Origin of the sequence: Mucilaginibacter rigui, from assembly GCF_014773275.1 — a bacterium.
In the GTDB taxonomy this organism is placed as follows: domain Bacteria; phylum Bacteroidota; class Bacteroidia; order Sphingobacteriales; family Sphingobacteriaceae; genus Mucilaginibacter; species Mucilaginibacter rigui_A.
The window spans coordinates 115,344-230,686 of record NZ_JACWMW010000001.1 but is presented as its reverse complement, the minus strand read 5'-3'; the positions used below and the strand labels follow the sequence as shown (position 1 = coordinate 230,686).

The 115,343-nt window shown below is 42.0% G+C and carries 99 protein-coding genes and 1 tRNA gene (2 of these 100 cut by a window edge); 59 read left to right on the top strand and 41 right to left on the bottom strand.

Going from position 1 to position 115,343, the window contains the following annotated elements:
• Nucleotides 1–951 carry the final stretch of an outer membrane beta-barrel protein gene (locus IDJ75_RS01015; RefSeq protein WP_191173760.1) on the top strand. The gene continues 1,482 nt to the left of window position 1, outside the view, so 951 of the gene's 2,433 nt are visible here — the last part of the coding sequence; its start codon lies off the left edge, out of view; its stop codon occupies nucleotides 949–951.
• An 11-nt stretch (nucleotides 952–962) separates the two neighbouring features.
• Here IDJ75_RS01015 and IDJ75_RS01010 read toward each other — a convergent pair whose 3' ends face one another.
• Both IDJ75_RS01010 and IDJ75_RS01005 read right to left on the bottom strand, forming a co-directional pair.
• On the bottom strand, nucleotides 963–1,184 hold the full coding sequence (locus IDJ75_RS01010) for a KTSC domain-containing protein (RefSeq protein ID WP_191173759.1): 222 nt from the start codon (nucleotides 1,182–1,184) through the stop codon (nucleotides 963–965).
• 39 nt (nucleotides 1,185–1,223) lie between these two features.
• On the bottom strand, nucleotides 1,224–1,610 hold the full coding sequence (locus tag IDJ75_RS01005) for a DUF1634 domain-containing protein (RefSeq protein WP_191173758.1): 387 nt from the start codon (nucleotides 1,608–1,610) through the stop codon (nucleotides 1,224–1,226).
• Nucleotides 1,611–1,793: 183 nt separating this feature from the next.
• On the opposite strand from IDJ75_RS01005, the gene leuS reads away from it, so the two are divergent.
• Together leuS and IDJ75_RS00995 are read left to right on the top strand one after the other, a co-directional pair.
• Nucleotides 1,794–4,595, top strand: a complete 2,802-nt coding sequence (gene leuS / locus IDJ75_RS01000; protein ID WP_191173757.1) for a leucine--tRNA ligase — start codon at nucleotides 1,794–1,796, stop codon at nucleotides 4,593–4,595.
• Between the two features lie 185 nt (nucleotides 4,596–4,780).
• Entirely contained in the window at nucleotides 4,781–7,324 is a 2,544-nt protein-coding gene (locus IDJ75_RS00995) for an outer membrane beta-barrel family protein (protein ID WP_191173756.1), read from the top strand.
• 89 nt (nucleotides 7,325–7,413) lie between these two features.
• Here IDJ75_RS00995 and IDJ75_RS00990 read toward each other — a convergent pair whose 3' ends face one another.
• The 6 genes from IDJ75_RS00990 to IDJ75_RS00965 form a co-directional block, all read right to left on the bottom strand.
• Nucleotides 7,414–7,806: a type II toxin-antitoxin system HicB family antitoxin gene (locus tag IDJ75_RS00990; protein WP_191173755.1), complete on the bottom strand. Its 393-nt coding sequence runs from the start codon at nucleotides 7,804–7,806 to the stop codon at nucleotides 7,414–7,416.
• Nucleotides 7,799–8,062, bottom strand: a complete 264-nt coding sequence (locus IDJ75_RS00985) for a type II toxin-antitoxin system HicA family toxin (RefSeq protein WP_191173754.1) — start codon at nucleotides 8,060–8,062, stop codon at nucleotides 7,799–7,801. The genes IDJ75_RS00990 and IDJ75_RS00985 overlap by 8 nt, the downstream gene beginning before the upstream one ends.
• Before the next feature lie 219 nt (nucleotides 8,063–8,281).
• Nucleotides 8,282–9,580 carry a phosphopyruvate hydratase gene (gene eno / locus IDJ75_RS00980; RefSeq protein ID WP_191173753.1) on the bottom strand — a complete coding sequence of 433 codons (1,299 nt, stop codon included), beginning with the start codon at nucleotides 9,578–9,580 and terminating at the stop codon, nucleotides 8,282–8,284.
• A gap of 184 nt (nucleotides 9,581–9,764) precedes the next feature.
• Nucleotides 9,765–10,502 carry a DUF2490 domain-containing protein gene (locus IDJ75_RS00975; RefSeq protein WP_191173752.1) on the bottom strand — a complete coding sequence of 246 codons (738 nt, stop codon included), beginning with the start codon at nucleotides 10,500–10,502 and terminating at the stop codon, nucleotides 9,765–9,767.
• Nucleotides 10,503–10,711: 209 nt separating this feature from the next.
• The gene (locus tag IDJ75_RS00970; RefSeq protein ID WP_191173751.1) at nucleotides 10,712–11,857 is read right to left on the bottom strand and encodes an ABC transporter permease; all 1,146 of its coding nucleotides are present in this window, start codon (nucleotides 11,855–11,857) and stop codon (nucleotides 10,712–10,714) included.
• Nucleotides 11,858–11,962: 105 nt separating this feature from the next.
• On the bottom strand, nucleotides 11,963–12,727 hold the full coding sequence (locus IDJ75_RS00965) for an ABC transporter ATP-binding protein (RefSeq protein WP_191173750.1): 765 nt from the start codon (nucleotides 12,725–12,727) through the stop codon (nucleotides 11,963–11,965).
• Nucleotides 12,728–12,853: 126 nt separating this feature from the next.
• On the opposite strand from IDJ75_RS00965, the gene IDJ75_RS00960 reads away from it, so the two are divergent.
• The gene (locus IDJ75_RS00960; protein ID WP_191173749.1) at nucleotides 12,854–13,777 is read left to right on the top strand and encodes a hypothetical protein; all 924 of its coding nucleotides are present in this window, start codon (nucleotides 12,854–12,856) and stop codon (nucleotides 13,775–13,777) included.
• Between the two features lie 281 nt (nucleotides 13,778–14,058).
• Here IDJ75_RS00960 and IDJ75_RS21360 read toward each other — a convergent pair whose 3' ends face one another.
• Nucleotides 14,059–15,867, bottom strand: coding sequence for a MutS-related protein (locus IDJ75_RS21360; protein WP_191173748.1), 1,809 nt, complete (start codon nucleotides 15,865–15,867; stop codon nucleotides 14,059–14,061).
• Between the two features lie 77 nt (nucleotides 15,868–15,944).
• On the opposite strand from IDJ75_RS21360, the gene rlmH reads away from it, so the two are divergent.
• The 3 genes from rlmH (at nucleotide 15,945) to IDJ75_RS00940 (ending at nucleotide 18,098) form a co-directional block, all read left to right on the top strand.
• Nucleotides 15,945–16,418, top strand: coding sequence for a 23S rRNA (pseudouridine(1915)-N(3))-methyltransferase RlmH (gene rlmH, locus IDJ75_RS00950; protein ID WP_191173747.1), 474 nt, complete (start codon nucleotides 15,945–15,947; stop codon nucleotides 16,416–16,418).
• Nucleotides 16,419–16,742: 324 nt separating this feature from the next.
• On the top strand, nucleotides 16,743–17,654 hold the full coding sequence (locus IDJ75_RS00945) for a cation diffusion facilitator family transporter (RefSeq protein WP_191173746.1): 912 nt from the start codon (nucleotides 16,743–16,745) through the stop codon (nucleotides 17,652–17,654).
• Nucleotides 17,655–17,675: 21 nt separating this feature from the next.
• Nucleotides 17,676–18,098 (top strand): Dabb family protein, encoded by a 423-nt coding sequence (locus IDJ75_RS00940; protein ID WP_191173745.1) that lies wholly within the window; start codon nucleotides 17,676–17,678, stop codon nucleotides 18,096–18,098.
• 190 nt (nucleotides 18,099–18,288) lie between these two features.
• On the opposite strand, the gene IDJ75_RS00935 is transcribed toward IDJ75_RS00940, so the two are convergent.
• Together IDJ75_RS00935 and IDJ75_RS00930 are read right to left on the bottom strand one after the other, a co-directional pair.
• Entirely contained in the window at nucleotides 18,289–18,786 is a 498-nt protein-coding gene (locus IDJ75_RS00935; RefSeq protein ID WP_191173744.1) for a DUF5606 family protein, read from the bottom strand.
• A gap of 80 nt (nucleotides 18,787–18,866) precedes the next feature.
• Complete coding sequence (locus IDJ75_RS00930) at nucleotides 18,867–19,304, bottom strand: peptidylprolyl isomerase (protein ID WP_191173743.1); 438 nt, start codon at nucleotides 19,302–19,304, stop codon at nucleotides 18,867–18,869.
• Between the two features lie 335 nt (nucleotides 19,305–19,639).
• Here IDJ75_RS00930 and IDJ75_RS00925 point away from each other — a divergent pair, with 335 nt between their 5' ends.
• Together IDJ75_RS00925 and IDJ75_RS00920 are read left to right on the top strand one after the other, a co-directional pair.
• A complete protein-coding gene (locus tag IDJ75_RS00925) occupies nucleotides 19,640–20,287 on the top strand; it encodes a hypothetical protein (protein WP_191173742.1) in 648 nt (215 codons plus the stop codon).
• A gap of 126 nt (nucleotides 20,288–20,413) precedes the next feature.
• Entirely contained in the window at nucleotides 20,414–21,595 is a 1,182-nt protein-coding gene (locus IDJ75_RS00920) for an asparagine synthetase B (protein WP_191174858.1), read from the top strand.
• An 18-nt stretch (nucleotides 21,596–21,613) separates the two neighbouring features.
• Here IDJ75_RS00920 and IDJ75_RS00915 read toward each other — a convergent pair whose 3' ends face one another.
• On the bottom strand, nucleotides 21,614–21,754 hold the full coding sequence (locus IDJ75_RS00915; RefSeq protein WP_191173741.1) for a hypothetical protein: 141 nt from the start codon (nucleotides 21,752–21,754) through the stop codon (nucleotides 21,614–21,616).
• Between the two features lie 44 nt (nucleotides 21,755–21,798).
• On the opposite strand from IDJ75_RS00915, the gene IDJ75_RS00910 reads away from it, so the two are divergent.
• Together IDJ75_RS00910 and IDJ75_RS00905 are read left to right on the top strand one after the other, a co-directional pair.
• Nucleotides 21,799–22,308, top strand: a complete 510-nt coding sequence (locus tag IDJ75_RS00910) for an RNA polymerase sigma factor (protein WP_191173740.1) — start codon at nucleotides 21,799–21,801, stop codon at nucleotides 22,306–22,308.
• Nucleotides 22,295–22,924, top strand: coding sequence for a hypothetical protein (locus IDJ75_RS00905; protein WP_191173739.1), 630 nt, complete (start codon nucleotides 22,295–22,297; stop codon nucleotides 22,922–22,924). Before IDJ75_RS00910 ends, IDJ75_RS00905 begins: the two co-directional genes overlap by 14 nt.
• A gap of 94 nt (nucleotides 22,925–23,018) precedes the next feature.
• Here the strand turns inward: IDJ75_RS00905 and IDJ75_RS00900 are convergent, their stop codons facing one another.
• The 3 genes from IDJ75_RS00900 to lpxK are packed head-to-tail and all read right to left on the bottom strand — an operon-like array spanning nucleotide 23,019 to nucleotide 26,975.
• Nucleotides 23,019–25,133, bottom strand: a complete 2,115-nt coding sequence (locus IDJ75_RS00900; RefSeq protein ID WP_191173738.1) for a putative porin — start codon at nucleotides 25,131–25,133, stop codon at nucleotides 23,019–23,021.
• The gene (locus tag IDJ75_RS00895; RefSeq protein ID WP_191173737.1) at nucleotides 25,133–25,948 is read right to left on the bottom strand and encodes a purine-nucleoside phosphorylase; all 816 of its coding nucleotides are present in this window, start codon (nucleotides 25,946–25,948) and stop codon (nucleotides 25,133–25,135) included. Before IDJ75_RS00895 ends, IDJ75_RS00900 begins: the two co-directional genes overlap by 1 nt.
• Nucleotides 25,920–26,975: a tetraacyldisaccharide 4'-kinase gene (gene lpxK, locus IDJ75_RS00890; protein ID WP_191173736.1), complete on the bottom strand. Its 1,056-nt coding sequence runs from the start codon at nucleotides 26,973–26,975 to the stop codon at nucleotides 25,920–25,922. Before lpxK ends, IDJ75_RS00895 begins: the two co-directional genes overlap by 29 nt.
• A gap of 182 nt (nucleotides 26,976–27,157) precedes the next feature.
• Here lpxK and IDJ75_RS00885 point away from each other — a divergent pair, with 182 nt between their 5' ends.
• On the top strand, nucleotides 27,158–28,066 hold the full coding sequence (locus tag IDJ75_RS00885) for a serine hydrolase (protein ID WP_191173735.1): 909 nt from the start codon (nucleotides 27,158–27,160) through the stop codon (nucleotides 28,064–28,066).
• A gap of 1 nt (nucleotide 28,067) precedes the next feature.
• Here the strand turns inward: IDJ75_RS00885 and IDJ75_RS00880 are convergent, their stop codons facing one another.
• The gene (locus tag IDJ75_RS00880; RefSeq protein ID WP_191173734.1) at nucleotides 28,068–28,556 is read right to left on the bottom strand and encodes a VOC family protein; all 489 of its coding nucleotides are present in this window, start codon (nucleotides 28,554–28,556) and stop codon (nucleotides 28,068–28,070) included.
• 162 nt (nucleotides 28,557–28,718) lie between these two features.
• Here IDJ75_RS00880 and IDJ75_RS00875 point away from each other — a divergent pair, with 162 nt between their 5' ends.
• From IDJ75_RS00875 to IDJ75_RS00840, 8 genes are all read left to right on the top strand, one after another.
• Nucleotides 28,719–31,502, top strand: coding sequence for a TonB-dependent receptor (locus IDJ75_RS00875; RefSeq protein WP_191173733.1), 2,784 nt, complete (start codon nucleotides 28,719–28,721; stop codon nucleotides 31,500–31,502).
• A 40-nt stretch (nucleotides 31,503–31,542) separates the two neighbouring features.
• Nucleotides 31,543–32,175, top strand: coding sequence for a ribosome biogenesis GTP-binding protein YihA/YsxC (gene yihA, locus IDJ75_RS00870; protein WP_191173732.1), 633 nt, complete (start codon nucleotides 31,543–31,545; stop codon nucleotides 32,173–32,175).
• Nucleotides 32,176–32,213: 38 nt separating this feature from the next.
• The gene (locus IDJ75_RS00865) at nucleotides 32,214–33,068 is read left to right on the top strand and encodes a UbiA-like polyprenyltransferase (RefSeq protein ID WP_191173731.1); all 855 of its coding nucleotides are present in this window, start codon (nucleotides 32,214–32,216) and stop codon (nucleotides 33,066–33,068) included.
• On the top strand, nucleotides 33,056–33,658 hold the full coding sequence (locus IDJ75_RS00860; protein WP_191173730.1) for a Crp/Fnr family transcriptional regulator: 603 nt from the start codon (nucleotides 33,056–33,058) through the stop codon (nucleotides 33,656–33,658). The genes IDJ75_RS00865 and IDJ75_RS00860 overlap by 13 nt, the downstream gene beginning before the upstream one ends.
• 431 nt (nucleotides 33,659–34,089) lie before the next feature.
• On the top strand, nucleotides 34,090–35,019 hold the full coding sequence (locus IDJ75_RS00855) for an NAD-dependent epimerase/dehydratase family protein (RefSeq protein WP_191173729.1): 930 nt from the start codon (nucleotides 34,090–34,092) through the stop codon (nucleotides 35,017–35,019).
• A 118-nt stretch (nucleotides 35,020–35,137) separates the two neighbouring features.
• Entirely contained in the window at nucleotides 35,138–36,838 is a 1,701-nt protein-coding gene (locus tag IDJ75_RS00850) for a M3 family oligoendopeptidase (RefSeq protein WP_191173728.1), read from the top strand.
• Between the two features lie 46 nt (nucleotides 36,839–36,884).
• On the top strand, nucleotides 36,885–37,373 hold the full coding sequence (locus IDJ75_RS00845; protein ID WP_191173727.1) for a glycosyl-4,4'-diaponeurosporenoate acyltransferase CrtO family protein: 489 nt from the start codon (nucleotides 36,885–36,887) through the stop codon (nucleotides 37,371–37,373).
• Nucleotides 37,374–37,449: 76 nt separating this feature from the next.
• On the top strand, nucleotides 37,450–38,109 hold the full coding sequence (locus IDJ75_RS00840) for a hypothetical protein (protein WP_191173726.1): 660 nt from the start codon (nucleotides 37,450–37,452) through the stop codon (nucleotides 38,107–38,109).
• Between the two features lie 2 nt (nucleotides 38,110–38,111).
• Here IDJ75_RS00840 and IDJ75_RS00835 read toward each other — a convergent pair whose 3' ends face one another.
• Nucleotides 38,112–38,768 (bottom strand): phosphatase PAP2 family protein, encoded by a 657-nt coding sequence (locus IDJ75_RS00835; protein WP_191173725.1) that lies wholly within the window; start codon nucleotides 38,766–38,768, stop codon nucleotides 38,112–38,114.
• 79 nt (nucleotides 38,769–38,847) lie between these two features.
• On the opposite strand from IDJ75_RS00835, the gene IDJ75_RS00830 reads away from it, so the two are divergent.
• Nucleotides 38,848–40,566: an amino acid permease gene (locus IDJ75_RS00830; RefSeq protein ID WP_191173724.1), complete on the top strand. Its 1,719-nt coding sequence runs from the start codon at nucleotides 38,848–38,850 to the stop codon at nucleotides 40,564–40,566.
• Nucleotides 40,567–40,896: 330 nt separating this feature from the next.
• Here IDJ75_RS00830 and IDJ75_RS00825 read toward each other — a convergent pair whose 3' ends face one another.
• Nucleotides 40,897–42,861: a KUP/HAK/KT family potassium transporter gene (locus IDJ75_RS00825; RefSeq protein WP_191173723.1), complete on the bottom strand. Its 1,965-nt coding sequence runs from the start codon at nucleotides 42,859–42,861 to the stop codon at nucleotides 40,897–40,899.
• 62 nt (nucleotides 42,862–42,923) lie between these two features.
• A complete protein-coding gene (locus IDJ75_RS00820) occupies nucleotides 42,924–43,319 on the bottom strand; it encodes a KUP/HAK/KT family potassium transporter (RefSeq protein ID WP_191173722.1) in 396 nt (131 codons plus the stop codon).
• 193 nt (nucleotides 43,320–43,512) lie between these two features.
• Here IDJ75_RS00820 and IDJ75_RS00815 point away from each other — a divergent pair, with 193 nt between their 5' ends.
• The 10 genes from IDJ75_RS00815 to IDJ75_RS00770 all read left to right on the top strand — a co-directional run bounded on the left by IDJ75_RS00815 (nucleotide 43,513) and on the right by IDJ75_RS00770 (nucleotide 54,276).
• Entirely contained in the window at nucleotides 43,513–44,016 is a 504-nt protein-coding gene (locus IDJ75_RS00815; protein WP_191173721.1) for a T9SS type A sorting domain-containing protein, read from the top strand.
• 136 nt (nucleotides 44,017–44,152) lie between these two features.
• A complete protein-coding gene (locus IDJ75_RS00810) occupies nucleotides 44,153–44,764 on the top strand; it encodes a fumarylacetoacetate hydrolase family protein (RefSeq protein WP_191173720.1) in 612 nt (203 codons plus the stop codon).
• 176 nt (nucleotides 44,765–44,940) lie between these two features.
• Complete coding sequence (locus IDJ75_RS00805; protein ID WP_317173723.1) at nucleotides 44,941–46,659, top strand: M23 family metallopeptidase; 1,719 nt, start codon at nucleotides 44,941–44,943, stop codon at nucleotides 46,657–46,659.
• 2 nt (nucleotides 46,660–46,661) lie between these two features.
• Nucleotides 46,662–47,123 carry a thioredoxin-dependent thiol peroxidase gene (bcp, locus tag IDJ75_RS00800; protein WP_191173718.1) on the top strand — a complete coding sequence of 154 codons (462 nt, stop codon included), beginning with the start codon at nucleotides 46,662–46,664 and terminating at the stop codon, nucleotides 47,121–47,123.
• A 64-nt stretch (nucleotides 47,124–47,187) separates the two neighbouring features.
• Nucleotides 47,188–47,742 carry an RNA polymerase sigma factor gene (locus IDJ75_RS00795; RefSeq protein WP_191173717.1) on the top strand — a complete coding sequence of 185 codons (555 nt, stop codon included), beginning with the start codon at nucleotides 47,188–47,190 and terminating at the stop codon, nucleotides 47,740–47,742.
• 61 nt (nucleotides 47,743–47,803) lie between these two features.
• Nucleotides 47,804–48,625, top strand: coding sequence for a hypothetical protein (locus tag IDJ75_RS00790; RefSeq protein ID WP_191173716.1), 822 nt, complete (start codon nucleotides 47,804–47,806; stop codon nucleotides 48,623–48,625).
• Nucleotides 48,626–48,636: 11 nt separating this feature from the next.
• On the top strand, nucleotides 48,637–49,110 hold the full coding sequence (locus IDJ75_RS00785; protein WP_191173715.1) for a hypothetical protein: 474 nt from the start codon (nucleotides 48,637–48,639) through the stop codon (nucleotides 49,108–49,110).
• Nucleotides 49,111–49,149: 39 nt separating this feature from the next.
• Complete coding sequence (locus IDJ75_RS00780; protein ID WP_191173714.1) at nucleotides 49,150–50,772, top strand: aminotransferase class III-fold pyridoxal phosphate-dependent enzyme; 1,623 nt, start codon at nucleotides 49,150–49,152, stop codon at nucleotides 50,770–50,772.
• Nucleotides 50,773–50,995: 223 nt separating this feature from the next.
• The gene (locus IDJ75_RS00775; RefSeq protein WP_191173713.1) at nucleotides 50,996–53,272 is read left to right on the top strand and encodes a glycosyltransferase family 4 protein; all 2,277 of its coding nucleotides are present in this window, start codon (nucleotides 50,996–50,998) and stop codon (nucleotides 53,270–53,272) included.
• The gene (locus IDJ75_RS00770; RefSeq protein WP_191173712.1) at nucleotides 53,272–54,276 is read left to right on the top strand and encodes a glycosyltransferase family 4 protein; all 1,005 of its coding nucleotides are present in this window, start codon (nucleotides 53,272–53,274) and stop codon (nucleotides 54,274–54,276) included. Before IDJ75_RS00775 ends, IDJ75_RS00770 begins: the two co-directional genes overlap by 1 nt.
• A gap of 334 nt (nucleotides 54,277–54,610) precedes the next feature.
• Here IDJ75_RS00770 and IDJ75_RS00765 read toward each other — a convergent pair whose 3' ends face one another.
• The 5 genes from IDJ75_RS00765 to IDJ75_RS00745 all read right to left on the bottom strand — a co-directional run bounded on the left by IDJ75_RS00765 (nucleotide 54,611) and on the right by IDJ75_RS00745 (nucleotide 60,855).
• Nucleotides 54,611–56,080 (bottom strand): glycoside hydrolase family 130 protein, encoded by a 1,470-nt coding sequence (locus IDJ75_RS00765; RefSeq protein WP_191173711.1) that lies wholly within the window; start codon nucleotides 56,078–56,080, stop codon nucleotides 54,611–54,613.
• A gap of 178 nt (nucleotides 56,081–56,258) precedes the next feature.
• Nucleotides 56,259–57,179: a DUF58 domain-containing protein gene (locus IDJ75_RS00760; protein WP_191173710.1), complete on the bottom strand. Its 921-nt coding sequence runs from the start codon at nucleotides 57,177–57,179 to the stop codon at nucleotides 56,259–56,261.
• Between the two features lie 50 nt (nucleotides 57,180–57,229).
• Nucleotides 57,230–57,943, bottom strand: a complete 714-nt coding sequence (locus IDJ75_RS00755; protein ID WP_191173709.1) for a DUF2490 domain-containing protein — start codon at nucleotides 57,941–57,943, stop codon at nucleotides 57,230–57,232.
• Between the two features lie 153 nt (nucleotides 57,944–58,096).
• Nucleotides 58,097–59,119 carry a hypothetical protein gene (locus tag IDJ75_RS00750; RefSeq protein WP_191173708.1) on the bottom strand — a complete coding sequence of 341 codons (1,023 nt, stop codon included), beginning with the start codon at nucleotides 59,117–59,119 and terminating at the stop codon, nucleotides 58,097–58,099.
• 14 nt (nucleotides 59,120–59,133) lie between these two features.
• Entirely contained in the window at nucleotides 59,134–60,855 is a 1,722-nt protein-coding gene (locus IDJ75_RS00745; RefSeq protein ID WP_191173707.1) for an ArnT family glycosyltransferase, read from the bottom strand.
• Between the two features lie 116 nt (nucleotides 60,856–60,971).
• Here IDJ75_RS00745 and IDJ75_RS00740 point away from each other — a divergent pair, with 116 nt between their 5' ends.
• The gene (locus tag IDJ75_RS00740; protein ID WP_191173706.1) at nucleotides 60,972–61,430 is read left to right on the top strand and encodes a DinB family protein; all 459 of its coding nucleotides are present in this window, start codon (nucleotides 60,972–60,974) and stop codon (nucleotides 61,428–61,430) included.
• Nucleotides 61,431–61,587: 157 nt separating this feature from the next.
• Here IDJ75_RS00740 and odhB read toward each other — a convergent pair whose 3' ends face one another.
• The 4 genes from odhB to IDJ75_RS00725 form a co-directional block, all read right to left on the bottom strand.
• Complete coding sequence (odhB, locus tag IDJ75_RS00735) at nucleotides 61,588–63,180, bottom strand: 2-oxoglutarate dehydrogenase complex dihydrolipoyllysine-residue succinyltransferase (protein ID WP_191173705.1); 1,593 nt, start codon at nucleotides 63,178–63,180, stop codon at nucleotides 61,588–61,590.
• 95 nt (nucleotides 63,181–63,275) lie between these two features.
• Nucleotides 63,276–66,083, bottom strand: a complete 2,808-nt coding sequence (locus tag IDJ75_RS00730) for a 2-oxoglutarate dehydrogenase E1 component (RefSeq protein WP_191173704.1) — start codon at nucleotides 66,081–66,083, stop codon at nucleotides 63,276–63,278.
• Between the two features lie 97 nt (nucleotides 66,084–66,180).
• Nucleotides 66,181–66,303 (bottom strand): hypothetical protein, encoded by a 123-nt coding sequence (locus tag IDJ75_RS21265; protein ID WP_262892083.1) that lies wholly within the window; start codon nucleotides 66,301–66,303, stop codon nucleotides 66,181–66,183.
• A gap of 35 nt (nucleotides 66,304–66,338) precedes the next feature.
• Nucleotides 66,339–67,661 (bottom strand): DASH family cryptochrome, encoded by a 1,323-nt coding sequence (locus IDJ75_RS00725; protein WP_191173703.1) that lies wholly within the window; start codon nucleotides 67,659–67,661, stop codon nucleotides 66,339–66,341.
• Between the two features lie 224 nt (nucleotides 67,662–67,885).
• Here IDJ75_RS00725 and IDJ75_RS00720 point away from each other — a divergent pair, with 224 nt between their 5' ends.
• From IDJ75_RS00720 to IDJ75_RS00690, 7 genes are all read left to right on the top strand, one after another.
• Nucleotides 67,886–68,599, top strand: coding sequence for an SDR family NAD(P)-dependent oxidoreductase (locus tag IDJ75_RS00720; RefSeq protein ID WP_191173702.1), 714 nt, complete (start codon nucleotides 67,886–67,888; stop codon nucleotides 68,597–68,599).
• Nucleotides 68,600–68,690: 91 nt separating this feature from the next.
• Nucleotides 68,691–69,350, top strand: a complete 660-nt coding sequence (locus IDJ75_RS00715; RefSeq protein WP_191173701.1) for a TetR family transcriptional regulator C-terminal domain-containing protein — start codon at nucleotides 68,691–68,693, stop codon at nucleotides 69,348–69,350.
• Nucleotides 69,337–70,014, top strand: a complete 678-nt coding sequence (locus IDJ75_RS00710) for an HAD family hydrolase (RefSeq protein WP_191173700.1) — start codon at nucleotides 69,337–69,339, stop codon at nucleotides 70,012–70,014. The genes IDJ75_RS00715 and IDJ75_RS00710 overlap by 14 nt, the downstream gene beginning before the upstream one ends.
• A gap of 7 nt (nucleotides 70,015–70,021) precedes the next feature.
• A complete protein-coding gene (locus IDJ75_RS00705; protein WP_191173699.1) occupies nucleotides 70,022–71,347 on the top strand; it encodes an ABC1 kinase family protein in 1,326 nt (441 codons plus the stop codon).
• Nucleotides 71,348–72,174: 827 nt separating this feature from the next.
• Entirely contained in the window at nucleotides 72,175–73,626 is a 1,452-nt protein-coding gene (locus IDJ75_RS00700; protein WP_191173698.1) for an SDR family oxidoreductase, read from the top strand.
• A gap of 9 nt (nucleotides 73,627–73,635) precedes the next feature.
• Nucleotides 73,636–74,544 carry a TIGR01777 family oxidoreductase gene (locus tag IDJ75_RS00695; RefSeq protein WP_191173697.1) on the top strand — a complete coding sequence of 303 codons (909 nt, stop codon included), beginning with the start codon at nucleotides 73,636–73,638 and terminating at the stop codon, nucleotides 74,542–74,544.
• The gene (locus tag IDJ75_RS00690) at nucleotides 74,537–75,853 is read left to right on the top strand and encodes a cryptochrome/photolyase family protein (protein WP_191173696.1); all 1,317 of its coding nucleotides are present in this window, start codon (nucleotides 74,537–74,539) and stop codon (nucleotides 75,851–75,853) included. Before IDJ75_RS00695 ends, IDJ75_RS00690 begins: the two co-directional genes overlap by 8 nt.
• 1 nt (nucleotide 75,854) lies before the next feature.
• On the opposite strand, the gene IDJ75_RS00685 is transcribed toward IDJ75_RS00690, so the two are convergent.
• The 4 genes from IDJ75_RS00685 to ggt all read right to left on the bottom strand — a co-directional run bounded on the left by IDJ75_RS00685 (nucleotide 75,855) and on the right by ggt (nucleotide 79,676).
• Nucleotides 75,855–76,832 carry an FKBP-type peptidyl-prolyl cis-trans isomerase gene (locus IDJ75_RS00685; protein ID WP_191173695.1) on the bottom strand — a complete coding sequence of 326 codons (978 nt, stop codon included), beginning with the start codon at nucleotides 76,830–76,832 and terminating at the stop codon, nucleotides 75,855–75,857.
• Between the two features lie 6 nt (nucleotides 76,833–76,838).
• Nucleotides 76,839–77,342 carry an FKBP-type peptidyl-prolyl cis-trans isomerase gene (locus IDJ75_RS00680; RefSeq protein ID WP_191173694.1) on the bottom strand — a complete coding sequence of 168 codons (504 nt, stop codon included), beginning with the start codon at nucleotides 77,340–77,342 and terminating at the stop codon, nucleotides 76,839–76,841.
• A 91-nt stretch (nucleotides 77,343–77,433) separates the two neighbouring features.
• The gene (locus IDJ75_RS00675; protein ID WP_067059510.1) at nucleotides 77,434–77,874 is read right to left on the bottom strand and encodes a MarR family winged helix-turn-helix transcriptional regulator; all 441 of its coding nucleotides are present in this window, start codon (nucleotides 77,872–77,874) and stop codon (nucleotides 77,434–77,436) included.
• A gap of 113 nt (nucleotides 77,875–77,987) precedes the next feature.
• Nucleotides 77,988–79,676 carry a gamma-glutamyltransferase gene (gene ggt, locus IDJ75_RS00670; protein ID WP_191173693.1) on the bottom strand — a complete coding sequence of 563 codons (1,689 nt, stop codon included), beginning with the start codon at nucleotides 79,674–79,676 and terminating at the stop codon, nucleotides 77,988–77,990.
• Nucleotides 79,677–79,910: 234 nt separating this feature from the next.
• On the opposite strand from ggt, the gene IDJ75_RS00665 reads away from it, so the two are divergent.
• A complete protein-coding gene (locus tag IDJ75_RS00665) occupies nucleotides 79,911–80,405 on the top strand; it encodes a hypothetical protein (protein WP_191173692.1) in 495 nt (164 codons plus the stop codon).
• 82 nt (nucleotides 80,406–80,487) lie between these two features.
• On the opposite strand, the gene IDJ75_RS00660 is transcribed toward IDJ75_RS00665, so the two are convergent.
• Nucleotides 80,488–84,234, bottom strand: a complete 3,747-nt coding sequence (locus IDJ75_RS00660) for a S8 family serine peptidase (protein ID WP_191173691.1) — start codon at nucleotides 84,232–84,234, stop codon at nucleotides 80,488–80,490.
• 398 nt (nucleotides 84,235–84,632) lie between these two features.
• Here IDJ75_RS00660 and IDJ75_RS00655 point away from each other — a divergent pair, with 398 nt between their 5' ends.
• The 3 genes from IDJ75_RS00655 to IDJ75_RS00645 all read left to right on the top strand — a co-directional run bounded on the left by IDJ75_RS00655 (nucleotide 84,633) and on the right by IDJ75_RS00645 (nucleotide 91,991).
• The gene (locus IDJ75_RS00655; RefSeq protein ID WP_191173690.1) at nucleotides 84,633–87,362 is read left to right on the top strand and encodes a T9SS type A sorting domain-containing protein; all 2,730 of its coding nucleotides are present in this window, start codon (nucleotides 84,633–84,635) and stop codon (nucleotides 87,360–87,362) included.
• A 268-nt stretch (nucleotides 87,363–87,630) separates the two neighbouring features.
• Nucleotides 87,631–91,758, top strand: coding sequence for a DUF2341 domain-containing protein (locus IDJ75_RS00650; protein ID WP_191173689.1), 4,128 nt, complete (start codon nucleotides 87,631–87,633; stop codon nucleotides 91,756–91,758).
• 44 nt (nucleotides 91,759–91,802) lie between these two features.
• Entirely contained in the window at nucleotides 91,803–91,991 is a 189-nt protein-coding gene (locus IDJ75_RS00645) for a hypothetical protein (RefSeq protein ID WP_191173688.1), read from the top strand.
• A gap of 187 nt (nucleotides 91,992–92,178) precedes the next feature.
• Here the strand turns inward: IDJ75_RS00645 and IDJ75_RS00640 are convergent, their stop codons facing one another.
• Both IDJ75_RS00640 and IDJ75_RS00635 read right to left on the bottom strand, forming a co-directional pair.
• Entirely contained in the window at nucleotides 92,179–92,796 is a 618-nt protein-coding gene (locus IDJ75_RS00640) for a DUF4136 domain-containing protein (protein ID WP_191173687.1), read from the bottom strand.
• 95 nt (nucleotides 92,797–92,891) lie between these two features.
• Nucleotides 92,892–94,541: an NAD+ synthase gene (locus IDJ75_RS00635; protein WP_191173686.1), complete on the bottom strand. Its 1,650-nt coding sequence runs from the start codon at nucleotides 94,539–94,541 to the stop codon at nucleotides 92,892–92,894.
• A 143-nt stretch (nucleotides 94,542–94,684) separates the two neighbouring features.
• On the opposite strand from IDJ75_RS00635, the gene gldB reads away from it, so the two are divergent.
• The 5 genes from gldB (at nucleotide 94,685) to IDJ75_RS00610 (ending at nucleotide 99,343) form a co-directional block, all read left to right on the top strand.
• Complete coding sequence (gldB, locus tag IDJ75_RS00630) at nucleotides 94,685–95,734, top strand: gliding motility lipoprotein GldB (protein WP_224746443.1); 1,050 nt, start codon at nucleotides 94,685–94,687, stop codon at nucleotides 95,732–95,734.
• A gap of 289 nt (nucleotides 95,735–96,023) precedes the next feature.
• Nucleotides 96,024–97,679 (top strand): hypothetical protein, encoded by a 1,656-nt coding sequence (locus IDJ75_RS00625; RefSeq protein WP_191173685.1) that lies wholly within the window; start codon nucleotides 96,024–96,026, stop codon nucleotides 97,677–97,679.
• A gap of 21 nt (nucleotides 97,680–97,700) precedes the next feature.
• Complete coding sequence (locus IDJ75_RS00620; protein ID WP_191173684.1) at nucleotides 97,701–98,234, top strand: hypothetical protein; 534 nt, start codon at nucleotides 97,701–97,703, stop codon at nucleotides 98,232–98,234.
• Between the two features lie 22 nt (nucleotides 98,235–98,256).
• Nucleotides 98,257–98,790, top strand: a complete 534-nt coding sequence (locus IDJ75_RS00615; protein WP_191173683.1) for a hypothetical protein — start codon at nucleotides 98,257–98,259, stop codon at nucleotides 98,788–98,790.
• Nucleotides 98,791–98,794: 4 nt separating this feature from the next.
• Nucleotides 98,795–99,343, top strand: a complete 549-nt coding sequence (locus IDJ75_RS00610) for a hypothetical protein (protein WP_191173682.1) — start codon at nucleotides 98,795–98,797, stop codon at nucleotides 99,341–99,343.
• Between the two features lie 172 nt (nucleotides 99,344–99,515).
• Here IDJ75_RS00610 and IDJ75_RS00605 read toward each other — a convergent pair whose 3' ends face one another.
• From IDJ75_RS00605 to IDJ75_RS00590, 4 genes are all read right to left on the bottom strand, one after another.
• Nucleotides 99,516–99,704 carry a hypothetical protein gene (locus IDJ75_RS00605; RefSeq protein WP_191173681.1) on the bottom strand — a complete coding sequence of 63 codons (189 nt, stop codon included), beginning with the start codon at nucleotides 99,702–99,704 and terminating at the stop codon, nucleotides 99,516–99,518.
• A gap of 57 nt (nucleotides 99,705–99,761) precedes the next feature.
• Entirely contained in the window at nucleotides 99,762–100,775 is a 1,014-nt protein-coding gene (locus IDJ75_RS00600) for an NAD-dependent epimerase/dehydratase family protein (RefSeq protein ID WP_191173680.1), read from the bottom strand.
• 86 nt (nucleotides 100,776–100,861) lie between these two features.
• A complete protein-coding gene (locus IDJ75_RS00595) occupies nucleotides 100,862–102,643 on the bottom strand; it encodes a glycoside hydrolase family 9 protein (protein ID WP_191173679.1) in 1,782 nt (593 codons plus the stop codon).
• Nucleotides 102,644–102,738: 95 nt separating this feature from the next.
• Entirely contained in the window at nucleotides 102,739–104,223 is a 1,485-nt protein-coding gene (locus IDJ75_RS00590) for an alpha-amylase (RefSeq protein WP_191173678.1), read from the bottom strand.
• A 130-nt stretch (nucleotides 104,224–104,353) separates the two neighbouring features.
• Here IDJ75_RS00590 and IDJ75_RS00585 point away from each other — a divergent pair, with 130 nt between their 5' ends.
• The 9 genes from IDJ75_RS00585 to IDJ75_RS00545 all read left to right on the top strand — a co-directional run bounded on the left by IDJ75_RS00585 (nucleotide 104,354) and on the right by IDJ75_RS00545 (nucleotide 111,879).
• Entirely contained in the window at nucleotides 104,354–104,686 is a 333-nt protein-coding gene (locus IDJ75_RS00585) for a hypothetical protein (RefSeq protein WP_191173677.1), read from the top strand.
• Nucleotides 104,687–104,981: 295 nt separating this feature from the next.
• Nucleotides 104,982–105,182 (top strand): YtxH domain-containing protein, encoded by a 201-nt coding sequence (locus IDJ75_RS00580; RefSeq protein ID WP_191173676.1) that lies wholly within the window; start codon nucleotides 104,982–104,984, stop codon nucleotides 105,180–105,182.
• 451 nt (nucleotides 105,183–105,633) lie between these two features.
• Nucleotides 105,634–106,023: a hypothetical protein gene (locus IDJ75_RS00575; protein WP_191173675.1), complete on the top strand. Its 390-nt coding sequence runs from the start codon at nucleotides 105,634–105,636 to the stop codon at nucleotides 106,021–106,023.
• A gap of 68 nt (nucleotides 106,024–106,091) precedes the next feature.
• Nucleotides 106,092–106,742 carry a hypothetical protein gene (locus IDJ75_RS00570; RefSeq protein ID WP_191173674.1) on the top strand — a complete coding sequence of 217 codons (651 nt, stop codon included), beginning with the start codon at nucleotides 106,092–106,094 and terminating at the stop codon, nucleotides 106,740–106,742.
• Complete coding sequence (locus tag IDJ75_RS00565) at nucleotides 106,709–107,503, top strand: sensor histidine kinase (RefSeq protein ID WP_191173673.1); 795 nt, start codon at nucleotides 106,709–106,711, stop codon at nucleotides 107,501–107,503. Before IDJ75_RS00570 ends, IDJ75_RS00565 begins: the two co-directional genes overlap by 34 nt.
• A 2-nt stretch (nucleotides 107,504–107,505) precedes the next feature.
• Nucleotides 107,506–108,171, top strand: coding sequence for a response regulator (locus IDJ75_RS00560; protein WP_191173672.1), 666 nt, complete (start codon nucleotides 107,506–107,508; stop codon nucleotides 108,169–108,171).
• Between the two features lie 239 nt (nucleotides 108,172–108,410).
• Nucleotides 108,411–108,671 (top strand): hypothetical protein, encoded by a 261-nt coding sequence (locus IDJ75_RS00555; RefSeq protein ID WP_191173671.1) that lies wholly within the window; start codon nucleotides 108,411–108,413, stop codon nucleotides 108,669–108,671.
• Nucleotides 108,672–108,713: 42 nt separating this feature from the next.
• Nucleotides 108,714–111,269, top strand: a complete 2,556-nt coding sequence (locus IDJ75_RS00550; protein ID WP_191173670.1) for a hypothetical protein — start codon at nucleotides 108,714–108,716, stop codon at nucleotides 111,267–111,269.
• Nucleotides 111,270–111,805: 536 nt separating this feature from the next.
• Nucleotides 111,806–111,879 (top strand) — tRNA-Ala (locus IDJ75_RS00545).
• 198 nt (nucleotides 111,880–112,077) lie between these two features.
• Here IDJ75_RS00545 and IDJ75_RS00540 read toward each other — a convergent pair.
• Both IDJ75_RS00540 and IDJ75_RS00535 read right to left on the bottom strand, forming a co-directional pair.
• Nucleotides 112,078–113,064, bottom strand: a complete 987-nt coding sequence (locus tag IDJ75_RS00540) for an agmatine deiminase family protein (RefSeq protein ID WP_191173669.1) — start codon at nucleotides 113,062–113,064, stop codon at nucleotides 112,078–112,080.
• Between the two features lie 159 nt (nucleotides 113,065–113,223).
• Nucleotides 113,224–113,517: a hypothetical protein gene (locus tag IDJ75_RS00535; protein ID WP_191173668.1), complete on the bottom strand. Its 294-nt coding sequence runs from the start codon at nucleotides 113,515–113,517 to the stop codon at nucleotides 113,224–113,226.
• Nucleotides 113,518–113,605: 88 nt separating this feature from the next.
• Here IDJ75_RS00535 and IDJ75_RS00530 point away from each other — a divergent pair, with 88 nt between their 5' ends.
• Together IDJ75_RS00530 and IDJ75_RS00525 are read left to right on the top strand one after the other, a co-directional pair.
• Complete coding sequence (locus IDJ75_RS00530) at nucleotides 113,606–113,824, top strand: helix-turn-helix domain-containing protein (protein WP_317173722.1); 219 nt, start codon at nucleotides 113,606–113,608, stop codon at nucleotides 113,822–113,824.
• Nucleotides 113,825–113,940: 116 nt separating this feature from the next.
• Nucleotides 113,941–115,343 carry the 5' portion of a DEAD/DEAH box helicase family protein gene (locus tag IDJ75_RS00525; protein ID WP_191173666.1) on the top strand. 1,378 nt of this gene lie beyond the right edge of the window, so the window shows 1,403 of its 2,781 coding nt (coding positions 1–1,403); it begins with the start codon at nucleotides 113,941–113,943; the stop codon falls past the right edge of the window.

Sequence of the window (115,343 nt, the reverse complement as noted above, 5' to 3'; positions counted from 1 at the left end):
GCTTATGCTGATTATAACGGCAAATTTGGCAAATTTGACCTTGACGCCGGTTTACGCGGCGAATACACCGATAATAAAGGCACTTCGGTCACTACTAATTTAGTAACCCCACATAAATATTTTAACCTGTTCCCTACGATATTGCTTAATTACCGCTATAACGATAAAAATGAATATGCCCTATCATTTACCCGCGGCATCAACAGGCCAAGTTATGATAAGCTTAATCCCTTTATTTACTTTGTAGACCTTTATAATTACCAGGCGGGTAACCCTTATCTGCAACCTCAATACAATAATAAAATAAGTTTAAGCCACACTTATAACCGCGAAATTACAACCAGCTTATATGCAAATTTAAGTACAGGCGCAACCTTCCCTTTTTACCAGCAGAACGATGCCTCAAAAATAAGCCTCACTACCGAAGTTAACCTTGGCCGGGCTTATACTTATGGTATCAATATAAATGCACCGCTACAATTCACCGAATGGTGGACAAGCAACTATGATATTGACGCATCCTATCAGCGGTACATTGCCTATGCACGGTACGGCAATCTTAACAAAGGTACCGGGGATCTGATCATTTCTTCGGCACAGGATTTTAAGATAAGCAAAACTATTGCCGCGCAATTATCCGGAAAATATGAAACTGCTACATTTTACGGCATCAATCAGTACAGGCCAACTTTTATGGCAAACGCCGGTATAAGTAAGGATATATTTCATAAGCTGGGGAAACTGAGTATTACCGCTAACGATATTTTTAAAACCTATAAGGATAGGATATACACTAATTATCAAAACCTAAACTTGCGCCTGGTTGACTTAAGGGAATACAGGAAGATAAATATAAATTTCAGCTACCGTTTTGGCCGCGCAACAGTTAAGGGCGCCGCCGGCCACGTTACCGGTAACGAAGATGTACAGAGCCGCATGAGCATAAAATAACAGCAATTCAATTAAAGAAATTCCACTTTCTCTTCCGGATATTTCCCCTTTATACGGGTAACAAAAAAATTCCCAAGCGATTGGCTGTTCACAAACTTTTTATAGGCTGCAGGCTTAAAGTTAAAATATTGCCATACGCCGCCATTATCCCTAAATTCCAGTTCGAGGATGTGCCTTTCAGCATCGTAACCAATACTTTGTAAAGCCGATGAATTTACTGCCCGCCTGCGCATATTAATACAGCAATACAGAGCCAAAATGGTTTTTAAAAATTATCCGGCATGGCCGCTTAAGGCGCTGATAATAATAATAAGCAGTACAATAAAGGTAATGCCTGTGTACAGGTGGTCCTTTTCGAGAATGAACCCTACAGCGCTAAATATTACACGGATGATAGGAGTTGCTATAAGCAGAATGATACCGGCCTGTATAATAGCCCTGCCCCTTAAATGCACAATGCCATTTATAATGCCGCCTGCGCTGTGCACAAAATCGGGCACACCCTTAAACTGGTGGTAGTTGGCTATAGTATGGCCATGGCGGTACAGGTAAATTACACCACCAATAAAAACAATAGTCATAGATATAAAAACACCGGCACGCAGCACCCATCCTATCACCGCCTGCATGTCTTTATCTTTAAAACTGTTCTTTATCATTGAGTATTTAGGTCATCAAGTTTGGTTTTACTCAATAACAAAGCCGAAAATAATGCTTAAAAAATAGCCTGCCAACTTTAATGTTAACCTATATATTATATAGACTTTGTTGAAACTAATCTATTAGCGTTAATGTCTAAGCAGTTTTTACTATTTTCGCAACCTTATACGTTAAATAAACAAATGGACTATCAATTTAAAGATATAGAGCAGAAGTGGCAGCAGTTTTGGGCTGATAATAAAACCTTTAAAGCCGAAAACACAACCAGTAAACCCAAGTATTATGTACTGGATATGTTCCCCTACCCATCGGGTGCGGGCTTGCATGTGGGCCATCCGCTGGGCTACATCGCTTCTGATATTTTTGCGCGTTATAAACGTTTAAAAGGCTTTAACGTATTGCACCCAATGGGCTACGATAGCTTTGGTTTACCAGCCGAACAATATGCCATACAAACCGGGCAGCACCCATCGGTTACCACCGAAGCAAATATCGCAACTTACCGACGCCAGTTAGACCAGATAGGTTTCTCGTTCGATTGGGACCGCGAAGTACGCACCAGCTCGCCCGATTATTATAAATGGACGCAGTGGATATTTATGCAACTGTTTAACAGTTGGTATAACAAGGATGCTGACAAAGCCGAAAGCATTACCAAATTGGTTGAACATTTTGAGAGTAAAGGCTCGGCCGGCATTAATGCAGTAAGCGACGAAGAAGTTTTAAGCTTTACTGCTGATGAATGGAAAGCGCTAAACGAGCAGGACAAACAAGCCGAACTGTTAAAATACCGCCTTACCTATCTGCGCGAAAGTACCGTTAACTGGTGCGCCGCTTTAGGTACCGTATTGGCGAACGACGAGGTAAAAGACGGTTTTAGCGAGCGCGGCGGTTACCCTGTTGAGCAAAAGAAAATGATGCAGTGGAGTATGCGCATTACCGCCTATGCCCAGCGTTTGCTTGAAGGTTTGGATACCATTGACTGGCCCGAGCCGCTAAAAGAAATGCAGCGCAACTGGATAGGCAAGAGCGTTGGGGCAAGTGTTAGGTTCCCGTTGGATAAAACTACTCACCTTTCACAACTCACTACAAACTACATCGAAGTTTTCACAACCCGCGTTGATACCATTTTTGGTGTAAGCTTTTTGGTGATAGCGCCCGAGCATGAACTGGTTGCGGAATTGACTACGCCAGCGCAAAAGGCCGATATTGATGCCTACATTACCCAAACCAAAAAGAAAAGCGAGCTTGACCGTATGGCTGATACCAAAACCGTATCGGGTGCTTTTACGGGCAGCTATGTAACCAATCCGCTTAATGGCGCGCAGATCCCGGTGTGGATTGCCGACTACGTTTTGGCCGGTTACGGTACAGGCGCAGTAATGGCCGTGCCATCAGGCGATCAGCGCGATTATTTGTTTGCCAGGCATTTTAACCTGCCGATCATCCCGATCATCGACATACAAAATATTGAGGTTGAAGCCGACCCAACCAAGGAAGGCAAATACATCAACAGCGATTTTATAAATGGCTTGGGTTACAAAGAAGCAACAGCAGCTGTTGTTGCCAAACTGGAAGAACTCGGTTTGGGTAAAGCCAAGGTGAACTTCAGGATGCGCGATGCCATTTTTGGCCGCCAGCGTTACTGGGGCGAGCCTGTACCGGTTTACTTTAAAGGCGGTTTACCTTATTTAATTGAGGAAGAACACCTTCCCTTATTATTGCCCGAAATTGACAAGTACCTGCCAACCGAAAGCGGCGAACCGCCATTAGGCCGCGCTACCGGTTGGAAACACGAGCATGGCGAATACGAACTAAGCACTATGCCGGGTTGGGCGGGCAGCAGTTGGTACTGGTACCGTTATATGGATGCGCATAACAACAAAGAGTTTGCATCGCGCGAAGCGATAGAATACTGGAAAGATGTTGACCTGTACATTGGCGGCAGCGAACATGCTACCGGCCACTTGCTGTACAGCCGTTTCTGGAACAAATTTTTGAAGGATATTGGTAAAGTGGTTGAGGAAGAGCCTTTCAAAAAGCTGATCAACCAAGGGATGATACAAGGGCGCAGTAATTTTGTGTACCGTTTGATTGATGATGAAGGCAAAGGCACAAACACGTTTGTATCGCATGGTTTGATAAAGGAATATAAAACATCGCCATTACATGTGGATGTTAATATTGTAGAAAATGAGGTGCTTAATCTCAATAAATTTAAAGCTTGGAGACCTGAATTTGCAGAGGCTGAGTTTATCTTAGAAAATGGCAAATACATCTGCGGGGTTGAGATCGAAAAAATGTCAAAACGTTATTATAACGTTGTAAACCCGGACGATTTGGCTCAACGTTACGGTGCGGATACCCTGCGCATGTACGAGATGTTCTTAGGCCCATTAGAGCAAAGTAAACCATGGAACACCAACGGTATTGAAGGTGTGTTCAAATTCCTGCGTAAATTCTGGAAGCTGTTCCATGATGCTGATTTTAACTTTAACGTGAGCAACGATGCGCCAACTAAAGCAGAACTAAAATCATTGCACAAGATCATCCAGAAGGTAGAGCAGGATATCGAGCGTTTCTCGTTCAATACATCCGTATCAAGCTTTATGATAGCCGTGAATGAACTAACCGACCTGAAGTGCAACAAACGCGCTATACTGCAGGAGTTGGTTATTACCCTTGCCCCTTACGCGCCGCACATCAGCGAGGAACTTTGGGTTTTACTCGGTAACCCGGCGGGCAGTATATCTACCGCGGCCTACCCTAAATTTAACCCGGCGTACCTGGTTGAGGATGAGTTTAGTTACCCGGTATCATTCAACGGAAAAATGAAAACAAACGTTAGCCTTTCATTAACCATGGAAGCTGCTGATATAGAAGCCGCCATTTTAGCCAATGCCGATGTACAAAAATACCTTGACGGCAAAACGCCCAAAAAAGTAATTGTGGTTAAAGGCCGCATTGTAAACATCGTTATTTAGCCAAATAAGCACGTATATGCCCCCTGTAAGTTTGCTTAACAGCAAGTTTACAGGGGCTTTTTATTACATCCTTAGTGTAACATGTACATTACACTTCTATATTATTTACATAAAACAGATAAGTGCCTGTAACATTTTAGGCAATTTCGCCTCAAATACCAAAAACGCTCAAAATAGTTCCAATTATGAAACGAATATTTTTACTTATAATAGTTATTTGTGCTGCAATAACGGCAAAAGCTCAGCTACCTGTAAGCGGTGGTTCAAGCATCGTCGGCAAAATCTCGGGTACAGTTGTAGATTCGCTTACAAAAAAACCGGTAGATTATGCCACTATCAGCATCTTCAAAAGCGGTGCTAAGACCCCTATTAATGGTGTGTTAACCGACGAGAAGGGTAACTTCAGGATCGATAACCTGCGTGCGGGTAAATATAAGATCACGGTATCTTTTATAGGCTACCCAACAAAAACTTACGACCCTATTGAAACAACTGCGTCGAAACCAGACAACAATATGGGCACATTGGTTATTTCGCCAAGTGCAAAAGCTTTAAAAGAAGTTCAGATAGTTGGCCAGGCGCCGCTTATCGAAAACAAGATCGACAAGATAGTTTACAACGCCGAAAAAGACCTTACCGCCGCAGGTGGTAACGCTACTGACGTATTACAAAAAGTACCGTTGGTATCGGTAGATATGAACGGTAATGTGGCGATCCGTGGCGATGGTAACGTAAGGGTACTGATAAACGGTAAACCATCAGGTGCAACATCTGCAAGCTTAAGCGATGTGTTAAAAACCATCCCAGCCGATCAGATCAAAAGCATTGAAGTGGTAACCTCTCCATCTGCAAAATATGATGCGGAAGGTTCGGCCGGTATCATTAACATCATCACCAAAACCAAAAATGCATCGGGCATAAGCGGTTCTGTTAGCGGTGGTGTAGGTACACGCCAAAACAATGGTAACATGAACCTGAACTATAACAAAAACAGGTTTAATTTTTCGGCTAACTTAGGTGGTAACCTTACCTGGCCGCAAACCATGACAACTGATTTCCAACAGACTATAAACACAAGTGCTGCAAACCAGTTTAACCACAATAAAACCAGCAGCGAAACTAAACGCCATGGCGCAAGGGGTACATTGACTGCTGGTTATGAGTTTAACGGCTTTAACAGTATTAATAGTACACTTGCGTTAAACGATGGCGGTTTTAACACCAATGGCGGCGGTACCTACAGTATAACGGATTATAATGACCCAACTAAAAGCCTTGAATACTTTGGAAGAAACACAAATAAAAATAAGTTTTCCGGGTTTGATTGGAATATAGATTACACGCACAAGTTTAAAAAAGAAGGCCATGAGATCACCGTATCGGGACAGTGGAGCCATAGTATCATCAATACAGATTATACCAACTTATTTACCGCCAAACAACCAAGCCAATTGGCTAGCAATAATGGTAAAAACAATGAGTATACCGCGCAGGCAGATTACACACTGCCTATCAGCAAAACATTAAAGCTTGAAGCCGGTGGTAAAACCATACAAAGGCGTATAAACAGTGTTTACGATATATATTCTGTAGATTCACTTGGCAACAACCGTACTTTAGATACTGAAAATTCTAACCTTTATAACTATAACCAGAATGTATATGCAGGGTATAGCGTATTTACCATTACTTTACCAAAAAACTATTCGGTATTGGCTGGTTTTAGGTATGAGAACACTCAGATAACAGGCGATCCTAAAACGCCATATGCAAGCGGAGAAAATCAGCAGGTATTAAGTCCTTTTAGCGCAAGCTACAATACGTACGTACCAAGTTTAACCGTACAAAAAGTTTTTGGTTCAAATACTTTCAAATTATCATACAGCAAACGCATTACGAGACCATCCTTGCAGGTATTAAACCCTTTCATCAACAGGACCAATATACAGGCGCAATCGGTAGGTAACCCTAACCTGGCACCAGAGGTATCACAAACTGTTGAATTGAATTTCAACACCTTCATCAAATCTTCGGTATTGAACTTTTCGGTTTATTACAAAAGAACTAACGACCTGATTGAAGGTTTGGCGAGCCCAATAACTGAGATAGTAGGAGACAGCACTGTAACAGGTACCCGTACCTTACAACGTAACGCAGCGTTAAATAATTCATGGGGTGCAAGCTTCTTCGGTTCTATAAACCCAATTAAGCCTTTAACCATTCGTGGTAGCGTAAACGTATTTACTTATAATCCTACTGTATATGCTCAATATGCTAACTTCATAAACACAGATGCAATAAAAACCCAATTACAATACACCATGTTCGGCAGTGCGCAATACTTATTCCCAAAAGACTTTATATTTGAAGCTTTCGGGTTTATTAACTCGCCGCGCCGTACCATACAAGGCAGCAGCCCGTCATTTGGTATTTATGCCTTTGGTGTGAAGAAACAATTCATGAACAAAAAGGCATCTATCGGTTTCAACACTGTACAACCCTTTGCGGTTAACAAAGCGTTCAACCAAAATATATCAAGCCCGGGTTTCACTCAGATTTCGAAAACACAGTTCCCTTTCCAATCATTTGGTTTAACGTTTAGCTACAGTTTTGGTAAAATAAGCTTTAAAGCACCTAACCCAACCCAGAAGAAAAAAGGTATTAACAACGATGATCAGATACAAGGTGGTGACCAAACCGGCGGTGGCGCACCTGTAGGCGGACGTTAATAAATTAGCCTAATAATCAATAAACACATATAAACAAGAAAGCCCCTTCATTATGAAGGGGCTTTCTTGTTTAAAATTGTATTATAAGACTACGCGTGTTCTAAAAGCGGATCTTGATTACCATCGATAGTGGTATCCACCTCTTTCTTGTGATCGAGCGTAAAAGAAAGAGCGACCTTAACAAATTCATTTAACGTGATATTATGGATTGCTGCGAAAAGAGCAGCCTCTTTGTGAAGTGTAGATGGCACCCGAACATTAAATGTTCCTTTATAGGTTTTATCCGGAGATTTACCTACTTCTGTACATGTATCTAAATAATCTTCTATGGCTTCTTCAAATGAAGTTTTAAGTTCTTTAACAGATTCCCCCTCAAAACTTACTAAATCATTTATACCTAAAACTTTACCATAGAAAACTTCATCAACAGCACTAAATTGTACCGATGCATAATAGTTTTTATATTGTAAGATGTCATTCATTTTGTATGTGACCCTTTTCTTTTAAATGAGCAATAACTTCTTTTATTGCATAACTTTTAACAACATTGGCAGGGTGTGGTTTATGAAGCGTGATGATGTTTTTATTGCCATCAATAAACCTTCTTCTTGAACCACCGGTTTTCCCACCCATTAGCTCCTCATAGCCATAAAATGCTACAACTTTACATAATTCATCCCAGGTAAAATCCTTGGGAACAGCTAACAGTCGACTGATTAGTTTGTCTTGTTTGGTCATTAGTTGATGACTTTAAATTTCTAATTAACTTTCTCATTGTCTTTTAAGATGTGGTGTTATACTACTCCAATCGACCTCGCGTCATTCTAACAGTATATATTACAAATATAACAAAAGTTTTATTTGTAACTAAATTTCAGTTGCAAATAAAAAGAATATAATACCAACAAAAAAGCCGGTCAATTACTTGACCGGCTTGTATTTATGCTATTTTTAAGCTTATTTCTTTGGTAAGTATTTAAAGTTTTTACCGATGAAACGGGCTGAATCACCAAGTTCTTCTTCTATACGAAGCAATTGGTTGTATTTAGCGATCCTGTCTGAACGTGAAGCCGAACCGGTTTTGATCTGGCCACAGTTTAAGGCCACAGCAAGATCAGCGATGGTAACGTCCTCAGTTTCGCCGCTACGATGGCTCATTACTGATGTATAACCATTTGTTTGCGCTAAAGTAACCGCGTTAATGGTTTCGGTTAATGAACCTATCTGGTTAACTTTTACCAGGATAGAGTTTGCGGTATCGTTATCAATACCTTGTTGTAAACGTTTTACATTGGTTACAAATAAATCATCACCTACTAGCTGTACTTTATCACCAATTTTTTCGGTCAATAATTTCCAGCCGGCCCAGTCATCCTCAGCCATACCATCTTCAATAGAAATAATAGGGTATTTTGCAGCTAACTCAGCAAGGTAATCTGCCTGTTGTTCGCTGGTGCGGATAGCGCCTTTTTCACCTTCAAATTTGGTATAATCGTATTTACCATCTTTATAAAATTCAGAAGCAGCACAGTCAAACGCAAGGAATATATCTACACCCGGTTTGTAACCAGCTTTTTCAATAGCTTTAAGGATGGTTTCAACGCCATCTTCGGTACCTTCAAAGGTTGGTGCAAAACCACCTTCGTCACCTACTGCTGTAGATAAACCGCGGTCATGTAAGATCTTTTTAAGGTTGTGGAATACTTCGGTACCCCAGCGTAATGCTTCAGAGAATGAAGAAGCACCAGCAGGCATGATCATGAACTCCTGGAAAGCGATAGGCGCATCAGAGTGCGAACCACCGTTAACAATGTTCATCATCGGGATAGGAAGGGTATTTGCATTAACACCGCCAATGTAGCGGTATAGCGGCTGGCGGCTCTCCTGTGCTGCAGCTTTAGCAACCGCTAAAGAAACACCAAGGATTGCGTTAGCACCCAGTTTACCTTTATTTTCTGTACCATCAAGCTCAATCATCAGGCTATCGATAGAATTTTGCTCAAATACATCAATACCTTTAAGTTCGGCAGCAATTATCTCGTTTACGTTGGCAACAGCCTTTAAAACGCCTTTACCCATATAAGTGGCTTTGTCGTTATCGCGAAGCTCAACAGCCTCGTGAATACCGGTTGAAGCACCAGAAGGTACCGCAGCACGACCAAGAACACCATTTTCTGTAATTACGTCTACTTCTATTGTAGGGTTTCCACGCGAATCAAGTATCTGGCGTGCATGAACATCAATTATTAAGCTCATAGTTTTTTATTGTCGGATTTTTTTTGAATTAAATACTATACTAATCTGGTCGGCTAAGTTAAGCGCAAAAACAGGAAATAACAACGCAAATTTTGCATTTGTAATGATTATTAATGGTTTGTTAACATACAGTTGCTATTTAAACCATCCGCTTATCCAAACCATGCAACAGATAAGCAATAAATCAATCGCTTGTTGTTGGCAAGTGTTCGCGCTCAACACTATTTTTACGGTTTATACGATACATTAACATAAGCAACATATTATTTTTGGCGCTGCTTGCTGAGGCTGTGTAATTTCGCTGGTTTATCCAGCCTGCCTGCAATATCCATTTTTTATCTATCTGATAACCTAATGCGGCTGATATGCGGTTGCGCTCAAAATTGGGGGCTTTATTATTAAAGAATACCTCATCAAATATAGATAGGAACCAGGTTTTGGCAACTATCTTGGTATTATTAAGCGGTATAAACATATTTAACCTGTAACGGAAACGATTGCGGTAATCGCCATTTACCCAGCGCTGCTCAACGCGATAGCGATGTTCAAATTTCAAGGGGGTAAGGAACTGATTTACCGTCATTTGTTCCCAAACCCTAAACTCATTTGTGTTTGGGCCGGCGTCTACATTAAAATAATCATATGTATGATAGGTACCCGACCCCAACAAAGCTGTAAAATTTTTATCCAGATCATAGCTTACACCTGCCTTATACTCGTAATACTGAAACTGGCTGAAGCCTGCGCCATTACTTCGAATCTGCAATTCGGTATAGCCGCCCCAACGGTGTACACTGTCTCCGGGCATTAATACTGTTGCAATACCCCAGGTACCTGTTTTCGAATCCTGTGCGTTAACTTTTGATGAACATACGGTTAACACAATAAACAATAAGGTTATTTTAATAATGTTTTTTAACATTTACTTAATATTATTTTAATGCAAATGTATTTCCTGATTGTTACCTGTATATTAAGTTAGCAAGTGTTAATATTATTATAATGTTAATTATTGTGCTTTGTGTTAATTTAATGTTAAGTTTTACAAACAAAAAAAGAGACGCGAAGTATCGCGTCTCTACATATTTCCTTGTCTTTATTCTTGGCTCTAAGTGTCTTGTATCTCTTCCCCTACTCCCATTTAAAGGTTTTTACCGCTACCGCATAAATACCGATCCCCCATATCAGCAGGATGAATAGCTGATGGGTAACATCGCCAAGGCCCGCGCCTTCAAAAGCTACCTTGCGCATGGCGTTGTTTAAATGTGTTAACGGCAATGCATTGCTAACGTACTGCAGCCAGGTTGGGAACGCCGTAATAGAAAAGAACGTGCCCGATAGCAGGAACTGCGGCAGCGTAATAATATTTGATAACGGCGGCACCGTACTCTCGTTTTTGGCAATGCCGGATATAGTAAACCCAAAGCCCATAAATATAATAAGCCCGATGGCACAAAGCACCAGCATATTCAGCACCGTGACCACCCCATGGATCAGGGTAAAGCCAAAGGCATAATGCCCTACCATAATAATGAATAGTGCGCCTAATAATGAGAATACAATACGGGCAATGGCCTCCCCTAAAACAATACTGTACCTCTTTACCGGTGTGGCAAAAAAACGTTTAATAACCAGCGTTAACCGCAACCCTATAAACACGAAAGCTGTACCAAACACCCCGCTGCTTAACAGCGAGAATCCCAATTGCCCCGGCAGTATAAAATCGATGTATTTATATTCGCGGCCGGTAACAATGGTTTCTTTCAGTTCAACAGGTGAAAATACTCCAAGTTTACCGTCTACCTGTTTTTGAAAAACTTCATTTATCTGATAAATTATATTAGACAGTACCGATTTTAAAATAGACCCTTTTTGAGATGAACTTGTGTATTGTACGTCAATTGCAAAAGGAGATTTTTGTGGGCGCCCTGCTGAAGGGGGATAAATAGTCCAGCCGTTGTTACCATCGGTTTTAATATTTATGATCGCATCCAAACTCCCTTTTGAGAGGTTTTGTTTCATTTCTTCAGCAGTTTGATCGGTCACCAGATTTACTATCGTAGTTTTTTGGATGGCCTTGTAGATAATACTTAAGGTGTCAGTTCCTTTCACAACGCCTACATCAACCTTTACTCCGCCACCGCCAATATTGGCAAACACCAGTATAAATATCAGCGGGAAGGCCAAACTAAACACCACCGCCGAAGGGCTGCGTAAAATAGACCGGAAACTGGCCTTGGCAATAGCCAGGGTTGCGCGTGTATTACTATATTTCATATTGAAAAGTCATTGTGTCATTAGGTTATTGAGTCATTTTTTTGAGGTTGCAAACTGCTAACTATCAACTGCAAACTCTTGCTCCCTCTTCAGGGGGTTGGGAGGCTAACTCTCCCGCCACTCCTTGCCGGTAAGGTTGATAAATACATCCTCCAGGTTGGCGCCTTTGGTTTGCTTGGCGCGTTCAAAACCGGTGGCCACCAGTTGGTCAATAAAATGATCGGGGGTATCAATACCGATGATGTGGCCGCCGTCAACAAAGGCTACGCGGTCACATAGCACCTCGGCTTCGTCCATATAGTGAGTGGTGATCACCACGGTGGTGCCCGTATCGCGTATCTCGCGGATCAGGTCCCAAAGGTTACGGCGTGCTTGCGGGTCGAGGCCGGTTGTAGGCTCATCCAGGAAAATGATCCGGGGGTTATTTATCAATGTGGTGGCGATAGAGAAACGTTGCTTTTGGCCGCCGGATAGGTCTTTATATTTGGCTTTGGCCTTGTCTGTAAGTGCAACCTTCTCCAGCATTTCCGTAGGCGATTTATCAATACCATATAAGCCCGAGAACAAAACGATCAGTTCGGCAAGGTTAAGGTTGGGGTAATAGCCCGCTGCCTGTAGTTGTACACCAATGCGTTTCTTAATATTGTCGGCATCGGTTTCAATATCAAAACCATCCACTGTAACCTCACCCGATGTTTTATTGCGCAGGGTTTCAATAATTTCGAGTGTAGTGGTTTTGCCGGCACCATTAGGACCAAGCAGGCCGAAGATCTCGCCCTCGTAAACTTCAAAGCTAATGCCCTTAACCGCCTCGAAATCGCCGTAATTTTTTACAAGGTTTTTAACCGTGATAATAGGTTTGTTTGCCATGTTGTAAATATGCAAGGTATTTAATTAAAACACAATGTCCCATCGGCAAACAGTCGTATATTTCCGGTAAGCACATTTAATCACTAAACTTTTAAATTATTACTTTAGCGACCAAACCCTTATTACATGAGAAAATTGTTTTTAATACTTGCCATTGGTTTGGTTTCATGTAAACAGAACATCGATAAAACAAAAAAAAACACGGATCATTCTGTTGCTGAAAAAAAATTTCAAAGCGATACGTCACCCTACATATCGTTTCCTTATAACGTCGAAGTGTTTGACTGGAAAAGTTTTGAAAAACAAAATAACGAACTTAAAAACCGATTTATGCAATCCCCTCCCGCTGAGTTAAAAGATGCTTACGAGTATTACAAAGGGGAATCTTCCAGTATGGCTGATCTGCAAAAGGCATTACATATTTATGATATTGATGCTGACGGCACAGATGATATTATTTTTGAAGGGCAAAGTGGTGGCGAACCATTAGAAACTGCGTTGATACTAAATACCAAACAAGGCCTAAAAGTAGTTTTCAATACCCTTCAAACCGTAAAAGGCATTACATTAGATAAAGATAAAAGGATAAGTAAGTTATATATTAAAGACCCTGGTTGCTGTGCCGAATATATTGAATTTAATAAAGTTTATGATGTTATTTACACAACCGGGCAGCCAAAGGTAAAACTGCAATACTTATCAGCCAACCATGTAAGCACGTATTTCCCAGAAAAATATCTTTCCCGACCTATAAACTTTGAAGTGCTTAACGATAATTATAAATTACGGATAAAACCAATTGTGGATGATAAATCACAAATGACACTTGATGGCGAGCCTCACAATGGCAATGATGTGGCGCTTCTTAAAAAAGGAACACAAGGTAAAGCTTTTGCAACCACTACCGACCAAACCGGCCGCGAATGGTGGTTAGTACAAATAGATCCTAAATTCACTGTTAATAAAGGCTTTTTCCACGAAAGTGAAGATAGTACTCTTCGGGCCTGCAAAATTGGCTGGATAAGTAGCCGTTTTATAAAAAAGCTTTAATAAGATACTTACTCTAATAAGTTGCTCCTGAAGCCAGCCCTTAGAAGATCAATCCACCTATTAAACCAATAATAACAATGGCTTTTGCAACAAAAGCGGCAATAACAGTAAGTACAGGTAGTGTGAGTAAAGTTGTCATGATTGTTTAGTTTTAACACTACAAATGTGTATCAAAACCAAACTTTTTAACAGGGTTTTTAGGTGAATGAATACAAATTGTCGGTAAATGTATTCTTACAGGCAATAAGCATCGGTAAAATACCGATGGCGATTTTCACCGCTTATTCGCTCTCTACATTTATACCAATTTGCTTAAGCAGCAGCGATGCATTAAATGTTTTGCATTCGCCATGTTTTATTTTATAATCGAAAAGCATTTCGCCTTTTAACACCTGTATATCAAAATAGTAGTTGCGTACGTAAGCCGGGTACTTGTCTTCCAGGCGGGCAATCTGCAAATCGTGCGTGGCCACCATCCCTACCCCTTTTTTGCTGATAAGCTGCTCAATCACCGCTTTACTACCCAGGTATTTATCCATGGAATTTGTACCGCGCAGCATCTCGTCTATCAAAAAGAAAACACGGTGTTCATGTTCAACAGCAGCCAGCAGCATTTGCAGGCGGTCAAGCTCGGCCTTAAAGGTTGATGTGCTTTCGTTCAGCGAATCTTTTATACGCATGTAGCTCACTATCGTGATAACAGAAACCTCCATTGCCGCCGCGCAAACTTTCGCACCGGCCAGCGCCAGCACGGTATTAATGCCAATGGTACGCAAAAAGGTGCTTTTACCGGCCATATTGCTACCTGTGATGATATCTATGCTGTAGGCGTCTTTTAAGTCGTAATCATTATCAACACGCTTACCGCGGATAAGCGGGTGTGCAATGTTTTTAGCAATTACCGTATATCCTTCGGTATCTGCAATAACCGGGTATGTCCATTCCGGGTAGTTGATGGATGGTACGGCAATACTCATTAAAGCCTCAAATTCGGCTATCACATCAAAAGCTTCTTCAAAATTATGGCGGTTGTTACGTTTCCATTTTTCGATCAGGATGATCTGCTTCAACGCCCATAAAAAAAACACGTTCAGTATAAACCCTACTATCATGATAAGGCTATAACTCAACTTATTGATGAGTTTTGATAATTCCTCTATATTTTTTGAAGTTTGGTTTACGCGAAGTTTCTCATTCAGTTTCGCACATTTTTCTGACTGCCACTGGTTACTTTCTATCGCCTTAAATACAATGGCGTAGTTGGTCAGCACGCTGCCAATTTTATCGGCAACGGCACCTGCTTTTAATATATAGCTCCCTTTTGAGAGCAGTATCAAGGTATTAAAAAATGCTATCGCGACAGCAATAAGTACAAAAAGAGGGTAGAAGAATACCCCGGCCAATATTGTACCGAATAACAAATAGGGTGCTATTTTAATATATGCGCTTAACCATTTCTCGCCGGATAACTCCAACGGAACGCCCAAATAAACAAACAGGCGTTTCATTTGGTCGGTATCTTCTTTGGTAGCAAACAATAGCTTGGTTTGGGTATTAACCTTCCAATCGTTATTGGCGGCTATTTCTTTTACCGCCTCCTGGCGGGATAATATGGTTGGCTTATCAGCCGGCGCGTTTAGCCATGCTGCCAGTTTATCGTTGCCGGCAGATGTTGCCGCCCTGTTGATAAGGTTATAAAGCGATGCATTACCGAATATATCCAGGTCGGAGCTATAAAAATGTTTCTCGTTGCTATACTGCTGCCCGCTATTGTACAGGTTGGTATTGGTTTGCAAACTATTAAGCTCGTTAAGGTTGATGCGTTCCAGATCGAGGTAATAATTGCGCTGTCGTTCGTACTCGCCCTGCCGTGCAACCAGCCATGCAAAACCGGCAAGCAGTATCACAAAGCCAACAGCCATAATGGTAAAATTATCCTGCTGTATAGTAAGGTAAACCGAAAAAATCATGAGCCCGAAAATGCCCAAACGCAGCAGCGAATAGGTATTGGCCAGTTTTTTATATTTATCGGCCTCTTGCTTTGCCAGCTCAGCGGCCCGGGTGTAGTTGCTTATGATATCTTGTTGCACAGTTTTTATAATAGTACTTTTGCCATCCATGTTACAATAATAAGATAACATTTTGGCTTAAATAGTTACAGGCATTAATGAAGATAACTTTTATAACCGTTGGCAAAACCGAAGATGCTTATTTAAAGGATGGCATTGAGAAATATGTAAAGCGCCTAAAGCATTACACCAAGCTGGAAATGACCGACATCCCCGAGCTGAAAAACACCAAAGCACTTACCGAAGACCAGCAAAAAACCAAAGAGGCAGAGCTGATACTTAAAAAAATAACTCCGCAAGACCACGTGATACTACTTGATGAGAACGGCATGGAGTTTACCTCGGTACAGTTTGCAAATTATATTAACAAGCGTTCGGTATCATCATCGGCTAATTTGATATTTATTGTTGGTGGCCCCTACGGGTTCGACCAATCTGTTTACCAGCGCGCAAATGACAAGATATCCCTTAGCCGCATGACCTTCTCACACCAAATGGTACGGCTATTTTTTGTAGAGCAGCTATATCGTGCCTACAGCATTATTAAAGGCGAGCCCTACCATCATCAATAAACCGGGATTTAGCAGATTTTTACGATTGACAGGATTTAAATAAATAGTGAACGAGCGTGGCCTGACAGAAAAGCGGGCCAAAGGTAAATGCCTGTGGGGAGAAGCTTTTTTCTGTCTTGATTTTTTGTTACTTTTTCATCAAGGAAAAAGTAATAGGCCTCTGCGGCTATGAGCAGACTGACGTTCATTAAAGCTCAATGCTTTCATTACCTTCTTACAAAGACCGCTTCGTATAAAACAGGCATCGATTTAATTGCATTGCATACAAGATTTCTCCTCGTACCTCGTTCGAAATGACATGGATTTTTACCTAACTTTACCGCCATGGCTCACGATCATTCACATCACCACCACGACCACGCACCCAAATTAGACCACCTGAACGCGGCCTTTATTTGGGGCATTGTACTCAACTCTGCTTTTGTTGTTATCGAGGTGATTTACGGGCTTATCAGCGGCTCATTATCGCTGTTAACTGATGCCGGGCATAATTTAAGCGATGTGGCATCACTGGCGCTGGCACTGCTGGCCTTTAAACTGGCAAAAGCAAAATCAAACAAGGATTATACTTACGGCTATAAACGCTCTACCATTATTGTCTCGTTTTTTAACGCCATGATACTGATAGTTGCCGTAGGTTTTATTGTTTACGAGGCCGTAATGCGCTTTATACACCCGGAGCCTGTTGCCGGTGCAACCGTTGCCTGGGTAGCTTTCGCCGGTATAGCTGTTAACGGATTTACCGCGTGGCTGTTTATAAAAGATAAAGATACCGACCTGAACGTAAAAGGTGCTTACCTGCACATGGCGGTTGATGCTATTGTATCGCTGGGTGTAGTAGTATCGGGTATTATCATCTACTTTACGCACCTTACCTGGGTAGACAGCGCCGTGAGTATCATTATTGGCATTGTGATATTAACCGGTACCTGGAATTTGCTTAAAGACAGCCTGCGACTGGAAATGGATGGTGTACCAAAAGAAATGGATCTTAAAAAAATAAAGGCCGAACTAATAAAAGCCGAAGGTGTGGTTGATATTCATCACATGCACGTTTGGGCCTTAAGTACTACCGAAAATGCCCTTACAGCCCACCTTGTAGTAAGCCCGGATAACATACAAAAGTTTGACGCGATAAAGCACGATCTGCGCCACAGGCTGGAGCACCTATCCATTAATCACAGCACTTTTGAGCCAGAGTTTAGTAATGAAAAGTGCGGACAACCTGATTGTTAATACATTAATGAATGCCCCGCTATGAGCACAACCAACCGACGCAAATTTATAACAACCGCAGCTACCGTTGCCGCAGGCACAGTTGTTGCATCAGCAATGCCATCTATTATAGCAACTAAAACCATGACAAACAGATATCCAATTGTGCACCACGCGCTTTTCTGGTTAAAAAACCCCGATTCGAAAGAAGACCGGGATAAGTTGGTAGCCGGCGTAAAAGCACTCGGTAAAATAGAGACCATAAAAGAACTGCACGTAGGCATAGTAGCCAGCACCGAAAAACGCGATGTGGTTGATAACAGCTGGGGAGTATCAGAAGTAATGTTCTTTGCCGATCTTGAAGGGCAGGCCACCTATCAAAACCACCCCATCCATCAGGAATTTATTAAAAAACACAGCCATCTTTGGGAAAAGGTTGTGGTATATGATGCGATAGACGCGTAACCGCGATTAAGCGGATTTATACGATTAACAGATTTCACCATACGCACATAACCGATTTGTCATGGTGAGCCTGTCGAACCATTAGCAAAGCGTACAGGTCTTCGACAAGCTCAGGCTGACAAACTTACAAATACAAAAAAAGCCCCGATAGATAACCTACCGGGGCTTTGATATTTAGCAGCATAAAAGCTTACGCTTTTTTAGCCGGTGTCTTTTTAGCTTTTGCTTTTGGGGCTTCGGCAGCAGGTGCTTCTTCTTTTACAGGTTCGGCAGCGGGCGCTTCCTCAGCAACCGGTGCAGTTGCAGGCGCTTCGTTAAATAACGGAAGTTCCTTTAGTATCAAAAACCAGCTGATGATCTTTTTTATATCTGATGAATATACTTTCTCCTCGTCGTGATCTGCAGCCACGGTAAAGAAAAACTCGCGCAACTTTTTGCCGTCATCTTTTGGGTTTGGCACACTTTCAGCAGCTTTCATGCGCTCCAGCACATCAATCAATTTAATATCATCTTCCAACCCAAAAATGGTTATCTCGTTCAATGCCGCCAGTTTTGCGGTTGATAAGTTGGCTATCAGCTTTGTTTTTTGCGCATCAAGGCTTTCTAATACATAACCTGTTTTGTTTTGGGCAAGCGCCCTCCATAAACCCGGTTTGCCCGATACTGCAACAATTCCCTGTAAATTCATTTGTTTAGTTGATTGGTTGATTAAGTTGACTGGTGAATAGTTTTCTTTCAACTATTCACCAGTCAACCACTCACTATTATCTATTCTTCTATTATTTCTATTCCTAAAATTTTATCGCCCTGGCGAATATCGTCAACCACATCAACATTTTCAACCACCTTACCAAATACGGTGTGGTTACGGTCTAAATGCGCGGTATTATCGCGGCTGTGGCAGATAAAAAATTGCGAGCTGCCGGTGTTGCGGCCTGCGTGTGCCATTGAAAGTACGCCACGGTCGTGGTATTGGTTCTCGCCTGTTAGTTCACAGTCGATACGTTTGCCAGAACCACCTGCGCCTGTGCCGGTTGGGTCGCCACCTTGTACCACAAAATTAGGTATAACACGGTGAAACGTTACGTTATCGTAAAAACCTGATTTAGCTAAACCTAAAAAGTTTGCTACAGTGTTTGGCGCATCTTTGTCAAAAAATTGAACGGTCATGTCGCCTTTTTCGGTTTTAATAATTGCTTTGCTCATTTGTTTTAATTTTAAACAGGTGGCAAAGGTAAGTATTTGAGTGGAAAGGGAGAAATGGTGAGTGGTTGATTAAGTGGGTAGTGAGTGGTTTTATTTCGTTATTCAAAATTTAGTACTTGGTGTTTGATATTATCGAGTCATTTATAGCGTTGCCTGCGGCCCGGGCTGTACGCTCATACTGCACAGGCCTTAGTCACGGGCCGGTATCCGCTGCCATCCTAACGCAAAGGGGGCTGGATGGTTAAGGTAAACGTTTAAGCCATAAGTATTGATCGGGATGTACGCGATTATTAAATGTATTAGTTTTACATACCTTTATTAAAATCTAAGTTGACATGGAAGATCTTATTACGAAAGCTCTAAATCAATATTTTTCTGATTTTAAACAATATCACCTTTTAATATTAATACTATTCACCATAGTAATAGCCGTATTACAAATAACACAAGCTATTTGGGTATCAGGTAGAATTGAACGTTTTAAAACCGAACTTAAAAAGAGCGAAATTAAGTTTTCGAGATTTAATGAATTGCAAGTTGAGGCCCTCCACAATATTTATCATAAGTTAGTGAATTTTAACTACGCAAATTCGAACTTGTTTTATAATGCATATGATAAAAACAATCATAATAAATATAAAGAACGGATTCAGCTTTGGGTTAAATCGTATATTGAATGTATCAATGAGTTTAGCAAAGAAAAAATTCTGCTAAGTGAGGAAACAAAGGCACTTGTTAAAAAAACCTTGATTGACTTTAACAAAGTTAAGGACGCGATTTTAAAAGAAGATGAAGATTTAAACAATGTAGAAGAAGCAGAAAACGGTGTTTGGGAGTTAATTTATGATTATAACGATCAAGAACTCGAAATAATAAATAAAAGGATTGAACAAATAAAATTAAATGATTTTGTAAAAAAATCTGAAGAAAACATAAAAGCTCTAAGGGAGGATATTGAGAATCATTTCTCTAAAATGACTTAACAATACCATTTTCAATTAATCGTTACATTTGGTAGCATACACATGAGCAAATCTATTAAACACCTTTTAGCTTTCACCTTTTTCATTTTACCCCTCCTCACAAGGGCGGCCTCTATTCTTATCCCTATGGATGATGAGCAAAAGGATCACCTAAAATCGTATGGGATAGCTTTCTGGACGTTGAAGAACGGCCAAACGGTTGACTGGCTACTTAACTACCGGGGCGGCAGTTTTATGATGAAATACGACCAAAAACTGGAAGAGGAATGTAAGGTACGTGGGGTAAGCTACCTGGTTTTGGCCGATGCAAAAGCCAATGAGATACTGACCGAAGTAAGCGACCCATCTGTAAACATGGACATGGTAAAGCTGGAGAAAGCACCGAAAATGGCCGTATACTCACCCAAAAACAAACTGCCCTGGGATGATGCCGTTACCCTGGTTTTAAAATATGCCGAAATCCCATACGATGTTATTTACGACGAGGAGGTTATCCGTGGCGACCTGCCTAAGTACGACTGGCTGCACATGCACCACGAAGATTTTACCGGGCAGTTCAGCAAATTTTACGGAGCTTACCGTTACGCGCAATGGTATGTAGATGATGTAAAAGGCCAGCAGGCTATGGCTGCCAAACTGGGTTTTAAAAAGGTATCGCAAATGAAGCTGGCCGTGGTGCAGCACATCCGCGATTTTTGCGCCGGTGGCGGCTTTTTGTTTGCTATGTGCAGTGGCACCGACACCTTCGATATTGCATTGGCTGCATCGAACACCGATATTGTAGAAAGCATGTTTGACGGCGACCCTGCCGACCCGGATGCACAACAGAAACTTGATTTTACGCAAACCTTCGCCTTTCAAAATTTCACACTGGATGAGAACCCAACATCGCACCAGTTTAGCAATATTGATGTTACCCCAGTAAGACAGGTTGAGCGCACACGCGATTTTTTCACCCTGTTTGATTTTTCGGCCAAATGGGATGTGGTGCCCAGCATGCTTACGCAGGATCATGATAAGGTTATAAAAGGCTTTATGGGCTTAACAACCGCCTACAACAAAAGCAAACTTAAACCCGGCGTTACCATTATGGGCGAAATGAAAACCGCCAACGAAGCCCGCTACATACACGGTGAGTTTGGTAAAGGCCAATGGACTTTTTATGGCGGCCACGACCCCGAAGATTACCAGCATGCCGTTGGCGACCCGCCTACCGATCTGAAACTGCACCCAAACTCGCCCGGCTACCGGCTGATACTGAACAATGTGCTGTTTCCCGCTGCTAAAAAGAAAAAACAGAAAACCTAAGCTACAGTGCGATACTTATCAATAAATCGCTTTATGCATTTTAAGCTGTAAATTGTTGCACGGCAAAATTGCCATATTGCTTAATGCACCATCACGCTTCATCATACCATTTACAACGACCCATTTTGTTGCCACTTTTATTATTATTTTTTGTAACATAATTCAAAATCTAATACTAACGGTGTATTAATTAAAATTTATAAGTGGAAAACAACACGGCCCGGTTTATACAATTAATTGAAAAGCACAAAGCAATGCTTTTTAAGATATGCCGTATTTACCAGGATGATGAGGCAGACCGGGACGACTTAATGCAGGAAATGATACTACAGCTTTGGCTGGCCTTTGATTCTTTTGAGGGGAAAAGCAAATTCAGCACCTGGATGTACCGGGTGGCGCTAAACACAGCGATAATGTTTTTCAAAAAACAAAAAAGAAGGCCCGATAGTGAACAATTGCCCGACAATCTCGACCACTTAGAAGCACAAGTTACAGATACCGAAAAAGACGAACAACTCGCTCTGTTTTACAAAGCGATACAACAGCTTAACAAAGTTGAAAAAGCGCTGATATTTTTATATATGGAAGATCAGTCTTATGAAGGAATTGCTCTTAATCTTGGCATTAGCGAAATTAATGTAAGGGTGCGCCTAAATCGCACTAAAAACAAACTTAAAGGAATAATAAAAAGCATGAATTATGAATATAGATGATTTAAAAGATGCATGGAAAAATGAGGAGCCCGGCTTTGTTCATTTGCACATAGATGATGCGATGAGGGGTAAAACCTTTTCTGCAGTAAACAGTATTCGTAAAAATATGAAAACGGAGTTTATAGGCACGTTGCTTTCATACCTTATCTTTATCTGGTTCTTATTTTTCAGGCAAACCGACCCTTTCCTTTTTAATATTACCAGCCTGTTATTTTTCACCATGGTGTTATTAAATACTTATTACTTTTTTAAGTTCTATGTTTTTTACCGCTCTATAAGCAGGTATACCTCGAACCTGAAAAATAGCATTAGTAAAGTAGCCTACGAATTAGAACTTAATATAGAAATATACAAAGCGTACAACTTTTGCATAACACCCATTGCTATAATGGTGGCCATTGGCATACTGTGTGGCAAAGAAGCATCAAAGTATATTTTACAGGGCTTAACCGGTTCGCATAACATTACTGCACATCTATTAATTATGCTCGGTATACTATTTATTAGTTTTGCAGGCACCTATATTTTTATAAACCTGCATGTTAAGTATAAGTATGGTAAATACCTTAAAGAAGTTAAATCGATCATCAATGACCTGGGGGAAGACGCTGATTAAAACAAACTATGTATTAACAGAGATTAACAAAAACAGAAGCCATCAACATTATTAGTTGATGGCTTCTGTTTTTGCCTGTTTTTTTGTGAATAACTTAGTTATAAAACGTCCAGGCTACTCCAAACTTTAGCGTTTTATCCATTTGCGGGTAGCGGTTAACAGTGTAAAAGCCATTGCTAAAAAGGCCCTGGTTCACGTAATCATATTGAATAAACAGGTTAGTGCGCTGTAGTGTGGCTTTAAAAAACAGTGTGGCAATAGGGTACGATGTAAATGTAATATCGGGCCCGTTATAAAACTGCCCCAAGCCAACTGCATATGATGGCGCAGTATATGCGGTATTGTATCGCACGCTTACCCCAAATTGCGAGTTAAGCACATTAAATAGGTTTGCACCGTAATACAGGCTGCTAAAAGTATAAACCTCGGGCGTGCGTAACAAATCGGCTTTGTCTGTTTTTTGGTAAACTACATAATTATCAAAATGGAGTTTGCGCCATTGCAGGTTTTTGCCCAGGCTTACCTTTAGTAAATTAACAGACGAGCCGTATTGCCTTGGTGTGGCATCAATACCACCCGGTTGCGCGGCAAAATACAGGTAATCTGTTATCAGGAAATACTCGGCTTTCAGATCAACCTGCAGGGCATCATTAATGTAATTGAATGATGCGTTTGTAGTTTTCTGGTTATTAAAATTATTGTTAAAAATATAATGGTTCGAGATCCAGTTGGTGTAAACCAACCCCGGCGAACTACTTTGCAGGTATGCACCCAACACAATACGGCCGGCTTTTTTGTTACCTGCCAGGGTAAGTTTGGCATCATATAATAAGTCGCCAAAGTTGCGGCCCTGTACTATCTGGCGTATATCGGCATCCAGGTTTATCCTGTCGCTAAAGCGATAGCCAAGGCGCGCCTTTAAAGTAATATTCTGAAATGTTTCGTTCTGCACCCTTGAAGGTTTCAATTGCTTTTGCCCAAACTCATTTATAAGCGTATCAGATACAAACTGGCTCATGTTATAAAAATCATGTATCAGACCAACGTCAAGCTTAAGCTCGTTCCTGATCAGCTTTGCCGATTTTGGCCTCAGGTAAAAGCTGTACGAAAATTCATTCTGCAGGTGCAAAACGTTCAACGAATCGCGCGAGCGGCCTGCGCTGAAATAATAATCGGGGAACGCTCCGTATGTATCTAAGCCATTTTGCAGGTAATTGTATTTACGCTGGTTAAAATAAAACGTATGGGCTACACGCTGCGTGGGCAGCACATTTTTATTGCCCGCCTTACCATTATTAAGGCTATCTATATGGCCTATATAATAAAACTGTTTAACATAAATCCCGGTGCTTTTCCAATTGGTAAAACTACTAGGCAGCCGTACAGGCTCACCGGTTTTGTTAAAGGATGATCCTGAACTGTTAAATATCGTATCCTTTAAGATAGATCCTGTTTCGGGGGCCTTAAGGTTATTAAACAACACATTGGCCAACAGGTTATACCGTTTATTAACGCTATGGTACCAGGTAAACAATCCAAAATTAAAACCGCTTACGTTTTGCCCCAATATACCGTTGGTACTGTAATATCCCCGCGATCCGTTGAAGTTCATCATAAGGCCCACATTCCAGTTGGGCTTAACGTTTTGGGTATGCACCACCTTAAACAATTGCTCAACAGACCCGCCGAGCGAACTGAACAGTGACAGTAATGTATACGGCGCCCGGGCATTAAAATAATTAATATCCTGCGGGTTTAGCATATAAGCATCAAGTGCATGCAGCCCCTCATCAAAACCAATGGTTTTTCGCGGGTTAAATAGCAGGTCGCGTTGAGACACGCCTGTATAGCCAAGGCTTATCTTAGGGTTACGGGGCTGGTTAAGCGGACTATAATTTTCAAAGTTTACCAAACCGGTATCTAACGGGAACAGCTGGATGCTATCCATCAGCAGGCGCTCACTGGTAACCTTTATAAATTTAGAGGTAAAAACGATCGAGTCTTTTCTCCCCTCCTCGCGTTTCCGTATCGAATCGATATTCTGTGAATCACCATTTTTGGTTCTCCGGTACCTTGAAGTATCGCGTGAGTAAACCGGATCGTTAGGGGTTTGCCCCGGGAACCTTGGGTTGCCTACCACCTGCGCAAAGCCCGTCTCTGCAAACGCACAGATCAGCAGTATCAATAAATATTTAAGCTTATTCGCCATTAAAGCCCTGCTATTAATTCTTTGAGTATTACAGTCAATTTTGGTTCGGCTTCTCTTGCCACAGCCAGTATCTCTTCAAGCGATACCGGTTTTAACACCTCGGTAAAGCCCTCATCTGTAATTACCGATATGGCAAATACAGGCAGGCCCATATGGTTTGCCACTATCACTTCGGGCACCGTGCTCATGCCTACAATATCTCCGCCAATTATACGCAGGTATTTATATTCGGCGCGTGTTTCCAGGTTTGGGCCGGTAACTGCAACATAAACTCCTTTATGGCAGGTAATATTATTTGCTTTAGCAATTGCAAGTCCTTTTTCTATCAGGCCATGCCTGTAAGGTTCGCTCATGTCAGGGAAACGCGGGCCGAGTTCAACATCATTACGGCCAATAAGCGGGTTCATGGGCTGCAGGTTTATATGATCTTCAATGATCGTCAGATCGCCCTTTTTTATAGCCGGGTTTAGCGAGCCACTCGCGTTTGATACAAAAAGTGTTTTAATACCCAGCATTTTCATCACCCTAACCGGGAAGGTGATCTGCTGCATGGTATAGCCCTCGTAATAATGTAAACGGCCTTGCATTGCAACCACTCTTTTACCGCCCAGCATACCAAATATCAATTTTCCCGAATGAAACTCAAGTGTAGACATCGGAAAATCGGGAATATTGGAGTACATCAGTTGTTTTTCAACTTCTATCTCGTTAACCAAAGCGCCAAGGCCCGTACCTAAAATAATCCCGGCTTCGGGTTCAAAGTCGCCAATACGTTTTTTTATATAATCAGTAGTGTTCTGTATGCTCTCTAACATAGTTTATTATTGTTTTATCAAATTCCTGCTGCCCGTTATTTAAAAACTTTATGCCTATTGGCAGCACCCAAACGGGCAATTGCGCAACGGCCGGTAGCAGTTCATGTACCCCTAAACGCTGCGCATCCTTTTCTGTTGTGATAATAACTTTTTTTTGTGATTTACAGGCAGAAAATTCACCCGCAAGTTTAACCATATTTTTCAAGCTAAAGGGGTGATGGTCGGGATAATTATGGTGAATAATGTTTACAGTAAACTGGTTAATGTGCTGTACCAAAGGTTTAGGGTTAGCAATACCCGTTAGTAAAAAAACAGTGGTATTTGCGTCCATCGTAAAATCCACAAGCTGGCCCTCCATGTCTTGCAACGGCTGGTAGCTTATGGCGCTAAAAAACAATGGCTGCCAGTTTAGCGGAGCAATTTTTTCATAGCTATTAGTCATTTGCCGCTCCGTTAAATCATCCGGGCATTTGGTTACAACCATAACATCTGCCCGCCAACGGCCACTAAAAGGCTCGCGCAGGTTACCGGCAGGCAGCACAAATTTTGGTTGTTGCAAATGGGTGTAATCAAACAATAAAACACTTAAGCCCGGTTTTACCGCGCGGTGCTGAAAGGCGTCATCCAGTAAAATAAGATCGTGGTTGGTTTTCAGCTGATCGATGCCGGCTACCCTATCCTCGCACACAGCTACCGAAACGTTAGGGAATTTATGCTTAAACTGCGATGGCTCATCGCCTATTTGAGCAGATGTGCTTGCCATATCTGCCAGAATAAAACCTTTGGTATGGCGGCCGTACCCCCGGCTAAGTGTGGCTAATTGATAGTCGTTTTTTAATAGCCGTATAAGGTATTCCGTCATGGGGCTTTTTCCCGCGCCTCCAACTTCCAGGTTGCCTACGCATATTACAGGCAAATCGAACTGTTTGCTTTTAAACAGGCCTGCATCATAAAACCAGTTACGGATGATAACCACCAAACCATACAGTAACGAAAATGGTAATAAAAGCCAGCGCAGGTATTGCATAGATGATGTAAAGATAGGAAAAGAGGATGTTTAATTTTAATAAAGCATTATTGTGGAACATAGTGACGTGGCAATCTTCGATATACTTGTAGTCAACTTTTCTATCGAAGATTGCCACGCTTCGCTCGCAATGACGCTTGGTTAATGAAAAGTTCATACCTTTAATTTATCAATGCACCTATATGAAACACCTTCTATCCACACTCCTGCTTTTCACCACCCTCACCACCTTTGCCCAAACCGATCAAAAGCTTACCGCGCAATTAAAAGCAGCCACTAAAAATTTCAATGGCGATGTTGGCATCTACGTGCATAATTTAAAAACAGGAAAAACAGCCGAGATAAACGCCGATACCCTGTTCCCTACTGCCAGCATGATAAAGGTGAGTATTTTAAGCGGGCTAATGGATAAGATAGAAAAAGGCGAAATGCAGTATAACCAAAAACTTGTTTACCGCGATTCGCTTTTATACCCTGGTGTAGACATACTGGGCTCGTTTAAAGATAAAGACACCATACAGGTAAGTAAAGTTGCCCTGCTGATGATAACTATGAGCGATAATACCGCAAGCACCTGGCTGCAAAAGCTTGTAGGAGGCGACTACATCAACAACTGGCTTGATCAAAACGGATTTAAAGTGATGCGGGTAAACTCGCGCATACCGGCACGCCAGGCAATATGGCAGGTTTACGGCTGGGGTGTTACCACTCCGCGCGAGATGTGCCGATTGTTTACCATGATACATGATGGTAAGGCGATAAGCCCCGCCGCAAGCGAACGCATGAGCCGTATGCTGAACCGGATTTTTTGGGATGACGGTGCGCTATCGCAAATTCCGCCGTATGTACAAACCTTATCTAAACAGGGCGCGGTTGATGCTTCAAAATCTGAAACGGTTTTAGTGAACGCCCCGCATGGCAATTATGTGTTCTCCATCATCACCAAAAACAATAAAGACCAGCGCTGGGTGCCCGACAATGAGGCAGATCTACTCATCAAAAAAGTATCGGCCTTGTTATGGCATTATTTTGAACCCGGCAACAAGTGGCATCCCGCCGCCGGAATAGAGAAGTATATGCTGAATGAATAGCTTATTTTAACAAGGCCAGCAAACCCGGGATATCCAGTTGGCGCGTGTACATGGTAAGGTTACCGGCATCGTCAGTAGGCCATTTATCTTTCGGCCTGTCCCAATACAATTCAACCCCGTTACCGTCCGGGTCGTCCAGATACAAAGCTTCGGATACGCCATGATCAGATGCGCCGGTAAGTGGGTATCCATTATCAATTAACCTTTGTAAAATAGCGGCAAGATCTTTCCTTTCGGGATATAAAATAGCTGTATGAAACAAACCCGGGGCATATTGTGGCGCTGGCGGCGCACCTTTACTTTGCCAGGTATTTAACCCGATATGGTGATGATAGCCACCCGCCGAAATAAACGCGGCCTGGTCGCCGTACATGGTTATCAATTCAAAGCCCAGTAAGTCGCAGTAAAAAGCCATCGATTTTTGCAGGTCGCTTACTTTTAGGTGCACATGGCCTATTCGGGTTTGGGCGGGTATTTTATAATCGTTCATAAAATTACATGTTTAAACATACAAATGTAACTTAATTATAGTCAACAGGTGTTATTCAAATGTAATGTTTGCATTACAAATAGTTAATAAATGTTAACAGATTGGGCTGATTAAAAACATTTTGTACACTTTTAAACAAACTTACCGACGCTTATCATCTGCATGTATAAATATCTACTGTTACCCGTTTTATTATTCGCCGCTGTAAACCTGCGCGCCCAAAATAAAGCTATTATTAAGGGCAAGGTAACCGACTCATTAACCAATACCCCGGTAGAGTTTGCAACTGTAGCCGTATTAAATAACCGCGACACCCTATCTACACTGATATCATATACCATAAGCGATAAAAACGGTGTATTTAACCTGCATAACATCCCCAAAGGCATCCCTATTAAAGTATTTATATCATTTGCGGGGTATCAGCCTTATCGAAAATTAATTACGCTTGATGCCAAAACAACAACCCTTGACCTGGGCGCCGTTCACCTTAACCCCAAACAGTTGCAGGAAGTAACCATAACGGGCGAACGCATCCCCATTGTGATCCGTAAGGATACCATAGAATTTAACGCCGAGGCTTTTAAAGTGCGGCCCAACGCCGTGGTACAGGACCTGCTGAAAAAACTACCCGGCGTAGAAGTAGCAAATGATGGCAGTATCACCGTAATGGGCAAAGATGTGACCAAGATACTGGTTGATGGTAAAGAGTTTTTCTCCTCTGATCTGCGCATCGCGTCCCGCAACCTGGATGCAGATATGATAGCTAAGGTGCAGGTTTATGACGACCGTGAGAACGATCCCGACCACCTTATACCCGAATCAAAACTTAACAAGATCATCAACCTGAAATTTAAAAAAGCGCTAAAGAAAAGCGTTTTCGGCAAAGTGTACGGCGGCCTGGGCACAAACGGGCACTACCAAACCGGTGGATTGCTCAACATGTTTAGGGATACCCTGCAAATAAGCGTGCTGGCCGCATCAAACGATTTAAACAGCACAGGATTTGATTTTAACGACCTGTACTCCTCAGGAGGGTTAAACCGCGGCGGCGAGGCCATATCGCGCAGCGGCATTGCGTTTGGCGGCGGCGCGGGCAACGGTAAACAAACCGCCACAAACGCTGGTGTAAATATCAATACAGATTATGGCAAAAAGCTAAAGGTAAATTTAGCCTATCTATATAAAAACACGCTATCAGAAAACAGCACGCTCACCAACCGGCAGCAGTTTTTAAACGATACCACCGCGGTAACAGCTTCATCAAATAACCGCCATGGCAGCACTTATTCGCACAGTTTAAGCAGTACCGTAACCTGGAAACCGGACGATAAGACACAACTTAGGTACCTGCCATTATTAACCTTTAATACCAATAGCGGCAACAGTGAAAACGGCAGCAACAGTTACAGCAACTTTATAAACCCTATCAGTAACTCGGTTAGTAACAGCAATTCCTCGGGTAATTCGTTCCGGTTCGAGCAATCTTTAAATTACAACCATCAGCTAAAAAAGAAAGGCTCGTCAATCAACATCGACCATAGCTTATACGTTAGCCCGGGCAGGGGGCATAATTTTGACAATACTGATTACACCTCTTACGTGGCGAGTTTCCCCTCATACGCGTTCAGGCAAAGGGCCGATAATGATAACCGGAGCACCTCCGTAAACCTCTCGGCAAGTTACCGTTACCCGGTAAGTAAAAAGTTAACCACAGAAATTGCCGCCTCTACATCGTTTAATGATGACCTTAACAAAACGTCTACTTACGATTATAACCCCATAACCGGCGAGTACGACAGCTTTTTACTGGTTAAAAGCAACGACCTTACCCGCGACACGTGGTCGCAAACCGTAACACCCGGCATCACATTTAATTTGCCAAAGAACATAAATATTGTAGCGCGCCTGGGCAACCAGTTTCAACAAGTAAATAATATTTTTAAACGGGATGTGGCCGATATTAACCAGCATTATTTTTTCCTGCTTCCCAGTTTAAACATCAATATTAAAGGCTTTTCTGCAGGGTACAACCGCGGCGTTAACCTGCCCAACATTGGCGACCTTATACCGTACACGGTGGTGTTCAGCCCTTCGTATTCGGTTACGGGTAACCCAAACTTAAAACCTACAACACGTAATAACTTCGATGTTAATTACTCTGTTTACAACTATCAGCATGGCATAAGTTATAACTTAAGGGGTAGCGCGTCTTTTGAACAAAACGCCATTTTCAGGCAGCGCACAGTTGATGAGCAGTTATCAGAAACAAGTACACCTATTAACCGAAACGGCCGTTACAATTTAAATTTAGGGGGGTATGTTAGTAAGCAGTTTAAAAAACAAACCGACTTTCAGTTAAGCGCCTCAACCAACTTTAATCTATCTAAAAGCCATGGCTTTTTTGTACTGAACCGGATGAATGGGTTCCAGGATTCTTATCGCGCCAGCATATCTGAACGCCTCTCGTTTAGTTACAAGGAAATCGTCCAGATTGATCCTCAATATACAATAACAAATGTTTATACCAGCTATAGCGGGGTTAATTATGCCAACCAAAAATACCTTACCCATAATGCCGATGCTCACTTCAATATATTTTTACCGGTTAAATTTAATGTAGAGGGCAACTATACTTACAGGTATAACCCGCTGGTTGCCCCCGGCTTTCAAAAAAGCAGTAATTTGCTTAACCTGAGCCTTGCCCACCAGTTTTTAAAGAAAGACCGCGGCGAGATAAAACTATCCTGTTATGACATTCTTAACCAAAACATCAGCTCGTACCGCTTTATTAATGAAAATTCGATAACGGATATGCAATCGCAAATTATTAAACGGTACTTTATGCTTACCCTGCAGTTTAAGTTTAATAAATCAACAGTAAAAGAGGATGACAAAAAAACGAACGCCAAACCTATGATAACCTACCCAACCGGCCGTAATTAGGCTTTTAGTTGGTTAAGCCGCAAAACACTACCTTTGCAGCATGATCATAAAATCTGCCGACTTTATTTGCAGCAACACCCAGATATCAAAGTTGCCGCCACCTACCAGGCCCGAGTATGCTTTCATCGGCCGTAGTAATGTGGGTAAATCGTCGCTTATAAATATGCTGGTGCAAAAAAAGGGGCTTGCCAAAACATCGCAAACACCGGGCAAAACCCAGCTTATCAATCATTTTTATGTGAACGAAACCTGGTACATTGTGGATTTGCCGGGTTACGGTTACGCACGTGCATCCAAATCAAAAAAAGCCGACTGGAACAAATTTATCCAAACCTACCTTGATAAGCGCGAAAGCCTGCAATGTGTAATGGTTTTGATTGACAGCCGCCTGGAGCCTCAAAAAATAGACCTTGAATTTTGCAGTTGGCTGGGCGAAAAAGGCCTGCCCTTTGTATTGGTATTTACCAAGGCCGATAAACAATCAGCAGTGAAAACAGATCAGAACATAGCCAAATTCCGCAAAGCCATGCTGGCCTTTTTTGAAGAAGCGCCGCAGCACTTTATTACCTCGTCCGAGCTGCACACCGGCCGGGACGAGATCCTGGGATTTATAAGCAACATTAACCAAAGCTTTGAAGCACCCGATTACGACGAAGAATATTATAGTAAATAAATAAATTTGCTCCCCACTCAAGAGGGGAACCCAAAACAATGAAAAAGTATTTATCATTAGTAACTTTTACGCACACCATATTTGCCATGCCGTTTGCCTTTATAGGCTTCTTTTTGGCAGTTACCACTACCAACCACAAATTTGAGTGGCAAAAGCTGGTGATGATGCTGCTTTGTATGGTATTTGCCCGCAACTCGGCCATGGCCTTTAACCGGTATCTGGACAGGAACATCGACGCCAAAAACCCGCGTACCAAACAGCGGGATATCCCCGCAGGGAGAATTTCTCCGGCGGCGGCTTTGACATTTACTTTAACCAATTGCGCCTTATTTATATTAACCACCTGGTTTATTAACCCGCTTTGCTTTTACCTTTCGCCGGTTGCTTTGCTGGTGGTTTTGGGTTATAGCGCCACCAAACTCTTTACAGCACTTTGCCACATGGTATTAGGTTTAGGCCTATCGCTCGCCCCTATCGGTGCTTATTTGGTAGTTACCGGGGCATTTGCCTTAACGCCTATATTTTTCTCGCTTTCAGTTTTATGCTGGGTGAGCGGGTTCGATATTATCTACGCCCTGCAGGACGAAGATTTTGACCGGAACGAAAAGCTGCACTCTATCCCCGCATGGCTGGGTAAGGTTAACGCCTTAAGGTTATCTACCGTGTTGCATGTATTTTCGGCTATATTTATTTTTATGCCGGTGCTTTATACCAATGTGGGTGTACTTTATTACATCGGTATCGCGTTCTTTTGCGCCATGCTTATCTATCAGCACCTGCTGGTAAAACCAAACGACCTGAGCCGCGTAAACATCGCCTTTATGACTACCAACGGCATTGCCAGTGTGGTGTTTGCGGCGTTTTTTTTAATGGATAGGGTATGGATGCGCTAACATCGGCACAGCTTAACGTTTTCAGGGAAAGCCTTGAAAAATACGTAAGCTTTAACGAAGCCGAATGGATAGTATTTACCCAGCACCTTAGCCTGGCCACCTACAAAAAGAAACAGCACTTTGCCGAAGCGGGCACCATTTGCAGGCATTTTGGCTTTGTACTCACCGGTTCGGTAAGGTACTATCACATTATTGAGGGTAACGATGTTACGGGTTACTTTAGCTTTGAGCGGGAGTTTGTAAGCTCGTACAAAAGTTTTTTAACCGGCGAACCGAGCGGCAATTATATCCAGGCGCTTGAACCTACGCAGATCATCCTCATCAGCAAACCCAATTTGGATAAAATGTTGGCCAACCCTATGTTGGCCTATAAAATGGAGCGTTTTGGCAGGCTCATAGCCGAACATTACCTCATCTGCTATGAAGACCGCGTAACCTCCCTCATCACCCAAACACCCGAAGAGCGTTACCTAAAACTTTTAGAAACCGGCCGCGATGTGCTGCAACGCATGCCGCAGCATTATATAGCCAATTTTTTGGGTATAACACCGGTATCCTTATCAAGAATCAGGAAGCGGATATTGATTTAATTTATTTGTCATGCTGAGCGATAGCGCAGTGTATCTATCGGCTATATGCAAGTCGGTGGGTTTTACAATTATTTTTTTGAATTATAACTTTGGCGCTGCTTGCGGCCCGGGCTTTATGCTCATACTGCACAGGCCTTAGCCACAGGCCGGTATCCTCGCCAATCCCTAACGCGGTCGACTCACCCCGACTGCGCTACGCTGGCCGACCCTCTCTGCTGCGCAAAGAGGGTGAAGATAAAAAGTGGCTTCACCCTCTTTCCGCGCAGCGAAGAGAGGGTGGTCAAGCGAAGCAACGACCGGGTGAGTAGACTAACGCCATGCAAACCATTCACCATTCTCCACTCACTAAGCGCCAAATTCTTATCTTATGTTAACGTTTTGGTTTTCAATGCGGCCGTACATTTGTATCATACAATTAAAACGAAAACATTATGCACACTATATTAGGGGCCGGCGGGCCGGTAGCAAACGCCTTAACAACCGAATTAGTAAAAAATAACATACCGGTAAGGTTGGTTAGCCGCCGCCAGGTAGATATTGAAGGTAACAACATTACCTGGCGCAAAGCCGATTTATTGAATTACAACGAAGTACAGGAAGCCGTTAAAGGCGCAACCGTAATATACCTTTGCGCAGGCTTGGTTTATGATGTAAAGATCTGGCAGGAACAATGGCCAATAATCATCAGTAATGTTATTAAGGTAACCAAGGAAAATAACGCCAGGCTCATCTTCTTCGATAACGTTTACATGTACGGCCTTATATACGGCCCGATGAAAGAGGATACCCCTTACCACCCAGCGAGCGAAAAAGGGAAAGTGCGCGCGGCAATAGCCAACACCATTATGGGCGAGGTGAACGCAGGCACCCTGAACGCCACCATAGCCCGTGCCCCCGATTTTTATGGCACTACAAGCACCAATGCGTTTTTAGATATGATGGTATTAGCCAAGTATGCCCAAAAACAAACCGCGCAATGGATGGGCGACCCAAACAAGCTGCACAATTTTATCTATATCCCCGATTGCGGCCGCGCCATGTACCTGCTGGGGCAACACCCCGAAAGTGCCAACCAGATCTGGCACCTGCCTACCGCTCCGGCAATGACAGGTCACCAGTTTTTAGAGCTTGCCGCACGCATTTATGGCGTTAAGCCAAAATTTATGCGCGTACGTAAATTTATGCTTTGGATACTGGGCTTATTTAACAAGCTGATTGCCGGCACGGTAGAAATGTATTACCAAACCGATCATGATTATATATTCAACTCCGATAAATTTGAGAAAGCTTTCAAGTTTAAACCAACAAGCTATGAAGATGGGATAAAAGAAGTAGCAAAGACGATATATAAGCCGGTGTAAGTCGTTAGTCTGAAGTCGAAAGTCCGAAGTATGTAAATTTAACTTTCTACTATCGACTTTGGGCTTTAGACTTTAGACTCTAATCTGCATATTTGTATATCTACATTTTTATAAACCCATGATCCATAAAAAAACAAGAACATATATCCCGGCCGACCTTGAAATTAAATGGGAAACGCTGGAACCTATTTACAAAGAATTATTAGCCCGCCCCATAAATTCAGTTGAAGAACTGGAACAATGGTTAAAGGATGGCAGCGAACTGCAAGCCGCCCTTGAAGAAGATTTTGCGTGGCGCTACATCCGCATGACCTGCGATACCACCAGCGAGGAACTGCTTGAAAAATTCCAATACTTCGCTACCGAGATAGAGCCAAAAACAGCTCCCTATAATAACGACCTGAACAAGAAGCTTGTCGAAAGCGAATATGTTGACCAACTGAACGAAGAGAAATTTTACATTATGCTTCGCGCGGTTAAAAAATCGCTTGAGCTTTTCCGTGAGGAGAATATCCCGCTGCAAACGGAGATCCAGGTAGAGCAGCAAAAATACCAGTCGATTACCGGCGCCATGAGCGTACATATCGGCGAGAAGGAATACACCTTAGAGCAAGCCTCAGTTTTCCTGAAAGATACTGACCGCAGCAAGCGCCAGGAAGTTTGGGAAAAGATAACCGCACGCCGTCTGCAGGAAAAAACGGTATTGGATACCCTGTTCGATCATCTGCGTGCCCTGCGCCATAAAGTAGCGTTGAATGCAGGTTTTGAGAACTTCCGCGATTACATGTTCCAGGCGCTTGGCCGTTTTGATTACACTCCGCAGGATTGCTACGCTTTCCACGCGGCTATCGAAACCGAGATCGTCCCTATCCTGCGCGAGCAGGCCGAAAAACGTAAGGAAGCTTTAGGTGTTGATGCCCTTAAACCATGGGATATGGATGTTGATATTTCCGGCAAGCCGGCCCTTAAGCCATTTAACAGCGGTGCCGAACTGGTTGAAAAATCTATCCAGTGTTTCAGCAATATCAACCGTTACCTGGGCGAGCGTTTAGAGATCATGAAAGATAACAACCTGTTTGATGTAGAGAGCCGCAAAGGCAAGGCACCGGGCGGTTACAATTACCCGCTGTCTGAAACGGGCGCACCGTTCATCTTCATGAATTCGGCCAATACCTTCCGTGACCTGACCACTATGGTACATGAAGGCGGCCACGCGGTACATACTTTTTTAACTGCCGACCTTGAACTGAACGATTTTAAACATTGCCCAAGCGAGGTTGCCGAACTGGCTTCCATGTCGATGGAGTTGATATCGATGGATAACTGGGATGTGTATTTTGATAACGAAGAGGATTTGAAACGCGCAAAACGCGACCAGTTGTTCGATGTACTGAAAACCCTGCCATGGGTAGCCGTTGTAGACCAGTTTCAACACTGGATCTATACTAACCCCGACCATACCGATGCCGAGCGTACCGAGGCGTGGTTAAAGATTTACGAGCCATTTGGAGCCGGTTTTGCCGATTGGAGCGAACATCCCGAAGCCGAACAAAACCTGTGGCAAAAACAGCTGCATATTTTTGAAGTGCCATTTTACTATATTGAATATGGCATGGCCCAGCTTGGCGCTATAGCCGTTTGGAAAAACTATAAAGAAAATCCCGAAAAAGGCCTGCAGCAATACCTGGATGCATTAAAGCTGGGTTACACCAAAACCATTACAGAAATTTACGAAACCGCGGGCATCAAGTTTGATTTTAGCGCCGGCTACGTAAAAGAACTGGCCGAATTTGTAAAGGCCGAAATGGATAAGATATAAAGCAAGGGCCTCCTGTAACAAGGAGGCTCTTTTTGTATATTACGTCATGAACCAGGCAATCAACTTCTTTTGGACCATCCTCTGCTTTATCCCGGTTATAGGGTTTTGGATGGCCGCCAATTCCACGCAATTGCTTTATGTACTTATCCTACTTAGTTTTTTAAGTCTGCTTATCCCTGCTAAAGTTTTGCAATTAAGCCATAGCCCAAAGTTTTATGAGGCGCTGGGTGTAAAGTTTATCCGTAAGCTGGTGCAAAATGGTGAGTATGCCACCAGGTTTATCCGCAAAAATAATCCGCAGTATAAATTAATAAAAGATAAGGCCAATGCCGCGGCCTATATGCGTACCATTGTAATGTACGAGCGTTACCACTTGCTGTGTTTTACTTTCTTCCTGCTCAGCGCCATTTATGCTATTATTACCATGCATTACGCATTTTTCGTCATTATCATGCTTGCCAATATCATCTACAATATAAGCCCGATACTACTGCAACAGTACAACCGGGCACGGGTACTAAAGCTCAATAAATAAGCACGTTACCTTATTACCCAAACCACTATTTCTATACATATTAAAACTTATATGTGTTTTATAGGTTTAATTATCTATGAAAAAGATACTTGTAATGTTTAGCCTGGTGCTGTTAGCAACGGCAGGCTTTGCACAAACCCCATTAAAACCGGTTAAGATAGATAGTCTGGTTACCGTTTCCTTACCTGAAAAATTCACTAAGAAAGATACGCTCGGCCAATCCATATATTCTGGCAACGCCCAGTATGGCTACATGGTTGTTATACGTGCACCCAATGCCAAAAATAACGAGCCGCTTAAAAAAGAACGCGACCTGAACAAGGTATTGCAGGATTATATTAAAGGCATTAAAGGCCAGGCCGATGGCCACACCTTAAATGTGCGCGATACTACTATTAGCCATCTAAAGGCAAAAACATTTGAGTTGCAAACCGACCAGGGTGCAGGCCTTCAGATCCGTAACTTTATTATCATATACACACAGGATGTAACCTACACCTTTGAGTATTATTATGCGGCTTTGCACAAGGATGTAATGAAAGATGAGTATAAGGCTTACTCCAGCTCTATCAGGGTTTCGCCGGAATTAAAGCGTACAGATCAATACCTTTCAAACGCAAAAGGATTATCGCCAGCAGCTAAAATTGGCATTTATGGCGGTGGTGCTCTTCTTATTATTTTAATAATTGTACTGGTTGCCCGCAAGAAAAAGAGACAACAGTTAGAACAGGTATAACCTTATTTTTTCAGCAGTCCCCGGTTCCACCGGGGGCTGTTTATAAACTGTTTTCTATCGATATAACTTAACCACAAAAAAGTTACCAATACCCCTACAACCGAGCCCACGGTAACATCCTCAAAAAAATGCTGGCTTAGGTACATGCGCGAGTAAGCAACCATTAGCGCCACAAATAACAATAACACTCCCCAGGCTTTATTCCTGGCCAGGTAAGTTATCACCACTCCTGCCGAAAACGCTGTAACCGTATGCCCCGAGGGGAAACTATGCACTGATAATATATAAAGCCCCTTTACAAAATGGATCTTGTCCAGTTCGTTAGCGAAATAAACCTTTGGCCGTGGCATATCAAAACTGTATTTCAGTATCTGCGCTGTAAGGGCGGTTAAAGCATAACTGGTAATGAGCAGGAATGATGCCCGGTAATTACACAGCGCCACTATGGCCGATATAATGATTATGGTAACACCATCGCCTATATAAGTGATGTAGGGTTCTACGCTGTCTAAAAAAACCGTATGGAAGCCGTTTATAGCGAAATAAATATCATGCCGTGTATACAGCAGTTTAATAATAAGGCAGGCGCACAGTATAAAAATATAGGGAATAAAAAGGTAGCGTATTTTGTGTAAAACATCTTTTGCGCCTGTATTCATCGGCACAAAGTAAGCATATACTTTTTCAATGCAAAAAAATGGTTATGTTTGAGTTTAAAAAGTTAACTGACCAAATTACATGTCGAGAAGTATATTTCGCAGAAAATCTGTTTCTAAAATACTGGCTGATGTTGCCAGCGGTTTTAGCGATAGTGAGCACCCGGGCACCGCTTCCCAACTTGAAAAAGCATTAAACGTAAAAGATCTTACCCTGATGGGTATAGCAGCCGTTGTTGGCGCAGGTATCTTCTCAACCATAGGCGAAGCCTCTTTCCAGGGTGGGCCGGGCGTAAGTATCTTATTTGTTATTACAGCCATTACCTGCGGGTTTTCGGCTTTGTGCTACGCAGAATTTGCCTCACGTATCCCGGTTGCGGGCAGCGCCTATACCTATGCCTATGCTTCTTTTGGTGAACTCATCGCCTGGATCATCGGCTGGGACTTGTTAATGGAATATGCCATCGGTAATATAGCCGTAGCCATATCATGGAGCGAGTATTTTGTGAACCTGTTGGAGGGTTTCAAGATCCATATGCCTACCTATCTTACTATGGATTACTTTTCGGCCTTTACCGCGCACGAGAAGATCCAGCAGCTTACCGCCGGCGGCCATGTGGCCGATATTACCGAGCGTATGCGCATTGCCGCCTCTGCATGGGCTACAGCGCCCGGCAGTGGTAATATTAAATTTATAGCCAATATACCCGCGCTGGCCATCGTATTTGTAATTACCTACTTGGTTTATATCGGCATCCGCGAAACCAAAAAGGCTACCAATGCCATGGTATATTTAAAAGTGGCCATTGTTATTGCGGTTATCGTTATCGGCTTTTTTTATGTTACACCAGCCAACTGGCACCCGTTTTTACCTAACGGCTTTAGCGGTGTAATGAAAGGCGTATCGGGTGTTTTCTTCGCCTACATTGGTTTTGATGCCATATCAACCACTGCCGAGGAATGTAATAACCCGCAGCGCGACTTGCCCCGTGGCATGATCTATTCGCTTATTATCTGTACCGTTCTATACATCCTGATAGCACTTGTTTTAACCGGCATGGTTAATTATAAAGACCTGCAGGTAGGCGACCCGTTGGCTTATGTATTTGCTAAAGTTGGCTTAAAAAACATCAGTTATGTAATATCTATAAGCGCGGTTATTGCTACCGCCAGTGTATTGCTGATATTTCAGTTGGGCCAGCCACGCATCTGGATGAGCATGAGCCGTGACGGTTTATTGCCGAAAGCGTTTTCACGCATCCACCCTAAATTCCACACGCCATCATTCGCTACCATTATTACCGGTTTTGTGGTGGCTATACCTGCATTATTTTTAAACCTTACCGAGGTTACCAACCTTACCAGCATAGGTACATTATTTGCTTTTGTACTTGTTTGCGGCGGCGTGCTTTTATTACCCCGCGAGGCTGCCGTAAAAGGCAAGTTTCACCTGCCGTATATTAACTCGCAGTGGATAGTGCCTACCCTGTTCATTATAGGGGCATACTTTTTCAGGCATAACATTGTAAACCTGTTTAGTGGCGATAACCTGCATCAAAAGTTTCCGTACTTTTTATTCATACTACTCTCGGCTACATTAACCGTACTGGCCTTTATTAAGAAGCTATCGCTTATACCCGTTTTAGGCCTTGTAAGCTGCTTTTACCTGATGGCCGAACTTGAATACGAAAGCTGGATCCGTTTCCTGGGGTGGCTTATTATAGGCCTGGTAATTTACTTTACCTATGGCTACAAACACAGTGTATTAGGCAAACCCGAAAACGCACATTTGAAGAGATAATAATGAATGTTGGTGTATTCGCCAATAATGCATATTCTAAATATACCAATTATTAATGCCGGTTCCTTACCGGCATTTTTTGTTTAGCCGTGGAACGGGTAATGGCAATAGCCCGCTCCCCGGGGAGAGGTTGGATTGGATGTAATGGTATGGAGAGGCTCAGTTAACTATTATCGCTTAACCCCTCACTGCGCCCTCCCGTTGGGATGGAATGGCACATAGCCACGGCTTTTTTCCTAACTTAGGCTTACTGCAATGTTGCCTCAATTAAGCGAGCACAAAAAAGGGCGCTACAAATGTAACGCCCTTAAACTTTATCCGAAAGCACGTTTAGTGCTTTACCCGCTCAATTTTCACACTCTCGGGCGATGTGAGCATCAGCGGTACCTTTTCAACCGTAACAAAACTCAGGTCGAGGCCAAAGTTGCGTTCCTCAGAAAGGCTTATCTTTTTAAACTCGGTATATATAAACATAATTACCTTCTCGTAAAACGACAGGTTATGTGAACGCGACAATACTTTCTCTATCACTACAAACCTAAAATCGCCTACAATTTTGTGCTTGTTTAATGATTTGTACTGGCTGGTAATATCAATCTCCCCGTTTTTCACCAGGTCCTCTACAACCTTGCGGAACAGCAGGTTTATTTGTTGCTCAACCCTAAACCCAAGTTTAAAGTCGATACGGATAAGTTTGCCCGGCACCAGGAAATCAACCTCGTACTCGCTTTTGTAAGGTTCATCCACCACATCAACGTGTACCAGCCAGTAAACGTCGGCGCGTTTAGGCTGCTTTTGCAATATCGAGTAAATGATCTTTGATTCTATCTCGGAGTTAAAGTTGGCGCTGGTTAAATACACCAGTTGCGAAGCATACTTTGGCACGCTCTCATCCTCGCTCATCTCTTTAATAATGTTGAAGTAATCGTCAATCTCAATAAACTTCACGTAGCGGTTCTTTATTTTGCGGGCAGTGTGCCAGGTCCACATAATAATAAACAGCACCAAACCAATTGATAATGTGAACCAGCCGCCATGAATAAACTTAACCAGGTTACCTAATAAAAATGTACCCTCTATAAGCAGGTAAACCGCTAAAAACGAACCGATAATGTAAGCAGGTACTTTTTTACGCTGCAAAAATTTCGATACCAGTATGGTTGTCATCAGCATGGCAACCGTAATACTTAAACCGTATGCGGCCTCCATCCTGGCCGAATGCTGAAACAATAATACAACACCAATACAACCTGCACAAAGTATCCAGTTGATGCTGGGTACATATAACTGGCCCTTTTGCTCTGATGGGTAATTGATACGTACTTTTGGCCAGAGGTTTAATCTTACCGCCTCGGCAATAAGCGTAAACGAGCCCGATATTAAAGCCTGGCTGGCAATAATAGCAGCTATAGTAGCTATACCAATACCAAATATCAGGAAGCCCTGCGGCATAATTTGGTAAAAGGGGTTATTAGCGTTCAGGTCTATTGATTGGCCGGTATGTTGTAACAGCCAAACCGCCTGGCCCAGGTAATTGAGTATTAAACAGGTTTTTACATAGATCCAGCTTATCTGGATGTTTTTGCGCCCGCAATGCCCAAGGTCGGAGTATAAAGCTTCGGCCCCGGTAGTACATAAAAACACCGCGCCCAGAATTATGAATGCATTATAATTACTGGTAAGTAATTGATAGGCATAATATGGATTGAATGCCTTTAATATCATCGGCATCTTTACAATATAGCTTACGCCCAAAACGCCCATCATGGTAAACCAAATAAACATCATAGGGCCAAAGGCCTTGCCTACCAGCGATGTACCAAACTGCTGGATGATGAACAACGCGGCAATAATAGCGATCACTATTTGTACGGTTGGTAATTCGGGGTAATAGGTACGTAATCCCTCAATGGCAGACGATATGGTAATTGGCGGGGTTATTATACCATCGGCAAGCAGGGCACAGCCGCCTAATATGGCCGGCACAATTAACCATTTAGCCTTGCGGCGCACTAACGAGAACAGGGAGAAAATGCCCCCCTCGCCTTTATTATCGGCCCGCAGGGTTATAACAACATATTTTAAAGTGGTTTGCAGCGTAAGCGTCCAAAAAATAAGGGATACGCCTCCAAGCACCAGCGTTTCTGAGATACGTTGCGAAAAATTAGAATGCTCCTGGCCAACAATAGCCTTAAATACATATAATGGTGATGTACCAATATCGCCGTAAATTATTCCTAAACTTATCAGCAACCCGGCGGCCGATAATTTTTGCAGATCTTTTTGACTTGACACAATTTTATTAATTTATTTTCCAGCATAAAAGCCCGGTTTTTTCAACCAGGCCCTTATGCTTATTATGATGATACGTTTACCCTGCCAATTACAATACTACCAGGAGATGTAAACATTAGTGGTATTTTTTCAATATTTATAAACCTCATATCGGGCGTAAAGTTACGCTCTTCTGATAAACTTATCCTTTTTAATTGTACATATATAAATAATACATTCTTCATCACCAATCTGTTAAAGGCACCCAATGTAGTTACAATATATTTAAGGGTTTGCAGGGCAGGTATCCAAAAATTAAGTGAAACCCCGCCGGGCGATAATTTTTCTGAGACTGGGGTTATGCTGTTTACAGCTGCAAAAACATACAAAGGTGATGTACCCGCATATCCATAGATTATTCCTAAACCAGGAAGCAGCCCCGGGGCTGAAAGTTTTTGCAGATCTTTATGATTTGACACTCTAATTTAAAAAGGATACAAAACTATTAAAAAAATCCATTTACAACTTAAACTAAGTTTAATCGTATAAGTCTATAATTTAAAATAACTAATAAAACCTTATTTTGTTAAAAATTGTTAAAAGTATTTATATATTCATAACATTATGAGGTGTTGAACGCAATATTTATACTTTTGCAAAGAATATTTTAATATGAGTCTAAGATCTACTTTTGCTACTTCCAGGTTTACCATAATTGCGCTGGCAATACTGGTAAATTTTGCGCTTGCAAGAGGGGTTAACGCTCAAAAAAGCGATAGTTCATACCTGCGTACACTAAAATACAAGCCGGCCAAAACTTCTTATTTTAAAAACGGCTTGCATTTAGCCCTGCCCCCGTTAAAACCTGCCGCTACATCTAACGCCAAAATAAACCTTGCCCGGCCCGATGATAAGTTGGTTACCAACGTAAAAGTTTACCCTATCCCGGTTACCGATGTGCTTAATGTGAAGTACAATGTATCGCGTAATGCCTACGTTAACGTAAATGTGATGGATGTACTGGGTAACAATGTACTTACCCTGTTTTCGCAAAGGGTTGAGTTTGGCGAGCAAAACATCAGCTACAACATCAGCAATAAACTATCACGCGGTTTTTATTTTGTAAGGATTGTTGTTGGTACCGAATCTGTAAACACCCGCATCTCGGTTCTGTAAGCCCCCATGCCTTACGAAAGGGGTGTTTTTTTGATAAGCACAACTTGTATCCTCCTCCTCTTTTTAGAATTTAAACACGTAGATTTTAGGTTTTAGAATTTAGAGTTTATAATTTCGGCGTTATTGCATTAACATTATGAAAATAATTGCCATTGGCCGCAACTACGCCGAACACGCTAAAGAGCTGAATAACCCTGTACCTACCACCCCCGTAATATTTATGAAGCCTGATACCGCCCTGTTAAAGGATAACAAGCCTTTTTACCATCCCGAGTTTTCGCAGGATATACACCACGAGATTGAACTGGTATTAAAAGTAAGCAAAGAAGGCAAGCATATCAGCGAAAAATTCGCGGCTAATTATTTTGAGGAAATAGCCCTTGGGGTTGACTTCACCGCGCGCGACATCCAAACTAAGCATAAAGAAAAAGGCCTGCCCTGGGAACTGGCCAAGGCGTTTGATAATTCGGCCCCGGTAAGTAACTTTTTGCCAAAGGCGCAATTTGCCGACCTATACAACCTGAACTTTAAACTGGATATAAACGGCGAAACCCGCCAGCAGGGCAATACCAAAGATCTGCTGTTTTCTTTTGAGCGCATAATTGCCTTTGTATCACAGTACATCACCCTAAAAAAAGGCGACCTGATATTCACCGGCACCCCCGAAGGTGTGGGTAAAGTTGCCGTTGGCGACCATCTGGAAGGATTTTTGGAGGGTAATAAGCTTTTAGATTTTTATGTGAAGTAAATTTATTTCACGCAAAGACACAGAGACGTAAAAAGTTGCAATGTCATGTTGAGCCTGTCGAACCATTAAACACTATGCAAAGATTTTAAGTCTTCGACAGGCTCAGACTGACAAAAAACAAAACTTTGCGTCTTTGCTATAGAAATAATAAACAATTAAATATGTTGATTCGAACGGTGAGCAGGAAAATATTATTCAGTATAGCAGCACTACTGCTTAGTGCAACTTTCATATACGCCCAGGATGTTATCCAAAGCAAACAATACCCCAAAAACCAATTACGCTACCCGTTAGATATCCCGCCGGCAACAGCAGGGTCTTTCGGCGAACTAAGGCCAAACCACTTCCACTCGGGGCTTGATTTCCGCACTATGCAGCGCGTTGGTTTCCCTGTGCATGCCGCGTATGATGGTTATATATCGAGGGTACGCATCCAGTTTGGCGGCTTTGGGCAGGCATTATATATTACCCACCCCAATGGCTTTACAACCGTTTACGGCCACATTAATGATTTTACGCCCGGGATTGATAAATACATCCGCGATTACCAATATAAAAACCAAACCTTTGAGGCCGATATACCTTTACCTCCCGGCATGTTCAAAGTTCAAAAAGGCGATGTTGTTGCCATTTCGGGTAACCAGGGGGCATCTGCCGGGCCGCACCTGCATTTCGAGATCAGGGACACCTTAACGCAGGAAACCATCAACCCGCAACTGTTTGGCCTCACCATCCCCGATACAAAGCCACCGGCTATTAGCGCCATTGGCATCTATCATTTAAACGGCAACCCCTTCAGCGAAAAAACACCAAAAGAGTTTTTAGCCGTAACCGGTGCAAACGGCAACTATCATTTACTAAAACCACAGGTGCTAAACATTAGCGGTAACACCGGCTTTGGCATAACAGTTAGCGATGTTAATGACGCATCGGCCAACCGCAACGGTATTTACTCGCTGGAGCTTAAACTGGATGGCGTTACTATGTACACCTTCGCGGTTGAGCGCTTCGCGTTCGATCAAACCCACGCCATTAACGCTTATATTGATTACCCTGCGTTTATCACGGCGCACCGCTTTATGCAAAAATGCTTTATATTGCCGGGCAGCCGCATTTCGTTGTACCCGCAATCCATCAACCGGGGAATTATGGCTTTTAATGATGATAAGCTGCACGAGGTGCAGTACATTGTAAAAGATGTGGCAGGCAATACATCAACCCTAACTTTAAAGGTACAATCAAATACCACCGCAGCTAACCTGCCTGCTGATAAACCAACCGGCACCCTGCTGCATTACGACCGTAAAAGTGAGTTTGCAAACGATAAGGTTAAGGTTACCATTATGCCCGGCAATTTGTACGACGACCTTGACTTTCAATACGCCACCCTGCCCGCAAAGCCGGGCGCTTATTCTGCAACACACCGCATCCACAATAAGCTGACGCCGATACATGACAGCTACGACCTTTGGATAAAACCCGACATCAGCCTTGGTGCCTATGCCGAAAAGGCCGTAATTGTTAATGCGGCCACAGGTGCCATCAACAGTACCTGGGAAGGTGGCTGGGTAAAGGGTTTGGCCCATGCCTTTGGCGATTATTACATCAGGATAGATACCGTGCCGCCCGTTATTACCCCTATCAACATCCGCAACGGCAGCAACATGAAACTTTTACGGGCCATAAAGCTGCGCATGAGCGATAACCTGAGCGGGATAAAAAGCTATGCAGGCAAAATTGATGGCAAATGGGTGCTGGTAGCCTGGGATTATAAAACAAAGGTTTTAAGTTATACCTTTGACGATAGTATATCCACAGGTAAACATACTTTTGAGTTTACCGTGACTGATATAAAAAATAACGTTAGTACATTTAAAGCAGAATTTAACAGGTAAAAATGGCAACTCCACAACAAGGCGAAAAAGCGCCAAACTTTACAGCTAACGACCAAAACGGCGAAGCCGTTTCATTGGGCGATTTTAAGGGCAAAAATGTTATACTGTACTTTTACCCAAAGGATGATACCCCTGGCTGTACAGCAGAAAGCTGCGATTTCAGGGATAATTACCAATCGTTATTAAGTAAGGGCTTTGAGGTGATAGGCGTAAGTGTGGATGATGAAAAATCGCACAAGAAGTTCGAAACCAAATACAAACTGCCCTTTACCCTGATAGCCGATACCGACCACAGCATTGTAGAAGCATATGGCGTTTGGGTGGAGAAGAATATGTACGGCAAAAAATATATGGGTACTGCACGCACTACCTTTATTATTAATGGCGATGGCATTATTGATAAGGTGATTGAAAAGGTTGATACCAAAAACGCTTCGCAACAGGTTTTAGAACTGTTAGATTAACTGTATTTAAAACATATATAAAACAAAAACGCTTTATATTTATTTAAAAGATAAATTTTAATAGATGGCCATTCAGGCAGAAGACGAAGAGATACTCAATAAGTTTAGGGACGAAAAGACCCGTAACGAAGCATTTAACCTTTTGCTGAGAAAGTATCAGCAAAAGATATACTGGCACGTACGCCGTATGGTTATTGACCATGACGATGCTGACGACATTGTACAGGATGTTTTCATAAAAATATGGAAAAACCTGCCCGGTTTTCGTAACGATGCGCAGCTGTATACCTGGATGTACCGCATTGCCACCAATGAATGCATCACTTTTTTGAATAAAAAGAAAGCCAAGAACAATGTATCTTTTGATGATGTGGATTATGAGCTGGCGGATACGCTATCGAGCTCTGACCAGTTTAACGGCGACCAGATACAGCGAAAATTACAGGAAGCAATATTAACGCTGCCCGATAAACAGCGCCTGGTATTTAACATGAAGTATTTTGACGATATGAAATACGAGGACATGAGCGATGTTTTGGGTACAAGTGTGGGCGCTTTAAAAGCTTCCTATCACCTCGCGGTGAAAAAAATTGAAGCCTTTATTACCAATACCGATTAAATTAGTAGATTTTTAAAATTAGCGTTAAACCTTTTGAAACTTTGTTCATCTATAAGAGTATATGAAAAGCGATATGGAGAATAACGAATGGGCGGACGAAGAAATGTCACTTAAACGGTTTTCGAAAGAAACCCCGTTTACAGTGCCATCCGGCTATTTTGAAGAGGCCGGTCAGCGCATATTGTCCCTTATAAAATTAAATGAGTTAAAGAGTGATGATATGGCACAGGGATTTACTGTGCCCGAGAATTACTTTGATGAACTTAACGCTAATATCCAGGCCAGGATAAATATCGAGGCAATTGCAGGTACCGAAGAAAAAGGTTTTGCTGTGCCCGCGGGATATTTTGAACAGCTTACCGGTAATATACAAAGCCGTATAAACATTGAGGCTGCCGTAAATGCAGAAGAGACAGGCTTTAACGTTCCGCAGGGATATTTTGATAACCTGCAGCAACAAATAACCAGCCGCATAGCTGTTGAGGAAATGATGGCCGCCAGCACCCCTGAATTTGCCGTACCTGATAACTACTTTGAAAAACTTAGCCAGGATATTTTAAATAAAACGGTTAACAAGGAAGTTGTAATACGCAAAACCATTGTACGCAAGCTGTGGGCATCAAATACCTTTAAATATGCTACTGCCGCCTGCTTAGCTTTAATAATTGGCGCGGGTGCTTTTTTAAGGGAAGCGCAACAACCTGCTACGCATGCACAAACACTTTTGCACAAGCAGGTATCAAACATACCGGTAGACGAAATAAAAGACTACCTTGAGCTTAATATGGATGCCAACGATACACGCAGCATAATAGATAACGACAAGCAAATTAATACTGATGCCCTGGATGCTGATTTACAGGACTATGTAGATATTAATTAACGATAATTTTAATGAACAGGCTGTTTAGATATATTTTCTTTTTATTGGTATTTGCTGTTAGCTATGACGATGCTGCCGCACAGGTAAGTAATTTCCGGCGGCCTGCACCTGTTGCCAAATCAAGGGTAGTTCGTAACCCTAAGCTACAGGCCGCGCGGGATAAGTTTATAGCCCAGCAGCTTGCACTTACCACAGGCGAATCGCGCAAGTTTTGGCCCTTGTACCGCCAATACCAGGAAGATCTTACCGCTATTAAGATCCTGAAGAAGCAAAATAACTCCAGTTCATCCGTAAACGGTATGGACCAGATAGACAAGGAGCTTGAGTATGATAACCAAATGGTAATTATCCGCAAGCACTATCGCGACGAATTCCTTAAAATATTATCGCCCGAAAAAGTAAGCACCCTTTACAAAAGCGAGGATGAGTTTAAAAATGAACTCATCAGGCAAATTAGCGAACGCAGCGTACGAGCAGGCAATTAATATTGTTGTAAGGTTGGAATGTTGTAAAGTTGGAATGTTTTGAGCAAGTTCAATAAGTTCGAAGACCTGGATATTTGGAAAATAGCCGTTTCTATCGCTATTGATGTTTACTTGCTTTGTGACTCCGAACCGTTAAAGTCTGATTGGGGTATGAAAGACCAGATCAGGCGTGCTGCCTGTTCAATGTCTGATAATATTGCAGAAGGATTTGAATACAACAATAATCCTGACTTTATTCGCTATTTAAATTATGCTAAAGGATCATCCGGTGAGTTTAGAAATAAACTATTTATTCTTAGCCAGGCCGGGAAATTAGATACGGTTGTATATGAAACTTTATATGCCAGAAGCGTAGAATTTTCGTCAAAAACGAAATCATTGATTGATTACCTGAAAAAGTTTGAAGCAGATAAAAAAAAAAATAACATTACAACTTTCCAACCTTCCAACCTTACAACAACATCCATGCTTACGTTACGCCAGCTTTTTCTCAACAACAACGCCCAAACAACCCACTTCCCTTTATTGCTGGAGTTTGAGCGTGCGCAAGGCGTATATATTTATGACGAAGCAGGCAACGCCTATACCGATCTGATATCGGGCATTGGCGTAAGTAACCTGGGCCACAGCAACCCAAAGGTTGTACAGGCGGTTAAAGACCAGGTTGATAAATACATGCACCTGATGGTATATGGCGAGTATGTACAAACCCCACAGGTGCGCTTTGCCGAAAAACTGGTGAGTATCCTCCCAAAAACATTAAACTCGGTTTATTTCACCAACTCGGGCTCTGAGGCTGTTGAAGGGGCGTTAAAGCTGGCCAAGCGTTTTACCGGCAGGCACCAGGTGGTTGCCTTTCATGGCTCATACCACGGCAGTACCCACGGTGCTTTAAGCGTTATGGGGAATGAAGAATACAAGCAGGCCTATCGCCCATTGTTACCGGGTGTAAATTTTATAAGCCTTAATAACTTGCCCGATCTGGAACTGATCACCAGGCAAACCGCCTGCGTGATACTTGAAACGGTACAGGGCGAGGCCGGCATACGCGTACCCCATACTGCCTACATGCAAGCTTTGCGTGCCCGCTGTACCGAGGTTGGCGCGTTGCTAATACTGGATGAGATACAGGCTGCATTTGGCCGTACAGGCCAACTCTTCGCCTTTAAGCATTTTAATATTGTGCCCGATATACTGCTGCTGGCCAAGGCGCTTGGCGGCGGCATGCCTGTAGGGGCTTTTATAGCCCCGGTGGATGTGATGTCGGCTTTTAAAGAAAACCCTATACTGGGGCATATTACTACGTTTGGAGGGCACCCGGTTTGCTGCGCTGCGGGGCTTGCTGCCTTAGAGGTTTTACTTGAGGAGAACCTTGTTGCCGCTGTTGCAGAAAAAGAGGCCATCATCCGTAAACATCTTGTACACCCTGCTATAAAGGAAATTCGCGGTATAGGGCTAATGCTGGCCGTAGAATTTGAAAGCTTTGAATTGAACAAAAAAATAATCGACACCTGTATAGAAAACCATATAATTACCGACTGGTTCCTGCATTGCAGCAATTCTATGCGTTTGGCCCCTCCGCTGGTTATTAGTAACACCCAGCTTATCAATGCCTGTAATATAATTATCAAGGCCATTGAATTTCACGCAGATACGGTTTAATCATTTCATGATCGCTCCAGTATTTTTAAATTCTAATTAATAATTTAACTGTAAAAATAAAGTTACGATAAGCATTGTCTCTTTATTGGTATAGTTTATGCACAGTAGTACAGGCCTGTGTATATATCCTCTTCGACTCCCTAATTACTATTTTTGAGGTCATAGGTGCATACTTTTCGGGTCATACTGAGCTTTATTAACAATATAACATCTTCTATATAATATGAAAATCGCATATATATCAACCTTTCCGCCCCGCGAATGCGGTATTGCAACTTTCAATTTTAATTTAATGAATGCCATCAATGCCAATTTCCCCGAAAGGAAAAGCTCACTCGATGGCGGCTTTGTTGTAGCGCTTAACGATTCGGAGAACATACAGGAATATGAATACCCGGCCGACGTTAAATACGTTATTCGTCAAAATCATCAAAAGGACTATATACGTGCAGCCAATTACATCAATACCAGCACTGCCGATGCGGTTATACTGGAGCATGAATTTGGTATTTACGGCGGCGAAAGCGGTATATATATCTTACCCTTGATAAACCGTTTAGAGAAACCTCTGATATCAATACTCCACACCATATTAAAAGATCCCAGCTACGTTCAGCGTATCATTATCCGCGAAATTGCCGAGCAATCGTCAAAAATTATAGTGATGAGCAAACGCGCAGTTGAATTCCTGACCACTATATATGATATCCCTGAAGACAAAATTCAAATTATAGAACATGGCGTACCCGATCTGGAAGCGCCTGAGGTTAACCCGGTTAAAAGCTTAAGCCAGTTTAAAAACCGCCGTGTGCTATTAACTTTTGGTTTACTAAGCCGCAACAAAGGTTTAGAAACCGTTGTAAAAGCCCTGCCAAAAATTGTAGAGAAACATCCCGATGTGATGTACGTAGTGCTTGGTAATACCCACCCCGGCGTTATCAAAAACTCGGGCGAAGAATATCGCGACCATTTAAAAAGCCTGGCCGCTCAATTAAAAGTTTCGCAGCATTTATCATTCATTAATAAGTTTGTAGCCGAGGATGAGCTGATAGATTACCTTACTGCCGCCGAAGTGTATGTTACACCATACCTTAACGAGGCGCAAATTACCAGCGGTACCCTATCATACGCCGTAGGCGCGGGTGCTGCTGTGGTATCAACACCATACTGGCATGCAACCGAATTGCTGGCTGATGGCCGCGGCCGTTTGTTCGACTTTAAGAATGCCGACATGCTTGCAGATATAGTTAACGAACTGTTAGATAATGACAAAGTACTTAAAGAATTAAAAGATAACGCTTACGAATATGGCCTGCATTTACGCTGGCCTGCAACCGGTGCCGAATTTATTAAAATAGCACAGGAAGCTGCTGCAACGCATGACTTTAGCGACAAAATATTAAAAAACAGCATTGTTGACCCTGAGATATTACCAAAATTCAGCCTTACGCACGTTTTGCGTTTAACTGATGATACCGGCATCGTTCAGCACGCTAAATATGGCATTCCAAACTTAAAAGAAGGTTATTGCCTGGATGATAACTCACGCGCACTCATCATGGCCTTAATGGCTTATCAACGAAGCGGGAGCAATGAAGCATTTAAATTATTGCCCATATACCTGAGTTACATCCACTACATGCAAACGGAGGACGGTAACTTCCGTAACTTCTTAAGCTTTAGCCGCCAGTATCTGGATGAGGTGGGTTCTGAAGATTCCTTCGGCCGTACCATCTGGGCATTAGGGCACTTAATTAGTTGCGCGGCAAGTAATTCGTACCGCGAATTTGCGATGGAGATATTCCACAAATCGTACCCGCACTTTAAAGCCTTAAAACATATACGCGGCCAGGCCAATACCATTATTGGTATTGCTTTGTACCTGCAGGCCTACCCTACAGATGAAGGTATGGTTGCCGAACTGGTGCGTTTAACCCAGCCTTTAATAGATGCTTACGAAAACACCCGGTCTGACGATTGGGAATGGTTTGAAGAAAGCATGACCTATGATAACGCTATTCTTCCGCTTGCGCTGCTACACTCTTGCGAGATAACAGGTAACCAAAAAGCTAAGGATATTGCCTTAAAAACAATGGCCTTCCTGGACAAGCTTACCCTATCTAATGGATATTTAAGCCCGGTGGGTAACGATGGCTGGTATTACCGTGGCGGTAAGTTCCCTACGTTTGATCAGCAGGCTATTGAAACAATGGCTATGGTGCTGATGCATTTCCAGGCGTACCAGATCTTCCGTAAGCCGCAGTATATCGAAAAAATGTTCCTGAGCTATAAGTGGTTCCTGGGCGAGAACACCCTGCGCGCACCATTGTATGACCATGAAACCAAGGGCTGCTGCGATGGTTTGCTGCCAACAGGCATCAACCGTAACCAGGGCGCCGAAAGTACACTGGCGTACCTGATATCGCACTTAACGGTATTAAAAGCTTTTGAGCTGGAGTACGAATACAACAAAATGGAAACACAGGTTAAAGTGTGTTAATGAAAGCAGCTATATTAGCCCCTGTTGCCTGGCGCACGCCGCCCAGGCACTACGGGCCGTGGGAACAGGTAGCATCAAACATCGCCGAAGGCCTGATAAAGCTTGGTATTAATGTAACCCTTTTTGCCACGGGCGATTCTATCACCGAAGGCAAGTTAAAAGCTGTTTGTGCACAAGGTTACGAAGAAGACCGGTCTCAGGATGCCAAAGTGCTGGAATGCCTGCACATCAGCAACCTGATGGAACAGGCCGGCGATTTTGATATCATCCACAACAACTTTGATTTTTTGCCGCTTACTTATTCCGGGCTTATTGATACGCCCATGATAACCACTATACATGGTTTTTCATCGCCACGCATTATACCGGTTTATAAAAAGTACAATTCGCGCGGGCATTATGTATCCATCAGCAATGCAGACCGCAGCGCCGAACTTGAATATATTGCCACAGTTTATAATGGGTTGGATACCAAAGATTTTAAGTTTACCGAACAACCGCAGGATTACCTGTTATACTTCGGGCGTATCCACCATGATAAAGGCCCGGTTGAAGCCATCGAAATAGCTAAAAAAGCTAAAAAAAGGCTAATAATAGCAGGCATCATCCAGGATGAGAACTACTTTAAAGAAAAAGTAGAGCCACAGCTTAATGAACAGATCCGGTACATTGGCCCCGCCGGCCCGGATAAGCGAAACGAACTTTTGGGCAATGCCCTTGCCCTGCTGCATCCCATAAATTTTGCTGAACCTTTTGGTATGAGCGTAGCCGAATCTATGCTGTGCGGCACACCCGTTATCGCATTCAACAAGGGTTCGATGCCGGAATTGATCAGGCATGAAAAAACAGGTTTTTTAGTGAATACGGTTGATGAAGCTGTTGATGTGATAGATCAGCTTGGTTCTATAAACCGTGCCGATTGCCGCGAATGGGCTAATTCCCAATTCTCTAAGGAGAAAATGACAGAGGATTATTTTAAGTTGTATCAGCAGATATTGGGGTAAGTTAGAACCTTAACCACAAAAAACACTAAGAGTCACAGGGTGCGCAAAGATTGATTATCATCTTTGTGCACCCTGTGTTTTTTTGTAACCATGGTGAATACAGTTAAGGAGTAAGATGCCCCCAATAAAAGCGAATTCAATTACAATAGCCTGATAATTAAACATTTATAAAGTCCTAAAAACAAAAATCGCTGATTATAAGACAGATAAGAGTGTTCACGGTCGCAAATTTGCGTGAACGTGAACACCTTGAAAATACTAAGGCCGTTTGAGGGGCGTTATAAGTCGTTTTAATGCCGTTTTTAACCTATATACACCGGCACCTTAAAAAGCGCTAATCTATCCCGTCTTCCTTAAACTTAGCAAGCAGCTCATCAAGGTCAACTTCAGCAAATGATGTTGATGAATCGGAGATACCGTAAGGAATAATGAGTTTATTATTATGGATCATAGACCCGCACGAGTACAATACGTTGGGTACATAACCTTCACGCTCATCGCTGTTAGGCACCAATAAAGGCTCTTTAAGTCGACCTATCTCTACGGTTGGGTCGTCCAGTTTCAGCAAGCTTGCACCCAGCACATAACGGCGCATTGGGCCTACGCCATGGGTTATTACTATCCATCCGTCACGGGTTTCTATCGGCGAGCCACAGTTACCTATCTGTACAAATTCCCAGGTAAATTTTGGTGTTTGCAACAGATCGGGTTTTTCCCAGATATTTATCTTATCAGAGTACATGATGTAATTGTTGCACCCATCTATCCGCGATATCATGGCGTATTTCCCGTTTATTTTACGGGGGAACAGCGCCAGGTTCTTGTTCTGCGCACCAGCCCCGTATAAAGGCATTATCTTAAAATTATAAAAATCGCTGGTTTGCAGCAGCTTCGGCATAATCAGCGAACCATCATACGCGGTGTAGGTAGCATAGTAGACGTAAGTACCATCCTCATTAATAAACTTAACAAAGCGAGCGTCTTCAATACCCTTACGCTCGTACTCTGATATCGGGAAGATCACTCTGTCGGAGATATCGGTATCCAGCGAGAAAACGATCTCGTAGTACGAATCGGCCAGCCACAGTACCTTATCATACTCCAGGCGCACCATATCATCCTCCTGCAGCTTTTGCGAGTCGAGAATAATACGGCGCAGGTTAGAGTATTCAAAATGATGATCAAGCTTATCTTCCAGTTCGTGCAACACACTGATGTTGATCTGGGTAATAGCGGCTTTTTCTAAAAACAGTTTCTTATTGTAAACCGCATTTCGTACAATTTCGGCCTCATCAATATAACTGCCGGCCGGTAAAACGGTTATCTTGTTATCCTTATCAATCATCGCCCTGCGAAAAGTGATAGAGCTGATATGCCCTTCGCCTACTGCCCTAAAGCTAATGATAACCCGTTTCTGCCCGTCTTCCATTTCGGTTTGGTCAGGGTCTTCCACAATAGAAGGGTTAAAGAACGCTGCCGATTCGATAGAATACTCGTGCGTAAAGTACGAGCCTATTAATAGTTTACGGTATACGGTAAGCGTATCAAAATCTACCCCCAGTTCGGCAATAAGCGGTTTAAGCTTACTGCAATGGCGGTTAAGCACCCGGGTTATATTACGGTGGCGTTTAGAATATTCCTGGAGCAATGGCGATACAATGCCGAAAGCGGTATCTTCTGAGATACCCATTACGCGCTGCAGAACCTCTTTTGCCCTGTCATTTCCATTAAAGAAAAATCTTGCTATTACACGCTTCGGATCGGGATTTACTCTTATTGGTTTTCGTTCTACAGAAAGTCTCATACTAAATAGATGCGTTTATTCAATAACACCATGCCCGCTAAATTGATTTGCGCAATTTCACAAAGCTTGATATTATCTGTAAATATTACATTATATACGTAAACACGTTGTTTTAAATTTGATTTATTTAACAGTTGATGGTTTAAGCACAAATTTCAGACCGATATGCATGCCGGTATTAAATCATACTGTTTCTTTTGATAAGGTAGGTTTTCAGGATCTCGTTATACCCCTGCTCAATGTCGGCATCTACTAACTGGATATGGTGCTGGGCGCATTTCAGTTTAAGTTGGTGGCGATAATCTTTCAAAGCTGCTTGGTAGCTGTCGCGAATTTTGTTTGGATGCACGCGTACTTCAGTACCCGTCTCTATATCAACAAAATGATGCGGGCGGTTATCAAAATTAAAATCCTGCTCTTTTTGTTTGCTGGTAACGTTAAAAATGATCACCTCATGCTTTTTATACTTTAGGTGTTGTATAGCCGCGAAAAGCTGCTGCGTTTTTTCAGGATTGAGGCTATTCTCCAGCATATCGCTAAAAATGATCACCATCGACCGTTGATGGATCTCGCCGGCAACGTGGTGCAGCACCTGGGTTATATTGGTTGAGGTATTTTGTTTAGGATGGTCGTAAGCCTTCTCCAATTCGGCATACAGGCGAAACAAATGTGTTGAAGTTGAACGCGCCGGACTCATCCAGTCCATCTTATCCGAAAAAAGGCAAAGCCCGAATGCGTCCCGCTGTTTTTTGAACAGGTACATGAGCGAGGCGATTGCATATATCGAAAACTGTAGCTTGTTTGCCCCCTCTGCCGGGAAATTCATGGACGATGAAGTATCCAACAATAAAAAACAGCGCAGGTTGGTTTCCTCTTCAAACTGTTTTACAAAAAGCTTATCGGTGCGGGCAAGCAGTTTCCAATCGATATTTTTGACGGATTCGCCGTTGTTATACAGCCTGTGCTCGGCAAATTCAACAGAAAAGCCATGAAACGGACTTTGATGCAGGCCGGTTATAAAACCCTCAACAACCTGCCTGGCAAGCAGTTCCAGATTAGCCAGTTGCCGTATATGCTGATCATTACTGAGTGTGGGCATAATGCAAGATATAAACTTTAACGTTTATGATACCCGCTTATTTTGAACAGTTAAAACCTGGTATAAATAGCCGCCTGCAAAACATGGTTAATTACGTAGGTTTCGGTTTGTTTGATGTACTGGTTTAGGTAACCAAACTCTACATCGGCCTTTTTATGCAGGCGGTAACCCAAGGCTACATAAGCACGGTTTTGATCGAAAAAGTGTTTATTAACCTTATTATTATTCTGAACATTGGCGAACACCTCATTTTGTAACCCTACGAAAGCACCTTTATTAAACGTTTCTGTTTTTTTAAGTGGCACAACCGCCCTGGCAAAGTAACGCAGGCGCTGTGAAAAATAATGATCGGTTCTGTTTGTGGTATTACCTAAAAAGCGTTGCTCCAGCCTGAAGCGATGTTGCAGCGTACTGGTTTTACCAATTTTTGTATTAATGATGAGTTGCTCCCAGATGCGGCTTTCGGGGCGAAAGGTTTCAATCCCGCCTGCTGCCCTGCCATTGGTAGCGATGTAAGCATAGCCTAAAGCGGCCATCTTATTTTTATCGAAATAGTAATTTACCGATGGGCGCAACAGTATATTTTGAAGGTAATCATAATGCGTTGCCGAACGGAACTGCGCATCAAACGACATACCCCATTTATCAGAAAACTTTTGCGTGTGGAATAATGCTCCCCAGCCCGAAAAACGGTTCTCCTGTGCAAATAATTTGCCTGATGTTAATATGGTAATAAGTAAAAGTAATGTCAGCGTTTTTTTCATAAGGGGATAATGGTATGATGCGAAGATAAAAAACTATGCTTACCTGCAAAAAAGTTTGTCATCCCTGAGCGATAGAGAAGTATCTAACCGGCTATATGTAACTGGCAAATAGATGCTTCACTATATTCAGCATAACAAGTTTTATAATATTTTCTAATCCTTAAACTTCACCAAATTTTTTCTGCCAATATCATACGTTAACCTGAAAGCCTCCTGGTTGCTGAAATGGCCCGGAGTATTGTGCAGACTAAGTACAAACTGCCCTTTTAAACCTTTTGCTATAAATGGGGTGTAAATAATATCAAGCCTGTTATAGGTTTTATACTGATAGTAGGCATCACCAAAAGCAATATGATGACCATCGCCTTTGTAAAATTCATCATTCAGGGCAAAACGTTTATAGCTTGCATAGGCACTGGCCACAAAACCTTTGGGTTTTTGCCAGCCGTCAATCCCCCTGCTGCGTTCTAACGATAGCATACCGCCTGCTTCAAAACTTAACGAATCAAGAAAGGTTTTGTGGCTTAAGTTGGCCCCAAGCCTGATCTGCGCTGCACCGTTATCGCGGATATGATCGTTAGGGATGGCAATTGCGGGGCCTGCATCATGCAGTAAAAAGAAATAATGCGACACGTAAAACGGCCCGCTTACCGATGGCTGGTACTTACCCGAAAACCCGAACAGGAACTGTTCTCTATCTACATCGGTTTGGCGGCTTACCCAATCAATCCAAACGGTTTCGGTAAAGTGGCTATTTTTAAATCGCGTTAGCAAACCTTCTACATTGGGGCGGTAATAACGCAGGGTATCATTCAGCATAGCACGCGGGTAATCGGTCAATAAACCTTCGCGGCTGAAAGCACCGGCGTTAAATAACCAGTTTTTACCTGTAAAACTATAATAAGCAATAGGGTTTACACGTAAAAAAAATGGGTTACCGCCAAACTCGTGCAGGGCGTTGGCGCCAAAAATAAAGTGGTTGTTGCTATCTATATTAAAGCCAACATCGGCTGTAACGCGCACACCCGAATAAGTGCGCGACCGGGTTACAAATTCCTTGTATTCGCGGTTATCAAAAAAGCTCATTCCGTTTAAATGGAAATCGACGTTTTGCGCTTTTACCGCGCCTGTCGCTAAAATAGTGATTAGTAGAAATAGGTAGATCTTTTTTATCATGCTGTATTGCGTTATTATTCAACTGTAAATTTTATGATGCCGCTGTTTTTACTACCTACAAACGGCTCAGTACGTAACGAAAAAAACAGGTCGAAAGTACCTTTTTGCATGGGTGCTGTTACCGTCATTATGTAGCGTATATTTTGCCCTTTTTGTAAAACTATTTTGTTAAAAGTACTATCGGCTCTTTGTACACTTACCGGCGTAACATACTCAAAAAAGCAGGCCTCTAAACATACCGGATGCTTGTACCCGGCGTTGGTAAAATTAACAGCAAATGGATAAGGGTTGGTTATCGCAAGGTCAAATTCGATTTTTTGCCCGGGGCTGGCTTTAATTTTAGTTTTACCGGTTTCAATAGCTATTTTTTGGTAGGTGCGCGCATCGTAAACCCAGCCACCATACCAGGTGCCGGCATCGCATTTAATGCTATCGGTGGTATAACCGGGTACCTGGTTCTTTAACAAAAGGTAAACACGCTGATGTTGCATGCTATCCTCCATGGGCCACATATCAAACATAGTACGCCCGTAATAGCGCGAATCGTAGGCAAAACCCTTAAGGCTCCGGGTGTAGTAACTGTATTTTGACGGGTTCTGAAAACCTTCGTCCATCACCACAAAAGCATTGCCTGCCTTTTGATGCACCAGATTTGCCCATTCATGAAAACCAAAATAGCTTTTCAAAGCTTCCACCTTTTTTACCACCGGCAAACCAGCCATTATAGTAAACCTTAATATTAAGATGATGGCAATATTGGCAATAGCTAAATTATAAAACCACTTAACGTTAAAGCCCTGTTTTTGAAAACTAATCAACGTAAGGCTTATTAACGGCACAAAGGCAATAAGTGTATAATGTGGCTGCACATTTACTTTAAAGGTATTAAGCAAGAAAAACGCGAACGTACCGATTGCATTGAACATTAAACCACGGGTAAAAACATCGGTTATTTTTGTAGTAAAGCCACGGTAAAACAAGTACCAGCTGATTAATACTCCGCCCAACAGCAGTTGCCCCGCTATAAATGTAATGCTCATGGAAACATTATATCCAAAAGCCGACGGGCGCTCAAAAAGCTGGTAATTAACTGCCGGGAAGCCCCGGTGCATTTGCCATAATATATGTGGCGTGTAACATATTAAACCTGTTATTATAGCCAGGTAAAAGCTTTTCCGGGTAAATAGTTTAAGGTTTGACAAAAGTGTGAGCCCAACAAGCAGCACCCCGTGATATTTACTGTAAAGCAGGCAAGCTACTATTATACCTATAATAAACGCCGTTAGCCAACTATCCTCATCAACATACTTTTGATAGAAATAATAAAACAGCACCGCGAAAATAAACAAAGGCGAATCAGGCGTGCTGGTAAAGCCATATACATGGAAAACCAATATACCCGATACCAATAGCATAAACCATTTGGCGCTAACCTGGTATTTTTTAAGAATAAGCCAAAGCAGGTAAATAGCCACACTGTTGCCCAGCACCGTTAGCAACCGCAGGCCAAACTCGTTATGAAAAAGGGTATCGCCTATTTTGATGAACAGTGCCACCATAGGCGGGTGGTAAAAGTATCCCCAATCCAGCTTTTGAGCAAACATCCAATAATAGGCTTCGTCGGCATGCAGCTCAAGGGTGTAGGCTTGTAAAGCGTTCAGTAGCGTCCAGCACAAAACAAAGTACCATATAGGTTTATTTGATTGAGTAGTACTATTTACTGTGGTTGCCTGCATTGGTGCAAAGGTAAAATAAAAGCAGTAAGCTTATACCACTATTAGCGATACATCAAATTACATTCAATTGATAATAGCACAGAAAAAACTCCGCAGAAAAATTCAATATTTGACTTATGATAACCAATACCTTAACCACCCTGCGCGTTACCCGTCTGCATTTATTGCATTTGATAGAGAACCTGACTACCGAACAATTGAATAAAGTGCCGGCCGGCTTTAACAACAACATTATATGGAATGTGGCACACGCTATATCAGCCCAGCAAGGCGTTTGCTATACCCGCGCCAATGTGCCGTTTATTGTAGACGATAAATACTACACCCCATACCGCCCGGACACCAAACCAAGCGGGTTTATTGACAGCGCCGAGGTTGACATCATTAAAGGCTTGTTGATATCAACTATTGACAAATTAGAAATTGATTACAACAACCATGTATTTGACAATTACACTCCATGGGCAACCCGCTACGGTGTGCAGATAAACAATATTGAAGAAGCTGTAAACTTTGTGCCCTTCCACGATGGGATGCATATTGGATATGTAATGGCGCTGCGGAAGTTGGTGTAAAAACCCATCTTATTGCGAGCGATAGCGTGGCAATCTGAAAGGATAAGCGGATATGCTTAGATTGCCACGTCGCTACGCTTCTCGCAATGACATATCGCTGTAAAAACACAAAAAGCCCCGACAAGTCGGGGCTTTTGTAATCCTATATTATAAAGGCTTATACGCCTAACAACAATCTTGTTGGGTCTTCCAGCAGTTGTTTAACACGTACCAGGAAGCTTACCGATTCGCGTCCATCAATAATGCGGTGATCGTATGACAGGGCCAGGTACATCATCGGGCGGATAACCACCTGTCCGTTTACGGCAACCGGGCGCTCAATAATATTGTGCATACCCAATATGGCCGATTGCGGTGAATTGATGATCGGGGTCGACATCATTGAGCCAAACACCCCACCGTTAGTGATGGTGAATGTTCCGCCGGTCATTTCTTCAATGGTCAGTTTGCTTTCGCGGGCTTTGCCTGCAAGTACCACAATCGCTTTTTCAATTTCGGCCAGGCTCATGCTCTCGGCATTACGGATAACCGGAACAACTAAACCTTTTGGTGCAGATACCGCGATAGAAATATCAGCAAAGTTGCTATAAACTACCTCTTCGCCTTCTATACGGGCACCAACTGCAGGCCACTCTTTCAATGCCTCGGTAACAGCTTTAGTAAAGAACGACATAAAGCCAAGGCCCACACCGTGTTTCTCTTTAAATTTATCTTTGTACTTGCCACGCAACTCCATTATCGGCTGCATATCCACTTCATTAAAAGTGGTTAGCATAGCGGTTTCGTTTTTAACAGCTACCAAACGCCTTGCAACCGTTTTACGCAACGACGACATTTTTTCGCGGCGATCGCTACGTGGGCCTTGCGGCGCAGCCGGAGCAGCTGCTGCAGGAGTAGCGGCGGGCTTAGTGGCAGGTGCTGCAGGTGTATTTTGTGCATTCAGGGCGTCACCTTTAGTGATACGGCCATCAACACCGGTACCATTTACAGATGTAGTATCGATACCTTTTTCGGCTAATATTTTTGCAGCAGCTGGTGATGGCGTGCCCGATGCATAAGTTGTTCCTGCTGATGGTGCCGCCTGTGGCGATTCGTTCACCTTATCAGCAACTGCCGGTGTAACCGGTGTTGCAGCAGGTGCAGCGGCGCCAGGGCCACCTTCAATGGTACAAACAACAGCGCCAATGGCAAGGGTATCGCCTTCTTTGGCTATGGTTTTTAAAGTCCCGGCCTTTTCGGCTGTTAACTCAAATGTTGCTTTATCAGATTCCAGTTCGGCAATTGCTTCGTCCATTTCAACGGTATCGCCGTCTTTTTTGATCCAGCGCGAAAGGGTTACTTCCGTTATCGATTCGCCAACTGGTGGTACTTTTATTTCTAATGATGACGAACCACCCTGAGCCGGTGCCGGGGCGGGCGCGTTTTGCGGTGCAGCAGGGCTATCCGCTTTAGCTGGTTCATCTTTAGCGGCAACAGGTGCGGCTGGTGCTTTATCAGCAGCTGCGGCAGGTACGCCGGCTTCGTCAATTGTTGCTACAACAGCGCCTATTGCTAATACATCGCCTTCGGCAGCAGCTGTTTTTAAAGTTCCGGCCTTTTCGGCAGTAAGCTCAAAAGTTGCCTTGTCTGATTCCAGCTCGGCTATTACTTCGTCCATTTCTACGTGGTCACCATCCTTTTTTTTCCAGGCTGATAATGTTACTTCGGTAATGGATTCGCCTACCGGCGGAACTTTTATTTCTAAACTCATATTTTATTAGTTATTAGTGAACGGTGAATAGAGAGTGGTTTAGCATGGCGACCTGTAAGTTTTTCAACTACTCACAATTCACCAATTACTACTCACTAATCTGCACCAGCATTAGCCATTTTCTCGGTTGTTTTTTTAATCGTTTCTTTAACTGCTTTGCCTGCAGGCGCTTCAAACGCTTTTGATACAATGTATAACTGCTGTGCTGCGTGTTGTTTGGCAAAACCTGTAGCGGTGCTGCTTCCCTCTAAACGCGATATCACATTCAGGTTTAAATATTTATCACTGTGGAATTTACGGCAAATGTACGGCCATGCGCCCATGTTTTCAGGCTCTTCCTGTACCCAGAAAAATTCGGTAGCCTTTTCGTATTTGGCTTTAACCTTTAATATCTGCTGTACCGGTGTTGGGTATAATTGTTCAACACGTACTATGGCTACGTCCTTACGTTTATCAACCTGTTGTTTTTCAAGCAGGTCGTAATAAACTTTACCGGTACATAGCAATACACGTTTTACCTTTTTAGGATCAGCGTAAGTATCATCTATCAACTCGTGGAACTTGCCGTCAGTAAAATCCACAAGCGGCGATACGCAGTTAGGGCTGCGCAATAAGCTCTTCGGTGTAAATATGATCAGCGGTTTACGGAAACTGCGATGCATCTGCCTCCTTAATATATGGAAGAAGTTTGCTGGCGTTGTACAGTTAGCCACCTGTATGTTATCATCAGCACAAAGCTCTAAGAAACGCTCTACACGTGCCGATGAATGCTCGGGGCCCTGGCCTTCGTAACCATGTGGTAATAACATTACCAAACCGTTACCACGCTGCCATTTTGTTTCGGCACTGGCAATGTACTGGTCAACAATAATCTGCGCACCGTTAAAGAAATCGCCAAACTGCGCTTCCCAAATAGTTAATGCATTAGGGTTAGCCAAAGCGTAACCATATTCAAAACCTAAAACGCCATACTCAGATAGCAGCGAGTTAAATATGCTAAGTTTTGCTTTGGTGTCGATAGTTTCCAACGGGGTGTACTCGTCCTCAGAATCGGCCAGGGTAAGTACCGCGTGGCGATGCGAGAATGTACCGCGTTTAACGTCCTCGCCGCTCAGCCTAACCGGGAAACCTTCTTTTAATAAAGTCCCGTAAGCCAGCAGTTCGCCCATAGCCCAGTCGAAAACGCCGGTTTGGTTAACCATAGCGTTACGGTCCTGGAATAATTTCTCTATCTTTTTAAAGAATTGTTTATCCTTTGGCAATACAGTTATTTTATCGCCTATTTCTTTTATCAGATCTTTACTTACCGAAGTATCAACCGCGCTGATCAACTCGCTGTGGTTTGCCAGGTGCAAACCGCTCCAGGCACCTTCAAACATCGGTATGGTATCTGTAAACCTATCGGCTGCCTTTGCTTCATCCAGCATGCCCTGTAATTCGGCACGAAAATCCTTTTCAATGGCTTTTACATACTTATCGTCAATGGTTCCTTCGGCAATGAGTTTTTTGCTGTAGATCTGCAGCGGGTTAGGGTGCGCCTCGATAGCCTTGTACAATACCGGCTGGGTGAATTTTGGTTCATCCGCCTCATTGTGGCCGTAGCGGCGGTAGCAAAGGATATCGATAAATACATCCTCATTAAACACCTGGCGGTATTCCATCGCTAAGTTCACTACGTAAACCAATGCCTCAACATCGTCGCCATTTACGTGGAATACCGGCGAAAGCACTGTTTTTGCTACGTCGGTACAGTAAGTACTTGAACGGGCGTCTTTATAGTTGGTGGTAAAACCTATCTGGTTGTTTATAACCAGGTGAATGGTACCGCCTGTGCGATAACCGTCAAGCTTTTCCATCTGTAAAACCTCGTAAACAATTCCCTGCCCGGCTACAGATGCATCACCATGTATTAATATAGGGGCTATCTTTGAATGATCGCCCTTGTGTTTAAAATCAATTTTTGAACGGGTGATCCCTTCAACAACAGGGTCAACCGCTTCTAAGTGCGATGGGTTGGGGCAAAGGCTCAGGTGAACTTTTTTGCCCTGTGATGTTTCTACATCGGTTGAGAAGCCCAGGTGATATTTTACGTCGCCGCCAAACGGAGATTCAGAATCAAAGTTTTTACCTTCAAACTCAGAGAACACCTCTTTATAGGTTTTCTCCATGATGTTGGTAAGCACATTTAAACGGCCACGGTGGGCCATACCGATGATAAACTCTTCGATACCGAGGTCAGAGCCTTTTTTGATAACCGAATTAAGCGCAGGGATCAATGCCTCGGCACCTTCTAATGAGAAGCGTTTCTGGCCCAGGAATTTTGTCCCCAAAAAGTTTTCAAAAACAACAGCCTCGTTCAATTTGGCAAGCATCAGCTTTTTCTCGTCGGCGGTAAAGCTTGGAGTGTTGCGTTTGCTTTCCATCCTGTCTTCGAACCATTTTAATTTGATAGGGTTGCGGATGTAAGTATATTCTGCGCCGATAGACTGGCAATATGTTTGTTCTAATAACTGGCGGATATCGCGCAGTTTAGCCGGGCCTAAGCCAACTTCAACGCCGGCGTTAAACACAGTATCCATATCAGCTTCGCTTAAACCAAAGGTTTCCAGCTCTTTACCAGGAAAGTACTTGCGGCGTTCGCGCACAGGGTTTGTTTTGGTAAATAAATGGCCGCGGGTACGGTATCCATTTATCATGTTCATCACATTGATCTCTTTTATAAAATGATCAGGCGTGGTGGCAGTTGCTGCCCCTAGTTTTGCCTGGTTATCTTTACCAAAATCAAAGCCCTCAAAAAACTTTTGCCAGCCGTAATCAACAGATTCGGGGTCTTGTTTATAAGCTTCGTAAAGTGTGTCAATGTAGGCTGCGTTTCCGCTATCTATATAATTTAGGCGATCCATGAGAAACCAATGTTGTAAAACGGTACAAAATTAAGCATAATACATTCAAATGCTGAAATTATATGCAATTACTTTACTTAAATTTTTCCAAAAAAGACTAACCGGTATGTTTATAAGTAATGCGGAAGATTTTTTTAGCAAAACTGCGCAAATAGGAAACCCCTTCAAGAAGTACGGCCAGGAGGCCAATAATGATGGTAAATTGTTCAAAAGGGTTCATAATATAAGTACGTTTAATTAACCCTTTTGTTGTGCCTATTCGCTGATAATCGGTGTTTCGTCAATTGCATTGGCCAAAGGCAGCCAGGTGGTAATAAAATCGCTTTTATCATCTAACTGGTCGGTTGGTTTGGCAGCGTTAAAAAAACGGTTGCTTTTGGTATCGTTACCTACCCCGGCCACAAAGGCCCAGTTGCCCCAATTGCTGGCGGGTGAGTAGTCTATAAGTTTTTCTTCAAAGTACAACGCACCTTTTGTCCAGTCAACCTGTAGGTCTTTAGTTAAATAGGTTGCAACGGCCTGCCTGCTGTAATTGGTAATAAAACCTGTTGCGTTTAGCTGGTGCATAGATGCATCAATAAACGGAACGCCTGTTTGACCGTTCTTCCATTGTTCAAAAAGCTCGTCCTGGTTATCGGCCATGTCAGGCGCATCGCCAAACCCTTCCGAACGGAAAAACGTTTGCCCATGCTTTTTAAACATAAAGCGGAAATAATCCCTCCAAAGCAACTCAAGCATAATAGAATCGGTGTTGGGCAAGTGTTTTTCGCGGTAATAGTTTACCACCTCCCAGTAAACCTGCCTTGGCGATATACAGCCTACAGCCAGCCAAGGCCCAAGGCCCGATGAATTATAATTTGCATTACGCCCGTTTTTACCTTGTAGGTTCTGTACCGAGCTTTCCAGGTACTGATGCAGTTGCTTTAAGGCAGAGGTTTCGCCACCGGTTATCCTTTCACCGGCGCGTATGTCGTCTATAGGTTCGGGGATGCCCAGCTCTGTAAGAATGGGCAGTTTGCCTGCATCAGCAATTTCGGGCACATTAATATATTCCGGGCTAACAACACTTGGCCTAACCGTGCTATCCCGTTCAACCTTCTTTTTAAAGGTAACAAAGCTATCAGGAATATCTTTTATAGGAAATGGCAGGTCTTCTTTATGGTACATAGTATGCCCAATAAAGTGTTTCAGGTTCAGTTTCATTTTCCAAAGGGCGGCCTCTACCCTTTCAGAAACATCAGTTTCATCAGGTGCAACCTCGCGGTGATGGTAAACTTCGCTTACCTGGTATTCTTCGGCCAATTGGGTAAGTACGTCGGCAGGGTCGCCGGTACGGATCAGCAATTCGGCACCAAAAACCTGCAGGTTTTTCCGAAGATCGGCTACAGCCTCTAACAGGAACCGGGCACGGAAACTACCGGTTTTTAAAGCACCTAACGGACTAGTTTTAAAGTAAAAAGGATCAAAAATATATACAGGTAAAACTTTATCGGCCCTGCGCACGGCTTCGGATAATATTTCATTATCATGGATGCGCAAGTCATTTCTAAACCAAACCAATATAACCTTTTCACTCATATGAACAACTAATCTAAAGTTATTTAGATTAGTTACAAAAATGGTAATTATTTATTTGCCATGCACCTTACTCTATAATATTTGACATCGCCCCAACATTTAGCCCATTTTTTCGCCGGCTAAAGGGCCTTAAGCAGACTTTGTAAGTTTTGCGGGTATGTTTTCTTTTAGTATCCGGGCCGTATTATATATAACAAATAGCATTACTAAGTGTTATGATACCTATGAGTTTAAAAGATAAGAACATTCTGGTAGTTGGTGGCAGCAGCGGCATTGGCCTGGCTTTGATCAGGCACCTTGCCATACAGGAAGCAAACATATTCAACATATCCCGAAGCCGGGCCGACTGGCCACAGGGTGTAACACACCTGCAGGCGGATGTACTTGGTGATTTAAGTATTCTTGAGGACAAGCTGCCGCAAACCATCCATGGGCTGGTTTACTCAGTTGGCAGCATCAACTTAAAACCTTTTCAACGTTTAACCGCCGAAGACTTTTTAACCGATTACAAACTTAATGTACTTGGCGCTACCGAAATAATAAAGCTCAGCCTAAAGGCTTTAAAAAACGCGGGCGGCGCAAGTATAGTGCTCTATAGTTCGGTTGCAGCAAAAGCAGGAATGCCTTTCCATGCCAGCATAGCAGCAGCAAAAGGCGCGGTAGAAGGGCTAACCTTATCATTAGCTGCCGAATTGGCCTCATACCAGGTAAGGGTAAATGCTATTGCTCCATCTTTAACAGATACACCGCTGGCCAAAAACCTGTTAAGTACCGATGAAAAACGCGAAGCATCGGCTAAAAGGCACCCTTTAAGCAAAATAGGTACCCCTGATGATATTGCGCTGGCCACCCAGTTTTTACTGAGCGATCACAGCAGCTGGCTTACAGGGCAAATAATTGGCATAGATGGCGGGCTTGGCAGCCTAAGGCCTTTATAAAATAAGGTTGTAAACCAAACGTTTAATTATAGATAGCCATGACAAATTAAAAAAGGATTATACTTAATTTTATACTGTAAAACCAATCATTATGGCAACTACCGAAAGCATCCAGAAAGCATATATTGACCATGTATTAACCGAAGGCCAGCAGCCAAAATCGGTTTATGTATTCGCCAAAAAAAATAAAATGCCCGAAGATGAGTTTTATCGCTTTTTTGGCTCGTTTGATGCCGTTGAGCAAAGCATCTGGGCCGATCTTACAGATAAAACGCTAACAGAAATACGCGGGCAGGAAGTTTGGGCACAGTATTCCTCGCGCGAAAAAGCGCTATCATTCTTCTATAGCTTTTTTGAGTTGTTGAAAAGCAACCGCAGCTTTGCTGTGTACAGTATAAAAAAACATCGCAGCTTGGGCACACCAAAGGTATTAGAGCCAACCAAAGTACTATTTGAGAATTTTGCCGAGGGTATCATAAGCGAGGGGATGGAATCACAGGAATTAAGCGACCGAAAATTTTTCAGCAAACGTTATAAAGATGCGCTATGGATCCAGTTTGGGTTTGTGCTTAACTTTTGGATAAATGATGATTCGGCCGGGTTTGAAAAAACCGACGAGGCTATTGAAAAAGGCGTTAACGTAACATTCGACCTGTTTCAGCGTTCGCCGATTGATAACCTGTTTGAGTATGGCAAGTTCTTGGCTAAAAATGGTGGGATAAAAGAGAAAATGGGATTTGGAAGTTTCTAAGCATGCAACCTTTGCTGCCATATTTGATATGGATGGTACCCTGATAGATAACACACCGTTCCACTTTAAGGCCTGGCAGCAGCTTTTTAAAAAACGCGGATTGCCCGAACTAAACAGGGATACCTACTTAACCGGCATTAGTGGTGTACCTATAATAAATACGCTAAAAAAATACTTTGGCAAAGATTTAGGCGAAGCCGACCTAAAAGCGCTGGCAAAAGAAAAACAACAACTTTACGAGGAAGCTTTTAAGCCCTTTTTACGGCCCATAAACGGCCTTGAAACGTTTTTAAACAGCCTTAAAAAGGCCGGAGTTGGTATAGCACTCGCCACATCCTCAAATATGGATGATGTGGATTTTATTTTCGGCACCATTGCCATAAAGAAATACTTTGATGCCATCATTACCGGCGCTATGGTAAGCCAGCCTAAACCATCACCACAAATATTTTTAAAAGCCGCCGAACAACTTGGCGCCCGCCCCGAAAAGTGCGTGGTGTTTGAGGATTCCCTGTCGGGATTAGCGGCCGGCAACAATGCAGGCATGAAGGTTGTTGGTATAACTACCGCCCACCCTGCCCAAAAAATTACCAACCTGGCCAACCTGGTAATTAATGATTATGCGGACATAACACCGCAAAAATTGGCCGCATTATTTGATTAGATACACCATGAGTGAGAACACCGCCAAAGAGCAAAACAGCATACCCACCAGTAAAGTTGAACGCAGCGCCAAATTTGTAACCACAGGTTTTAAAATTGGCGGCAACTATATTAAACATTATTCCAAAAAACTGTTTAACCCGAATCTGGATAAATCCCAGCTAAATGAGGATAATGCTACGGATATTTACCAATCGCTTAGCCAGCTAAAAGGCAGCGCGTTAAAAGTAGCGCAAATGCTGAGTATGGATAAAAACCTGTTACCGCAGGCCTATGTAGATAAATTTACGCAATCGCAGTATAACGCGCCGCCGCTTTCGGGCCCGCTTATTGTGCAAACGTTTAAAAAATACTTTGGTAAAAACCCCGATCAGATCTACAACAAGTTCAACATCCGGTCAACCAACGCGGCATCAATTGGCCAGGTACACCAGGCCGAACTAAATGGTAAAAAACTGGCTGTAAAGATTCAGTACCCCGGCGTGGGCGATTCCATCTCGTCTGACCTTAAACTGGTAAAACCATTCGCCTTCAGGATGCTGGGCATGAGCGAAAAGGAACTTGATATTTACATGCGCGAGGTAGAAGAGCGCCTTTTAGAAGAAACAGATTACGAACTGGAGGTACGCCGCTCCATAGAATTTTCTATCGCCTGCAAAAATTTAAACAATGTGGTGTTCCCGAGTTATTACCCCGACCTGTCAAGCAAACGCATTATCACTATGGACTGGCTGGAAGGAATGCATTTAAAGGAATTTTTGGCTACAAACCCCTCGCAGGAACTGCGCGACCAAATTGGCCAGGCCCTTTGGGATTTTTATAACTATCAGCAGCATGAGCTGCGTGCTGTACATGCCGACCCACACCCCGGTAATTTTATGATAACCCCCGAAGGCAAATTGGGCGTAATTGATTTTGGCTGCATAAAAGTGATGCCCGATGATTTTTATTACCCTTTCTTTTCGCTTACCTCAACAAATTTGTTTGAGGATAAGGAAGAAACCATCAAAGCTTTCCGCAAACTGGAAATGATATTGCCTAATGATACCCCGGCGCAGATAGAATTTTATTACACTATGTTTAAACAGATGATAAGCCTGTTTGCAAAACCCTATATCACCAATACGTTTGATTTTGGCCAAAAAGCTTTTTTTGACGACTTATTCGGATTTGGCGAAAAGGTAGCAAAAATGCCGGAATTTAAACAAGCACGCGGCGTAAAGCACTTTATATACGTAAACCGCACAAATTTTGGCTTATATAACATATTGCACGATTTACAGGCACGCGTTAAAACAGATACTTATAAACCGCACGTGGAAGCCGTGGCTTAACTTAAAGGCTAAATAAATTTAATAACCAATGCAACAGAAAGGCAAAGGGTACAGATCCAGGCAAGCGTTGCGCCTGTATACCAGGTTTCAATTTCATTTACGCGGCCTGTACAATATATTACCTGCAACTGAGCTGGCAATACACACCCAACCATATCAGCGCAACAAATAATACAAATAGCAATAATGGTATGTTGTTCAAAAGCATGTATTAGCATAATATTAAATTATACCGGTTAATGTGTATCATCAACCTATAATATATCAGGCAAAAAAATTTACCTGCTATTATTACACTAATACGTTAAGTTTAAGGTAAAAACCTTAAAACCAATGCACTGTACAAGCATACCAATTTAGGGCCGTATTATAAGCAGCCTTTTTTGAACAATATGAAAATTGTGTCCTCTGCGGCATTACGCCACACTCAAAACAAACTCCGCAAACATAACAGAGGCCAGTACAAATGTAATCATCCAGGTTACGGCAGATTTAGTGGCCCATATTTGAATATCTGTTACGCGCCCTGTATTGACAAATGATTTAGCCCTTTGACGGCAGTACATGGCGTAAACTCCTAAGAGTACAATTATTGCTATGCTAAGAAATATTAGCATTAGCTGAAATTCTTTTGTAAACATATCTTTATAGTGTAAAAATTTATATAATTAACACTATCTTAACAAGAGCCGCGATAAAAAGTTTACGTAGAACATTTTTTTTCTTATAAAATTTACTTTAACGAAACATCAACACAATCAACCGGTTAACTTAACTATGATCATTAATCAGCAAAACACCCGGGCACTTCTATTGTTGCACATAACATGAAAGTGTTACTTGCAGGTGCTAACGGTTATATTGGTACGCGGCTTATACCGGTTTTGCTTAGTAAAGGCCATACCGTGGTATGCCTGGTGCGCGATAAGCGCCGGTTTCATGAACAAAATGATTACAGCGAACGCGTAACCCTGCTTACCGGCGATCTGCTCAAAGAAAAAAACATCGAGCCTATTCCCAGTGATATCGACGCGGCCTATTACCTGGTACACTCTATGGCGCAGGCCGATGATTTTGCCGCGCTCGAAGCGCTATCGGCACACAATTTTGTGCAGGCAATCAATAAAACCAACTGCAAACAAGTTATTTACCTAAGCGGCATCACTAACGACAGTAATTTATCGAGCCACCTGCTATCGCGCAAGCATGTAGAAGATGTATTGAAAGAAAGTAAGGCCGCGCTTACGGTATTGCGGGCAGCCATTATTATCGGCTCCGGCAGTTCATCGTTCGAGATCATTCGCGACCTTACCGAAAAACTCCCCGTTATGACCGTTCCGCGCTGGGTAAACACCAAATGCCAGCCCATTGCCATCCGCGATGTACTGGGTTATTTGGAAGGTGTGCTGCTGCATAAGGCAGCATTCCATAAAACATTTGACATTGGCGGGCCTGATATCCTCACCTTTAAACAAATGATGTTAACCTACGCCAGGGTGCGTAAACTAAAAAGGTACATCATCATTATACCGTTCCTTTCGCCAAAAATTTCATCTTACTGGCTGTACTTTGTTACATCAACCAGCTACTCGCTCGCACAAAGCCTGGTTGATAGCATGAAGAACGAAACCATCATGAAAAACCATGATATAGATGAGATTGTAAAACGCCAATGCCTTACTTATGAGGAAGCATTGAAACTGGCCTTTAATAAAATAGAACAAAACTCTATTGTAAGCAGCTGGAAAGATGCCCTGAATAACGGTTACCTAACCGCCGGCTTTATGGACCAGATAAAGGTACCGCAAAACGGCACGCTGGAATACAAGGTTAAGCAGCCGTTTAAACGCGAAAGCGGAGAGGTGCTTAAAAACATTATGGCCATTGGCGGCAACCGCGGCTGGTATTATTGGGACTGGATATGGAGCATCCGCGGTTTTTTAGATAAACTTTTTGGCGGCGTAGGCTCGCGCCGGGGCCGTACCAGTAACATAAGTGTTTCGCCCGGAGACGTGATAGACTTTTGGCGGGTACTGCTGGCTGACAAGGCAAACAACCGCCTGTTGCTTTATGCCGAAATGAAACTACCCGGCGAAGCCTGGCTGGAGTTTAAAATTATTGAACGCCACAACCAAACCTTCCTGAGCCAAATTGCTACTTTTAGGCCCAGGGGCTTGTGGGGCCGCCTGTACTGGTATTTAATGTGGCCTTTTCACCTCTTTATATTTAAGGGTATGGCCAAACGGATAACTAATTTTAAAGAAGAAGATAAAAGATAAATATCATTAATGAGCAACAAAAACATCCTCATCACCGGTGGTTCGGGCTTACTGGGCAGGCAACTTACCAAAGCGCTGTTAAACCTGGGCCACACTGTTAACCATTTAAGCCGCAGCCCGGGTAAGGACCCGCATGTTAAAACCTTTTTGTGGGATGTTGATAAAGGCCGGATAGATGAGCACTGCATTGATGGTGTAGATACCATTATCCATTTGGCGGGCGCCGGTATTGCCGATAAGCGCTGGACGAATGAGCGCAAACGCGAAATTGTAGAAAGCCGAACCAAATCTATAAACCTTATTTATGAGTTAATGGCAAATAAAGCACACAAGGTGCATACAGTAATATCGGCATCCGGGATTAATTACTATGGTAACCGTGGTAATGAACTGCTTACCGAAGACAGTGCCCCCGCGCACGATTTTATTGGTAACTGCTGTATAGAATGGGAGAAAGCGGTTGATGAAGGCAAGCAGTTCGATCTGCGTATCCTGAAATTCCGCACCGGGGTGGTACTAACTACCCAGGGCGGCGCTTTACCACAGCTGGCCCTGCCTGTAAAACTGGCTGTAGGCTCGCCATTGGGCACCGGTAAACAATGGGTGCCCTGGATCCATCACCAGGATGTTATTGACATGTACCTGTTTGGGCTGGATAATGAGCAACTTACCGGCGTTTACAATATGGTTGCGCCACTACCTGTAAGCAATAAGGAAATGACCGCAGCCGTTGCCAAACAATTACACCGCCCGCTTTGGGCGCCAAATGTACCTGCATTTTTAATAAAACTGCTTTTTGGCGAAATGGCCAGCCTGGTATTGGGCAGCACAAAAGCATCGGCACAAAAAATAGAAGCTGCCGGCTTTAAATTTAAATACCCCGATATTGCTTCGGCATTAAAAGAAATTTATGGATAAGAATACCCCTGTAAGTGTTTTTTGGTTTAGGCGCGATTTACGCGTTGAAGATAATGCCGGCCTGTACCATGCCCTTAAAAGCAGCAAACCCGTGCTGCCTTTTTTTATTTTTGATAAAGAGATACTGGATACCCTGGAAGACAAAGATGATGCACGGGTAACATTTATTTATAAGGCAATTGAAGAAATAAATAACGAATGCCATAAACACCATAGCAGTTTACTGGTGGTTTATGACACCCCTGAGCATGCCTGGAAAAAACTGATTGAAGAATACAACATAGCCGAAGTATATACCAACCATGATTATGAGCCGGCCTACGCAAAAAATCGCGATAGCGATATAAAAGAGTTGTTGGCCAAACACAATATTGCCTTTAACACCTATAAGGACCAGGTTATATTTGAAAAAGCTGAGGTTGTAAAAGATGATGGTAAGCCTTACACAGTTTATACGCCTTACAAAAATAAGTGGTACCAAAAACTAAAGCCTTTCTATCTGAAGGCCTACCCGTCTGAAAAATACCTGAAAAACCTGCATAAGTTTAAAGCACCTGCAATACCCGCATTATCTGAAATGGGCTTTGTAAAAAGCCGGGTAAATTACCCCGAAAAGGAATATGGTAACATTATTGCCGATTACGCCAAAAACCGCGATTTCCCGGCCATAACCGGCACATCGCACGTTGGGGTACATTTACGCTTTGGCACGGTAAGTATCCGCCGCTGCGCAAGGGATGCACACAAAGCACACGAAAAAACCTGGCTGAACGAACTGATATGGCGGGAATTTTATATGATGATACTATATCATTTCCCACAAACGATGAACCATGCCTTCCGCCCTGAATATGACCGTATTAAATGGATAAACAACGAGGAACAGTTTGACGCCTGGTGCAAAGGCGAAACCGGTTTCCCGCTGGTTGATGCGGGCATGCGCGAACTGAATGCGACCGGGTACATGCATAACCGGGTGCGCATGGTAGTTGCCAGCTTTTTAAGTAAAGATCTGTTGATAGACTGGCGCTGGGGCGAGCGTTATTTTGCCCGCAAATTACTCGATTATGAAATGGCAAGTAACGTTGGTGGCTGGCAGTGGGCGGCCGGCAGTGGCACAGATGCCGCGCCATACTTCAGGATCTTTAACCCGGATTCGCAGCTTAAAAAATTTGACCCTAAACTGGTGTATATAAAAAAATGGGTTCCGGAATATGCCGATTTCAGCAAATATCCAAAACCCATTGTTGACCACGCATTTGCACGCGACAGGTGTTTAAAGGCTTTTAAAGAAGCCTTAAGCAAATAAATTACAGATCTATCCCGGTGACTGTGAAATCAAACTTCAGCACAGAATTTGCCGGGATACCAGTTGTAGAAGAAGTACCTAACCCAGTTGCTGATGGTAATATTACCTGCAATGATGTACCAGTTGTGGCATGATTTATCAGCACATGTTCTACAGCCGGCCCATATAATGCATTTAAATCAAACGGTGTATATACTACCGGAGTGGTGTAGTTAGCATAATCAAAAGAGAAAGTATTAAGCAAAGACCCGCCATAGGTTAATGTTAATTTTGAAAACTCGCTTATAGCACCAGCAGTACCCGTACCCGGTGTTACTATTTTATAGTAATAATATTTTTTTAACTGCTTCCCTGCAGAATCTATTAATACAAAGTCTTTTGAATAATCAGTTAAATTATGTGCAGTTAAAAAATTATTGATAACCTTGTCATCATAAGCACTTTGATCGCCAATTACATTCACATAATAATCCAGGCATTGGTTACCGGCTATACGGGTATTAACATTGGTTATACTTCCTGAGCCATAACCATTTACACCATACGCAAGCCTCGATGGTATCAGTAATCGCATACTGCTGCCTTTGTATTTTAAAATGTTATGGATAGCAAGCTTCACACCTTCAGGCAAGTTATACTGACTCTTGAAGTAGCCCAAAAAACCATAAATATGATTTGTAATAGTATCTGAAGAAATATATTTTCCATCAAATGACTTAAGCGTATAAACCAATGATATTTGGTCGGAATATTTAAGTGTATCGCCCGTACCTTGCGATAAGATTTTATACCGTATACCTGTTGTCCCTGTTCCATCAGGGGTGGTGTCTTCGCTAAAGCCTGTTAAACCGTTGTCAGCAATATATTTTTGTATCTGCTCCTGGTCGTATACCCTTATGTCTGGTTGATCCTGCGTTTTTTTGCAGGCTGATAAGCCGGCTACTACTATTAATAAAAGGGTAATAATCTTTTGTTTCATCTAAAGTTAGTTCGTTACATCTAAAAGTTCAATCTCAAAATCCACCACCGAGTTCTTAGGCAGATTTAATTCGGGCTGATCGTACGGACCGTAAGCATATCTTGATGCCGCTATAATACGTATTTTACCACCTTTACTTATTTTCGGGATACCAAGCTTCCATGCCCTTAACACCTCCCCTAAAGTAAAAGAGGGGTGAAATTCATTGCTTTCGGCAAACACCTCGCCGGTTAATAGTTTCCTGCTGGTGTAGTCAATTGTTATCCTTGTTGAATTTGTGAACAATGTATTGCCACTACCCGGTGTATTTATAACATAGTAAACACCCGTTGCAATACCCGCACTATCAACCCGTTTTGCATCTAAACCCGGGTTGGCGGCAAGATAATCCTGTATTATTTTATCATCTATAGCTGCTTGTGTACGTTCTTCGGCAACGGGATCATATCCCTTTTTGCAGGCCGATAAACAAATAACAGACAGAAATAATATCAGCAGTATCCTGTTCATTCTATTTTCAGAAGGCAAATTTATTGTTTTATATGGCAAAACCATCAGCTTAACACTTTTTAACAATTAGCATAACGTTAAAACGTGTGTTTTATGGCTTATAGTTGAGGGTAAGCTGATTTATTTTTTTCAGCATCTCTGTTAAATACTGTTTATCAGCATCGCTAATGTGTGCATTAAGGTAGTTATTAAACTGTTTAACAACGTTTTTTGCCAGTTGGCGCTTTTCTTTACCCAGGTCGGTAAGGTATATTTTTACAGATCGTTTATCCCCTTTGTTAGATTCGCGGTAAATAAGGCCGGTTTGCTCCAATTGATTTAACATACGTGATAAACTGGTTGATTTTAACCCCAGCAATGCAGCCGCCTGCGATACCGTGGTACCCTCCTCATCAATATTGATAAGCAGGTACCCGATGGATTGTGTAATGCCAAATTCGGTAACTAACTGGTTATAACGGTTGGCAACCGTTTGCCAAACTATTTTCAAAAAATAATCAATAGTTTCCTGATGTTTTACACTGCTTCGCATAACTCACAAACATAACATTTTTAGTTGATTGGAGAAAAGTGAATGGTGAGTAGTTATAAAATATATGAACCTAATTACCATTAGTTAACCACCCTCTATCCACCACTCCATCACTAATACCCCATGGCAGTATCGTCTCCTCTTGGGTCGGCACCACCTTCATACCCTGTTTTGGTTTTCAAGATAGCATCAACCCTGCCTATGGCGCCTGTAGATCTTATGGAATAGCCCTTTTTCTGCAACGTTATTTTAGTGGCATCGCTTAATGCATCAGCCTCGGTAACCACCTCATCTGGTAGCCATTGATGGTGGAAACGCCTGGCACTTACCGCCTGCTGTATATCTTTATCAAATTCAATAACATTTAATATGGTTTGAAACACCGATGTTATAATAGTTGAACCACCCGGCGTACCCACAATCATAAACAGTTTACCATTTTCCTCAACGATGGTTGGCGTCATTGACGATAGCATCCGTTTACCGGGCTGTATGCTGTTGGCCTTGCCCCCTACCAGCCCATACATATTGGGCACACCCGGTTTTGAGCTAAAGTCGTCCATCTCGTTATTGAGTAAAAAGCCTGCACCGCCTACAAATATTTTTGAGCCGAATGAGTCATTAAGCGTTGTGGTAATAGATACCGCGTTACCGTATTTATCTACAATAGAGTAATGGGTAGTTTGGTCGCTTTCGTAACCTATAAAAGTACCCGGTTGTATGCTGGCGCTGGGTGTGGCCGCATTCCAGTTAAAAGTTTGCATGCGGCTTGTAATATATCCTGGCCTTAACAAACTATCCGTTGGTACTTTGTAAAAATCAGGGTCGCCCAGGTATTTGGAACGATCGGCATACACCCGGCGCTCCGCCTCTGTTATTAATTGCACGGTACTGTCACTGTTAAACCCATACCTGTGTAAAGGATATGGCTCTACCGATTTTAGGAGTTGCAGCAACGCTATCCCCCCGCTTGATGGCGGCGGCATGGTGATAATTTTATAGTTTTTATAATTGCCGGTAACCGGTTTGCGCCAAACGGAATGATAATTATCCAGGTCGGCTTTGGTAAACAAGCCCTTCCCTGCCTTCATTTCAGCAATCATCAGGTCGGCGGTGGTGCCTTTATAAAACCCGTCGCGGCCTTTATCGCGGATCAACACGAGCGTTTTGCCCAGATCTGCCTGCACCAATACGTCGCCTTCCTTCCAGCCGCCTTCCTTAAGCAAATAGTTTTTGCCCGGGTTTAGCCTGCGAAACACCAAAGCATTACGGTTCATATCGGCCGCAAGGCGTTTGGTTATTTTAAACCCGTTTAAAGCCAGGTTTATGGCCGGCTGCACCAAAGCATCCCATTTTAATTTACCATATTTTTTATGAGCCGCTACCATCCCATCAACAGAACCCGGTACGCCTGATGCCTGGTGAGTGTATAAACTCATATTTGGTATTACATTACCGTTAGCATCAAGGTACATATCGGCGCTTGCATTGGCGGGGGCTTTCTCTCTAAAATCGAGCGTATTGGGCGTACCTTTAGCGGGGCGGTAAACCATAAAGCCACCACCACCAATATTGCCCGCCTGCGGATGGGTAACTGCCAGTGCAAATTGCACGGCCACCGCAGCGTCTACGGCATTGCCCCCTTTTTTTAACACATCCAGCCCGGCCTGTGCCGCATCCGGATAAGCACAAACAACCATGCCATTGCTACTGCGGGTGGGTTGCGCCCTAACAATTGTTGTATAACACGGTAGTATAAGCAATACCGTTAATTTATATAATACTCTTTGTGTAATACTCATGGTAACCGTGTATTTTTTGCCAATTTACTGTATTTAGCTATACAAATGCAATGTGGATATGTTGATTATTTTGTGGTTGTAAATCAAGCCCATACTTTATTATTGCACCATACTTTTATGTAATAACAGCATAAAAGCTTATTTATGCCGTTATCTACGTGTTGTTAACAATTATTTTACAAACAGTGGCACCTTTTTAAAAAGCTGTCGTCTTAACAGAAAACAAAAACCGAAATGAAAAAATTTACCTTTATCGCAGTCCTCCTGACCTCTTTTTTATTACTCTCTAAGCGATCGGACGCACAGGATTATAAAACCGCAGTGGGTTTAAAATTTGGCGGATACGAGAACGGCCCCTCTATTAAATACTTTATGGATGCTAACACCGCATTAGAGGGTATTGTAGGTATTCGTAACCATGGCGTTGTATTTACCGGTTTGTATGAGCTGCACCAGGGAGCCTTTAATACCGCTAATTTGAAATTTTATTACGGCTTTGGCGCGCACGTTGGCTCGGTGGGTAAAGGTGTTTATAAACGCTTTGGCAGCGATGACAATGTGTATAATGATAGCCATGTATTACTTGGTGCCGATGCTGTTTTAGGCTTAGAGTATAAACTACCTGATGCCCCTTTTGCATTTAGCCTTGACCTTAACCCTCGGGTTGAACTTGCAACAGGCCCTTTCTTTGACCTTGCCCCCGGCCTGGGCTTAAAATATACTTTCTAAAAGATGTGCAAATATGCAGGTGTGCAAATGTGCAGATTAAAAGCATTTGCACATCTGCACGTTTGTAATCTGCACATCATCGTTACTTCGCTATAATTATCTTTTTAGAGTACACCTTATCGCCAAGGTTCAACTTCAGTAAATAAGTGCCCGGCAAGCGGTTAACCGTATTTATTACCGTGCTAAAATTGCCCGCGGGTATGGTTTGCGATGTTTGGTACACCACCTGCCCCCCACTGTTAATTAATGATAGTTGCAGGTTGCCCGCTGTTTTGGCAACAAACACCACATTGAAATAGGTATATGCAGGTACCGGGAATACGGCCAGGCCTATATCAGTTGTTTTATCGGGATTTTTAGCAGTAATGGCATAGGCAAAATCATCAGATGCTGCTGTACAGCCATCGCCAACAACAACCTGCACTTTATAGGTACCGCTAACTAACGGTGAATAAGTAATGCCCGTAGCCCCTGGTATTACTTCGCCGTTTAAAAGCCATTGGTTGCCTTGCGCAATACTTGAACTAAGCACATCGCCGCTTTGGGTTATTACGGGCTTTGTTACCGTAACAGGCACCCTTTGCACGGTTGCACAACCGGGGCTGTGTACCTGCATATCGTACAGATAATAATAAAAGTTTTTATCGTAGTTAGGATCGGTTACACCCGGATCAGGGGTAGCGCCGGTTCCTGTTATGCTAAATACATCGCCCACGCTGAACGGATAGCCCGTCACTCCCCCGTTATTACGAAACATGGTAGCACCGCCATCATAAGTTGGTACGATGGTATAGTTACCGGCATCAGGCAATAACAGGTTTAGGGTATAAACTTTACCCTGGTCGGCCGGGTCGTTTGGTTGCGCATCCGGGGCTGCGGTTGTGCGGGTGGCCGTAACATTTAACGTTACCGACGATACCACCTCACCGTTATCATTAGTGGCGGCAAAGGTTATTTTACCCGGGCTGCCAATGTAAAGGCGGGCGCTTTGTATAGTAATTGGTATTTTGGTGGTTACTTTTATACCGGGGGTAAACTGGTTATAGCTACCTGCACTAAATATATTTTTGTTGGCAGGGCCAACTTTGCCGCGAAAATCATTAAGCCCCGCATAAAAAATATTGTTTACAGGTGCCACAGCAACCGTTGCCGGCGAACCAAAGCCTATTGGTGTAACATCTGTTGCTGTTTTATACCACAGCACCTGCCCATCGCCATTTGCCGATAATTGATAGGTATTGGTATTGGCACATAAATAGGCCAGCATGCCGCTTAACTCAGGTGGGGTGCCCACGGCAATAGTGCCGGTTACTTTATTGTTGGCTGTTACAGGGTCGGTTGCCAGCTTGGTTTCGGCAGTAATAGCATAAGTTGCACCGGGGGTAGTGTTAAATTTACCGCTCAGTGTAAAATCGGTTTCCTCTTCGGGGTTAAGGGTAGCCGCGAAAATTTCGTTAAAGGTTGTTGCCGTATTATCAGGCGCTGTTACTGTAACGGTAACGGGCACATTGCTGATTTGCGTGGTACCAAAATTCTTTAACCTTACGGTTACAGCTACAGCAGGCGCGCAAGTAACACCGCCATCTGCATTTACAATGGCTATGGCACCTGCATCAACAGCGGGTTTTGTAAACTGCACCCTGTAATCCTGGGTTTCGCCTTTGGCATAAGTACCACACGCATTGATAGATGCCGGGTTAGCGGTTTCATTCAGCACCACGCGCAGCAAGCTTATGTTGCCCGGCACTACACTTGCCGGTACTAAAATATTACCGGTTACGGTACCTGTACCCGCCACCACGGCGGTTGTGGCCGCAAGTTCATCAGCATCAAAACTACCGTTGCCGTTCCAGTCAATAAATATTTTGGCTGCCTTGCCAAAATCGTTACCGCAAGTACCCAGGTTAAGGCTGTATGAATATACTTTGCCTTGCTCTAACTGGATAGAAAGACCTGTGTTATCGGTATAACCTGTACAACCCGCAGGCGAAGTATAATTAATGTTTGATAGTGAAAAGCTATTGATCTTAGAATCGGCAGTTGATGCCGGGGCTGATGCGCAATAAGGGTTACCCCCTGCGCCGGTAACAATAACCGAATACGCCTGGCTGCCAGATTGAAGTGCACCCTTATGCGAAATGGTAACCGTATATTTTTTGCCCGGCACAGCGTTGGCTATATAAACCTGCTCAATATTATCCCTAATGTTATCACCATTTGTAGCCGGTGCCGATGGGTTATCAGGTGTAAGTATCCAGGGTGTAAAAGTTGTTGAGCCATCGTTTAAACGCACATCAAGATCGTTTACCAGTTTGGGGGTACGGTCATTTATGGTTGTACCGGCGGTAGGTGTCCCTTCGGGGTCTGTCCATGATATGCTTACTATCAGCGGGCCGTCGCCCGACGCCGTAATATCAAAAGTTTTGGTTTGCCCCTGGGCTAAGGTACTTTCGTTAATAATACTTTTTGTGCCGTTATCGGTAATAGCCTGTGCGGCTTTGCGCATATCCAGTAAGCCCCATCCGTAAATATAATCGGGGCCAACGTTACCGGCATCAAAAGCAGTGTGGCAAGCCAGTCCTTTTAAGGTTGCTGCTCTCATAAAATTGCCGTTATTTTTTTGCGAATAATACTCCTGCAGCAAGTATAATGAACCGGTAACGTTAGGCGCCGCCATTGATGTACCCGACAACGTAAGGTACGAACTTGTGCTTTGCACCCCTACCGATAATACATTCTCGCCATCACCCACTATATCCGGTTTTATGCGGCCATCATCTGTAGGGCCCCAACTGCTAAAGTAAGATATGGCCACATCAGTACGGTTAACCGGCCCATTGGGTAAGGCCCCAACCGAGCCTACTGTTAATATATTTTTGGCATTACCTGTTGTAGTAATAATATCATACCCGCTATTGCTGCTGATGCCCGGAGGCCTCGCCCCTTTGTTTATAAAGGTTGGATTTGTGCGGCTGGTAAACCCATAATATGTTGCACCTAAAGCAGGGCCATTGCTACTCCTGCTATTACCAGCCGACTCTACAATGAGATAATATGGTGCATTGTAAGCTATTTTATCCCACGATTGTACACGGGAATCGTAAAAGCCAAAATTGTAATCTTCATTATCGCCGGGCAGGCCATACCATTCCCAGCGGCCGGCACTTTGGTTATAATCCCAGCCGCCAACTTCACCATACGAATGGTTGGAAAGCAGCAGGCCCGATGCAGCTGCACTCATTTCAGATACGTCGTTATCAAAATCCCAGGCCGAGAGGGTTGTGGCGCCATATGCCATGCCTTTTGCAGGGGCATATACACCCTTTGCTATCATGGTACCGGCAACGTGGGTAGAGTGGTCAAGTATAGCTGAATTATCTTTAGCTGCTATTGTTTTTCCGGCAAATTCACGATGTGCACTATACACCTGCCCGCCGTCCCAAATACCAAGTTTATTAAGCAAATTTGCGCTGCTGCCTGTTAAGTTTAGGTTTAATGCACCGCCGGGCTGTACTGTATTGGTACCTGTAGTTGCCGCAGCTGTAGTATTATTATGAGTTGTAAGATATATAGGGAAACCCTGTTTATTAATACCCTGCAAAGCAACTATATTGCCCGCTTTTGTTGTACGGCGAATGGCCCAACCCATGCCGGGTGCCATTGCTACAGCTTCCTGATACCCCGATGTAAAAGTTTGACGTGAGGTTATTGTCAGCGCATCCAGCTGTCTTTGTTTGGCAATATTAACGGGAATTTGCTGGGCAAAGCTCTGAAAACAACAAATGATTAACAGAAAATTGAGGGCTAAGGTTAGGTATTTTTTACCCATATAAAATATTGATTACAAGCCTATAAATATAGGTTTTGGATGAGTTTATCGCAAGGGATAGACCAGATATATCGTTTTGGCTTAAAATTTGCATAACAACACCCATAACCCTGCGTTAATTTTATCAATATTAGCGCACATTCTTTCTCTCAGGTTAAATACAATTCCTCATTACAAGTATCAATAGTTAAATCGAGAAAATAAATCTACAATGTGTAGAAAAAATTACCCGTGTTGGTTATTTATTTTCTATTTAAAACATTCCTTTAAGTTGTAAGCGGGAATTTTATAGCGAAACTATTGGTTGTTTGCCCCAATTAGCCCATTAAGTAATTGATTAATTAGTGTTTGCATAGTTTTTGCACCTATGCGATAATATTGATTAATGCCCTAAAACTTTGAAAACACAATTACTACGATATATTTCCCCCATATTTATATTTCTTTTCCTATTAGGCAACAGAACAACGGGGCAAACTATAACAGTAGCAGCTTTAAATAGCGGGCTAAGCCCTGACCCGATTTCATTAGGGAATAATGGATATGTATTGTTTGGCTTCTCTGTTACATATTCAAGTGCTGCAACCGCCAGCATACTTCAAATAACAACCGTTGGTGGCGTAAATTCTCAATCCATGTTTTCTAACGGCAAATTATATCGGGCAAATTCTGCCAGTACTACAAGCTATTCATCAATAGGTTTTACACAGGTTTCCGGAACAGGATCTGGCGGTACCACAAATATTTATTCAAATGCAGTTCAATTTACTGGGCTGAATGAGACTTTCGCAGCAGGTGAAACAAAAAATTATTTTTTCGTTGCCGACTTTACCGTAACTTATTTCACTGCAACATCTATACAGTTTACTATAAATAAATCGCAATCAGATGCTTTCGCAATTGGGCCATCATATTCTTATCAGAAAAACTCAACAAATACAATAACAGGCCCTCTTTATCACGTAGGGGCAACGCTTAACTGGCGTGGGGGTGCAAATGGCAATGCTAACTTTTCTGATCCAGCAAACTATTCAACGGCAAACGGTAATGCTCCAAGTGTTGCACCAGGCCAATATGATGTTGTACAAATTGGTGTTGTTGACAGATATAATGCTACTATGCCAACCGTTACTGGGAATAAAACCATTGGCAAGTTAGTATTTGGTTCAAACTATGTACCTACCTTAACAATATCTGCAGGAGGCTCGCTTACAGCTAATCTCGGCATGACTATTAATGCCGGCGCATCGCCTATCATTGCAAGCAGTTCCACCTCTTCGGTGGCAACATTAAACGTTGCAGGTACTTCTACTGTTGCTTCAACAGGTGCGATACAACTATCCAACAAAATCACAATAGCCAATACTGGCTCTTTTACATTTTTATCAGACGCAAGCGGAACCGGCTCAGTACGTGCGCTTCCCAGTACCGCGAGCCTAACGGGGACCTACACCGTACAACGCTGGTTTACCGGCGGCCATCCTTCTGATCGTGGCTGGCGCTTAATGAGTTCCCCGGTTGCGAACGGCTCAGGGACTTATAATTTTTCAAGCCTGCAAACCAACTTATATATAACCGGTGCATTAGGCGGCGGGTTCGATGTTTCACCTGCAAACAATGCTACCGTGCTTTTATACGATACCCCCAACAAAAAACTAATATCACTACCTTCCATTACTACAGGCGTTAGCGTAGGCAGTGGCTTTTATTTTTACTTTAGAGGAGACAAAATTACCACCCTGGGGAAACTTGCAAAAAATGGTGCCAACTATGCAACACCCGAAACAAACGTTGTAGGCCTGCAAACCGGCACACTTAACCAACAGGGCATAACGTATACATTATCAAACGCGGGCAGCGGCTTTAACCTTGTGGGTAACCCTTACGCCTCAACCATTAGTATGCCAAGTGGTGGCGGGGCAGTTGGTAACTCCGCTCCGTATACCGGCACAACAGGTTTCGTGTACACGTATACCCCGGGTGCAAACAGCGTTTCTGCGGCAGTATCAACTGTTAATATTGCCAGCGGCCAGGGCTTTTATGTAAAATCTAACAGCGCTACAAGCTCAATAGCCTTTACCGAAAGCTTAAAAGCCACAGCGCAGGTAACCGGGTCAAATTTACTTTTGGGTAAACCTGTAGGCACCGAGCAACCTCTTATAACTATAAAAATGGTTCAGGATAGCGCCAACTATGATATTGCCTACGTGCGCTTTCTGGATACTTACAAAAACGAATATGATGAGAACGAAGATGCCGACGACATTAACGGAAGCGGGCAAAATGTATTTTTAAGCGCCATGACGATTGATAACCATGCCGTAGCCGTAGCATCACAACCACTTGATAAGAAAAAAACATCCGTTTTTTTAACTGTGAATGATAACTTCAGCGGGTTATATACCATACAAAAAATGAACCTCAGCGGCATACCGGAAGTTTACGATATATGGCTGATGGACCATTTTAAAAATGATTCGCTTGATCTGAGAGCTAACGATACTTATAAATTTAATCTTGATAAAGCAAACCCGTTAACCTATGGCAGCACCAGGTTTGAAATAGTGCTCAGGAAAAAAGCCTTGCCACCTTACGCATTAGTATCATTTAACGGGCAAAAAACAGGCACCGATGTATTACTTAAATGGAATACTGTAAACGAGTACGATTACACTTCGTTTGAGTTGCAAAGAAGCAGCGATGGAACAAACTTTGAGACCGTTAGAAACATACAATCAAGCTCGCAGGGGTCATACAATTTTAAGGATATATACAGCAGCAATAATACAGCAACAATATACTATCGCCTAAAACAGGTTGATATAAACGATATGGTGTATTATTCAAACATTGTTATCATTACACCGGCCAAAGGTAACGGTACATTCGCCGTATTCCCCAACCCCGCAACCAATACCATACAATTCACTTTAGATCAAACCATTAAGTCATCATCCGTAAGGTTAAACATCTTCAATGCGATGGGGCTGTTAATGAAATCGAACGTGTTTACAGCAAGCACCGGGCAACAGGATGTATCAAACTTAACACCAGGCAATTACACTATTGAGGTAACAGATTTGAATAGTAAAAAAGCTGTACTTACCGGTAAATTCATAAAGCTTTAACCAGCATTACATCACTTTTATTAAATACATAAAAAAAACCGGCATTTCTGTCGGTTTTTTTTGTGCCCTATCTATACCACAGCTATTCCAAAAGCCTGTATACAAGCAACTTACACACCACATTTAATTACTTTAACTTAATAATTAGCAATATATTGATAAATAAATTAACTATTGACTAACTTTTTAAAACCCTTTACGTATAACTAAGCTACAGCACATGCTATATAATTATTAGTTGTTTTTTTTCAAATAAATCCCCCGTAATTTGAAGATACGCGTACTAAAATACACCGCTATGGTTTTTTTGCTACACTTTTTAAGTGCAGCAAATGTATTTTCACAAACCGTAAATACTCCGTCAGATGCAAACGCTGTTACAAATAGCGTAACTGCCTATTCGGCAACAGGTACCCTTGTAAATATTACGGCCGCATCTACAGTAAGCGGTAATACGGGCGTAAACCTTTCTATTGGCAAAACTGCTACAGCAAGTTCTTTTGAAAATGCTACCTCATTCCCGGCAAATGCGGTTTTAGATAATAACCTAACGACGCGCTGGTCAAGCGCGGCTTCCGATCCGCAATCGATATATATCGATCTGGGAGCTATTTATAACATTAACGCGGTTACCTTAATTTGGGGAACCACGTATGGAAAATCTTATAAAATACAGGTTTCTAACAACACCACCACCTGGACAGACATCTACAGTACAACTACCGAAAACGGTGCAACCGACAATATAACGCCCTCAATTGCCGCATCAGGCAGGTATGTACGTATGTTAGGTACAGTACGTGGCGGCGGCACCTCAGGCTACTCGCTTTTTGAATTTCAAATATATGGCAGCCCTGCTGTATCCTATTCATTAACCACAACACCGAACGATTATTTCACCATCAACGCCGTTACAGGTGTTGTAAGTTTAAACTCGGCATCAGTACCTCCCGGTTTATATACTATTGGCATTACCGCCGCTTCGGGCACAGTATCATCGGCTGAGTTTAGTACTACAGTTACTGTATTGCCTGCCACCACAGCAGCCGCCAGCTATGCGTTTAAAAAACAACTAACGTTAAAAAACGCTACCCTTGGTATAACAAACAATCAAACCAATTTCCCGGTACTTGTTTACATTAAGGATAACGCTTTAATAATTAACAATAAATGCAACAACCAGGTACGTTACCCGAATGGCGATTTTAACGGCAGCCCCGGAACAAACTACGATTTTGCTTTTATTGACCCCTCTTCGGCCGCCGAATTAAACTACCAGATTGAAAGTTACGATCAAAGCACGGGCACTTTACTGGTGTGGGTTAAACTGCCAACCTTATATGCTGCCACAAATAACACATTAAGCTTTTATTTTGGATCATTAAACCCGGCGCATAGTGCAGCTTTTTACAGCAGCACCTGGGCGTCTGATTACCTGGCTGTGTATCACTTTAATGAAAACCCGGCTACCGGCAACGTATTGGATGCAACCAATAATGATGTAGATGGAGTACCAACCAACGTTACTGCATCTGACGATAAGATACACCTCGCTGCAGGCCTTACCGGCGGAGGCTACAGCTTTAACGGTACTTCAAAAATTATAAGTAGCAAAAAGGCCGATATTACAGGCACGTTTACATTATCAGCATGGGTATCTGTTACTAACCCGGGCGGCGATAATAAAATAGTATCTAACGAGTTAGACTATGGCCCGGGGTATAAATTGGGCGTAAAAGCAAATGTTGTTGAAACAGAAACCAGAAGCACCAATTTAATAACTACTGTAGGTAACCTGGGCGATGGCGGAACAGTTGCAACCAACTGGCATTATGTGCAGGGAATATTCACCGGCACTACTTTTAAAAATTATGTAGATGGCGTACCGGCTACAACAACACTTACCAAAATTGCATCTTCAATAACTCCGTTAGCTGGTAATGTTGTTACCATGGGTATTGATCATCGCAGCACTAATGATGAGAACTTTTATAAGGGTTTAATGGATGAGGTACGTATATCAAATGTTATAAAATCTGACGATTGGATAAAAGCTGAGTTTATAAACCAAACAACCCCCGCTACCTTTACAGACTACAGCGCTGCGGTTACGGTAACACAGGCAATTGCAGCATCTATACCCGGCGCGTTAACTTATACTTATAAAGGGGCAACCGGTACCTATACCGATGCCACTAACTGGGACAATACAACCTCTGGCGTTACAAACCAGGCGCCGGCATTTAATGGCACAGCAACATTAATAATCCCTACCGGCAAATCGCTTACACTAAATTCAAATGCTGCTGTATATGGTATTACACTTAATGGCACGGCAAGTGTTAATTTAAACGGGAACATTTTAAGCGTAGGGTGCAATATTTACAATAACAATAATACCACAGGCGGTATATTATATAACACCAACCCCGCATCACAAATTACCTGGAATGGTACAGTTCCAATACAAAGTTATGTGGGGGTAAGTACAACAGTACCCGCGCAGGTTGGTAATTTTATAGTTAACAATACGGCAGCAAACGGGCAGGTTAAAATAATGGGTGGCCCGGTTGACCTGTACAACACCCTTACCCTAAGCAGCGGCAGCCTTTTTATTGACAATGCAAACAGCGGCGCCTTAACCCTCAAAAGCTCGGGAACCTTTACAGCCCGGGTGGCCGAAATAACCAGCACAGCCCGTACAATTACCGGTAACGTAACAGTAGAACGATGGTTTACAGGTGGTTTAATAACAAACCGCGGCTGGAGGCTTATGAGTTCACCAGTTAATAATACAGCAACTGTGCCTTCGTCTGCATCTGCCATGTATAACTTTACCAGTTTAAAAACAAATCTTAACATCACTGGTGCAGGCACCAATTTTGATGCCTCTGCCAATAATGGGCCTACCATTTTGTTTTATAACACAGCTACCAAACTTTTCGCCGGGCCCTCAGATCCGACTATTGCAAACCGTAATATCGGATCAGGTTTTTATTTTTTTTTCAGGGGAAGCAGAACAGGGGTCAATAAACTTGTTAAAAGTGGCAACGCATACACCGCTCCTGAGGCTAATGTAGTGGGGCTGCAAACCGGGGCGCTTAACCAGCAATCGTTCACCTACCCCCTCTCAAACGCCAACGCGGGTTTTAACCAGGTTGGTAATCCCTATCCATCAAGCATACTAATGCCAAGCGGAAGCGCAAATGCAACACTCGTAGGCACTACAAATACTGTTTACACCTATCTTTCAAATTCTAATACTATTACCGCTCAGCCATCCGCCGTTATCATTGCCAGCGGGCAGGGCTTCTTTGTAAAATCAAACAGCGCTACAAGTTCCATTAACTTTACCGAATCTTTAAAAACAGCCAACCAGCTAACAGATGGCAATTTGTTGTTGGGCAAACCAATGGGCACCGAAATACCTATGATAAGCCTTAAAATGGTACAGGATAGCACCAACTACGATATGACTTACCTGCGTTACCTGGATACTTATAAATACGAATATGATGAAATGGAAGATGCTGATGACCTGAACGGCCCGGGGCAGAATGTGTTTTTTGGCGCCATGACCAGCGATAACCGCCTGGTGGCCATTGCATCGCAGCCATTGGGGCAACAGGGTTCATCGGTGTTTTTAAGCGTTAATGACAATTACAGCGGCACTTATAGTATTGAGAAAACAGGCCTTTCAGGCATCCCTGAGATGTATGATGTTTGGCTGATGGATCATTTTAAAAATGATTCGCTCGACCTGAGGACAAACAGCGTTTATTATTTCAACCTCGATAAAGCAAACCCGCAAACCTTTGGCAACAGCCGGTTTGAGGTGTTGATCCGCAAAAAAAACCTCCCGCCTTACCAACTCATCTCGTTTAAAGGGCAAAGGGTGGCTAATGATGTGATCCTAAAGTGGAACACCTTAAACGAATATGATTACACTTCTTTCGAGCTGCAGAAAAGTACAGACGGGGTAACCTTTGAGGCCGTAAAGAATATGCGGTCGGCTTCCATGGGTACCTACTCTTTTAAAGATATTTATAACGACAAGCTAACTGCCGATATTTACTACCGTTTAAAACAAACAGATATAAATAACCGCGTAACTTATTCTGATATTATTATTATTTCAACTCAGGGAAACGGATCTTTTAGCCTATTCCCCAATCCTGCCACTAATGTTATTCAATTTAGCCTTAAAGAAGGTACAAAGGGTGCTATAGCCTTGAAAGTATATAACTCCATGGGTATATTAATGAAAAACAGTATCTTTACAACACCAACAGGCCAGCAGGATATATCATCATTACCACCAGGCAGTTACATCATAGAGTTAACAAATAACAATAGTAAAAAGACACTACTGACAGGTAAATTTATTAAGCTTTAGATATGTGCAGAAAGTATAGTTTCGTTTTAGTTATTCTAACATTTATGTTAAGTATAAGTACCGCTTTTGCCCAAACAGACGAAACACCATGCCCGGGCGATCTGGATGATCCGACTTATGACCCGAATGGTTGCCACCTACCGCTTGATACCTGGGTATATGTTTTAGTTATTGCCGCAGTTATTTTTGGCGCGTATAAATTACATCAAAAGCAAAAAGCAATTGCCGTTTAAGGGCGTTTCAGGGGCGGTTTTGGTCGTTTAAAAACCCATCAGGTTTTAATATATCGGGCTGACAGCATTTTGTCACCGCTGATTATCAGGGCGTTCACACCGTTCACAGCGTTCACATGTGTGAACGTGAACACCCAGGTACTAAAAAAGGGATGCAAATTGCATCCCTTTTTTAGTACCTTATTTTTTATGATTTATGCATTGGTGGTGCTAAGTCTAACTGCTTAATAATCCCTTCAACAACTTTAGGAATATCGCGCATGGTTTGTTTGGGGTTGCGCAATTCGCCAACACCATAGCCACGCCATACCAGTTGCTGGGTTCTGCTGTCAATCAGGTCAATAATAATGGTACCTTCTTTATAATGCACTTTTTGTGCATAGGTACCACCGCCCCAGCCATACCCCCATGGGCCACCCCAGCCAAAGCCCCAATAAGGGCGATAAAAACCACCCCAGCCCCAGCCGCCATAAAAGCCACTGTAGTAAGGCGAGTAAAATTCTGTTTTAGTACCCCTGCCTGTTACTGTTGCATAACGTACCAGTAAATCGGGGTTTTGCTGCTCAAGTGTTAAGCCTTTGCCAGCTAAGGCTACTTTGGTGGCTTCCTGTATTTTGCCATTTCCAATTTCATCAAGCGGGCGCCATTGTTTGTTAGGGTTTCGTTCCTGGGCAGCCCAGGCAAATGTGCGGTATTTACTTAAATTGGTTTTGTTTTGGGCAGCTGTATAATAATTATAACTGCTGCAAGCCGACAGGGCCGATACAAAAGCCACTGCCAACACTAAATAAATATATTTTTTCATAGCCTCACCATGTTTTTTATAACTCTTAGACTTATTGATCTGCAAAGGTTTAATCGGGTTTAATGCAAATCAAAAATAAATTTTTATCCCTTATTTTACGTTAAATATTTTCCTACAATTGGCATACGCCTGCCCATTCCAAATGCCTTGGGCGAAACCCTTAGTATAGGTGGTGTTTGGTAACGTTTGTGCTCGGCCATGTTAACCAATCGTAATACTTTATGCACCACGGCATCCTCAAAGCCCTGTTTAATTATTTCTGCAGATGACCGGCGCTGTTCTATATACTGCACCAGTATTGCATCCAGTATATCATACTCCGGTAATGAATCAGTATCCTTTTGATCAGGCCTTAATTCGGCCGACGGTGGTTTAACAATCGTATTCACGGGTATTATTTCGCGCTCGCGGTTAAGGTGTCGTGCCAGTTGAAAAACCTGCGTTTTAAACACATCTCCAATAACGGAGATGCCCCCGCACATATCGCCATAAAGGGTACCGTAACCAACAGCTGCCTCGCTTTTGTTTGATGTATTAAGCAGGATGTAACCGAACTTATTGCACATAGCCATCAGCAATACCGCCCTGCTGCGCGATTGGATATTCTCTTCGGCAATGTTAAATGGCAGGTTGGCAAACTGCGGGTGCAATGCGGTTTCAAAAGCATCGGTTATTTTTTCAATAGCAACCGTTTCTGATTTGCAGCCCAGGTTAGCAACCAGGTCTTCCGCATCTTTAAGCGAATGATCACTTGAGAATTTGGATGGCAGCAGCACCGCCATTACATTCTCCGGGCCAAGCGCCTCGGCAGCCAGGGCACATACCACAGCCGAATCTATCCCACCTGATAAACCCAATATAGCCTGTTTAAAGCCCGATTTGTAAAAATAATCGCGGATACCTAAAATTAGGCCCTGGTGGATCTGCTCAATATCGCTTTCGCGATCGGTCATTTGGGTTGTTTGATGCTCAAAGGTTAAATCGCCGTTATCATCTAAAGTATAGTATGCCGTGTGCTCTTTAAAATATGGCATCTCATCGGCAATATTACCCGTTTTATCAAATACTAATGACCCTCCGTCGAAGATCAATTCGGTTTGCGCGCCAACATGGTTAACGTATAGTAGCGGCAAGTTATATCTGCGCGCATTATCGCTCAAAATAGCAATGCGTTCTTCATCATGATTATACGCAAACGGCGACGCGGCGATATTGATCATCACATCCGGATTTTGCTTGATCAGCGTATCCATTGGCCTTGTAACATACAAGGGGTTCTCAATTGTATTCCACAGGTCCTCACATATGGTTAATGCTATGCGTTTGCCCTTAAAATCAATACAATTAAAACTGGTTGATGGCTCAAAGTACCGATACTCGTCAAAAATATCATAGTTAGGCAAAAGCGCCTTATTTACAACTGCTTTTATCTCGCCATTTTCAATAAAATATGCGGAGTTATTAAGGTCTTTTCCTTCGGAGTTATGGTTTGGTGTTGGCAGGCCTATAATGCAGGCAATATCCTTGCACTCAGCAGCAATTTGTTTTGCGGCAGCATCACAAAGGCTTATAAATTCATTAAATTCCAAAAAATCACGCGCGGGGTAACCGCACACACACAGTTCGGCAAACACCACCAGATCGGCCCCGTTTTGTTTAGCTTCGCGGATGCTGGCAATTATTTTATTGGTGTTAGATTCAAAGTTACCGACGTGATAATTAAGCTGGGCTAATGCTATTTTCATTTTTTTCCAGTGAGTAGTAATTGGTTTAACAGTGAGTAGTCAATAAGCCCGCGGCGAATGAAACCATTCAACTGCTCACCACTTACTATTCACTAACCTCCCTTAATGCAAATAAAAAAATTATTTTTGCTAAAACGCTATATATGATGTCTTATTCGTGTAAAACAACACTTATTTATATAAGTTTTTTTGTGTGCCTGGTATTTGCCGCCTGCAACCGCAATAAAAAGGTTGATGTAAGCAATATTCCGGTTGATGTAAAGGTGGAACGCTTTGATAAAGATTTCGACCAGTTACGCACAAAACCACTTACCCCGCAAATAGCTGCACTACAAAATAAGTACGGTACGTTTTACCAGGATTTTATTGAACGCGTAATTAAAATAGGTAGTACTGCCGATACAAATTATTATAAAAACCTGCATGATGTTTTTGCGGGGAAGGCTTACACCGATCTTAAACATGATGTTGACGCTGCCTACCCCAACACCGATAAACTGGATGCAGAATTAACAGATGCCTTTCGCCGTATAAAGTACTATTACCCGCAAAAGCAACTGCCTAAAGTGTATGCTTACTTTTCGGGCTTCCAGGCGCAAACTACTATAGGCGATGGTTATTTTGGCATCGGGCTCGATCTTTTCCTCGGTGCCAACTCGCGTTTTTACCCGGCCCTCGTAGAGAGTTTCCCACGTTATATATCGCGCCGTTTTACACCCGATAATATTACCCCGCGCGTGGTAGAAGGCATGGCCCGGGAGGATATGTTCCCGGAGAATGAACAGGATAATTCGCTGCTGGCTAAAATGGTTTATAATGGCAAGATCCTGTATTTTATGGACCAAATATTGCCCGACGTAGCCGATTCAACCAAAATTGGCTATACCGCCAAACAACTCAAATGGTGCGAAGATTTTAAAGGCAATATCTGGGGATTTTTTTTAGAAGAGAACCTGCTTTATGAAACCGATTTCCAAAAGATACAAAAGTACCTGAACGAGGCCCCCTTTACCCCCGGCCTTGGCGATGATAATGAATCGGCACCAAAGCTTGGTGTATGGACAGGCTGGCAAATAGTAAAACAATATATGGAAAAACACCCCAACGTTACCCTGCCCCAGTTAATGGCCGACAGGGACGCGCAAAAGATATTGAACGAAGCGAAGTACCGGCCGAAAAATATTAAAGATTAGAAACGCCGTGCGGTTCTGTTCCACTCAAAAATGGAACAAGCGGAACAAGTGGAACATATTGATAATGAGATGATTGATGTTTTTAAAAAGAAGCCTCTATCTAAACAAAAACTTTCCTGTTTTTTTTTTAATTAAGACTCTGTTGTACAATTAGTTATGAAAATTAAAGTTTTGTTCCACTTTTGGATAATGGAACAAAATTTGAACAATTGCAAAAACACGTAGTTTTACGTGTTTTTTATCACGAAAATTTACTATATTTTTGTTGCTTAAATCCTTTACCTGTTATATGAAAAAACGCTATCCTAAAAGTACCGGCACTATTTTTAAGCTGTGTATTGTTCTACTCATTGCTTGTGTTGCTGTAATTTATGGTTGCCGCAAGGATATTTCCAAACTTGATGATAACCCCACTGCAACTATTACCGACCCTAAAATTGCCAAAGCAAAAAGCTGGTATGAAACCAACTACTCAAAACCCGGAGGAAAACCCACAACTCAAAATACCAATGCCGTAGGCGATGACTTTGACCTGAGCCAATTTTTTAGTCCCAATTGGGCAGCCGCCAAAAACTATGCACGCTTTAATGACGATGTGATAGAAATGCCGATGGATGCCGCTTCGGCAATAGGGCTTAAAGTGGGTTCTGCATCGCAAAGTAACAGCCGTAGTTCGGTATTGATATTAAAGCGGGGCGATACTTACAAAGCCTATGTAATGACGATTGTTGGCTACCCCGAATATCTTAACGCCGATACATCAAAACTGGCGAATAACAGCTATGGCAAGCACGACGCTAACTTTAGCGGTATGGTATACTATACCACCCCGCAGGGCGAATTTGTAGACGGCTATACTTACAAAAACGGCGTTATTAAAGGGCAATTAGTAGATAACTATACTGCTACAACTACAGGCGGCCAGGCTGTACAAAGCATAACCCCCAATGCATATCAGGCCATACAGGTTTGTACTGCCTGGTATCAAAAGGTTGGCGAAGTTTGGGTATACCTAGATACACAATGCCATACAGAAGTTATTGAAGTGCCTGATCCAAGTACCCCTCTGCCACCAATCACCCCACCAAGTAGTGGTGGCGGAGGAGGAGGAGGAGATTCGCCGGGTAGCCCGGATCCATGCCCGCCGCAAGGTACAGTACAAAGCGTAAAAGATGGCAAGGTGGGTAATGCTTTAAAAGTAATGCTACTCAACCCTGGCGATGGCGGTTTCCCGCCACCTGGTGGGGGCGGTGCCCCATGTACCATAAAACCTGTTGAAGACCCTTGTGATAAACTAAAAAAATCAAAAGCGAAATTTGCAGATTCTTTTAATACACAACGAAATGCAGCTATTTTAACGCAGCCGGGTCCTCATGAATTTGGTTCTGATCTTAATTTAACGAGCCTTACCTCTAATACGTATGTAAATACGCCTATAACAACAGATAGTCGGAATGATCTATGGACACCACACTTCACCTGGAATAGTACTGATGGTTACACCGTTGGATCTGCTCATAAACATCCGGGGGGTAATGCCCCTTCACCAGATGATGTATTTTTAATCTTTCAAAACTTACTTAATCCGGCACTTACCAGCACAGGCGCGTCAAATATTAATTTTTATAAGCAAAATGCATATGCAACTGTTATTACCAGTACCGCAACCTACGTTATAACTGTTAATAGTACAGGCTGGGGCCAACTTGGGAGTTTATATGCAAATTTTGATAATGATCCAGATGGATTTGATAATAACTATTTAAGTATTGCGAGAGATTATAAAATTGCAAATAACGTTGATGACGCAACAGCAACAGCATATGCATTAAACAAAATATTTGGTGATGCTATTAATATGTATAAAGCACCTGCGGGTACAACAAGCTATGCTATAGCAGGCATTGATCAGGATGGAAAACTGGTTGTTGTTCCTTGTCCATAATTTTTATAAACTAATAATAAAATGAAAAAAATATTTTTAATACTTATACTAAGCATAATTGGCGGTATAGCCTGTAAAGCTCAATTAATCCACACCAGCGAATTTGTAAAACTAAGTTTGCCAAATGGTACGTATAAAGTTAATAAACAACAAATAAATGCACTTCCAGGTGAAAAGCCGGTTACTAAGATGGATGAGCAAATAAGACCGCCGTATATTTATAACATAGATAACATAATACTAAGTTTCCATAATGTCAACCAAGACTCTATTAATAATAATCTACTTGGGAATAAGATTTTTTTAGATGGGTTAGCCGGAACATTTAAACGCCATGGAAACAATAGCTACACATCAATTATTAAGAATTTAAATAGCAAACAGGTGCTTATTGCTAATTATATAATTAATAGTACCGGATACTATGATTTCTATATTCAAAATGCAGCAAAAACACTGACTTTGGCAGGGAAAATGAAGTACCCCAAAGCAGATGCTGCAAAAGCAGAAGCATTGTTAAACGATATTATCAATAATATACAGTTTACAAAGTAGCAGCGTGGGTAATCAAGGCCTGATGAAAAAGATATTTTTAACACTTACCATAAGTATAATTACGGCCATTACCTGCCAGGCGCAGCTAATCCATACCAGCGATTTTGTGAAGGTAGCTTTGCCCGATGGTGCTTACAAGCTTAATAAGCAACAGGTTGATGCCTTACCGGGGCAATCTTCATTAGTAAAAATGCCCGAGGCGCTTAAATCGCCTTACACATATAATATTCATGGTATTATCTTAAATATGAATAATGTTAACAAGGATTCCATCAATAATAACATGCTTAAGAAAAAAAGATTTTTGGATGAATTAGCGGGTTCATTTAAACGTCACGGGAATAACACTTACACTTCAATTGTTAAGAATTTTAATAATAACCATGCACTTATTACTAATTATATAATTAATAATACAGGTTACTATGAGTTTTATGTCCAAAATGCTGCAAAAACACTGACTTTGGCCGGTAAAATGGAATATAACAAAGCAGATGCTGCAAAGGCAGAGTCATTATTAAATGATATTATCAATAACGTCCAGTTTACAAAGTAACAGCGTGTGTAATGAAGCCCTGAGGAAAAAAATATTTTTAGCTCTTACCTTAAGTATAATTACTGCCCTCAACTGCCACGCGCAACTGATCCACACCAGCGAATTTGTAAAACTAAGTTTGCCAAATGGTACGTATAAACTTAATAAACAACAAATAAATGCACTTCCAGGTGAAAAGCCGGTTACTAAGATGGACGAGCAAATAAGACCGCCGTATATTTATAACATAGATAACATAATACTAAGTTTCCATAATGTCAACCAAGACTCTATTAATAATAATCTACTTGGGAATAAGATTTTTTTAGATGGGTTAGCCGGAACATTTAAACGCCATGGAAACAATAGCTACACATCAATTATTAAGAATTTAAATAGCAAACAGGTGCTTATTGCTAATTATATAATTAATAGTGCCGGATACTATGATTTCTATATTCAAAATGCAGCAAAAACACTGACTTTGGCAGGGAAAATGAAGTACCCCAAAGCAGATGCTGCAAAAGCAGAAGCATTAAACGATATTATCAGTAATATACAGTTTACAAAATAGCAGTGTGAATTCCTCAGGATTGGCTAAAAAGCAACACAAAGTAATGCCTTAAATAAAGGCAAAATTATTGAACGAGGCGAAGTTCAGGCCTAAGAATATTAATAAATAAAATAACCCACAAAAAAAGCGCTGCCGAAACCGGTAGCGCTTTTTTATATCGTATAAAAGATTCTTATTTCAGGATGCCAAAAACAGCTTTAAGGCATAAGCCCGATGCAAATAATAAGATCAGGTTTGAAATTAATGTAGCATGAGGAAACTCTGCAAAACGTAAGTATACACCTACTAAACCTATAACAATGGTAAGAACTAAAAATGTATAGTGGCTTACTGAATTAGCGTTTTCTGTTGACTGTTGCATTTGCTTATGTATTTGGCACAAAAATATAAATGTTTACCGAAAAAGCGATAATCTTTTTTATGAATTAACAGGCTTTTCTTTCTTGCTCCAACCCTGTGGCAGGTTCTCTTCAATCTCAATGTTCTCAAACTCGGCGCTGGCCCTTGAGCCAACCACTTTTGCCCAGGCTGCCATTTTAGCTATGCCCTCTTCTAAACTTACGTTTTTGCTGTTACCAAACACCTTTGCAGCTTTAGAGTGGTCGCTGTGCGCGTGTAAAACTTCTTTACGGGCTTCAAGGTGGGTAACTTTTGGTTGCACGCCAAGTTCTTTGGCAACAACCTGTACCAGTTCGTTAACGGTGTAAGGCCTGTCGGCACCAACGTTAAATACTTCGTTATAAGCGGCAGGTACGTTTACACAATTGGCAATGTGGGGGGCAACATCATCAATATAGCTGAACGCTCGGGTTTGCTCGCCATCGCCAAAAATGGTCATTGGTTTTTCCTGCATTATCTGGTTCATAAAAATACCTATCACGTTACGGTACTTATCGCCAATATTCTGGTTCTCGCCATATACGTTATGCGGGCGGAAGATCACCGAGTTTAAACCAAACATGTGTTTAGCGGCTTTCAAATCCATCTCTACAGCATATTTAGCTACACCATAAGGGTCTTCGGGCTGTGGCACCATGCTCTCCAGCATTGGCAGCTGGCCTGCGCCATATACCGCTATTGATGAGGTAAACACAAAACATTTAACTTTATATAATACAGCCAGGTTAATCAGGTTAACAGATCCAATAAGGTTGTTATTGTAATTAAACCTGCGGATAAAGTGCGATAAGCCTTCGGCGGCATAAGCTGCCAGGTGGTAAACATAATCGAACTTATGCTCGGCAAATAATTTCTCTAACAGCTCAACATCATTTATCGACCCTACAATAAACTCAACACCTTCGGGCACGTGGTCTTCAAAACCGCCGCTCAGGTCATCTAAAACAACAACCTTGTGGCCAAGGTTTAAACAATGCTTTGCTACGTGCGAGCCTATGAACCCGGCCCCGCCGGTTACCAGTGATGTGATCATAATTGTATAAGTATTCTGTTTAGTTTAAATTATTAGTTTTTATTGTGCCTCTCCCAAAGTTAGCGTTATTAGTAATACAAAAGCATTTACTTAACACCGACGGGTTGTGCCGTTGCTGCAACGGCTTGCAAAAACCAGGCCGCATGCGGTATCCATTGCTCTGTCCAGCGCCATTCGTCCCCATTGGCTTCGGTTTTAAAGTCGATACCTGAGCCATCAGGATTGCCGTCCTTACCTGTAACACCGTTAGAAATGCCGCCGCGCTGAGATCCATGCCCAAAATTTGATGCCATATACGGCACATTATTTTTACCAAAGCCATAAATAAAACAACGGTTATAAGGGTTGCCGCCCATTATCCATGATAATTGCTGTGAAGCATACGCACCAAGTGTTGACTTAATTCCCCAGTTAGCCTGCGCCGGGTAAGCCAGCCTGCCGCCCACAATTGCCGCGGTAGCTAATGAGCCAAGTCGCGCATTCTCGCCCTGCCACCACCAGCCAGTCTCGTTTTCGTGCGGGATGAAAAAACCATCCTTTACCTTGCCTTTAAACATAAAGCTTTGGCGGGCATAACCAAACGGGTTGCTTACCTTAGCGGTTACCGCCAGGTTATAATCTAAAGCCTGTTTGATGGTTTTTAATGCTTCAGCGCGATGCGTTTCATCTTTCTCTGCATCCAAATACCTGGATAAGGCTACGATGGGCAAGCCCGCATCAGATGCGTGCCAGTAAGGCCTGCCCGCATCATTTGCCAGGAAGTATCCGGCAGGGCTCATTCTTTTATTAAGATTTGTGGCACGTTTGCGGGCTTCATCGCGGTATAGCGTATCATTGGTAGCTATCCAAAGCTCGGTAGCGGCCATCAGGGCGCAATAATCGTCTATAATATTTTCCTTACCGTCGTCGTCATACTGGGTATTATACAGCAGGAGGTGTGCGAACGCACGTTTGGCGCCATCAAGATATTGCTGCGAAGTAAAGTTGCCGTCTTTTTTCCATTGAGAGATACGGGCCAATGCGGCAATGGCCATACCTCCGCCTTCGCGAAACGCACACTGGTACTGGTTGGTAGTTATGCTGTTGGCCAGCAAACCCACCACCCGGCGCGCGGCCGGGTTTTTATCAAAATAGCTAAACACGATCATGTAAAAATAATCATCGTCAGACAGTGCCCGCATCATGTAATCGGCACCATAAAGGGCTTCCTTATCTAAGGAATCTTTGAGGTTCCATTTGGTTAGCAGAGTGGGGATCTTTTCGGATGTGCTCACCATTGACCAGGTGACCAGCGGAATTTGCTGCGGTGACATGTAATTAGCATAGGCCAGGTGCGAAAAGTATTTGCTTACATCGCCCGAGGCATCGCACCAACCGCCGCGCAGGTTAACGGTTTTATCGCTGCCAAAGAGCGGCAAATTCATATCGGCGCTAACCTCTTGCGGGGTGTTGGCGCGTTGCTTGTTGTAATAATGAATAATAGCCGATAGCGTTTGTTTAGCCAAGGCATTGTCGCCAATTTCAAACTTATAAGAGGAATAAAGTGCGCCCGCAACCTTTACCCGCAGGGTGTATTTGCCAGCTTTGGCGAATGATGAGAAATCGGCCTTGTAAAACACCTTACCGGGCCGCCATTCCGTAATAACCTGGGGTGCGCCCAATACGCCTGTAAACGCGATTTTTCCGGCGGCATCAATCAAGTTAAAAGCAACTTTACCTGCAGCTTTAGCATCCAACTGTACTACAGCAGTTTTTGGCGCGTTGCTATCAAACGCTATTTGGTTTACGTATATAACAGGTTTTGCATAAGTGATGAATGGGTGTATAAAAAACAAGCTGAACAGCAATGCCTTGCAGATATTTTTCATTTTTAGTTGTGAGATTGACGTTTAGATGCAAAAAGGCGGTAATATCTTTATTTAAAAGATATTACCGCCTAAAAATAAGCTATTTTAGCAATCAATCAATTTTTTATTGCCCAAACTGATACTGAGCCCGGGCGTACATAAAATTCGGCCCAACCATCGTCGCCAATGGTTATTTCGGCATCGTGTTTGCCCAGGTAATCAACAAAAACCTTACCGGCATGGCGCTGGCCAATTTCCATTTTTTTATTGCCCTCCTCCCCATTTGATATCACTACCGCGCAGCCCGAATTCTCGTGCTCGTCGTCGCCTTCGCGTGTCCAGCCTATGCAATTAGGGTGGTCAAAATAATCGCGCTGCTGCCCATAGGCAATATGCTTGCGGGCGTATAGCAGGCTTTCCAATTCGCCAACCGGGGCCAGTATTATTTCATGGTCGTTACCATCGTCGCCTTTGTCGGTGTATTTTGAGCCGTACAGGTCGGGGTAAAACACACACGGGTAACCACTTTCGCGCAGCAAAATAAGCGCGTAACCTATAGGCTTAAACCAATAATCAACCGGTTGGGTTAATGATTGCAGCGGCTGGGTATCGTGGTTCTCAACCAGTGTAACTGCCCTGTCGGGGTTAGCTGCTACCAGCGTATTATCAAATATGGTGGTCAGGTCGTAACTATTGCCCTGTACCGATGCCTCGTGCAGGTTATTGTGCAGCGGTGCGTCAAAAAGCGACATGCGGCCAGCGGTAGCTTCAATGTATTCCAGTAATAGGCTTACCTCGTAACTCCAGTATTCGCCAACCGTAAATAGTTCTTCGCCTGTTTCGCTACGCATGTGATCCAGCCAGTCGTTATAAAAATCGAAAGAGATATGTTTAATGGCATCCAGGCGCATGCCGTTAAAGCCAACCGTATCGTGGTACCATTTACCCCAGCGTTTTAATTCATCGCGCACGGCGGGGTTGCGGGTATCAATATCATCCAGCATCAGGTAATCAAAGTTTCCGTTCTCGTTACCCACAACATCTTCCCATGCCTCGCCGTATTGGTTTTGTATGCTGAAGATAGCGTTCTCGCCGGTGGCGTTATCATGATCAACCCCGCTAAAGCATTGCCAGTCCCACACAAACTGCGAGTATTTGCCCTGCCTGCCCGGGAAGGTAAACTTAGTAAAAGCCTCAATCTCGTATGGCTCACTTATAAACTCGTTCCGGTTTTCGGGGTTTACCTTGCGCACAGTAACTTTTTCGGCTTCTTCTGCCCCACCCATATGGTTTAGCACCACATCAACATATACGTTTAAACCAGCCCCTTTTGCTGCCTGTACTGCCTCCAGTAATTGCTGTTTTGTGCCGTATTTGGTACGTACCGATCCCTTTTGATCAAACTCGCCAAGGTCATATATGTCGTAAACATCGTACCCAACCGAATATCCGCCTGCCGCGCCTTTTTGCGCCGGTGGCAGCCATACTGCATCTATCCCAATACTTTTCAACCTACCCGACTCATTTTTTAAATGCTCCCATAAACTTCCGTCGCCGGGGTAGTACCATTCAAAAAACTGCAGCATTGTAAAATTTTCCATGTGCCAATATAATTTATCACCGTACAACTTAAGCGGCGGCTTTTAGTTTTGGGTAGATATAAAAAAATCTTTATTTGTTCGCCATGCAATAATATTTTTCGGCCTTGTTAACTTTAGTTACCTTGCTTTTATGGATACCAACGTATTTATATATCTTGAATTTTTAAGAAAAACGCTGTTACCATTGCCCGGCGTAACCGAAAAATTGGCTTACGGCACACCCGCCTTTTATACAGGCAAAAAACTATTTGCCCGCATAAAAGAAGACGGCGAAACACTGGTGATCACAAGCGCAGAACGCGATAAATGGATAGGACTGTATCCTGATGTGTACTTTATTACCGACCATTATTTAAACTATGATTATGTATTAGCCCACCTGGCTAAAGCCGCCCCTGAACAATTGAGGGATGTGCTATTGATTGCATACAGGATAAGGGCCACTAAAAAAACTGGTGGATGAGTTTGATAGGCTGATTAAATCCTCAAGTTTAAATGTATAAAGACAATGCCCCGTCGGGTCTACCGCTTTGTAGAAATATCATAATGTGATTTATGCCGCATAGCGGCTACCCATTTATATAAAGGGTAACACCTAACGGGGCAAAAATTTATTTCGTTTTCTTTACCTACAAAGCGGTAGCCCCTACGGGGCATAGGATATATATATACAGAAAGAAATAACCTGTAACATAAGTTGTTTATTGGCATCATACTTGTAATTAACCCTATATACATTTACCAAAAACATAAACATTATGGGCTTATTAAAATTTATAGCGGTTGGCGCAGCCATCGGGTACGGGATAAACTACATTACCAAAAAGGGCCCTAACGGCCGCTCCATCCTGGATGATATTACCGAGGATGCACCACAATGGTTTGAAAAAGCTAAAAACTTTGCAACCGAAAAAGTAGAGCAGGCGGTAGAACAAGCACGCCCTAACGGCGGATATTGAGCATCAGCCGCAGTTATAATAAAAAAAGCAAAGCCAGCCTAATAAATAGGCTGGCTTTGCTTTTAGCTACCTGTTACTATTCATCGCCTTTGTAAAAACCGGAGCAGTTACAACTGATAACCGTGCAGGCATATACTTATCAAACAGCTTCTTCTACCAAATGTAGGTGTGTAATTGTACATACCAAATTACTGCGTTGCCCACTAAATAATAGTAAGCACTTTGTTCAGTTATTCTTACATTTCCGCTTCCTGTTCACAACTAAATAACGCTGTTCATTTTGTTCATTAATTTGCAGCTAACAAATCAATTTCCTTTATTTATTAAATTGCCTATACATTAGCCTACAAGTGATAAGTTTTTTTTGAATATTGTGAATAAAAAGTATTCTCTTTGAGGGGGACAAAAAAACTTAATTACACAGAATAAATAAACTAAAAATTTAAACTACATGAGTACCGAAACCACTTCGACTAATGACCCCGACGGCACAATACCGGTTGATATTGCAAGAGATTGGGCCGAAAACTGGCGCACTTATCTATCAACCAGCAGCTCTGAATTTATTGCCCGATCGTTTCTTATCCCCATTATTGATTTTCAAAACATTTTGCTTTATAACCCCGATGCAGAAGCTGTAAGAGCGTTTATCGGCCTTGAATCGGCAACAGACCCGCTTAGTGCAAAGCTAATGCTGGTACCTGTAGAGAACGGGCAGGAGGTACTTGTAAAAGCAATAGTTGGCGGAGGATTGGGAGATTCACAAAGTAACATTTATGATTTTACCAAAGCTTGCCCTCCTGAGTGCCCTGTTACGGTTGGAGATACTTTAGACGCGTAATTTTACATTCAATTTCGGATGTTGTTTATAGGCTTTATACATATATTTAAGGCCTATAAACATTATTGATGCTATATTTAATTTACGTAACCTATATTGTCCCGGCTGCCATATTAATACCTGTTTTAACAGGTATTAAAAACTATAACTTTTTAACAAAACCATTAAAGGTTATCCTGTGGTTTTTGGTGTTTCAGGGGTTTGCAAATGTTATTAATTTAACGATGATAGCATTCCACTACTATACAACCCCCTTGTTTCATGTTTATAGCATTTTTGAATTTTTATTTATCTCACTATTTTACAGCAAGTTTTACAGCGTAAAAAAACAAAAAAGTATATACGCTTTAATTGCGGTTTTTACCGTTTTATGTATTATTAATTACCTGTTCATTCAAAACAAAATAGAATTTAATACCTATACACGCCCTTTAGAGGCTATTATTATAATTGTTTACAGTATGCTTTTTATACTTAAGCAAAATAACGAGGAGCAAAATTGGGGAGATGATGCTTATAATTGGATAAACGCCGGGATACTGATCTATTTCGCAAGTTGTTTATTCATGTTTATTTTCAGTAATTATTTACTTGGCGCCGGGAAACTGATTAACAGAATTGTTTGGGGCGCACACGATACCATACTGTTGCTTCAATATATTTTATTCGCCGTAGGACTTTATAAATGCAAAACACAACGGATAACATCTACGTATTAGTAATACTGGGAATGGCAGGGACCTTTTTATTGGTCGTGTCATTCATTTTCTTTTCTATTCGTAACCAAAATAAATTATTAAGGCAACGCCAGCACTTTCAACAAGCTCAGATAGACCACCAAAAAGAGTTGTTACGTGCTGTTATAGAATCGCAGGAGGCCGAACGAAAACGCATTGGGCAGGATCTGCACGATGATGTAGGCACCACGGCATCGGGCTTAAGGTTGCTGATAGAAATGTTTAAGCCAGGTGATGATGTTAAAGCTCATGAGGATTTCACCCAATCTACCAAAACAATTATTGATAAGATAGTTAAAGATGTACGTAACATCTCGCATAACCTATCGCCCTCTACATTAAGATATTACGGCCTGGCAGCAGCAATTAATGAGCACTGCACTATTATCAATCAATCGGGCAAGTTAGAAATAGCGCTCGTAAACAATGCCGAACAAGCTTTAGAAAAACTACCGTTACAAACTTCAACTGCCTTGTACAGGGTTTTAGAAGAATTATTAAACAATACCATAAAACACTCGGGCGCAAGTAAGGCAAACATTAATCTTAACATAGTAAATGATATGTTACACATAGATTATGCTGATAATGGCAAGGGCCTAACCGCAGATGTGGAGTTGGTAAAAAAAGGGATGGGCATGCAAAATATAGAGAGCCGTTTGCTTAATATTAATGCTACTTACTTACTTGAGCCTTACTCTGGCAAAGGTTTCCACATAAAAATTGAAAGCCCTATAGTTTAATTATGAGCCAAATCAATATAGTAATAGTTGATGATCAAAACCTGTTTAGGCAAAGCCTCTCATTGCTTATAAATTCTATCGAGAACTTTAAACTGATGGCAGAGTGCAGCAGTGGCCAGGCATTTATTGAAACACTACAAACTTTTGATATAAAGATTGATATTGCCATAATTGATATGGATATGCCGGGCATGAATGGCATAGAGCTTAATAAATACCTGCAAAACAACTACCCACATATTAAGGTAATTATACTAACTGTACACGCTAACGAACTATTAATATCACAAATGATAAGCGAGGGAGCATCATCCTACCTGGTTAAAAACTGCGATAAGGATGAATTGCTTTTAACCATTAACACTGTATATAAAACTGGCTTTTATTTTAATAAGCAAATAATAAAATCGTTACGGAGCGGTGCTAAAAATCGCCCGGCGTTGCAAGATCTGAGCGGCGCCCCCATTACGTTATCAAAACGTGAAAGCCAGGTGCTTAAATTGCTTTGCAAAGAATACAGCAATGTAGAAATAGCAGCCGAGTTATATATAAGTGTGCGTACTGTTGAAGGGCACCGTGTTGGCCTGATAAACAAAATAAAATGCCGCACCACGGCAGGCCTGGTGCTTTTTGCTATCAAATACCAACTGATTGACGCATCTTTCTAAAACCACGTAAAACTACGTGATTTTAAAATCACGTAGTTACCCCACCCCGCCTATTTTACTATACTACCGGTTAGTTTTATTAATTTCATGATTAATTGCAACAACACCATTACAGATAAGTAAAATTATTTAACCCTCAAACAATCTATACGTTTATAGCAAAAACCAGCCCTGATTTTTGCCGTAACTGAATGACTATATTTACGTATAAATTAAAAACATTATGTAGGGTTCTAAAAATGGATATAGTATTTATTAGCAATCAAATTAAGTATGATATTTTAAATATCTGTGGCCTGCCTGTAGAACAGTCTTATAATTTATTGACGAATACCCCCTTACAATCAATAGGATATGATAAAGACGAAGAATTATGCAGGAAGCTTGAAGAAAAGTTACGCATAGTAGCTGAGGAATATAAAACAGGGAAACGGGTAGCAAAAGGCGATGTATCAAAAAACTTAACTGTACGCCAATGTATTCAGTTAGTTATTGCTTAACAAAAACAAACCATATAAATAGCAGTAGAATAATCGTCATAGATGACTACATTATTACCTCAATACTACGAATTACTAAAAACAGCCGTGTTAACAGAATCGGGGCTATCAACCATAACACCGTGTGATTGTAAGGTAATTTCGGCCAGTATATTTACCAAAACCAGGCAAAGCATTAGCGAAACCACATTAAAACGTATTTATGGTTTTGCCCACAGTAAATTTAAACCCTCATTATTTACCATAGATGTTATGGCTAAATACTGCGGCTACCCAAGTTGGGAAGACTTTTGCCTCGAAAAGGATCAAAACATCGCTAAAACTCAGGATACAAGTGCCGGCTGGGAAATACTTAAATTAAATGCCGGTAAAATAACCAACTTTACGCTACAAGTATTGCGAAATAAATCGGGCATACCGTACAGCCAAACTATTAAAAGACAGTTTCTTGACGAACACTTTAATGAATTTTTAAACGGGAATTATACGGCAACAATACTTGCTGCTCCCGCAGGATATGGTAAAACTATAGCTCTGTGCCACTGGATAGAGGAACGCCTTATATTAAATACGGAAGGCAAAACAAATGATATTATTTTGTTTTTTAGCACAAGTGCGTTAATGAACGCCTTTTTAAGCGGGCGCGACCTTAATCAATGGCTGTTGGCCTTACTGGGCTACACTGCAGACAGTGATATAGCTACCCTGTTTGATACGGAGCAAAAAAAGGGTGGCAATTTTTTCCTGGTGATAGATGACCTGGATGAATATGTTTATAAACCAGAGCAGTTCAAACTACTTCTTAATCAACTGCTTGATATTTTTTCATTGCATCAATTTGTACCATGGTTTAAGTTAATATTATCAATGCGGTCATCTACATGGATAAATAACAAACATGATATAGATAACGGAAAAAGTAGCTGGCTTAAAGGCTTTATAGGCAATGAACAATGGGCTACCAACATCCCCTTATTTAGCCTGCAAGAAATAAAAGAACTTTGTTTAAATATTAACCCCGCCGCTAAAGATTTTGCAGCGGTTGACCTTGCATACGATTTTAATCATCCTTTATATTTTCAGTTTTATTATAAAGAGCATAAAGATAACTTTACACTTACCAATATTGATCATGTTTGTATACATGAGTTAGTCTCGACATTCATTCTTAATAAAATTTACCTCGGCCACCATTCGGCCGAAAAGGTTTTGTTATTAAAAGGTTTAATTGAGCAAATGGATTTTGCCCTACAGATATACGATGTACCAAAAACCAAAGTAAATGCGCTTATTAAACAATACCATAATGCTTATAATGAGCTGATAAGCATTGGTTTTATACGTGAGCTTAACACTAGCTCAGACCTGCACTATCGTACATGTATACAGTTTAGCAATAATAATTTTTTAGAATACACCATAGCCAAAACACTGCTTAATGCCAACAACTTTATATTTGATACAGCACTTATTAAAGGTATAAACACACAATTTGCCGATAACCCGCATAAGCTTTCTGTTTTAAAATGGTGTGTTATATATGCCATTAAAACGGGACAGCAAAAAAGTTTTGACTTGTTGGCTCAAACACAATTAACATTTACAGAAAAATCAAATCTGATCATTTTCCTGGGCGACCTATTCGAGAAAGAATGTTCAGCCGCAAATAAATCAGAATCACTTATACTATATTTTAAGCAGGATTGCAGTAAAGAACTTTTCAATTACTTTTTTGGGCTCGAATTTATTAACATCCAACATGAAAAAACATTGCGTTGTTTATCAAAGTTTGGCCTGGCCAGCCGCAAACGGATCCTAATTTATACAGCGCTTGCAATTTCTGCCGTTATGCGAATGAACCTGACCGACCTGCACAAAAACCTTGTTAAACTGCAAAGTTTCCCACCAGAAGATTATAATAAGTTTTCGATAAACCCGCTACATTGCATTGATGCCATTTATAGTTATTTAAAAAATGGGGTTATAAAAAAGGGGGTATTGGTTGAACTGACGCACTTTTACTTTAACCCGCCTTATGAAGGGAATTACTTTGAAAACAATGCATCAAACGATATGCTTTACCTACTGGGCGCATATACGCTACTGCTTACCAAAAACCCGGTTAAAACCTTACGATACATTAATGTTTTAAAAAAACATTATAAAGAGACCGATTTTACCACCAATTTTGGCTACAATTTTTTCTTAAATATAGCAACTGCCGGGTGCTATTTCCGACTAGGTAAAACCACCCAGCTTGCTGAAATATATTCTATTTATTCCGCATCATTTAAACAGGATGCCAGTGCATTTACAGATTACATGAAAAGTATATTTTATGCATTACGTATAAAAACTAATATCAGCCTAAACAAATACACGCATATTATTGAAGACGTAAAATCGCATTCACAATTAGCACATGATCAAAAGCTATCAAAGATCTTCTTGCTGCTAACTATACTTAATACGCAACAAATAGCCGATATGTACCCGCAGTTTTATAAACAATGCCATTATGAACATACCAAGCTACTGCGCGAGTGCGGCCTCACCGCTAATCTTTATTTTAAAACCACACCGCTATACAATACTTAACCTTCCACCCAATCACAATTACAAAAGGCGTTTACAATGTAAACGCCTTTGTTTTTTAAATAATGTCCCGGGTTTATCATCGTTTACCGATTATTATAACACCAATATGTCCAACCCAATAATAGGTGGGGCTATTTTTTACCATATCGCAATTTGGTATCTAAATGAATATTAGCGGGTTTGCAAAATATTTAGCTGTCAACCAAACATTTGTTTACTAAATTAACAAACAATTAAACATTTGTTAACAGAAATAACGTAATATTGCAAATGCAATAATTTAAAATGTGCATCTATTAAAATGTTACAAATAAATTACAATTAAATTCTTTGCATATTAAAACTTAGTGTTACTTTTACACTATTAAAAATAACAAAATAGTCTTCTCATAATTTAGGTTTATAATTGGTTAGTAAAGGCCCCTGCCCATCAGGGGCTTTACTTTTTTACAAGATTTTTTAATACGAAAAATATAAAATTTAAAACAACCATTTGGCATTTCACAAAAATTGCTACTTTTGCCATCCCAAGATACGGGGGATTAGCTCAGCTGGCTAGAGCGCTTGCATGGCATGCAAGAGGTCATCGGTTCGACTCCGATATTCTCCACAATCTTTCCGCAAAATCCGCCGAATTTCGCACGAAATCGGCGGATTTTCTTTTTTCACATACGATTTTACATACGGTCTTTAATTGTAGTGCTGCCATGATGTACGTGTAAAATTTAGAAATTATTTGATTTAAATTTATTTAACTCGAAAATCTGAAGCTTTTTTACAAGCAGTCCTATTTTACGAGTTTGTCATATCATGCTTGGAAGCTGATACAATGTAGTGAGCCACCGAACTTGGCCAATTGATCACAATTGATGCTTATAACTTTGAAGCCATAGCTTTCAAGTAATTTTCTGTTTGTCCAGTTGTATTCGACTTTGCTGTTTTTAGGAATTGTGTATTCAGGCATGATGATACAATCATTAAATCTGATATAGTTGACATATACACCTTTTGCAGAATAAAGGCAGCTTCGAGTTTTCTTATTCTTACAATTGCAAAAAATTGGCTCGTCAATAGGGCGGTCAAATATAGGGATCACTTTAAAGCCATTGTCTTTAGCGACTGATGTAAGCATTTCGATATATTTAATATCCTGTTTCAAATAAGATAAATCAGGGTATTGGCTTATAAATAATGTATCCTCATCTTTAAATGCCATATATCCATCAATGTGTCCAAGAACGTCGTAGTAACTGCGATTGACAATCACTGCATCTAAGCCAGTAAAGTCTTTAATAATTTCCCCAACATTTTTACCTGGGTTGTCCTCAAGAACTTTATCGGTAAGAAACACCTTCTTTGTGTTGTGTACAAAATTTCCGCCATCAATTACCAATGGTATATCCACAATGTTTGATGTAAATGCTTGGGATAATAGGCGGCGTATAACTTTGTCTAAAAACTGAAAATACTTACCTTCCTTACTTAACGTACAATAATTTGGAGCGTAAATAGGTTTATAAATCGTATCGCCGGCGAAAATACCCATGCAATCTCTTAGCCATATCTCGTCAAAATAATTGACAACGATTGTGTCTACATTCGGCTTATGTCTAAACATGGCCTTTAATTCCTGCTCAACTTTTTTTGTGTTAGTTATCACAAAGAGTTTAATATCCCTTGGTATCAATTCTATGAGCTCATTATAGAAAGGGATTAAGGTCTCGTATTCTTCCGAAAAGCCTTTTGGGTAACTTAAAAAAAGGTAACTACTTTTGCTAAAATCTGCTTTTATCATATTGATTAAGGGCTGAAAAAACTACCCCTTGCAAACGTAAAAAGGAGATTTTCGAGGTCAAAATCTCTTAAATTTTTGCGAAGAACTCAAATAAATGGCGACGTGTTGAAATTGCTTCAATCACGTCGTTCCTGTTTGAAATTCCTTAAACTTCTGTTATTAAATACCTTGACCGGACATTTTTAGCAACAATTGCTTTAATAAGCCTCCAGCTATTCCATAAATAATCATAAGATAAATTATTGTCCAAAGAATAGCTGCACCCATCACAATGCCAGTATAAAGAAATAATCTTAGGGTCGATATTTTAATGTTAATTGTTTCAGGCATTGTCATTATTGGATTGTTTTGAATTGGTTGATTGGTATTTACTGGGGTTGCGCCAGTAGCCTTGTAATAATCATTGATCGTTTTACCTGGATTTTCTAAAACCCATTCATTATAAGATTTCATTAAATGTGATTTGGATTAATTTTTGAAAGATAATAAATAACGCATACATGCGTCAATAAAAAACACATATATGCGTCATTTTCGATGTGTGATAAACATCAAAAATGACGAAGTTATAAAGGCTTTCGGAAGAAGGTTGAGAGATTTAAGAATCTCTACCGGTTTATCGCAAGAGCAATTAGCCAATGAAGCTGAGATTCCACTATCTCAAGTTGGACGAATAGAAAGAGGCGAAATCAATCCCACTTTAAGTTCCATAAATGTGCTGGCGAAGGCACTTAAAATAGAGATCAAAGAATTATTTTAAGTGCCGGTGTCCCGTTCTATTACTCGGGACAGCAGGACGACGCCCTCAAAATTATTATTACAACGTATTTTAATTATAGTATTTTTATCATTCTAAATTTTATTGCGTTTTAGCTAATGAACCTGTTTAATCCATTCAAAATATTACGACCTAATGAGCGGTGGGCCCCTTCTCAAAGTCAATTTGACGCTGCTCAAGATGCTTACGAAAAATTATTACCTCCATTGGTTTATAAAATACGCGCTGCAGTAGCTAAATGGAGAGACGATGATTACGAAGGAGCATCCCAAACATCTAAGTCGTTGCTAAACTTCTGGTTCAATCAAGAGCATCTGATCGGTCAGAATAAATTTGGATTTTTCTTTTCTCAAAGGGAAGCACTTGAGTCAATTGTCTATTTATATGAAGTAGCTAGAGCTAAAGACAAATATGATTTAATGCGTTTTGATTCATCCCAACGGGTAAGTGCAGGGATGTTTGATGAAACATGGACGCGTTACGTGATAAAAATGGCGACAGGTGCTGGCAAAACAAAAGTGATGGCTTTAACTTTAGTTTGGTCTTATTTTAACAAACTGTACGAAGTTAACAGTACGCTGTCTAAAGATTTCTTAGTTATTGCACCTAATATTATCGTGCTTAATCGACTTTTAAAAGATTTTAGTGGATTAAAAATGTTTTTTGAAGAGCCATTTTTACCCGATAACGGCTTTGATAATAAGGATTGGCAAAACGATTTTCAGTTGACATTGCATATTCAAGATGATTTAAGACCTATAACAGAATCGGGCAACATTTTTTTAACTAATATCCATAGGGTGTTTTTCAATGAAACTCCTGAAGAATCTTTTGAAACCACGTTTTTAGGTGTTAAGCCTAAACCTAATGCCGACACATCTAAGGGGTTAGACTTAGGTAAGGTATTAAGAAGTGATAAAATTAGAGACTTGGTAATATTAAATGACGAGGCCCACCATATTCATGATAGATCCTTAGCCTGGTTTAAAAGTATTGAGGATATTAGCAATAAACTTAAACTTAAAAATGGCAATGGTATTAGTCTTCAAGCAGATTACTCTGCCACTCCTAAACATAATAACGGGGCAATATTTGTTCAGACCATTAGCGATTACCCTTTAGTAGAGGCCATCAAACAAAACGTGGTTAAGTTGCCAGTACTACCAGATGAGGCGTCCCGTGAAAAAATACACGAAAAAGATAGTAGCGATTTTATAGAGCGCTATCGGGACTATATTCACTTAGGTTATTTGGAGTGGGAACAGCAGTATGATGAGTTGAAAAATCATAAGACTCCGATATTATTCATTATGACTATGAGTACTAAAGAGGCAGATCAGGCAGCTGCTTTTTTGGGAACCAGTTATCCAGTAATGAAGAATTCGGTTTTAACTATTCACACAAACAACTCGGGTGAAATAAAAGAAGCAGCTACTTCGAAAAAAGATAAGGAAGCTTTAGAGGCATTAAGAAAGGCTGCCGACGACATAGATAAAGATCA

Coding starts and splice junctions, on each gene's coding strand:
- IDJ75_RS01010 (WP_191173759.1), bottom strand. CDS start 1,184: ATGCGCAGGCGGGCAGTAAATTCATCGGCTTTACAAAGTATTGGTTAC.
- IDJ75_RS01005 (WP_191173758.1), bottom strand. CDS start 1,610: ATGATAAAGAACAGTTTTAAAGATAAAGACATGCAGGCGGTGATAGGA.
- leuS (WP_191173757.1), top strand. CDS start 1,794: ATGGACTATCAATTTAAAGATATAGAGCAGAAGTGGCAGCAGTTTTGG.
- IDJ75_RS00995 (WP_191173756.1), top strand. CDS start 4,781: ATGAAACGAATATTTTTACTTATAATAGTTATTTGTGCTGCAATAACG.
- IDJ75_RS00990 (WP_191173755.1), bottom strand. CDS start 7,806: ATGAATGACATCTTACAATATAAAAACTATTATGCATCGGTACAATTT.
- IDJ75_RS00985 (WP_191173754.1), bottom strand. CDS start 8,062: ATGACCAAACAAGACAAACTAATCAGTCGACTGTTAGCTGTTCCCAAG.
- eno (WP_191173753.1), bottom strand. CDS start 9,580: ATGAGCTTAATAATTGATGTTCATGCACGCCAGATACTTGATTCGCGT.
- IDJ75_RS00975 (WP_191173752.1), bottom strand. CDS start 10,502: ATGTTAAAAAACATTATTAAAATAACCTTATTGTTTATTGTGTTAACC.
- IDJ75_RS00970 (WP_191173751.1), bottom strand. CDS start 11,857: ATGAAATATAGTAATACACGCGCAACCCTGGCTATTGCCAAGGCCAGT.
- IDJ75_RS00965 (WP_191173750.1), bottom strand. CDS start 12,727: ATGGCAAACAAACCTATTATCACGGTTAAAAACCTTGTAAAAAATTAC.
- IDJ75_RS00960 (WP_191173749.1), top strand. CDS start 12,854: ATGAGAAAATTGTTTTTAATACTTGCCATTGGTTTGGTTTCATGTAAA.
- rlmH (WP_191173747.1), top strand. CDS start 15,945: ATGAAGATAACTTTTATAACCGTTGGCAAAACCGAAGATGCTTATTTA.
- IDJ75_RS00945 (WP_191173746.1), top strand. CDS start 16,743: ATGGCTCACGATCATTCACATCACCACCACGACCACGCACCCAAATTA.
- IDJ75_RS00940 (WP_191173745.1), top strand. CDS start 17,676: ATGAGCACAACCAACCGACGCAAATTTATAACAACCGCAGCTACCGTT.
- IDJ75_RS00935 (WP_191173744.1), bottom strand. CDS start 18,786: ATGAATTTACAGGGAATTGTTGCAGTATCGGGCAAACCGGGTTTATGG.
- IDJ75_RS00930 (WP_191173743.1), bottom strand. CDS start 19,304: ATGAGCAAAGCAATTATTAAAACCGAAAAAGGCGACATGACCGTTCAA.
- IDJ75_RS00925 (WP_191173742.1), top strand. CDS start 19,640: ATGGAAGATCTTATTACGAAAGCTCTAAATCAATATTTTTCTGATTTT.
- IDJ75_RS00920 (WP_191174858.1), top strand. CDS start 20,414: ATGGATGATGAGCAAAAGGATCACCTAAAATCGTATGGGATAGCTTTC.
- IDJ75_RS00915 (WP_191173741.1), bottom strand. CDS start 21,754: ATGTTACAAAAAATAATAATAAAAGTGGCAACAAAATGGGTCGTTGTA.
- IDJ75_RS00905 (WP_191173739.1), top strand. CDS start 22,295: ATGAATATAGATGATTTAAAAGATGCATGGAAAAATGAGGAGCCCGGC.
- IDJ75_RS00900 (WP_191173738.1), bottom strand. CDS start 25,133: ATGGCGAATAAGCTTAAATATTTATTGATACTGCTGATCTGTGCGTTT.
- IDJ75_RS00895 (WP_191173737.1), bottom strand. CDS start 25,948: ATGTTAGAGAGCATACAGAACACTACTGATTATATAAAAAAACGTATT.
- lpxK (WP_191173736.1), bottom strand. CDS start 26,975: ATGCAATACCTGCGCTGGCTTTTATTACCATTTTCGTTACTGTATGGT.
- IDJ75_RS00885 (WP_191173735.1), top strand. CDS start 27,158: ATGAAACACCTTCTATCCACACTCCTGCTTTTCACCACCCTCACCACC.
- IDJ75_RS00880 (WP_191173734.1), bottom strand. CDS start 28,556: ATGAACGATTATAAAATACCCGCCCAAACCCGAATAGGCCATGTGCAC.
- IDJ75_RS00875 (WP_191173733.1), top strand. CDS start 28,719: ATGTATAAATATCTACTGTTACCCGTTTTATTATTCGCCGCTGTAAAC.
- yihA (WP_191173732.1), top strand. CDS start 31,543: ATGATCATAAAATCTGCCGACTTTATTTGCAGCAACACCCAGATATCA.
- IDJ75_RS00865 (WP_191173731.1), top strand. CDS start 32,214: ATGAAAAAGTATTTATCATTAGTAACTTTTACGCACACCATATTTGCC.
- IDJ75_RS00860 (WP_191173730.1), top strand. CDS start 33,056: ATGGATGCGCTAACATCGGCACAGCTTAACGTTTTCAGGGAAAGCCTT.
- IDJ75_RS00855 (WP_191173729.1), top strand. CDS start 34,090: ATGCACACTATATTAGGGGCCGGCGGGCCGGTAGCAAACGCCTTAACA.
- IDJ75_RS00850 (WP_191173728.1), top strand. CDS start 35,138: ATGATCCATAAAAAAACAAGAACATATATCCCGGCCGACCTTGAAATT.
- IDJ75_RS00845 (WP_191173727.1), top strand. CDS start 36,885: ATGAACCAGGCAATCAACTTCTTTTGGACCATCCTCTGCTTTATCCCG.
- IDJ75_RS00840 (WP_191173726.1), top strand. CDS start 37,450: ATGAAAAAGATACTTGTAATGTTTAGCCTGGTGCTGTTAGCAACGGCA.
- IDJ75_RS00835 (WP_191173725.1), bottom strand. CDS start 38,768: ATGAATACAGGCGCAAAAGATGTTTTACACAAAATACGCTACCTTTTT.
- IDJ75_RS00830 (WP_191173724.1), top strand. CDS start 38,848: ATGTCGAGAAGTATATTTCGCAGAAAATCTGTTTCTAAAATACTGGCT.
- IDJ75_RS00815 (WP_191173721.1), top strand. CDS start 43,513: ATGAGTCTAAGATCTACTTTTGCTACTTCCAGGTTTACCATAATTGCG.
- IDJ75_RS00810 (WP_191173720.1), top strand. CDS start 44,153: ATGAAAATAATTGCCATTGGCCGCAACTACGCCGAACACGCTAAAGAG.
- bcp (WP_191173718.1), top strand. CDS start 46,662: ATGGCAACTCCACAACAAGGCGAAAAAGCGCCAAACTTTACAGCTAAC.
- IDJ75_RS00795 (WP_191173717.1), top strand. CDS start 47,188: ATGGCCATTCAGGCAGAAGACGAAGAGATACTCAATAAGTTTAGGGAC.
- IDJ75_RS00790 (WP_191173716.1), top strand. CDS start 47,804: ATGAAAAGCGATATGGAGAATAACGAATGGGCGGACGAAGAAATGTCA.
- IDJ75_RS00785 (WP_191173715.1), top strand. CDS start 48,637: ATGAACAGGCTGTTTAGATATATTTTCTTTTTATTGGTATTTGCTGTT.
- IDJ75_RS00775 (WP_191173713.1), top strand. CDS start 50,996: ATGAAAATCGCATATATATCAACCTTTCCGCCCCGCGAATGCGGTATT.
- IDJ75_RS00770 (WP_191173712.1), top strand. CDS start 53,272: ATGAAAGCAGCTATATTAGCCCCTGTTGCCTGGCGCACGCCGCCCAGG.
- IDJ75_RS00765 (WP_191173711.1), bottom strand. CDS start 56,080: ATGAGACTTTCTGTAGAACGAAAACCAATAAGAGTAAATCCCGATCCG.
- IDJ75_RS00760 (WP_191173710.1), bottom strand. CDS start 57,179: ATGCCCACACTCAGTAATGATCAGCATATACGGCAACTGGCTAATCTG.
- IDJ75_RS00755 (WP_191173709.1), bottom strand. CDS start 57,943: ATGAAAAAAACGCTGACATTACTTTTACTTATTACCATATTAACATCA.
- IDJ75_RS00750 (WP_191173708.1), bottom strand. CDS start 59,119: ATGATAAAAAAGATCTACCTATTTCTACTAATCACTATTTTAGCGACA.
- IDJ75_RS00745 (WP_191173707.1), bottom strand. CDS start 60,855: ATGCAGGCAACCACAGTAAATAGTACTACTCAATCAAATAAACCTATA.
- IDJ75_RS00740 (WP_191173706.1), top strand. CDS start 60,972: ATGATAACCAATACCTTAACCACCCTGCGCGTTACCCGTCTGCATTTA.
- odhB (WP_191173705.1), bottom strand. CDS start 63,180: ATGAGTTTAGAAATAAAAGTTCCGCCGGTAGGCGAATCCATTACCGAA.
- IDJ75_RS00730 (WP_191173704.1), bottom strand. CDS start 66,083: ATGGATCGCCTAAATTATATAGATAGCGGAAACGCAGCCTACATTGAC.
- IDJ75_RS21265 (WP_262892083.1), bottom strand. CDS start 66,303: ATGAACCCTTTTGAACAATTTACCATCATTATTGGCCTCCTGGCCGTA.
- IDJ75_RS00725 (WP_191173703.1), bottom strand. CDS start 67,661: ATGAGTGAAAAGGTTATATTGGTTTGGTTTAGAAATGACTTGCGCATC.
- IDJ75_RS00720 (WP_191173702.1), top strand. CDS start 67,886: ATGAGTTTAAAAGATAAGAACATTCTGGTAGTTGGTGGCAGCAGCGGC.
- IDJ75_RS00715 (WP_191173701.1), top strand. CDS start 68,691: ATGGCAACTACCGAAAGCATCCAGAAAGCATATATTGACCATGTATTA.
- IDJ75_RS00705 (WP_191173699.1), top strand. CDS start 70,022: ATGAGTGAGAACACCGCCAAAGAGCAAAACAGCATACCCACCAGTAAA.
- IDJ75_RS00700 (WP_191173698.1), top strand. CDS start 72,175: ATGAAAGTGTTACTTGCAGGTGCTAACGGTTATATTGGTACGCGGCTT.
- IDJ75_RS00695 (WP_191173697.1), top strand. CDS start 73,636: ATGAGCAACAAAAACATCCTCATCACCGGTGGTTCGGGCTTACTGGGC.
- IDJ75_RS00690 (WP_191173696.1), top strand. CDS start 74,537: ATGGATAAGAATACCCCTGTAAGTGTTTTTTGGTTTAGGCGCGATTTA.
- IDJ75_RS00685 (WP_191173695.1), bottom strand. CDS start 76,832: ATGAAACAAAAGATTATTACCCTTTTATTAATAGTAGTAGCCGGCTTA.
- IDJ75_RS00680 (WP_191173694.1), bottom strand. CDS start 77,342: ATGAACAGGATACTGCTGATATTATTTCTGTCTGTTATTTGTTTATCG.
- IDJ75_RS00675 (WP_067059510.1), bottom strand. CDS start 77,874: ATGCGAAGCAGTGTAAAACATCAGGAAACTATTGATTATTTTTTGAAA.
- ggt (WP_191173693.1), bottom strand. CDS start 79,676: ATGAGTATTACACAAAGAGTATTATATAAATTAACGGTATTGCTTATA.
- IDJ75_RS00665 (WP_191173692.1), top strand. CDS start 79,911: ATGAAAAAATTTACCTTTATCGCAGTCCTCCTGACCTCTTTTTTATTA.
- IDJ75_RS00660 (WP_191173691.1), bottom strand. CDS start 84,234: ATGGGTAAAAAATACCTAACCTTAGCCCTCAATTTTCTGTTAATCATT.
- IDJ75_RS00645 (WP_191173688.1), top strand. CDS start 91,803: ATGTTAAGTATAAGTACCGCTTTTGCCCAAACAGACGAAACACCATGC.
- IDJ75_RS00640 (WP_191173687.1), bottom strand. CDS start 92,796: ATGAAAAAATATATTTATTTAGTGTTGGCAGTGGCTTTTGTATCGGCC.
- IDJ75_RS00635 (WP_191173686.1), bottom strand. CDS start 94,541: ATGAAAATAGCATTAGCCCAGCTTAATTATCACGTCGGTAACTTTGAA.
- gldB (WP_224746443.1), top strand. CDS start 94,685: ATGATGTCTTATTCGTGTAAAACAACACTTATTTATATAAGTTTTTTT.
- IDJ75_RS00625 (WP_191173685.1), top strand. CDS start 96,024: ATGAAAAAACGCTATCCTAAAAGTACCGGCACTATTTTTAAGCTGTGT.
- IDJ75_RS00620 (WP_191173684.1), top strand. CDS start 97,701: ATGAAAAAAATATTTTTAATACTTATACTAAGCATAATTGGCGGTATA.
- IDJ75_RS00615 (WP_191173683.1), top strand. CDS start 98,257: ATGAAAAAGATATTTTTAACACTTACCATAAGTATAATTACGGCCATT.
- IDJ75_RS00605 (WP_191173681.1), bottom strand. CDS start 99,704: ATGCAACAGTCAACAGAAAACGCTAATTCAGTAAGCCACTATACATTT.
- IDJ75_RS00600 (WP_191173680.1), bottom strand. CDS start 100,775: ATGATCACATCACTGGTAACCGGCGGGGCCGGGTTCATAGGCTCGCAC.
- IDJ75_RS00595 (WP_191173679.1), bottom strand. CDS start 102,643: ATGAAAAATATCTGCAAGGCATTGCTGTTCAGCTTGTTTTTTATACAC.
- IDJ75_RS00590 (WP_191173678.1), bottom strand. CDS start 104,223: ATGGAAAATTTTACAATGCTGCAGTTTTTTGAATGGTACTACCCCGGC.
- IDJ75_RS00585 (WP_191173677.1), top strand. CDS start 104,354: ATGGATACCAACGTATTTATATATCTTGAATTTTTAAGAAAAACGCTG.
- IDJ75_RS00580 (WP_191173676.1), top strand. CDS start 104,982: ATGGGCTTATTAAAATTTATAGCGGTTGGCGCAGCCATCGGGTACGGG.
- IDJ75_RS00575 (WP_191173675.1), top strand. CDS start 105,634: ATGAGTACCGAAACCACTTCGACTAATGACCCCGACGGCACAATACCG.
- IDJ75_RS00570 (WP_191173674.1), top strand. CDS start 106,092: ATGCTATATTTAATTTACGTAACCTATATTGTCCCGGCTGCCATATTA.
- IDJ75_RS00565 (WP_191173673.1), top strand. CDS start 106,709: ATGCAAAACACAACGGATAACATCTACGTATTAGTAATACTGGGAATG.
- IDJ75_RS00560 (WP_191173672.1), top strand. CDS start 107,506: ATGAGCCAAATCAATATAGTAATAGTTGATGATCAAAACCTGTTTAGG.
- IDJ75_RS00555 (WP_191173671.1), top strand. CDS start 108,411: ATGGATATAGTATTTATTAGCAATCAAATTAAGTATGATATTTTAAAT.
- IDJ75_RS00550 (WP_191173670.1), top strand. CDS start 108,714: ATGACTACATTATTACCTCAATACTACGAATTACTAAAAACAGCCGTG.
- IDJ75_RS00540 (WP_191173669.1), bottom strand. CDS start 113,064: ATGATAAAAGCAGATTTTAGCAAAAGTAGTTACCTTTTTTTAAGTTAC.
- IDJ75_RS00535 (WP_191173668.1), bottom strand. CDS start 113,517: ATGAAATCTTATAATGAATGGGTTTTAGAAAATCCAGGTAAAACGATC.